We start from the raw sequence: 90854 nt of genomic DNA, 5'->3' as shown, positions 1-90854 counted from the left end.
TGTTTTGGTAGACACCATTATCTTAAGGGAGTGCTCGTTTTATTTCAAAGACCAAATTTAAGGGAATACAGGAATGCTCTTAAAATCAAATTCCATCCATAATTATACTTAAGTACTAATTACCTCCCATTAATGCTCCATCAAGATCCATTTTTCCAGCTTATCAAATAATATTTTTACAAAAATATCAATTTGAAATACATTTCGTAACAAAAATAATACTTCACACAATATAAAAAGAGTTGCTATTGTAATCATAATCGTCCATTTCTTTTTTTTATCCTCATCCGATTTCTTTTGAATGCTTTTCCATTCAATCCAACTAATTGCAGCAAAAACAATGGCGATTCCGATCATTTTGCTCCCCCTTGCTTAGCAGGCTTCTTTTTACCAAAACGGATAAGATCTACAACAAGATAAAGGATAGGTATTAATTCAGCCACCATTAACATCGTTGCAAAACCTGATGTCTCTAACTCTAAAAATTGTGCACTAGATTGAACTACGACTAAGGACATCAATGCAACAGTAGCAACCACAGGCAACACGATTGGCCTTGATTCCTTTAGTCCTAACATCTGACTAATCACCGTCGCAACGACGTACATAATAAAGCTGATTTTAATAAATATACAAATTACCCATAAAATAATTAATAAAGGATCTAACGTTTCAAGAAAAGATCCACTCCGCATAAAACGAAGCAGCTCTAGATCAGGATAGTTGAAGTTCCCTGCCAAATCGGGACCAAAAATAAGCAGTAACGGGATAAGGTGACACATAATGGTTACAACAGACACACCACCCGCTGAGCTTATAATTTTAAAAATTTTCTTGTCCATTGTAAGATGAGGAATGATAAAAATAATAAATACCACCTCACCAAAAATAGATGCGGCTGTATAACTTGCTGCCCACGTATGAATAAAATCAAGATGGTTAATTAAAGCCTTTGCCATATACCATCTTATATTATCACTTACAAATAAAGGAATACTTAGAAAAGCAACAATAACAATTGGAAATAGTCCTTCCGCCGCTCGGAAAACTGTTGTCACTCCTGAGTAGGCTATATAGGCAATAATTAGAGCACATAACGTTATAATGACCCAAGTTGGCGTACCAATTAAATAAAAATGGATTAAAAAATCACTAAGCTGCCACATGTTGATGATAGCGATGTAGATTAAAGCCATTGTCATGATCAAAACAAAAATCGGATGAAGCCATTTGCCAACAATTCTCTTCCCATATATTACGAAAAACTCATTTGGCCGACGCCGCGCTAATACAATCATCGGATATATAATTACTAGTGCTAAAAGATAACCCAAAATTACACTCAACGGCCCATTATAACCACCTAATATAATAATGTTGCTGCTTATAAATGCAATCATTGTTGTAAACAATTGTATAGCGATAAGTTTGAAAACCTGCCCTTGTGTAACTTTTGCTTCCATTTTGTATGCCCCCCTCAGCCCTTCCTAATACCTAAATACGTACTTATTTATCAATATTGTCTAAGTATCTCTTGAGATCATCCTTTTTATTCCACTCTTGCTTTAAAGAGAGGACAACACTCTTAACTAATGAAGCATCACTGCCATGGATAAAATGCACTAAAATCTCAAATACTAGGTAGGCTTCACTGTTGTAAGGAGGGATTAAGATGAATGAAACGGATTTAAGTATTCGACTTCAATGGTATAAAACAAAGCTGGAAAACTGCTCAGATGTTATATTTAATACATTTCTAACTAAAAGCCAACATCGTTGTGCTCTTATCTATATCCAAGGCATGTTTGATAGTGTTACATTACAAAAAAATTTGTTAGCATTACTAGATGAATATATCTCGTTACATGAAGATACCTTTGTGCAAGATATTATTGAAAACAATCAGCTCTTTATTTCAGAAAATAACGTATATTGCGATTTAGAAAAAGGTCTAGATGCAATTATGAATGCACATGGTCTTCTTATCATTGATGGGAACCCTTATATTATTGAAATTCCCTATACCGATTTTGAGAAACGTTCTATTGAAGAAGCGGCTAATGAATCCGTCATTCGTGGCTCTCGTGAGGCATTTGTTGAAAGTATTCAAACTAACCTCACCCTAATTCGTAGAAGAATTCGGAATCCAAAATTAAAAACAGAGCAAATGATTATTGGCAAACAGAGTAAGACCATTGTTGTGATTACATATATTGAAGGAATATGCTCGGAGAAATTAATTAAGGAAATGAAAAGAAGACTATCCTATATTGAAATTGATGGTGTGCTTGGCTCTAGCTACTTGCAGGAGTGTATTCAAGATACACCCTATTCTCCATTTCCTCAGGTGCAATATACGGAGCGACCGGATACAGTTTGTGCTTCTTTATTAGAAGGAAGGATTTCTGTATTAGTAGACAACACCCCTATTGCCTTGCTTGCTCCAGTTACGCTGCCGATGTTATTACAAGCCGCAGAGGATTATTATCAATCGTTTATATTCGCCTCTTTTATTCGAATAGTTAGATTGCTATTTTTTGGAATATCCCTATTGCTACCGTCACTATATATTGCAGTAACAACATTTCATCCTGAGATGATGCCCTTTGACTTACTCATCTCCGTTTCAGCCTCAAGAGAAATTGTTCCATTTCCAGCTTTAATGGAAGCTTTTATTATGGAAATGGCATTTGAAGCGCTTAGAGAGGCATCGATTCGTATACCCAAATCAATTGGGCAAGCTGTGTCTATCATAGGTGCGCTTATTATTGGAACGGCAGCAGTACAAGCAGGAATCGTATCCGCAGCGATGGTCATTATCGTTTCTTTGACTGGGATCGCCTCTTTTATTATTCCTAATTTTGACCTGGGACTTTCCTTTAGACTTCTACGCTTTCCAATCATGCTGCTTGCTGGATTTTTTGGAATATTTGGTATTACCTGTGGCTTGCTTGTTATATACATTCATATGATTAATTTAAGCTCATTTGGGGTGCCTTATCTTTCTCCATTTACCCCAATGAATAATGGAGATTATGAGGATACCTTAATTCGAACACCATGGTGGCGTATGAAATATCGGCCAAAAAATTTTTCCACTCATAATGCTATGCGTCAGTCAAATAAAAGTCGGGATTGGCGTTACAATCAACAAGGAGAAAATGCAGAATGAAGCAAACAAAAATTCACCTTCTAAAGCTGATTTTGGTCGTTGCTGGTTTATCCATTTTGCTTAGCGGCTGCTATTCATCTATTGAATTAAACAATCGAGCATTTGTATCCTTAGTCATTATTGACCAGAATAAAAATGGAATTGATCTTACTTTAGGTTTTCCACTAACAACCAAGCTCATTCCAGGGCAACCCCCATCTGGAAGTGGAGAGCTAGCCAAAAATTTCACCTTTGTAACTCAAACTGGTGATACTATCGAAGATGCGTTTCAAGCTATACAGTCTGATGTATCTAGAAGAATTACGTTTAGACAAGCTCATAACATTATAGTAGGCAGTGAGTATGCTAAGAAAGGGATTGGTGAAGTATTAGAGTTTGCCTCCCGCAACCCTTATATGCGACTAAACAACAATATATTTATGATCGAAGGCAATGCAAGGGAGCAGCTAGCTCAAGCCCCAATTTTTTTCGAACGTTTCCCAGTAACAGTATTAGAATCTTACATTGAAAATAGTAATTTGCTTGATGTAACAGTCAGGGACTTTCTATTGTCAAATGCTACTGGTGGAGATAGCTTAGTCCCCGTGTTAGATTTTGAAAAAAGAAACTCTTTAGCTGATCCTCAGATCAAGCCAAGCTTAGGGGCAGGAAGATCTGCTATATTCCGAAAAGGTAAATTTATTCCGCCAATCCTTGGCCTTGATGAAACTCGTGGGGCATTAGTTGCTTTATCGCAAATAAAGGATTTAATGGTGAGTGTGGATTCGCCTACAGATAAAAAAAAGATTGGAATCATCTTTCAATCATTACAAACAAAAATCAAACCTGTATTTAACAATAATAAGTTAACAATAAGTATGTCTACGAAAGGGGAAGCCAATGTTATTTCCTCAGACTCAAATATTAATTTACATGATAAAAATGCTTTAAATAAGCTCAAGCAAACTTTAGAGGAGCTAGGCATTAACAGCACGAAAAACTTAATGAATAAAACACAAAATGTTGGGGCGGATGTACTCGGAATAGGGGATTATGTTTCTGCTAAATATCCAAAAAAGTGGGCGAAAATCGAAAAGGATTGGCGTAACTATTACAAAAACGAGGTTGATTTTAACATTCAAGTACTTATCAACATTAAACGTTCAGGTTCAACTTCACAAGCAGTTAAAGATAGATTTGGGTTAGATTAAATCTTCCAAAAAAAGGTACAGCCCTAAGTAAAAGCTTCATTTACTTAAGCACTGTACCTTTTAATATGTTACCTTATCCCAATTTTTCCTTATTAGCTAACAATTAGCTATATTTTAAATTGAGCAATAATTGCTTTTAACTGTGTCGCCATATTCGATAAAACTTGAGCAGATGAAGAGATTTCCTGCATAGACGCAAGCTGTTCCTCCGCGGAAGCTGCAACCTCCTCCGAAGTTGCGGCATTACCAACAGCAATGGAGGATAATTCACCTGCTGAAGCGGTGATTTGTTGTACACTTGCTGAAATCTGCTCAGCCGTTGCTGCAATTTCATCAATTTGTGGTGAAGTCTCTTTAATTCCTTCAAGGCTTTTTTCAATTTTCTCCATTGTCACTGCGGAGACTTGAAGTCCTTCCTGTACATCCTCTGTCGCTTTTGTCATCGTTTTTACAGCTTCATTTGTATCATTAAGCACGAGTGTAATTAGCCCTGATATTTGTTTCGCTGATTCTGCTGATTGCTCCGCTAGCTTGCGCACCTCTTCTGCAACTACCGCAAAACCTCTGCCATGCTCACCCGCACGCGCCGCCTCAATCGAGGCATTTAAAGCTAATAAATTAGTCTGATTAGCCATTTCACTAATCACGGTTGTAATATCACCAATTTGCTTATTTCGTTGATACAAGGTTTGTAGAGTTTGGTTAGAGTCTGAAACAGATTGATAAATTGCATTCATTTGATTGTCTGTTTGAATTAATGATTCGCTACCTTCCTCAGCCTGTTTAGAAGAAGCCCTAGCTAAATCTGCAACTGAACTGGAGCGTTCTGCGATCAACATGACGCCTTTAGATATTTCCTCTAACGCAGTTGTATTGTGATCCAATCCAACCGTTTGCCGTTCTGCACCTCCTGCAATTTCTTGAACGGCCAATGCCACCTGCTCACTTGCCGCACTTGTCTGCTCCGCACTCATCGTTAGATCATCTGAGGACTGTGCAACATGATTGGTGGTCTTGGCTACCTCATCGATTAATGTCCGAAGCTTCTGCTGCATTGTATGGAAGGCATGTCCAAGCTGTCCAATCTCATCTTCGGTTTTGACTTCAATTTGCTGCGTCAGATCACCTTCACTAACAAAAATAGCTTGCTTTTTCAATGTACTTATTGGTTTTACGATCGAGCGAATAATAAAAATCATAGCGCCAATCCCGATCACTAAACATACAAATAACGTGATCAAGGTTTTGTTGGTAATTGGTGAAACTGCTTCCTCTAATTCAGCGTTAACAAATGTCCCTGCGATTTTCCAGCCTGTTAATTCATTTGTTTTATACACTAAATATTTGCTGATTCCATCTGTGTCTTCATATTGATATTGGTTTTCAGGAGCATCATACATTTTTAGCTCATAAGCTTCTTTAGCTTCCTCTCCGGCTTTCTTGGATGGATGGGTAATAAAGCTTTTGTTTCTATCAAGCAATGTTGCATATCCTGCTTTACCAACTTTAATTTTGCTTACATTTTCTGCAATCGTGTCTAGCTTAAGGTCAATTCCGATTACACCAGAGCCATCCGCAGTTGCCATTGAAACAGCTACCGTAACTCCCTCTATCCCAATCGCAGAATAAGGTTCACTAATTACAGCTTTGCCTTTCTCCTTTATTGCAGCTTCATACCATGGACGTTTCGAAGGATCATAATCTTCAGGCATTTTCGTGTCAGGAGACGCCACAAACTTTCCATCCTTAGTACCAAAATAGATTTGACTTACTTCAGGATGTAATGCGGCATAATCATCAAAATATTGCTGAATCTCTGCACGTTTTTGTGACTCATCTAATAAAGTTGAATTCAAGCGCTTAGAGAAAAACTCAGCATCGTGGAGTTTAGGCTCAACACTCATATCAATCAACGAGTCAAGCGAATTCACTGACTCCCTTGCACTGCCTATCAACTGCTCCTTAATCGTATCACTGGCAGTATTCGTAGCTAATAGTCCAATCACACTTGATGGAATCACAAGGATAAGCACAAAAGATAATATCATTTTGGTCTTAAAGTTTTGAACGCTTAGTCTACTGAACCACCTTTTAATTATCCCCATAAGATGCCCCTCTTCCTCTCGCATTTTCAGATGTCGAAATGACTCGAAAATATGTATTTTCAATATTATATCCATAACCGTTTCAGAAAGCCATACAATTTTCACAATTTTTCATACTTTTTACACAGGACTTAACACCTAATACAATATTTCATTTAAAAATAAAAAACACTTACACAAAAAGCCAAATTAAACTATAATGATTTACGCCGCATAAATAGTTTACGATATGTAAACCATTCAAGCGCACATTTTATTGTTAGAGATATTACTTATATGTAAGGATAAGGAGCGATCATTTTGGCTAATCAACTACGTACTTCTTCTAAACTTCCTCTATTTATTTTAATGCTTAACTTATTTATCGCCTTGTTAGGTCAAGGTATGGTTATCCCTATTTTGCCTGATTACCTGAAACAATTTAATGCGGCAGGTACCGCAGCAGGGTATTTAGTGGCGGCCTTTGGTGCTGCTCAGTTTATTTTTTCACCGATTGGTGGACGGCTATCAGATCAATGGGGACGTAAAGGGATGATAATGTCAGGTTTATTTCTGACTGTAATTTCGGATCTTATGTTTGCAGCATTACATACTTTACCCCTTCTTTACTTAGCACGTTTTATTGGTGGAATTGGTCTTGGTCTCATGGTGCCATCCGTCATGGCCTATGTTGCCGATATAACTACCCCCGTTACACGAGCAAAAGGAATGGGTTACATTAATGCCGCGATGAATTTAGGGATGGTATTAGGTCCAGGGCTTGGCGGGATTATCGCCCAATATGGCATTAGAACGCCATATTACTTCGCTTCTGGCTTAGGTCTTATTGCAGCCGTATTTTCTATCCTTTTGCCAGAAACGTTAAAAAAGAAAGAAAAGCAACAACTACCAGCTACAACACAGCAACGTGAACCGATCAAGCGTAAAATTAAAAAGTCATTTCAAACCCCTTATTTCCGTTATTTATTACTCACTTTAATTTCAACCTTTGGACTCGTTAACTACGAAACTGTGTTTTCCTTATTCGTAGAACAAAAATACAATTTTGATGCAAGCAAAATATCAATTATCATTATGCTTGGAGCCGTTATTGGGATCGTTGTGCAAGTGTGGTTACTGGATAAAATCATTAAGAAGCTTGGAGAGAATGCAATCCTATGGAGTTCTTTAATTATGATTGGTGTTGCCTTTTTACTGATGCTGATCAAAATTAACTTTGCTTATCTTTTGCTTGTTTCATCTATCTTTTTTATTTTCAACGCTTTTCTTCGGCCTACGGTAAGTACTAGCATTGCGAACTTGGCTGGGGAAGAACAAGGCTACGCTTCTGGCTTAAGCGCTACTTATATGAGTGTGGGTACAATTTTGGGACCCATTATTGCAGGATGGTTGTTTGACAAAAATTTAAATTCACCTTATATTTTTGGTGCTATTATCGTTGTATTAACTCCATTTTTAACATTATGGAACAGAAAGGGTACAAAATCTATGAAAGCACAGGTCCTTGATCATGACTGAAAGTTGGCACCAAGGTGTAAAAAATAAACATAGACAGCAATACATCGATGCGGGTAAAGCCTTTTTTGCGTCTCATGGCTTGATGAATGTAAGCATTAAGGATATATGTGAGCATGCAGGTGTAAGTCGTGTTACATTTTATAAGCATTTTGAATCCATTCATGAGCTTATATTTGAGGTTCAGATTGTGTTACTTCAAGACATGTTTCAATTTATAAGTACAACTGGAGCACAAAAAATTGAGCCAAATGGGCTACAGAAACTTAAGACATTACTTGAAGCATGGCTACATTACGCAGAAGAACATCCAAGTCATATTAGATTGATTTTGATGTTTGACTTACATTATGGACAAAATAGCCAAAATGAAGTGTCGCAGGAGCTGGAGCAATATTTTAGAGATTTTATTGATATGCAAAAGAATGAAAATTTCCTTATTAAGCCCATTGAGCAAGGTATAAGGGATGGCTCAATTCAAGCAGGAATAGAAGCTAGGACATCTGCCCTGTTCATCTTTACAAGCATGATGGGGTTACTATCCAGACTCAGTTTATTCCCCGTAGATGATCAAAATAATGATATGGGGCAACAGTTTATAGACATGTTGATTAAGCATATTAGTTGCCACGAATAACTATTCAAATTAAATTAAAGAAAGTATACAGCAAGAGTGTGACCTCTCTATGTTCTAACTTTACAGAAATAAAAAATTGGAAGCGAGTTAGCGCTTCCAATTTTAATAATGTCTATTACTTCTGATGGAACTGAGGCAAGTAATCACGATGTGCTTCTAGCATTTCATCTAGTAGCGCCTTAGCAGTATCTCCACTTTGTACAAGTGGATTTAAGGTAAAGGCTTGTAATGCTGTCGCATAGTCCCCTGTAACTGCTGCTTCAATCGTTAACTCCTCCATTGCCTTCATCACCTGTAGTAAACCACGGTGTGCAGGTGGGAAGGAACCAAAATGGATAGGCTCTGCGCCATGTGCAGTAATCAAGCTAGTCACTTCGACTGCACTTTCATTGGATAGATCATTGATTGCGCCCTTGTTCCGTGTGCTCACAACCATCTGCGTGCCTTTGTTATTGTAAATGGAATTAATGATTTCACATGCAGCATCACTATAATAAGCTCCACCACGTTGCTCTAATTCTTTTGGCTTATAATCTAAATTAGGATCCTTGTATAGTTCAAACAAGCTTTCCTCTAAGCGTTTCACCACTTGAGCTCTTGTCCCCTCTGTCTTCAGCTCATGTTGTTCTTCCTTCAACATATCATCCGTCATATAATAGTAGCGATGGTATGGACAAGGGATCATGTCTAATTGCACGATTTGCTCATATATAAATCGCATATTTTTAATATTTTCAACCATTTTCTCTGGCTTTGCATCAGGTCCATAGGTCTTATCGATTGCTTCTCTAGTTAAATCCTTCCCGTCACGATCGTAAATTTTATGCCAGTGCAGGTGATTGATACCCGCAAATTTGAAAAACAGATCCTCTTCCTGCTTCTCTAAAATAGCAGACTCTGTTTTGACAGCCATAATAGGCACGTTACATAAACCAATAACTTTTTCCCATTCCCCATAACGAAGCACAGCTTCCGTAACCATTCCGGCTGGATTCGTAAAGTTAATGAGCCATGCGTTTGGACATAACTCCTTCATATCCTCCACAATGCTTAAAATAACAGGAATCGTTCGAAATGCTTTAAACATTCCACCTGCTCCATTGGTCTCTTGACCGATCATCCCGTATTTAAGAGGGATCATTTCATCCTTCATACGTGCTTCCATCAGCCCAACTCGGAACTGAGTGGTTACAAAATCAGCATCCTTAAGCGCTTCCCGACGATCTAATGTTAAATGAACCTCGCAGTCGATACCTGCAGCCTTTACCATTCGCTTCGCCATCGCACCTACGATCTCAAGTTTTTCTTTGCCTGCCTCAATATCCACAAGCCATAATTCCTTAATCGGCAATTCATGATGCCGTTTTATAAAACCCTCAACAAGTTCAGGGGTATAACTAGATCCTCCGCCAATCGTTACGACTTTCAATCCCTTTTTCATGACAAATCCTCCTAATTAGCAGTTATTTTTGTTTCTAAATTAACTGTAATTTATGTAACGCATTACATGTCAAACCTTTTTATTATTTCTTTCTTTAACAAAGGTTGTTGCCCTCCTTCTGGATTTCATGCATATTTATTATTTATTTTTAACATAAAGGATCATTCTCTACTAAGATAGATAATGATCCTTTATGTTATAATTTTTAATGAAGCACTTCTCGAATCTATGATTAGTTAAAGAACAAACGCACGATTCTTTCTTTATAATTTGCGAATAAGTATCTATAAACATTACTAAGCCAATCTTAAGCGCAATATGTGATAATAAGATCAGAGCAATTCAAAATACAATAGGTAAAATTAAACCTGCGCTCCAAGAGTCACTTCAGATGGTTTTTTCCAAAATATCGCTAATACGAATCCAAAAGCGATTGTAATCGCCGCTAAATAAAATGGATATGCAATCTCAATATCAAATAAGATCCCACAAATAATTGGGGCTATGACATTGGCTAAGGAGGTAAAGAATGAATTCATTCCTCCTACAAACCCTTGGTCTGGTCCAGCTATACTTGCTAAATACGTGGTAACGGCTGGTCGAACCAGATCAAAGAAGATGAACGCCAACATCGTTGAAATAATTACAATTGCATAGCTATTTAAAAACGGAAAAACTGCTGCATTTATTGCTGAAAATAACAACATATATCGGATAAGTTTAATCTCACCTAACCAACGTGTTAATCGTTCAAATAAGGCAATCTGAATGATTGCACCAATAATTGCGCCACCCGTAATTGAGATTGCAATATCTCTCGGAGAAAAGCCTAATTTTTTATCTACAAATACTCCGTAAAATGTTTCAAAGCTCATTAATCCAAAATTGGAAATGAAAATAACAATAAACGCCATTAAAAACATCGGCACTAAAAGTTTACGAATATTCCCCTTATTTTTGACCATTGCGAATTCTTCTGCTTCATGTCTTTTAGGCTCACGTAAAATAATCCATGAAATAATACCCGATAGAATACCTAACGCTCCTGCGACATAAAACGGTGTCCGAATACCGAAGTCCGCTAAAAAACCTCCGACACCTGGGCCAATAATAAAACCTGTACTAATTGCTGCCGACATATATCCGTATGCTTTCGGCCTAGTTTCGTTTGTAGTGATATCAGCAATAAAAGCAGATACCGCTGGCATAATACATGCTGCACTAATCCCCCCTAAAGCTCTTGAAATGAATAGTACAATAACTTCATTACCCATGGCGAATAATAGTTCAGAAATCCCGAATATAAACAGACCCATCACAATCATTATTTTCCTACCAAAGTGATCTGTCGCTTTTCCAGTAAGAGGTGAAGCCAATAATTGAGTTAAAGCAAACATAGCTGTCAGAAAACCAACAGTTTTTCCATCAATGTTTAATTCGTGCATTAATTTTGGAAAGACTGGTAGAACTAATCCTATTCCCATAAATGCGATGAACAAACTTCCTAGTAAGATGGATAACACTATTTTTGTATTCCTATCCAAAAAAATTCCTCCTTTAAAATACCTATTTGACACTCTAAAGGTTATAGTTAGTGTAAAGTCAAGGGATAATTTTGAATTTTAATTTTCAACTCAATATCAAAACATGAAGCGTTCTTCATTTTAAAATTCAACGGATAAAAATATTCATAAACAGGGGATGTTACTTTTAAATGATGATTTTTTACATAGTGTCTCAACTTGTTATACATCTCTATAAAATTATCTGAATGTATTGCAAATGAGATCACAGCATAAGCACCAGCTTCTAATGTAATTCGCTCTATATTACTAGGTAAATATTTTTCCTCAATCTCAGTCGTGACAGGTATAAAAATGCTATCATATTTAATTGCTTCATAGGAATGAAACGATGAAAATGAGAAAATCCCACCGAATATAGTTTGTTTGTTGAACCGCTCATGGGTTTGAACTATATTATTCAAAAGCTGACTCCACACTTCGATTTCAGAAGGCTCCGTAATCATTATTTTCAGAAAATGTTGCTCCTCAAATGTCTTTATATATACCTCTTTATTTGTAGACCCTACGAATTGCTGTGTGAAATTTTGCTTCATGATCTGTAAATTCTTCTGAACTTCATTGATTTGTCTTATCTTTTCCTCAAGCACATCTTCTTGCTTTTTTAAAAATTGAAGTAGCTGCTCTGGTGAGTAGGTCTGTACTTCTTCTATTTGATTTAGAGGCACACCTAGAAATTTAAATGCTTTGATTAAATTAGCGTCTAACATTTGACTCACATTGTAGTATCGATAATTCGTTTCTGGATCGACCTTTTCCGGTTTTAGTACACCATTCTGATCGTAAAAATGGAGTGTTCGACTCGGAAGCTCCGTTAATTTTGAAAATTCTCCGATGGTTAAATATTTTCGTAACATATATTACAAATTCCCCTTTATTTTTGAGTATTAGTTCATTTTTATCAAAATAAAAGCCGCTATATCATAGCGACTGTTATTGGTAGTATAATAGGTGCTTGATTTTATATATTGGAACGTACTTATTTCCATGTGATTTTGTATTCATTAATTTTTTTATCCATATTGAATTCCATGTGTGTATTCAGGAACAGAGCATTTAATTCCTCTGTCCTTTTTCTTCGGTCCTTTTCATAATAGTAAAATGCATCCCGGTAATCATGATCTCTTAAATTTTTTGCTAAGACCATGGCATCTTCAAGGCTGTATGAAGCTCCTTGACCTACAAAAGGATTAGCTGTATGCACAGCATCCCCAACCAGAACAACGCGCCCTTTTGACCACGTAGGTAAATTCTTTACTTCGTGAATACTTCTTGCGAAAATCTGCTCTGTGTTTTCAACAATTTTAAACAGATTGTTTGTGACCTTCCATTCTTTCATCATTTTATTTAATAACTCTCTGATCGTTTGTGTGGAGGCTTTTTCAAAGTCTTTTGTTGGTAGTTTCTCAGGAGCTATTGAAAATGCTTGCCATAAGATATTTATCTTGTTTGTAGGGTGCGCTTGCCCAAACACAAAGGACAGATTCTCGTCGTAGTACAAATAACCACTTGATTCATCCCATTCGAAATCATCAACATACGATACACCCTGCAGTCCCCACATACCGCTATAATCCAATTTAGCGTCAGATGCTACGGCTTCTCTCGTTTTAGAAAAGGTTCCATCTGCTCCAACAACAATATCACCTTTGACAGAGGTTCCATCTTCAAAAAATGCTTCAACCGATTTTGAACTATGATTTACTGAAATCAACTTTTTATTATACTTGATTTCGATTCCTTGATGCTGAGCTTCCTCCAAGAGGACTTTAACAATGTTGGATCTCATGACATTGATCATTGGGGATTTATAGTGCTTTTCATTGTAATTATTTGTTATTGATTCAACTTCATTTTCACTATTTATTTGATAAATACTTTTTATAATCGTTGAATTTGAAAGGACTTTGTCTTTACAACCGATCTCAGCTAAAACATTTACACCGTTTGGAGTAAGTAAAAAACCAGCCCCCTTTTCTAATTCAGCTGTTCTTTCTTCATAAATGGCGCTTTCAATTCCTGCCTTTCTCAAAAATAAAGCTGTGGCTATCCCGGCTACACCACTTCCGATAATAATGACATGATTGTGATTCATTATTTCGCCTCCTTTATTTTGCAGACAGACCGTTCGGTCTAATTATAATACAAAAAAATTAAACATCAATTTTTTATTTTTGAAGGACTTTTTTTACTTTACGCCCCTCAAGAAAATATCTATGGCTTTTTTGTTATAATTATTCTCTTGTACTTCAACATCATCACTATAATGTTTATAGTCATTACTTATAAATAACAAGGACATAAGAAAATATCCTAACAATTTTGGATCTTCATCTGGATTAATTTGTTTTACCGCCTGACATTCTTTAATAATACTAACAAAAAAATCAAAATATAATTTGTCTATCTCCTTGATTTTTTCCGTGATCTCGTCTGATTTAAATGCACTACTGTAGAACTCTGCGGTTGTTTTATGATAATAAAGGTTTCCTCTAGACTTGGCTATATAATCTGCAAGAACATATAAAATATGATTGGAATCAGCCTGTGTATTTTCAACTTCCTGTTTCCAATCTTCTAGCCATTGATTAGCATCCTCTTCAAGGATGAAAACAAAGAGATTTTCTTTATTTTTAAAGTGATGATATAAATTACCCTTACTGGATTCCGAAGCTTCAATAATTTGGTTCATTGAAGTTTCAGAAAACCCTCTGGTGTGAAATAAATTCCGGGCTGCTGTTATGATTTTTTTCTTCTGTTCGCTCATCGTAATACTCCTTATGTTTATTAACAATTATTATAGTAGTATAATGCGGAGTTATTATCAAAAGTTCATTTAGAGTATAAGTAGAAAAAAGCAAAACCAAGACAGGTTACTATTGCTACCTGCCTAAGGTTTTGCCTATGAATTAAATTATAATTTCTTGGTAACTCCTATAAGATTTGCACCATTGGTTCTGATCACTTCTTTATACCAATGGAAGGACTTTTTCTTATACCTCTCCAGTGTTCCGGAACCATCATCGTTACGATCTACATAGATGAAGCCATAACGTTTCTTCATCTCTGCTGTAGACGCACTTACGAGATCAATACAGCCCCAAGACGTATATCCCATAACTTCTACACCATCCTCTAGAGCTTCTCCAACCTGTACCAAATGGTCATTCATGTATTGAATACGGTAATCATCTTTGACAGTCTTATTACCGTCTTCATCCGTAATTAGCTGATCGATCGCACCTAGGCCATTCTCGACAATAAACAATGGTTTTTGATAACGATCCCAATATTTGTTGAGAGTTAAGCGCAAGCCTTGAGGGTCGATCTGCCAACCCCATTCACTCGCTTTCAAATATGGGTTCTCGATACCTGCAAACAGATTCCCTTGAGTCTCCTTACCCTTCTCTGGATCGCCACTCTTACAAATACTTGAATAATAACTGAATGAGATAAAATCTACGGTATGTTTAAGAATTTCCTCATCCCCATCCTCAAACTTAATATTGATGTTTTTGGCTTTGAAATAACGATTCATGTATTTCGGATAATAGCCACGTGCATGAATATCCGCAAAAAGATCATTTTGCTGCTCTGCTTGCATCGCCGCAACAACATCGTCTGGATTTGGCGTGAGCGGATATGTTGGCATGCTCAGCACCATGCAGCCAATCTTCGCATCTGGCATAATCTCATGGCCCAGTTTAACCGCAAGGGCACTTGCAACAAGTTCATGATGGACAGCTTGATATAAGTCTTGGTCGGAAAGTTCTTCTTTTGGTGTATATATACCACCACTCATGAATGGTTCTTCCACAATAGAGTTGATCTCATTAAACGTCAGCCAGTACTTGACTTTACCTTTATAACGATGAAATAGCACCGTAACATAACGTTCGTAGAACTCAATCATTTTACGATTTACCCATCCATCATACGTTTTGGACAGATGCAACGGCGTCTCGTAGTGCGAAATCGTCACGAGCGGTTCAATACCGTATTTATGGCATTCGTCAAACAGATCATCATAAAATTGCAGACCTTTCTCGTTTGGCTCCAGTTCGTCTCCTTTGGGAAAAATACGAGACCAGGCTATGGATGTGCGGAACACTTTAAAGCCCATTTCGGCAAACAGTTTAACATCCTCTTTATATCGGTTATAAAAGTCAATACCAATCAATTTCAGATTATCCTCGGTGGGACCTTCTGTTCTTGGTGTTGTAACCCCATTTGGCGTTACATCCTGTACTGACAAACCTTTGCCATCGACATTATAAGCTCCCTCAAGCTGGTTAGCTGCTACTGCACCGCCCCACAGGAAGTCCTTCGGAAATGGTGACGCCATATTCATCTATCCTCTCATCATTAATTAGTGTTACATACTTAAATCTTGACCATTTGACTTAATCACTTTTTTGTACCATTCAAAAGATTTTTTCTTCGAACGCTTCAGTGTTCCTTTACCTTGATTATCTCGATCTACATAGATGAATCCGTATCTTTTTTTCATTTCACCTGTACTTGCACTTACAATATCAATGGGTCCCCAAACGGTGTAGCCAAGCAAATCTACGCCATCGTACTCTACAGCATCTCGCATTGCACGAATATGCTCACTTAGATATGAAATTCTGTAATCGTCTTCTACATAACCATTCTCATCAGGAACATCTACAGCCCCTAAGCCGTTTTCAACAATGAATAAAGGTTTCTGATAACGGTCATATATATTATTCATTGTAATTCGTAATCCTAACGGATCAATTTGCCAACCCCAATCACTAGACTTTAAATACGGGTTCGGCAAACTTGGAAATAGATTTCCTCCTATTGTATCCGTGAGTGTCGGATCAGCACTGACTACGCTGGAGGAGTAATACGAGAATCCTATGAAATCAACGGTGTGTTGTTTCAATAACTCTCGATCACCTTCTTTGAATGGTAGAACAATATTTTTTCGTTCCAGTTCTTTAAGGGTGTATGCCGGGTATTCACCCCTAACCTGAACATCAATGAAAAAATAGCTCTGGTTTTCAACCTGTTTTGCTTTCCATACATCTTTTGGATCACATGTTCTGGCATATGGGGCAATGCTAGCTAGCATACATCCCACCATATTTTCAGAGTCTATTTCATGGGCAATTTTTGTAGCTAACGCGCTGGCCACCAACTCATGATGACTGGCTGTAAATTTCACTAATTCCGCATCTTCGTGTTCTTCTATGAACAATCCGGATGATAAAAATGGAGCTTCCAAAACCATGTTAATTTCATTAAACGTAATCCAGTATTTCACTAAGCCCTTATAACGTTTAAAGATCACCCTACATAATCTTTCATAGAAATCAATCATTTTTCGGTTACGCCAAGAACCATATTCCTTAACAAGGTGCATGGGAACATCAAAATGGGAAATGGTCACCAGAGGATTAATATTATACTTTTGACACTCTTTAAATACGTCTTCGTAAAACTGGAGTCCAGCTTCATTTGGCTCCAGCTCATCCCCATTAGGGAATATACGGCTCCAAGCAATTGACAGCCGATATACGTTAAATCCCATTTCTGCAAACAATGCGATGTCTTCTTTGTAATAGTGATACATGTCGATTGCTGCTTTGCCAGGGTAAAAATAGTTCTCGTCAAAATCAAACATCTTCGTTTTACCCATAAGAACACCGTCACGGATATCACCTGTCGGACATAAATCAACATTTGCTATGCCTCTTCCGTCCACATTGTAAGCTCCTTCAGATTGATTAGCTGAAGTTGCCCCGCCCCACAAAAATCCATCTTTGAAGCCCATTTCTCTCATCTCCTGCTAAGATAAAATTGTTAAATCAAACCTGTAAGCAAAACATCCCCCGCGTTTACTTGTTTTCCTTTGGTCTCAATAATCTCAAGATAACTATCTGTATTTGTAACAATCATTGGCGTTTCAACCGAATATCCTTCTCTCTCAATTTCGGCAATATTAAATTCAGCCAATTTCTGTCCTTGTTTAACAACGTCTCCTTCTTGTACGAAGGTCTCGAAATATTTACCTTTCAGACGAACCGTGTTAAATCCGATATGAATAAGGACTTCCATTCCTTCATCTGACACTAATCCAAAAGCATGTTTTGTAGGAAACAATGTAACAACCTTCCCATCAAAAGGTGCAAATAGTTCCCCGGTCACAGGCTTAATCGCGATTCCTCTGCCCAAAAGTTCTTGCGAAAACGCCTCGTCTTGAACCTCTTTAATAGGAATGACTTCTCCGTTCATAGGACTTTGCATCGTATGTTTTTTCTCAGATTTCAACTCTGGTTTGGATTCTGGTATAGATGGTACTTCTATCGTTTTGTCAGAGCTTGGCTTGGATTTATCATCTTTGAACAAGAAAAGTGTTAGTACAAACGAAGCTACCATAGCAAAAACAACACCAATAATACCAATCATGAGATTCGCGATTCCTGGGTTCGCCGGATCAAACATGGTCATAAATTCAAATATGCCCAGTCCTCCAAATGTAAACTCTCTGAAGTTATAGAAGCCGTAAAAACCGCCAGCAATACCTGAAACAATACAGCTCATGATAAACAATTTTTTTCGCGGAAGGGTAATTCCATAAACAATAGGCTCTGTTATACCAAATAGAGCGGATACAGCTGCCGGTATGCCGAGTGCCTTTAAATTTTTATCCTTTGTTTTAAGGATGATGGCAAGAGTAATAGCCATTTGAGAAAACGTGGTGGCAAAAGCCATAGTTAATATGTTGTCAAAACCCAAGCTTGTGATGTTGTTAATATAGACGGGGATAATTCCCCAATGCAGGCCAAATACCATAAGAATCTGCCATAGGGATGCCAGTAGAAATCCAGCTACTAATGGGCTCGCATCTCGAACAGCAAATATTCCCTGTGCTATAAGCTCTGATCCGTAGTTTGCCAAAGGACCTATCAGTAAAAAACCTAAGGTTAAAGAAATAAAGACCGTGAGCATCGGTACAATAAAGAACTTGATTAAACTTGGAATAATCTTGTCCAACACACGCTGCACTTTTGATGCAAAATATACGACGATGATGACTGGAAGTACAGTTGATGTATAGTTCATACCAATCAACGGAATACCAAACACATCCAAATAGACAGGAGAGCTTATAATTGAACCGCTAAACAATGTATACAGTGGCTCTTTTGTTGCTGCCAAGGTATTCAACTGAATAGCAGGGTAACACATGGCCAGTCCAATGAGAATCCCAGTAAAAGGCTGTACTTTAAATTTATTAGCAGATGTGTATCCTAAAAACACAGGAAGAAACATAAACAATGCATCTCCCATAGCATTGATGATCATGTACGCTCCGCTATCAGCTGTATAAAGCCCCATCGCGTTAAACAAAATATTAAAACCTTTTAGCATACCTGCCGCACACAGAATACCCAAAATCGGCTGAAATAAGTTTGACACGACATCAATAAAGGCATCAAAGGGTTTTTTCTTTTTGATCTCCTTATCTGTTATTGGGGTAGTTGGTTTTTCCCCCACTTTAGTTAGTTGGGTAACTTCTGAGTACACCTCGGAAACATGATTGCCGATTACAACCTGATACTGCCCACCAGAACGCATGACGGATACGATGCCATCCATTTGCTTCAATACTTCATCGTTGGGTAAGGAATCATCCCTTAGTTGAAATCTCAACCGGGTCATGCAATGAGTGAGATCACGAACATTTTCAGCCCCCCCCACTGTCTTTACAATTTCCTCGGCCAACTGTTGATATTTTCTCATTTTATTTTCCTCCAAATTTAGCTAAAACAGCTTAGTGAAGGGTTTGGCCAACTTAATGTCACCATCCTGCGTTGCAAGAAACCTCACCTCCTTCAATGAAAACTGCTATGAATTTGTTTTGTGCACAACACGTTGGATGTGAACCGTTAGATACAATTTCTCTTCGTTTGTTAAGTTATACTGGTAGTTGTTCTTAATATAAGTTTCGATTTTTCCCACACACTGGTAAGAATTCGGGTGTTTCTCTTTGATCACATCTAATAGATCTGTATCACTCTCACTCTCATGCAAGTTTCCACTGATTAATCGCTGAGCAAAAAACTTTAAATGAGTGACAAATCTAAAAAATGCTACGGATTGTTCATCAAACTCCATTTGAAAAAAATATCTAACTATATCACTGATCTCTTGAATGATTTTGGTCACTCTGTAAATGTCTTGAGTTTCTTTTGGAGTCTCGGCGTTGACAATATGCAATGCAAGAAAACCTGCTTCATCTTCAGGAAATTGAATATCGAAAGATTCCTTGATGAATTGAAGCGCCTTCAAACCAATCTGAAATTCGTCTGCATAAAATCGTTTAATATCCCAAAGCAAAGCATTTCTAAGCGATATTCCTTCTTTATATCGACTTATAGTCGAGAAAATATGGTCACTGAGCGATATATATATACTCTCATTGAGTTTTTTACCTAACGTCAGCTTGGCATAATTTATAATTTGGTCCGCCACTTCAAAATAATCGATAGGAATTTCGGACAGGAGTTCCTGGAATTTCACGAAGGCATCCTTATTAGAAAGTGAATAGATTTTATCTATACTTTGCTGATCCAGACTATCGCCAACCTTCTTCTGGTAAGCAATCCCTTTGCCCATTACAATAATTTCTTGACCCATTTTGTCGTGAGTAACTGCCACATTATTGTTCAAAATTTTGAGGATATTCATCTCATTCCCCCCTATTTTCCAAATAAAAAAGACCTGTCTGCACATCAAAAATAAACGCCACTATGGCGTAAATTAATTTTGATGTGCAAGCAGGTCTAGCTTGTAATTAAACAATCACTATCCATAACTTACACTTCCATTGTAATCGTGACCTTGTGTTTTAGCAATAGTGTTTTTTATACTAGTTTTTTCATTTTATCTACGTTTTATACGTCACTACCTTATTCAGAATAATACGTCATTTACATATTGCATATAACTTAAATCTATATTAGGATTAAAAAATCTAACTAACGTTAGTTAGATTTTAAAAATTTTTATAAACAGAAGGAGAGTTAATATGGCTTGGCTTTATCTTATTATTGGGGGACTTTTAGAGGTTGGTTGGGCGTTAGGTCTGTCGTATTCGGATGGATTCACTAAAATAGGCATGGTTATACCAACCTTAATACTGATGGTACTAAGTTTTTTTTGCTTCTCCAAGGCCTTAAATGTTTTGCCCGTATCCACAGCTTATGCAGTTTTCACAGGGTTTGGTGCATTTGGAACCGCAGCAGTTGGAATGCTGTTCCTTGGAGATGAAGTGAGTGTACTTAAAATTTTCTTTGTCATTACATTGATCACTTGCATTATGGGTTTAAAATTTATATCTAATAAGCCTGAAAGAGAGGAAGTTAATTAATATGAGTTGGTTTTTTTTGGTGTTTGCAGGCTTGATGGAAGTGGGAGGAGTAATAAGCTTAAAATTCACAGAGGGCTTCTCAAAACTGAAGCCAACCATCCTCTTTATTATTTTTATGCTATCCAGTTTCATCTTTCTATCCGTGTCTTTAAAAGAAGTGCCTCTTAGTATCGGTTACGGCATATGGACTGGTATTGGTGCTTCAGGAAGTGTGCTCTTAGGAATGTTTGTTTTCAAAGAGCCTAGAAACATTAGCAAGCTAATCATGGTTGGTGGTATAATTGTAAGTATTGTGGGCTTAAAACTAGTCTGAGGTGGAGAATTTTTTTGAATAAAGGTGAAGTAACAAGAAATAAAATTATAACAAATGCTCTTCATTTATTCGCAACAAAGGGTTATGAACAAACCTCCATGAGGGAAATTGCCATTGAAGTGGACATCAAAGCTCCTTCACTATACGCCTATTGTTCCAGTAAAGAAGAATTGTTTGGAATTGTATGTGACTATGTTACTAATGACTATTTGAATTTTGTACGTAATCAATCAAATGAAATTTCGAGTTTTTCCGTAGAAAAGAAGTTATACACGCTAATGAGATCATTGAATGAATATGTCTACGAGAATGATCTTGGACACTTTATCAATAGATATTTTCTTTTCCCTCCAGATCCATTTAGGGGGACATTTGTTCAACTCTACAAACAAACTGAAGAGGAAATTAAAAAAATTATCGAAAAAGCTATAGACAGTCAACCAGAGAGATTTATACCTGTTAATACAGTTATCGCTTCATTTATGTGTGTTATAGATGGAATGATCTTTCAGATGTTAAACTTTTCTCAAGATGAGTATGAAAACAAATTAGAAGAAACTTGGAAAGTATTTTGGAGAGGAATCCAGAAATAAATAGAACTTGCATGATCTTTATCTGATACATCTATCATAGTTGTTTTAAAGTAGTATAGGGACAGCTTGCAGCAGTCTCTATACTACTTTGTTTTTCATCTATACACTGTTTACTATTTATTCCACTAAATATTACAAACACTAAAATCCTTTGATCAGTTGAAAGAATACATCACTGTGATAATATATGTTCATCACTAATTGTGTAAAAACAAAAGTACATGAATACGTTACCTTAATTCGAATTAAATTTTATAAGCCTTCATTGCCTTGCGTAATTCCTTAAAGCTTGGGCGTTTACCATACAGCAACACACCAGTACGATAAATTTTAGCAGACAACCAACCAAAGAAGAAAATGGAAACGACAAGGATAACTAGAGATACAATGATCTCCCATGGTGCAATATCACCAAGTCCAATCCGTACTAAGTTACTCGTAGGTGAAATAAATGGAATGTATGTGCTGACTTTAAGTAACATAGAGTTTGGTGCAGTGATACTAAACATTCCGATATAAAATGCGGCTAAGGACAACATCGTAATTGGCATAATTGCTTGCCCTAACTCTTCTGTACGACTTACCATGGAACCAATCGCTGCAAATAATGTTGCGTAAAGGAAGTAGCCTAAAATATAGAATAGCAAGCCTAACCAAATTACAGCGGCATTGAGCTGTGATAAATCTAGATTAAAACTAGCTAATACAGCCGAATTATGTGGTAGCATAATATTTAGTGCGATTACGCCAATAAAGATACCAATCTGTAAAATACCAAGTAAGAACATAGCAATAATTTTACCAAACATTTGCGATAATGGAGATACACTTGTAATTAGAATTTCCATAATACGCGAGCTTTTTTCTGCTGTAACCTCTGCGGCAATCATATTTCCAGTCATCATACTCGTCATGAAAAACAAGAATAATAACAAATATACCGCGACATAATTCATTACATTTTGCTTCTCAGATCCATCACTACCTGCTTGGTCTGCCCCTGGCTCTTGGAGCTTTAATGCTTCAATTTTAACTGGAGTGTTTAGCTGAGCAATCTGCTCACTACTTAACGACCCTTTTGTAATATATTGTGTTTTTACATTTTCAAGTGCAGCTTGTAACACCACCTGCAAATTGTTGCCAATCGAGCTATCTTCTGAGGTATAATTCACAACTGGAAAACCAGACGCATCTGCTTCACCAAATGTTAGGTAACCTTTAATTTTCTCATCTTTGATCTGCTGCTGTAAATCCTCTTTACTTGTTTTTTCTTTAATATCAACAAAGGAATAACCTTCTAATGCTTGCTGATCAGTATATGCCTTGAAGCTAGTCGCAATTTCTGGCTGGTTTTCGTATACGATACCAATGACTGTTTTGTCTGAATCACTACCCGATGAAAATTTATCAATGAAATAAGGAACATTAAGTCCAATTGAGACTAAAAGTGCAAATATTAACGTAGTAATCACAAATGACTTCGTTCTAACCTTGTTCATAAAAGTAAACTTAATTACAGTTCCCATTCTATTCATTAGATTCACCGACCTCTTTAATAAAGATTTGATTTAATGTTGGTTCTTTAATTTCAAAATGCTCTACTTGCGTCACAGACATTGCCTTTTGAAGAATTTGTTGCGCAGCAGCCACCTCAGAGATCCGAATCGAATATCCTCTTTCTTGACGCTCAACCGCAGTCACACCTGGAATTTCTGATAAACCGTCGACCTCAGAGCTTGTATATAAAATGACCTCTTCCCTCGGGTAACGTTGTTTGATTTCCTTAATGCTTCCTTGGATTACTGTGTTAGAGGCATGAAGGATGGTAATATGACGACACAATTCCTCTACATGCTCCATCCGGTGTGTAGAAAACAAAATACTTGTACCTGCATCCCGCAGTTCCTTCACCGTTGCTTTTAATAGTTCAACATTAACGGGATCAAGTCCACTAAATGCCTCGTCCAAAATAACAATAGATGGCTTATGCACAACCGCAGCAATAAAGCCCATTTTTTGCTGATTTCCTTTGGATAGCTCTTCAATTTTTTTATCGTAATACTCTGGTACTTCAAAGCGATCTAACCAATATCGCAAGCTTTTGTCTGCATCTGCCGTAGACATACCTCTTAGGTTCGCCAAATACTTAATTTGCTCACTTACCTTCACCTTAGGGTATAATCCACGTTCCTCTGGTAAGTACCCCGTCATTTTTTGTAATTCCTTGTTGTATGGCTTACCATGATACAATATTTCACCAGCATCAGGATAAATGAGACCTAACACCATACGCATCGTTGTTGTTTTACCAGCACCATTTGCGCCTAATAAACCATAAATTTCTCCTTGCTCCACTTGTAACGAAATTTCATTTACTGCTCGCTTCGATCCAAACTCCTTCACAACCTGATTCAAAACTAATGGCTTCGTCATGTTTTCTCCCTCTTTCTACTGTCAATAATTTATTTTCAAGGCTGCTGCCCATCGATCCATAGCTTCAAAACCTCTTCAATGTCTAAGCTTTCCTGCTTCATAATTTGTCCATCCTGCAGCTTAGGCAACAGTGACTGTAGCTCAGACTCACGAACCGTCACCTTATGAAGCCCAGCACCCTCCTCTTCGTATAACTGAATCCCAGCTTGCTGAAGCTGTTCACCAGTCATCCCTTTTACCCATACTCGTTGCCATACACCATATAAAGTATCTTTTTCAACTCTACCTAATGCACGTCCCTGATGGACTAACACAATATAATCAGCTAGTCGCTTAATTTCCTCAACGATATGTGTTGATAAAATAATACTTAATTCCTCTTGCTCCATTGCATTTTGGAGCACCTTTAACATCTCTCGCCAAGCAAACGGATCAAGTCCTGATGTTGGTTCATCCAATATTAATAGCTTAGGACGTGCAGCTAATGCACAAATGATTTCAAATTTACGTCTTTCCCCTTTAGAGATTCGGTTTAGTTTCTCGTGCAAAGGGACTTCAAATTGCTTAATCAGAACTTGGAAGCGTTGCTGATCCCATAAAGGATACAATTGAGCACGGAATTGTTCCACTTCTGCGCCAGTCATGTAGTCCTCCTCAGAGCAAGGTAACTCAGAAATATAGCAAATTTGACGTCTAACCTCGATAGACAGTTGCTCTGGTGGGTTTCCAAACCAAGAAATCGTACCTTCATTAGGCAAAATACATTGCATCATCATTTGCAAAATCGTACTTTTCCCAGCTCCATTTGAACCTACTAATGCAGTAACATATCCTGCAGGAAAATGTAGATTAATTGGGCCTATCTGTTTCCCTCGTCCATATTTAACAACATCCTTAAATTCAATAACTAACGACTCTGGCAAGCTTCTCCCTCCCTTTGCTTACGTATTTTTTTATTTATATTTTCTATTTATAATTTCCATAAACAATGCTTTGAGCTCTTCGGCTGAATATTGAAGTGACTTTCCCTTATCGACAGCAAGCTCTAATGCCTCATTCACGGCAACGCGTTTATATTCATCTCGTTCCTCATTACCCACCTTGGCTACAAATGTACCTGTTCCTTGCTTCGTGCGTAACAAGCCTTCGTTTTCTAAATCCTGATACACACGGCGGACTGTAATGACACTGCAACTCAAGCTACCTGCAAACTCTCTGATGGAAGGCAATAAGGTGCCTTCTTCAATCTGGCCACTTACAATTAGGGAGCGTAGCTGTGCTTCGATCTGGGCATATAATGGCTCAGTGCTGTGTTCATTTATTTGAATGGGAATCCACACCTCTCTTATTTCACCTCCGCCACGACAACTTTGATATCTGTTTATCTGTTCTGACCTGTACATTTATTGTCATTGTCTTAAATCTCTTATTTGTAGCTTATTTCTCACAATTCTGAGCATGATGCTTAAAAATATTACACCTACAACGATCATACTCCACATGTAAGTGGAACCCGCTCCTTGCGTTTTAACAGATTGAATCACGGCTGTTGTTAAGTGAAAGTCCAGTAAATTAAAAGTAACAACTAGTGCTGTCGTGAAAAGGAGGATTAAAAAAGTCAACCATAAATATTTACGACCACTAAATAACAATTCGAAATAAATGTAAAACCCATTTATAAATAGTGCAAAACCACTCCATGTAAGTATAAACAAGAACATCTGTCCAATATTTAACTCAGTGTGAAGATATGAAGAACTAATATATAAGGTTGTGTATAAAATTAGGCCATTTCCTACTAAGGAGCTCACTAATTGGATCAACCGACTTTTCATTATCGTATCAATTGGAATTGGAAGCGTACGATAATACCATAACATCTTGGTGTAGGAGTCATCGCGAATATAGTGAAACGATCGTCTTGAAAAGTAAAACCCGGACATCGGTATAAGCACCATCAGCATAAAGTCTGAAAAAGGACTTAAAATCTCAAACGCCTTTGTTTGACCATCTAACATAATGCCAACCATCACACCTGTATATATCATAAAAACTAAGCTCCATATGAGATACAAACGGTCTGTAATTACATCCCGCTTAAATATAAACCAACCTTGCTTCCAACCATTCAATATAAATCAGCCCCCATTTCAAGGATGAATATCACTGTGCTTACTGTATATATCTTTATACACAGTATATACACAGCTAATCACACCGTCAAGTATTTTTTGACTCATTTGACAATTGAACTAAACCGTGTAGAATAATATAAAATTCAAAAATAATATCGTTAATATTAATGAACAGAACAGTAGTTGCTGGAGCCTGACATGACAGCGAGCCGGGTTGGTGTAAGCCGGTATGGAGGTTAGCAATGAAACGGGTCTGGGAAATGGTGTGCTTAAACTTGAAAGCGGAAGCTCAAGAAGTAGGCATATCCGGCAAAACGCCGTTATCAGAATACGAGAGATTAAGCTTAATCTGACATTACATCTTAACGATGCGTAATTACAGATTAAATCAGTTGGAATATAGGTAGATTCCAAGCTTAATACTTAGAGTGGTACCGCGGGAACCTTATGCTCTCGTCTCTAAAATATTTATTTTAGGGGCGAGGGCTTTTTTGCGTTACTTAATGGCTCAATCTCAAATGAATAAATGAATGGTTACTGCTAAGAGGTACAAACATTTAACTCCTATGAGATACAAAACGAAGGTCAAAGGATTGTGGAGCAATGGAATGGTCGCCTTTAAAATTGATTTCCACCTAATCTCACTTAAACATTCATAAGGAAATCAATTTTAACAGCGAGCGGAACAACCTTTGACCTGAGTGCCATTTATCTTTTAGTATTAGCACCATTTCAGTTGTGCCATTTATTAATTTGTTCATTCATTTATTCATTTCTGAGCTTAAATATCAATAAAAAGGAGAGCAAACTATGCAACTTTTCAAACAACTTATCGCAACAGAAATCACTACGATTCTGGACAATGCTACACCACAGCACAACATTACACCACAGCAAATTGAAGACTTACTTACGTACCCTACAGATAACAAGCTTGGCGACGTCGCACTCCCTTGCTTTCACTTCAGTAAAGCTTTGCGTGAATCCCCCATCAGTATCGCTGATAAGCTACAAGCACAGTTTAGCCACGAGGCATTTGAAGCTGTCGCAGCTGTCAATGGCTACTTAAATTTTTACATTGATTACACCAAGTTTGCGAAGTCCATCATGCCACAAATCACATCACAAAATACACAATATGGCGCTCAAAATATTGGCGCAGGCAAAACAATCGTCATTGATTATTCCTCCCCTAATATCGCGAAGTCCTTTCATGTCGCTCATTTAAGATCCACTGTAATTGGCAATAGCTTATATCAAATCTTTAAATTTCTTGGATTTAATGTGGTTGGGATTAACCATTTAGGAGATTGGGGAACTCAATTTGGCAAGCTAATTGTGGCTTATAAGCTATGGGGCAACGAAGCGGTTGTCAAAGAGCAAGGAATTGAGGAGCTACTACGTCTTTACATTTTGTTTCATCAAGAAAGTGAAAAACAACCTGAATTAGAGGATCAAGCTAGAGCATGGTTTACGAAGATGGAGCAAGGAAATGAGGAAGCAATCACCATTTGGCAATGGTTTTTAGACATAAGTATGCAGGAGTTTAATCGTATTTATGAGTTGCTTGGCGTCACCTTTGACTCCTTTTGTGGGGAGAGCTTTTACAATGACAAAATGGAGGCAACAATTCAGGCTCTAAAAAGCAAACAACTGCTTACCCAAGATGATGGCGCATGGATTGTTCCTTTTGAGAAGGATGAGATGCCGCCTGCAATTATGCTAAAAAAAGACGGTAGCTCACTTTATCATACACGTGATGTCACTGCTGCTATTTATAGATACGATACGTATCATTTCGATCAAGCGATCTATGTCACAGACTATTCGCAAAATCTACATTTTAAACAATGGTTCAAAATTATAGAGATGATGGGTTATCCTTGGGCAAAAGGACTTATGCACGTACCATTTGGTAGAATCAGCTTAGAAGGGAGCGGCTTTTCAACCCGTAAAGGGAATATGATTAAGCTCGAGGAGGTTCTGAATCAAGCGATACAAAAAACAAAGATAATTATCCAAGAGAAAAACCCACAGCTTCCCCATGCAGAAGAGGTTGCCAAGCAAGTGGGTGTGGGCGCGATTATTTTTAATGATCTAAGCAATAACAGAATTAAAGATATCGTCTTTTCTTGGGAGCACATCCTCAATTTCAAAGGGGAAACGGGGCCATATGTACAATATGTTCATGCTCGTTGTTGTCGCCTGCTCGCTGAAGCCAAGCTAGATAAAGCAACACTTCTTTGCTCTCTAGAAAACGTATATCCACAATTGCCAAATCAATATTTAACGCCAGAAAGCAAGCAATTGCTTAAATGGTTATCCCTATTCAGTGAAAGGATTGTTACAGCCATGGACAAATTAGAGCCATCCATCATCAGCCGCTATTTAATTGATCTGGCGCAAGCATTTAACCGGTTTTATCATGAGAACAAAGTGTTAGTGGAGGATATCTCTTTACGCCATTTTAGACTTGGACTTGTATTGTGTACCCAGATTACGTTACGTAATGGCCTTGCATTAATCGGGCTTCAATCACCTGAACAAATTTGAGTCCAATGGAACAATTTCCATATGTCCCCCAGCTATAGAGACATGAAACCTTGCTTCGCCCTCCTTAGGTTCAAGCTGACTTTTCTCGTATTGCAAAGGTAAAGAGCTACGAATCGCTTTACGAGATGTCAGCTTCCCTGTGGAAATCGTGAACCTTAGCGCCTCAGGAATGCAAACACGAAGCTTAGAAGAGGTAGATTTGACTGTTAACTCCCTTACTTCACATAATTGAGCGTCCACGTTACTTGCTGTAGCTTGAAGTTGAAGCTTCTCGTAGGCACCACTTAGCTGTAGCTTTCCTGACACAACATTACACTGAAGTACTTTGGTATTTATCTCACTTAGCTTAATTTGTGTACCTACGCCCTTAATATTTATATTGGATAACAACATAGCAGGCACAAAGATTTCTAAGCACGTCTTTTTCAAATTCACGCCTAACTTCGAGGACTTTCGCCCATCGGTAATCGTAATAACGGAAGCATGAAGCTCATATTGAAAAGCTTTTTCTATCTTAAATCCAGTGTCTGCATACTGAATGATCTCAATTTCATTGTTTGAGTTAGGCATGATCCTCACTTGACCCGTTAACCAATCTAAATTCAAGCTTAAAGCTGAATCCAAAGGTATTTTAATATGACGAATGACGGCTTGACCTTGATTTGAAAGCATCATTTACACTTGCTCCCTTCACCCTTCTATTCCAGCTCCATTTTATGAACGACTTGAAGCAAGCTATTGGCAACTAGCATAGCAGCCAAGATAATGAGCACGGATAATCCGATTAGCGCCTTATCGTTGTTAAAGCTGCCAATCACTGCATTCCCAATTACCCCAAATAGCACAAATGAAGTGACAATCGTCGTTGGCACTGACTTTTTGATGAATCCGATTCGCATTGCAATTAGGCTAATCCCATTTACACTAATGACCATGATGGCTAACAGCTTGAGACTAGATAAGACGAACTGTAATGACATCACATCCCTCAAAATCGGGGTCCACAGCTCCGTTAACCCATATAACACTAAGGGTGGAATGTAACCTATAATCATCGCAAGTGTAATAAAGCTAGCTACAACCGCTAATTTAGATAAAGCCACCTTTTTACGTTCAATCGGATAAGAAAATAGTAAAAATAACTGTTTACTCCCGTACTCCTGCACGACATATTTGGTATACATGACCGCCGACAAAATACAAAATATCATCATATACAGAATTGTAGCCAACAACAAAATGTTATCATAATGCTGAAACTGAGCATCCCCTGTTGAAGAAGCCACATACGACGCAAAATAAAGAAAGCACAACAAAAATAAAGAAGCTACAACACTAGCTTTTATATACACTGTCAGAGGAATTCTACGTACCTCTAGCTTCATTAGCTTAAGCAATAATTTCACCCCCATTATTCCCGCCTACCATAGTCATAAAATATTGCTCAAGTCCACCTGAATACTGCGCTCTAACCTGACATAAATCAGCTTCCTGTAGCAAGGCCCCATTTGAAATAATTCCTACGACATCAGCAACCTGCTCTAATTCCGAAATAATGTGACTAGAAATTAAAATAGTCATGTGCTGCTCCTCAACAAGCTGTCGAAATAAGGTACGCATATCTCGAATCCCCATTGGGTCTAAGCCATTAAGTGGCTCATCCAAAATTAATAGCTTAGGCTGGTGTAAGATCGCCCGTGCAATCGCTAACCTTTGCCTCATACCTAGCGATAATTTTGAAACGGGAAGCTTTGCTGAGTCTTGCAGCCCTACCTTTTGTAAAACGTTGGCAATCCTTGTGTGCTTTACCCCATTGTCGCCTTGTACGTCCATATATTCCAAATGCAAGGCTAAGTTTTCAGTCATATCTAAATGCTCGAAAAAAACAGGTACTTCAATTAGACTCCCCGTCTCTTTAAGAATCTCTTTGAGAATCTCATTTCGATCATTTGACATCTCTTTTCCTAAAACTTCAATTACACCTTGCGTTGGTGTCATTAGGCCTGTAATCATCTTCATCATCGTCGTTTTACCAGCACCATTTGCCCCAAGAAATCCGTAAATTTTACCTTCTGGCACATTCATTGTGCAATTGGAAATGACCTCTTGTCCAGCAAGCACCTTGGTCACATTCCGTACTGAAATCGCAGACTTAGGACTCTTTCCACTCGTAGTAACATTCGTAGTACTATTATTCATAGCAACGTTCATATTATCGCTCCTATTCATAGCCACCAATTTCGACATGGCGATTCACTATTTTTTCAATAAGCGTATTCGTCACAATATCGACGCCTAGCGATTGCATCATATGCTGTAAAAATTTTAAACGCTGGTAGGTGTCTGCTTGACTTCGTTCAAATAACATCGGATTAATCCAAATGTTAACGAGTAAAAGAAATATTTCTGCACACTGTAATGGGTAATCGGTATTAAGCGAGCCATCTTGTTTGCCTTGAGCAATAATCTCTGCAATAACAGGCGCATCCACCATAATCCCTCGCTGAATCCCTGTCACGACAAACTGCGGATTTTTAATCTGGGTGCTAAAAATATGATTATACGAATGAACTTCCTCATTCGCCAATAAATGATCTAAAATATAAACAAGACGATCCTTAGCGTTATATCCATGCTCACCCCCAAGTTGTGCCGCTTGTGCAATTAATTGCTCCATATATTGCGTCGTTTTATTAAACTGTCGTTCCATCACCACACTCAAAATCTCTTCCTTTGATTTAAAATGATGATAGATCGCCCCCTTAGACATCCCAATCTCATCAATAATGTGCTGCATACTTGTTTTCTCAAAGCCTTGCTCTAAAAAAAGCTTAGTCGCGATCTGCAATATCGTTTCTAACGTTTGCTCTGGTTGTTTAATTCTTGCCATATCGGGCCCCCCATATTTACTTCTAGATAAAATGCCATCAATCTCAACATACCGACCGTTGGTATGTATATTAGTTTGCTTTAGATCATTTGTCAATACTTGCACATAAAAAAAGCAACAACATTGATTTCTCAATACGAGAAACATGTCATTGCTTATAGCTATCCTACAATCCTAAAATAACATCCCATACCGCCTTGGTATGTCCTCCTGGATAAAACACGTATAACAATACGTATACGACTGTACCTGTTATCGCAGTAATAAACCAAATGACAGCAGTAATTCGTCCTAACTTGCGGTGCTTTGCATACTTTTCCTTAAAGCCAAACACCAAAGTCGTAATTCCAAATACAGCCGCAACCGTTGCTAAAACAATATGAAACACTAGGAAAATTTGATAATACACATGCAAATCAGCTGGACCACCCCAAGCTGTATTCCCTACAAATGCAGTTCTAGAAGCGTAGATAATGAAGAAAAGAATTGCTGCAACCGCAGCGGCAATCATCGTTTTTTTATGTGCTTCCCGCTTACCTTTAATAATAAGTGCCCAACCTATCGCTACCAAAATGGCACTTATAACGATAAATGCGGTACTAATGGTTGGGAGTATTGTAAACCAGTCCATTTACTCGACATCCTCCTGCTAGTTCGGTATTTCAACAATAAGTCTATGATATTTCATACACTTCGTAAAATAGTATACCATTAATTCGTTAAAATGACAGGTCCATCCTCTGTAATGGCTAACGTATGCTCATAATGTGCACCAAGACTTCCGTCTGCGGAGGAGATCGTCCAGCCATCTGAGCCCCAATGCACTGCGCCTGTATCTCCTCTTGTAAAAATAGGTTCGATCGTAATAACCATACCTGCTTTAAGCTTGACACCTGTACCTGCACGCCCGAAATTAGGCACATCTGGCTGTTCATGCATCGATTGTCCAATTCCATGTCCAATTAGCGAACGTACAACCCCAACACCTGCTTGCTTTGCCACATTAAAAACAGCCGCACCGATGTCACCGATTCGATTCCCAGGAACCGCCTGCTTAATCCCCTCATATAAAGCCTGCTCCGTTATTTTCAGCAAGGAGTCTGCTTCTGCACTTACCTTTCCTACCCGATAAGACCAACCAGAATCTGCCAACCAGCCGTCCTTGTTTACAACGATATCAATCGTGACAATATCTCCATCCTTCAAGGGTTCATTTTTGGGAAAGCCATGACAGACAACCTCGTTTACGGAAGCACAAGTTGCATATGGAAAACCACGATATCCTTTTTGCTCTGGTGTTGCACCATGCTGCTTCAAAAACTCCTCCACAAATGAATCAAGCTCCATCGTAGTCACACCAGGCTTAATTCGCTTCGCTAATTCCTTATGACAAGCAGCTAAAATGCTACCTGCCACACCAATTTTAGCAATTTCCTCTTTCGTTTTTAATTTAATTTTCAACCGTTACCCCTCCTGTGTTCTTTATTATTACAATATGCTTAACTTCTTCGCAAAATAAGGCAATATGTAAAAATCAAAAGAAAAAACCGTTCCTAGGCAGATAGCGCCCGAACGGTGAAAATGTAACATCATATAGGTGCCATATTTGTTATCCCTGACTGGGATTTTTAAGAGACAGAGGAATCCATTTTATCTAATTCATGCTCTACTAAATGAGTGAGCTCCTCTTCATATCCACTTGTAATTCGATACTTGCGGACATACTCCTTAACAAATTTTTTGGGATCTTTAGGTTTAAATATCCTCGTCATTTCACGCAAACTTTCTTTTACTTCATTGTGACCTTTCGTTGCCATACTTTAATTCCCTCCCAGAACGCTTGTGATTAATGCTCCGATTTCGAGAACGCCGAAAAGTGTGACTGAATAAATAGTATGAAGTTGCAAGCTAAAGTGATGTTGCCTTTCCGGCAGGCATTGACACTAGACATACCCGAAGAAAATCCCGCTTGTTCAAGTTGAAATATCCTTTTTTCAAGTATTACTACAAGTCTATGGACATTTCATGAGAAACAGAAGCATATGCAGCGCCTGGCAACAAAATATTGCTTCTTTCTCTTCACATGCGGTCATCGCAATATGTTTGGACGACCTCCTATCACAGTATATTATAACATACCTGATAAAAGTCCTCCACAATCTCATTGATGCTTCATAAAATGAATCCTTGCTATAGAAAAGCAGTATGCTGTGGTATTCTCTGCTATAGCTCGTCATACACTAAAGTTAGTTAAACCATTTTATGAAAAACTAATCACCTATTTTAGCTTGGTTTGCATTTCATCCAAAAATAAGAAAGAAGGTTAGCCAGATGTCTCCTTTCAAATCTTCAACGGGAATTTATGAAAATGTTGCTGGTTTCTTTTGTTACCTATTTGCCTTTGTTGGTGGCGTTGTATTCCTAGCTATTGAAAAACGAAGTCGATTTGTATTATTCCATTCCTTGCAGTCTATTATGCTCTTTATGGTAATCATGGTATTCCATGTCCTTACAGGCTTTATTCCTGTGATTGGTGTCATCTCAGGTTCACTTGTTACACTACTAGGAGTATTATTGTGGCTTCTTCTCATGTTCACGACACTTCAAGGAAAATGGGTTAAATTACCTTGGATTGGAGAGCTTGCTGAAAGACAACTGCAACGCATGTAATGGTGAAATTTAAATTTATTACCCCTTTATTTATTGTTCCATTGTAATGTCAGCAGTGCCGTTTTTCTGTGAAGGTTCCTTTTGCTCAGCTCCACGTAAACCATTAAACAATAGGTTCATAACAATTGCAGTAAAGCTCCCAGCTACGATTCCGTTGTCTACTAGTATACGAATACTTGCTGGTAATTGTGCAAAAATTTCTGGTACAACCGTTACACCAAGTCCCATCGCTACAGAACAAGCAATAATAAGTAAGTTTTCATGGCGATTCAAATCTACCTGTTCACTTAACATCCGAATACCGGAGGATAATACTAGTCCAAACAAAGCAATCATTGCACCCCCAAGGACATAGGTTGGCACAAGCTGCGTTAGTGCAGCTATTTTAGGGACAAAGCCAATAAGTACAAGCAAGCTCCCTGCTACAAAAATGACATCTCTTGTTTTAACACGACTCATTTGAACTAAGCCTACATTTTGTGAATAGGTGGTATATGGAAAGGAATTAAACACGCCACCAATCATAATTGCCAAGCCTTCCGCTCGGTAGCCACGTGCTAAATCTTTAGCCGTAATGTCCTTATCAACAATTCTACCTAATGCCATAAATACGCCTGTTGATTCAGCCACACTGACGATTGCAACTAAAATCATCGTAATAATAGCTGAGGCATGAAAAGTAGGTGTGCCAAAATGAAATGGCTCTACCATATGGAACCAGCTTGCTTCTTTTAATGGTGTGACCTTAACATCACCTGCAAAGCCAGCAGCAATTGTTCCTGCGATCAAACCAATCAACACGGAAATCGAACGTAAAAAGCCAGTCGTAAAGCGATTCAATAAAATGATTAAGAGTAATACGCCAAACCCAATTGACAGATGTAATGGACTACCAAAATTTGTGGCTGTACGATCGCCGCCCCCTAAATCGGTTAAAGCAACAGGAATGAGTGTGACTCCAATAATGGTGACAACAGAGCCAGTCACTACCGGTGGGAAAAAGGCAATCAATTTCCCAAATAAACCTGAGAATAAAAACACAAACAAACCTGATGCGATAATGGCGCCATAAATTGCTGTGATACCCATACCCTCTTCATTCCCAATCGCAATCATCGGGGATACAGCTTGGAATGCACAGCCTAACATAACAGGTAATCCAATTCCAAAAAACCGATTTTTCCAAATTTGTAGCAACGTTGCGATTCCACAAGCAAGCAAGTCAATGGCTATTAAATAGGTTAGTTGTTCATGTGTAAAATTTAATTGTCCACCTACGATAAGTGGAACGATGACTGCGCCTGCATACATTGCAAGTACATGTTGGATTCCTAAAGAAAAAGTTTTAAACGGATGTCTGTTTCTTGCAAAAACAACATCCTTTTGTTCGTTTATCACAATCATATGCCTTCTTTCTATTATTCCTCTACAAAGGTAACTGTATTATTTTCTAATGATGCAATTTTAACCAGGGATTCAAGCTTGAAGCCCGCCTCTTGTAGTAGCTTTGCACCTGGTTGAAATGATTTTTCGATGACAATCCCGATTCCAACCACATTTGCCCCAGATTGCTGCACAATTCTTGCTAAACCAAACGCAGCCTCTCCATTTGCTAAAAAGTCATCAATAATGAGGACATTGTCATTACTGTGCATAAATTTTTTGGAGACGGTAATTTCATTCGTTTCACGTTTGGTGAAGGAATACACCTTTTCCACAAAAATATCGTTTTTAAGGGTTAACGATTTATTTTTACGCGCAAAAATCATAGGTACATTTAATTCCAATGCCGTCATAATCGCCGGCGCAATGCCTGAGGATTCGATGGTCAAAATTTTTGTGATTTTTTGTCCCTCAAAACGCTGAACAAACTCTCTCCCAATTTCCTTCATTAGATTTGGGTCCATTTGGTGATTTAAAAAAGAGTCTACCTTTAACACCTGATCTCCGAGTACAATTCCTTCTGCCATTACTTTGTCTTTAAGCAATTTCACTTCAAATTCCTCCTAGATTTTTAGGCTCAAAATCAAAATAAGTACTTGACCACGATTGGGAGGTAGCTACGCTCCAGAGAGTTCTTGCGATTGTTGTTAAAATCATATTCCTTTTATAATGTATATTTATAGATGGAATTTGATTTTAAGAGACAATCTTCAGAATCTCTCTGTCTCTTCGCTAGTTTGGATAAGCGGTCAAGCACTAATTTTAGGATTGAACCCGTTTAATTAATGAGTATTTTGACACATTTTTTTAGCCAAAATACTAAAAAAGCCTATCTTCCCTAACCACGAGAAAATAGACTACAATGAAAAGAAGTCACATACAAAAACAATACTTATTTGCTAACCAATGAGCAATCGGAATTAATTCAGCTTGCAATTCGTTAATGGTATTGTAATATGTTATGGGATTTCCTCTCGTAGTCCAATCATTTACGGTGATCGGGTAGAAACATACAAGCCAATTCTTGCACATATACGAGAAAATCTATGATTTTTTTCTGAATTGTTGCAATGTTAGAAGTATAACGAAAGTTGTCGCAGAAATAAAGAGTAATTTAGTAGATGGATTAAATTATACAGAATTCAAATTAACAAGGCTCAAAATTACTATCTGCTCTTTTTGATAAGGAACAGAGGGTTCCTACGATCGCTGTTAAAGTCCAATTCCTAGAAAGACATGTAACATAGATAGAATTGGACTTTAAAGGCGAACATGTTCATTTCTCCGAAATCCCTCTGCACCCCTTTTTGAGCAGACACTAATTTTAGAACAAGCCTTTAAACTATTTTAAATTTTGTATATATTTATAGGTAGGAATGAAAGGAGTAATTAGCATGGGAATAGTAAAGGAATTTAAAGAATTTGCTGTACGTGGTAATGTCATTGATTTAGCTGTAGGGGTTATTATCGGGGGTGCATTTGGTAAAATTGTCACCTCTGTTGTAAATGATGTTATTATGCCGCCAATCGGGAAGCTCCTTGGTGGGGTAAACTTCACAGATTTGTTTTATAATTTGGATGGAAGCAAAACGTTGCCAAATGGGGCACCTATCCAATCGTTAGCTCAAGCACAAGAGGCGGGCGCGGCCGTGATCGCATATGGTCAATTTATTAACACTTTATTAGACTTCTTAATAGTTGCACTATGTGTATTTTTCTTAGTGAAGGGGATTAACTATTTAAGACGTGGAGGTAAAGCAGCAGAGGAAGAGCCCGTAAAGGCACCAACGACAAAGGAATGTCCTCACTGCTATATGGAAATTCCGATCAAAGCAACACGTTGTGGTCACTGTACCTCCATCCTTGATTCTAAAGAACAACACGCGCATTAATGCACCTTAGTCCATAAATATACAAGTAGATTTCAAAAAAATAATAAGCAAAGGCAGACCTTATTTCAGGATCTGCCTTTGCTTATTTAAAAAAATAAAATTTAATATATCGGATTTTATAGCTTTTTATAACTGAACGCATAATATGACCAATTAAATACTTGGCTTTTGTGGCAATAAATTACCCACAATCGACTTCAAATCATGGTCATCCTTTTCCACCTTGTCACCCATATCTAATCTTTTTATTCTAATGTGACTATAATCTGCACCCGAATCTACTGGTTTAAATATCATCTGGTCCTCATCTGCAAGCCGAAGTTTATATCCCATTTGCTCAAACATCCCTAAAAGGTCATCTTTGGTAGGATTTTTCCCCTCATCTACAAAAATTAAACCTCTTAGTTCTTTTGTCTGATGTTCATGAACAACTTCAAAATGTACAATACACTCCATTTATTTAAACCTCCCTTCATTACTTCGCATTTTGGGCGAAATGCCTCTTACCTATTATCTACGATTGAGTTTATGTTTAGGAAGGCAACAAATATCACAACTCTGTGAACAATTCCACTTATTACTGCTGTGCTCCACAATGCGGACACCATTTATTGTAAATCGTAATTGCTTTACCACAATTTGAGCATGTTTTAGCATGTTCATTCTCTTTAGTCATTTCAGCCGCATTCCCTGCTACAGAATAACTAGTAGAAGAACTCGTGGTTGTGTTAGGTGTCACATTCTCCTTCCAATTAGCTATTAAGCGGTCCAATTCTTCTTGGCGCTTACGTTCACGATCTAGTTCAAGCTGTTGTTTTGCTTCCTCTTCAGGATTAGGTGGTAATGGCTTTTCTACTTCCTGCTCTTCTCTAGACGCAATATTGTGTTCTTTCTCAGCGATATTGTTTTCTGAAGAGCTTTCCTTATGTGCTACCGCATCATAACGCCACTCACTTGCAGCCGCAGTGACATTTTCAACGGTATGTGATTGTACTGACTCGGCTGGAGCTGCTTCTTTTCGTTCAGGTAGCTTACTACCGCAAAATTGACAAAACAATGCTTCCTTAGCTACAGATTTGCCACATGAAGGGCATAGACGTTCATTTTTAAGGTCTGCAATTTTGTATTTAATTTCATCGCGCTCCTCTAATAACAAACCACATGTACGTGCTAACTCCACCATTTCCTTTTCAGCCTTTGACATGTCCTTGCTCTGAAAGCCTTCATAAAACACTTCACCCATGCGTTTATAATATAGCCCAACCTCACGCTCAATATTTGTGATTTGTGTATTTAATTTACCGATCTCAACAACATTTTGAGCACGATCGGTTACTTTACCAGCGCTGTTTTTAATTTTCTGAAACAAGTTCATAGCTCCTCCTCCAATTATCCTCATAATCTCCATGATGTAATGTAATAGATTCTAAAATAAATAATAATTAATGATACCAGATTTGTCATAACTGTGAAAACTGAAACTCAACAAGTAAACTTCACGTAAGTATTTTTTATAAATCTAATGTTACTGTCACTGTGATGTCAGTGCAAATTTTTGAGTAAACTTTGATTTTGACAAGCTATTCACGATACAATAAGTATAAGTAAAATTTCTTAATTATAGGGGTAGATCATTCTGGACATATCAAACTCAAGTGACACAAGAAAGATTTTAAGTCAGGTAGACCTTAAAGAGTTAGACCTTAAAGAACTGTATCATTGGGAAATAGATCAAGAACAACTCCGTCAAATAGATGAATGGAGAAAGCTCCCTACTTTATATCAGATTGCTTTAGATGAACTACAAAATAAACTTAAGCTTATACAAACTGAATGGAAAATTCATAATGGCTACAGTCCCATTGAACATATTAAAACACGTATTAAAGAGCCAAAAAGCATTTTAGAAAAGCTTGACCGTAAAGGTTATGAGATGACCGTAGATAATATGATTAGTAAAATTCATGATATCGCTGGAATGCGGATTGTTTTCTCCTTTGTGAAAGACATTTATAGCCTGCTTGAGCATTTTAAGCAGCGTGAGGATTTAACAATCCTAGAAGTGAAGGATTACATTGCGAATCCTAAGCCTAACGGCTACCAAAGTCTTCATGTTATCGTTGCAGTGCCACTCACTCTTTTTGAAGGCAAGCGTTTAATGAAAATCGAAATTCAAATGCGTACATTAGCGATGGACTTCTGGGCCAGCATGGAGCATATTTTATTTTATAAATATGACAAGCAGGTGCCACCACACGTTGTAAGAGAGCTAACAGAAGCTGCGATTGCCGCAGATGAGCTTGATAAAAAAATGCATGGACTACGCAAGGAAATTATGGGTAGCAGCGAAGCTCAAATTCCAAAAAAGTCCGACAATCTGATTGATGTCTCACAGTTATTATTAGAAAACAAGTCTTCTTAGCCCAATAAGGCTAATTATATAAAGTCTAATTTATACAGTTTGACGTTACTACCTTGTATTTAGTTTCGATTTAACGATAAAGTTTTAATTTATGTAATGTAAATAAACAATAAAAGCTCCTTATCTCCCACTTTACTGTGGGGTCAAGGAGCTTCTTTGTTATGTTATCGATGTGTTTTTCTTCACCTCATTAATAATCATCGTAAGGCTTGCTGCTACGCCCTTCACCTGTGGCAACAGCTCCTGCCACTGATCAAGCTGAGTCTGCTGACCTGTTAACTTCATCTCGATTTCATTCAAGTGGGGTCCAGGTGTGTGAAGGTGTCCCTGATCGGCCATATCTGCTAACCATTCTGCGATGCCTGAATTGCTACCTGCACGAGTCACCGCTTTGATAGGTGGTCCAGCAAGCTTTTCCAGTACTTGTTCTTGATTAGACAAGGGCGAAGCTGCTGACCAGTTAGCAAACACCGCTGCGCTCAGTGACTCCTTATTCCAGCCTACAGCCTGTAACCCAATCCAAGGATTTTGCTGCCATGCTAAATAAACATACTCAATTGCCGCTTGACGATGCTCACAATCGTCTTTCCCGCAGTTACACTTTACTTGATCTAATTCCACTACATTTTCCCATCGAAGTAAACTGGATGTAAGCGGGTGATGGGGATCTAGCTTGAAAGCTTGCTCCTTCTCATCCAGTTCCAAAAGCTGATACAATAACAAGCTATTGTCCGTAAGCTTATTGACGAATTCAGTTTCATTCCAGCTACGAATTGGAATTGTAATGTTGAACTGAGAGGCCAATCGATCCAGCTTAAAAGTCACGCCAATTTGCCCACTGACAAATTCAATAGGTGTATCCATAATCACCGTTACATCCCTCCTCCCATGTTCCCTGCTCCAAGTGTAATAAGCCTAGTCAACTCATCGTTACTCATTTCTGTGATCCATTGTTCTCCAGAGCCAACCACCTGCTCAGATAAAGACCGTTTAGCTTCGATCAGCTCGTCTATTTTTTCTTCCAACGTTCCTAAACTAATTAATTTATGCACCTCGACATTTTTTTGTTGACCAATGCGAAAAACACGATCTGTAGCTTGATTTTCGACAGCAGGGTTCCACCAGCGATCATAATGGATTACATGATTCGCTCTCGTTAAATTCAAGCCAACCCCACCAGCCTTAAGCGACAAAATAAATATTGGAGAACCTTGACCTTCCTGGAATTGAGTTACCATTTTATCTCTTTCGGCCTTGGTGACGCCACCATGCAGGAAAAAAGGAGTTGTTTTGTATCTTGACGCTAAATGCTCCTGCAACATATGACCCATCTGCACATATTGCGTAAAAATCAAGGTTGCTTCACTATTATCCATAATTAAATCAAGTAGCTCAGCTAATCTTAGCAGCTTTCCTGACCGCTCCAAGGCATCTTTTCCAGTCTGATTGTCACCTTGGATTGGATAGTTGCATATTTGCTTGAGCTGGGTCAAGGAGGATAATACTAATCCTTTACGAGCAATTCCTGTTCGATCACCAAGTTGTGACAACAACCTTGATGTCACCTGCTCATATTGCTGGATCTGCTCTTGTGTCAACGTACAATATGACTTCAACTCAATTTTTTCAGGTAAATCCTTACGAATAAGTGGATCACTTTTTAATCTTCTCAACAAAAATGGAGCAATTAATGTACGTAATACATTGAGTTGGTCAGGTTGATCACTATTTCCATAACGTGCCTTAAAGAAAGCATGAGAGCCTAAATAACCTGGGTTCAAAAATTGAAAAATGGACCACAACTCACTCAGGCGATTTTCTACAGGTGTACCTGTCATGGCAATCCGGTGGTTGGCATGAAGCTTCATGACACTTTGCGCTTGTTTTGTGCGATAGTTTTTAATATATTGCGCTTCATCAAGCACAACCGTATCCCATTGTACCGCTTGAAGCTCCTTGGCATCTCTACCCACTAATTGATAGGTCGTTAACACCACGTCATATTGCTCCTGCTTTCTTACAAAATCCTCCCCATGCAATCGATCACTACCATGATGGATATACAATTTAAGCTGGGGTGCAAAACGTTCTAGCTCCCGCTCCCAGTTGCCAATTAAGGAAGTAGGGCATACAATAAGCCCACATGACTTGGAGCTTTTTATATTGTCTAACAGGACAGTAATAACCTGAATCGTTTTACCCAGCCCCATATCATCTGCCAATAGCGCACCAAACTGAAATTTCCGCATGACAGATAACCACTGAAAGCCACGCTCCTGATAAGGTCTTAGCGTACCCTGCAAGGCATTAGGCACCTTCCAACCACAATCCTCCATCTGCTCTTTATTTATAATAAATTGAGACAGCAATTGGCCAGAGTCAATATCCTCGACATAGATGCCATCCAGCATTCGCGCCTCATCCTCTAGGGCTGTCAAATGCATAAGCTCTCTAAATGACATCGTACTTTGCTGTTCATGCCGCTTCATAAATTTAAGAACCTGTTTTATTTCCTTCAAATTAATTTCAATCCATCTTCCTCTAAAAAAAACGAGTGGAGATTTTGAAGCGGATAACTCCATAAGCTCCTGAACAGTGAGAACCTCACCATCCAGCATGATATCTGCTTGAAATGAAACTAATTGCTCCACACCAAATAATGACTTATCTCCTGCTGTATTTCCATCTGCCCAATGATCCGCCTTTACTTTAATAGACGCAGTTTTTCTTCCTTCTTTAGACCAGCTTGATGGCATCTGCAGAGTTACACCATTTTTGTGTAGCAATGCTGCGGAATGGCTTAAGAAGTGGAATACTTCCTTTGCCTCTAAAATGCCACCAACAGGTCTTGGAGATAACAATAACGCTTTGATTTCAGGACAAAGTGTAGCTGCCTTGCCTAATCTAAGCAATAGATTTTGCTGAATATGGTGATAAACTCTCCCCCGTAAACTCGGATTTTGCTCATTTAAGCTCCAAATGACATCGGCTGGAATGGATACAGCTGGGTCCTCTACACCTTCAGCTAAAAAGCTAACCTGCCACTTTGGATTTGACTGAACCACCTCTACTGGCAGATCTGTTTGGACTTGATAGGGCTCTAGCCGAACACATAAACGAATCGTGCCCACCTGCTCCGTTTCCTTCAGCTCTGCCCTTTCTTTATGCAAGATGTGATTGCCTACCCTAGCGGTGTCTTCGATTAACTGCTCAACTTCTTGGGTAGTGCCTTGAAATTGCAACGCTTGAGTGCCTAATAGATGATTCCACCACAACTCATGTATGGGTGAATATCCTCTACGATAATCGGCTTTACTCCGTTTAAGCTTCGGCCCAAGCGAATTAATGGATTGTCGCACTTTAAAATCTATCATTGTACTAAGGAAGGAATGTAATACTACCATCTGCATCATTTCAATGGAGTCATCCTGTATTTTTAGATGATGAGAAGCAGCAAGCCCAATCGGCGGCATCGCCGCTGCAAGACTACGAAACAGTTCCTCATCATGCTCATTTCCTAAATAAGGGCCAAAGCTGGCACTCATCACCGGCTGGGTACCACGTCTTCGACCACCCATCTGAGTTGCCTCATAAGCCATGGGTACAATTTGCCCCTGCTCAAGTAATTTAAGTGCAAACTTAAGTGCATTGCTCCAATAATTAAATTCAGCTCCACATTCGAAGCCAAAGGACTGAACCTTGCTCTCGTCCCAATGAAGTAATAAATCCCATGTATCCAGAGCAGATAAGGCAAGCCCCTCTAGTGTGCGCCCAAGTAGCCCTTTACGCTCGTTGTTTACCGCTTTACGGGTTGCATGCTTAACGGGATAACGGACCTCTGCTAAACGCAGTAATGCCTGCTGAAATGGACGTACTCCCGCATCGAAACTAATTTTTCTTACCTGCGCCGTCCAAGTATCTATTTTTGATTCTGAAGTTTCGCCGGAAAAGCAAAATAACACTTCACCTAGCCAAATTCCATAAAGACGCTGATTCATGATGATCTCCCGTCATGTTAATTCTTTGTTTCCTTATGTGCATTTCCTCATGTGCATATCTATACTATTTTATACGAAAATCCAACCAGATAAAACCAAGTTACGCTAAAGTTTGGATTAATAAAACAAAAAAACCGGAGCGACCTGTATATGCAGGTCGACCCCAGCTTATGGCTCATTCAAGCATTGCTTACGGTTTAAGCGCAATAACTTCAATTTCAACCAATGCATCCTTAGGCAAGCGAGCCACCTCTACTGCACTTCTTGCGGGATAAGGTTGTGAAAAAAATGTACCGTATACTTCATTCACTTTTGTGAAATCATTCATGTCCTTTAAAAAAACTGTCGTTTTAACGACATGCTCTAGACCTGTCCCTGCAGCAGCTAAAACTGCCTCTACATTACGAAGTGACTGAGCGGCCTGAGCCTCTACACCTTCAGGTAGTTCACCTGTAACTGGATCAAGACCTAATTGTCCTGATGTGTAAACCAAGTTATTAATAAGAATTGCCTGAGAATAAGGTCCAATTGCACCCGGTGCTGAAGCAGTTGAAATGACTTGCTTTGACATTCACAGTGACCACCTTTCAAATTTAAACAATGAATTAAAATGTATTGTACCACAATCTGTTATAGGAAAACCGCCAAACTTTTATATTTTATCGCCTTGAGGTGTCGTGTAAGCAGGCAAGTAAAAGGAAAAAACACTTCCTCCCTCGCTACGGTTAGAATATCGTATGCATCCACCTAAAAGTCTAGCTAAATTGCAGCTTATAGGTAGACCTAAGCCTGTTCCACCAAATCTACGACTAATGGAGCCATCTGCTTGCTGAAAAGGTTCAAAAATGAGCGTTCTTTTATCCTCAGGCACACCAATTCCCGAATCAATCACATGGAATATAATCCAATTCGTAGCTTTATTATTAACATTACTGACAATACTATCATCAATGCTGTCCTTAACGTTCTTTTCCATTTCAATACTAAGACTTACTACACCTGCACTTGTAAATTTAAAGGCATTGGCTAATAAGTTTCTTAAAATTTGACCAATTCGATTTGCATCTGAATAAACGACATGGGGTACCGAAGGTTCAATTTTGATTTGAAAATCAATATTTTTTTCATTCGCAATATGCTGAAACTGCACCTGCATTAAATCTGGAAATTCATGAACATTGACTTCCTCATGAAGGATCTCAAGTCTTCCTGCTTCTACTTTAGATAAATCAAGAATATCGTTAATTAGCTGTAGCAAATCTTGCCCCGAGCGATAAATAAAAGATCCATATTGCTTGGAGTCCGCACTACTGTCCTCAGACTCAGTGATCAATTGTGCAAAGTTAATGATGCCATTTAAGGGTGTCCTAAGCTCATGAGACATATTCGCTAAAAATTCCGTTTTATATTTTGAGGCTAATGCAAGCTGCTCCGCTCGCTCCTGTAAATTAAGCTTTACCTGATGAAGATCGTCCTTTTGTTTTATAAGTAACTGGTTCGCTTCCTTTAATGCCAGCTTATGACGCTGCTCTAGTTGGAAGTCACGTAATATTAAAGCAAAAATACAACTAAGCGCAATACTGATTGGAAGTGTGATTGGCATTATTTTAGTCATGTAAAACATAAAAGGATATACACCAAAAATTGCGATATTGATACAGTTTGTTAAGTTAACAACTAAAATGACAATAAACGCCTTAACATAAAATCTGTAGGTGCTTTTTTGCATCCACATGTTAAGGCCTGCACATAAAATGCCTAACAAAAATAAATTGATCATACCCGCAATTGAAGCAGGATTTAAGCCAAAGGTCAGGCGCAGCAATCCGATTCCACATCCAATCACAACCAACGTCAAAGGATTTCGATAAATGACGGTCGCGATAAGCAGCGGAATAAAACGCAAATCGAAAATGACGGTTTCTCCAATTTGAAAACCAAAAAACATACTTACCCAACCAGCAAAAATAATGAGTACAATGGATAACACATAATTTACTTCTTTTGAGGTATTCGCAAAAATATACTTATAGATAACATTAGCAACATATGCCACTGTAATTAACATGCCTAAATTCATAAAAAACATAATTCCAAAATTCATGTGAACGCTCCCTCTATATTTTGGCCTTTGATTTAACTACTTGTTTCTATATTCACTTCTTGAACTTTAATTGCTATGATAGATGCGCGAGCAGGTTAGGCAATAACGCAAAGCTCCAGTGCATTTATTGCTTGCCTTCATGCTGAATGTTAAAGGAGTGCTATGTAATGAAAAGGCTTTTGAATAAAAATTATTTGCTTTCACTGAGTTGCCTCAGCTCTATTGCGTTTATGAGCGTTTTTTATAATCTATTAAATAATGATGGAGGACACGCAAAAGTACTCCTGTCGCCAATAGACCAAGTGATTCCCCTCATTCCTTCCATGAGTATCCCTTACCTTGGATGGTATCCATATATTTTTATTGCAATGGCTTTTTTATGTCTAAAGGATCGTAGCATGTATTTTAAAATCCTTATCTCCATGAATATTTCTCTTATTTTTTGTTATATCATTTATTATAACTTCCAGACTACTGTTATTCGCCCTGTAATTTTTGTTACAAATTGGACGGAGCAACTTTTACAAACCATTTATCGCAATGATCCGCCATTCAACTGCTTTCCTAGCATTCATTGCTTGCACTCTTATCTTGTTATGCGTGGAGCTTGGTTATCTAAAAACATATCAAATCGGACAAAAACTACTTTTACGATCATATCAATTACTATTATTTTATCTACTTTATTTATCAAGCAACATGTTATTTATGATGCATTCGCTGCGATTTTGCTAGGAGAAGTTGTTTTTTGCTTCATCTATGGTGTGAGTCTGCTAAATGGCAACAAACAGAAAAGATTACGACAACATCTGCGTTTATAGCTTAAATATAAAAATAAATTAAAACAAGACACAAACAATTAAAAATTAAAACACCACGATGGATAAGTGTATGATATAATAAAAAAAGACCATCACAAAATAAATATTTAAAAAATAATCCTTTTCATTTTCACTTATGAATGTTATTATTTTTTTGTGTTGATCGATAAAGATACTTATGTCACAGGTCAAGTGATTAATTTCACATAATCTACTTCGTTTATATGCTAGAATGCCAACGGATGCTCTAGTTTATTATTATTTCGTTATTAAAATGGTTTGCATTTTAATATATATTTTTCAAAAATTTTACTAAAGAAACGTGGAGGTCATTACTAATGAAAAAAACAGCTATCATTTTAAGCAGTGTATTAGCGTTAGGTCTTTTAGCAGGTTGTGGTTCTAAAGAAAAAAATGCTGAGCAAAAACCAGCAAACACAGAAACTAAGGTTGAAACTCCAGCAAACAGTGGTGCTAAAGATGGCACTTATGCTGATGGTACTTATTTTGCTCAAGGTAAAGCAGACGAAAAAACTGGCTGGCGTTATTTTGTAGAACTAAAAGTAAGTGGCGGCAAAATTACAGAAGCGAAATGGAATGCAACTAACTCTACTGTTCCTGTTGACAAAGTTACTTATTCCGAAAAAGGCCAATATGGTATGAAAGCTGGCGGTGCTCAAGCTGAATGGCACGAGCAAGCTGCTAAAGTTGAAGCTTACTTAGTTGAAAAACAAGATACTAAGTTGGAATTAAACAGCGAAGGTAAAACGGATGCGATCTCTGGTGTTTCTGTTCATGTTAACGAATTTTTCACTTTAGCTGATGAAGCTCTTGCTGCTGGTCCAATCCAAGTTGGCCCTTACAAAGATGGTAACTACCATGCAGAAGAAGATGCATTCGACGCTCAATCTGGTTGGAAGGGCACTGTTGACGTTGTGATCGCTGCTGGTAAAATCGTAAACGTTGATTTCAGTGGTATTAATGAAAAAGGCGAAGACAAAAAACAAAACTCTATCGATGGTAAATACGGTATGAAAGCTGGTGGCGCTCAATCCGAATGGCACGAGCAAGCTGCTAAAGCTGAAGAATTTATCGTTGAAAAACAAGATCCTGCAGCATTGACATTCAATGACGAAGGTAAAACAGATGCAATCTCTGGTGTTTCTATCAGCTTGAAGAGCTACTACGATCTTACTGCGAAAGCTTTAGAACAAGCTAAATAATATTTATTCAGTTCATAATTAGGCAGTTTACATCATTTACTATGAAATAAATCATGTAAACTGCCGATAATATACCTTTCATCACATGCATGAATCTATCCAATTTAAGAAGGTGAATTTTTTGAAGAAAATAGTCGTTTTAGGCGGCGGATATGGTGGTGTTGTTACTTCTAAACACCTAGCCAAATTGTTCAAAAAGGATAAGGATGTTGAAATCACATTAATTGATAAAAATCCTTATCATACGTTGTTGACTGAATTACATGAAGTTGCGGCTAATCGTACTCCAGAAGATTCAATCAAAATTGAGCTTAAAAAGATTTTCCAAGGTCAAAAAGTGGATGTTGTGTTAGATCACATCGACAACATTGATTTTGCATCCAAAAAACTGGTATCTGAAAAAAATACCTACAATTATGATTACCTTGTAATTGGTAGTGGTAGCAAGCCTACCTTCTTTGGTATCCCAGGTGCGGAAGAAAATGCTTTATCCTTCTGGTCTTATGAGGACGCAGTACGTCTTAAAGACCAAACTCGTTTAATGTTTAGCTTGGCTGCTAAGGAAACTGATGCAGTAAAACGCAAAAAAATGTTAACCTTTGTTGTTGTAGGTGCTGGATTCACTGGTGTTGAATTGATAGGTGAAATGGCAGAATATCGTGATGAATTGTGTAAAGAATTTTTCATCGATCCAAGTGAGGTTCGTTTGGTTGTTGCAGATATGGCGCCAAAAATTTTGCCAATCCTGCCTGATAAGCTAATCCAAAAAGCAACAAAACGTTTGAACAAAATGAACGTTGAAATTATTACAAGTGCAAAAATTACTGGTGTTAATGCTACCAGTGTAGTGCTGGGTGATAAAGAGCTAGATGCACATACGATCGTATGGACTGCTGGAGTAGAAGGCTCGGATCTTATTGGTACACTGGATGTACAACAACAAGGACGTAAACGTATCTTAACAAATGACAAGCTGCAAAGTGTTGATCATGAAGATGTATACGTTGTAGGGGACAACATTTTCTATATTCCAGAAGGCGAAGAACGTCCAGTTCCGCAAATGGTTGAAAATGCTGAGCAATCAGGTCCACTTATTGCACACAATATTTACGCAGACGTTAAAGGCAAACCTAAAAAATCCTATAAACCAGGATTCCATGGCACGATGGTATGTATCGGTAGCCGTTATGGTGTAGCTAACGTTGGTCTTCCTAACAAAATGTTTATGCTTAGCGGATTTATGGCTATGGCAAGTAAACACCTTATTAATATGTATTACTTGTTTACTGTAGCTGGCTTTGCTAAAGTATGGACTTATATGATGCATGAATTTTTCCATGTGAACAACAGAAGAAGCTTTGTTGGTGGTCATTTTGCAAAACGTTCACCTAACTTCTGGTTGCTTCCATTACGTATCTTTGTTGGTTACAAGTGGTTGCAAGAAGGATTGGATAAATTACCAAAAATCCTTGATAACCCTTCTAACATTTTCTTAATCCCTGCTTCACCACATGCTAGTGATGCTGTATCAGCAGCAAGTGAAGCTTCTAAGGCAGTAACTGAAACTGTTGATGCTCAAACTGCTGCTTCCGCAGTAGAAAGTGCTTCTCACGCTGTAACTGCATTACCAGTGCCTGATTTCATTAAGAGCATGGTTAACTGGTTTATGGATATTTTCTTCTATACTTCAAATGGTGGTTATACAGATCTAGCATCTATTTTCCAATTCTTTATGGTATTTGCTGAAATCGCGATTGGCGCAATGCTAATTGTTGGCTTATTCACCGCTGTATCTTCTGCGGTTACCGTTGGACTTGGTATTATGATCTGGTCTTCTAGCATGGCATCTACTGAAATGTTATGGTATATGGCTGCTGGTGTTGCACTTATCGGTGGTTCAGGTAGTGCATTTGGTCTTGACTACTATGTATTACCTTGGCTTAAGAAGCAATGGAAGAAGCTTCCTTTCGTTCGTAGATGGTATCTTTACACCGAATAGTTTTAGATGGAGTATGTAAATACTTTTAACAAGAGAGTAATGTGCATCACGCACATTACTCTCATTTTTAGCTTGATTAGATTGATTTTTATTTACCTGCTTGCCGAGGAGTGACCCCAATGAATACGAATCTAATATTCGATGCTGTTCAGCTTGTACAACATGAGATTTCGCCTGATACCGGCATTCATTTGGATGATGAACAATTAGATGTATTATCAGCAGCAAGCTTATTATTAAATTATAATTTATCATCTTTACGTCAGAAGCATTTGCTTGCAATTTATATTGTCATAACGTTCGCCTCTTACCGTCATAGCGAAGCTAATGTATCCTCCAGTGAAGCACTAATTCGCAAAATTTTAGATGGCGACTACCTATATAGCTTATACATTGAATTATGTTTGCGGTTTGAAGAGCATGACTTTTTTATTCATTTAGCACCCATAGTTAAACAAATGCAAATTGACAGGTTTAATGGTTATAATAATAATCATTTGTTGCTAAATGGATTAGAAGCATTCCTTGAGCTTAAATGTAGTGATGGCAAAATTAGCAATGCAATCTAATTCTAATTAAGACTTGACCTGAAGGAGATTTTTCCCATGAAGCTTAACGAGACGCTGAATATTCCATTAAGGTCAATTGATCGTGAAATTGAGAACATTATAAAACATGACAAGCATTTATCTAACTCCGATTTATTATCCAAAAGTATTATAAAGCTTGTAAACGCGGGTGGTAAGCGGATCCGCCCTTTGATGGTTGTTGTAGGTAGTAGATTTGGGCCCTCTCCAGATAAGAAACAAATTTGGCAACTGGCTGCAATTGCGGAATTTATTCATGCTGCCTCATTAATTCACGATGACATTATTGACGATTCTCCACTACGTAGAGGTCAACCAGCTCTACATATTCAGCTTGGAATTGAGCGTGCGATTTATTTAGGTAACTACATGTCTGCACGTGTAATGGAACTGGTATCGCAGTATTCTGCTGATCAGGAGCGTTATGCTTACGATTTATCCTCACTTGTAACTACCCAATTATGTCTAGGCGAGTACCAACAGCTCACTCATAAATATGATTATGGTATTACAATTGAGCAATACTTAGAAAAAACCAAAAATAAAACAGCTGGATTAATGGCTTCGTGTCTACAAATTGGGGCAAGGGCGGCAAAAGCACCTGAAGAAGTCTATACACTACTGTATCAATTTGGTGAAAAGCTAGGGATGTCTTTTCAAATTCGCGATGACTTATTGGACTTTATTCAAACCTCACATACTTTAGGTAAACCTGCGGGCAATGATCTAAAGTCTGGACAAGTCACTTTACCTGTTTTGTTTGCACTTCAAGATAAGGCTTGTGCAGCATTGATTGCTTCTATTGATGCAGCTTCCTCTTCGGAAGAGGTGCAGCTCGCGATTGAAGCAATTTCGAAGAGTGATGCACTAGCTCAAACAGAGGCACTAAGCAACCAATATTTAACTGAAGCACAACATATCATTGAGCAATTAGCAGACTATCCTGCCCATCGTGATCTTCAGGCATTATTGGATTATTTCAGTGGACGAGATTACTAATAATTATATAAAAATTAATTAAAGAAAACGACAAAGCATTGATCAAAGGCAACTTGAGGGCACCTACACGATCAGCACTTCGTCGTTTTTTTGTTTTCAACTTATTAAGCGGAGGGGTAGAGGGATTCTGGAGAAGCAACGCGCTCGTCTTTAAAACCTGATTCTAACATTATTCTCCATAATAAAAGGAATCTGGTTTTAACAACGATCGTAAGAACCCTCTACACCGTAGCCCCCACCACTATAAGAAATAATCTAACACTGTCGCACATAAAATAACCATACTAATCACCTGATTCAAATTATAAGAAGCTACATTCATAATTTTACGATTAGAAGGCTTAATAATATGATGCTCCGTTAATAACAATACCACTGCTATTAGTAATCCTCCGATATAAATCCAACCTAGCCCACGAATCGGTATAAGCGAGATCAGCAATATAACCATTATAAAATGTAGTCCTGCTGCAATACGCAACCCATTTTTAAGACCAAATACACTTGGAATCGACCATAGCTGGTGGTTCTTATCAAACTCAATATCCTGAGAGCCATAAATAATATCAAATCCAGCAATCCACAACATCACGATTGTCCCTAATATAAAGGGTGTAAATGCAAATGCCCCTGTCACTGCAAACCATGCACCTATCGGTGCGGAAGCGATTGTAAAACCTAAATACAGGTGACTCATGTACGTAAATCGCTTTGTGTAGGAATATGAAGAGATTAAAAATATTGCAACAGGTGATAACACCAGACACAACATATTGAGCATCCCTGCTGCAAAAATGAAAATTCCATAGTTTATAATGACAAAAACCATAACCTCTTTTGACTCTAGCAGGTGCCTTGGCAAATGCCGATGAGCAGTTCGTGGATTTTGTCCATCAAATACACGATCTACAATACGATTAAACGCATTTGCTCCATTTCTTGCGGCAACAAGTGCAATGAGTGACCATAACATGACATGACCAGACGGCAAGCCTTCTGCCGCCCACACCATAGATATAATGGCAAAAGGCAAGGAGAATAACGTATGTGAAAACATAACTAATTCGCCATACATCCTAATCTTATGACTTATTTTTCTAGCATAATCCATTGTGCTTCTACTCCCGCATCCTTCATTTTGTACAGTGACTACCTCTTAAAATTTGGTAACAGCTTACTTAACGTTTGCTCCAACGCCTGAAGCATCTCTTTAATGTCATTTACATCAATCACAAGTGGCGGCTGGAAAGCAAGAACATTGCGGTTTAATCCATTTTTGCCGATAATAAAACCACGATCCTTCATTTCCTCCAAAACATCGTCAACAAGCTGTGCCCCACGACTAGGCTCATGTGCCATCAGTTCACAACCAATCATCAAGCCTGCACCTCTCACCTCAGTAATAAGCTCAGGGAAATGCTCTGCTAGCCCCTCTAAGCCTTGATATAACACTTGACCAAGCTGGCTAGCACGTTGTGGCAATTGGTGAGACTCAATGTAATCTAAGACGGCTAAACCAGTCACAGCAGCAACGGGATTCCCACCAAATGTAGACGCAGAAGGACGATTGTAACTCGCGGCGACTTCATCTGTTGTTGCAAATCCTGCAATTGGAACCCCACTTCCTAACGCTTTAGCCATAGAAATAATATCAGGCACGACACCAAAGCTGGAAATCGCAAACATCGATCCAGTTCGGCCAAAGCCAGTCTGAATTTCGTCTGCAATTAATAATACACCATAGTCCTTAAGCAAGGCACTAACTTTTGCAAAATAGTCCGCTGGAGGTACGATAATTCCTGCATTTCCCTGAATCGGCTCTACAATCATCGCGGCAATTTTATCTCCACGTTCCTTTAAAACCGCCTCAAGTGCATCCAACGAACGTTTTTCTGCCACTTCTGAATCCACACCTAGCTCATAAGGACGTGGAATAAAGTGTACCCCTGTTTCGTGACTTAATTCAGGATCATTACGCCACATCGCAAGCCCAGTTACACTCATCGTCAAATAAGTGCGCCCATGAAGCCCATGCTCTAGTGCAATAAACTCCTTGCGCCCAGTATGCATTCTAGCAAGTGTTAAAGCTCCTTCATTTGCCTCTGAACCACTATTTACAAAAAAAGTACGAGTTAATGAACCTGGTAACACCTTTGCAAGGCGTTCTGCCAAATCCACATTTGGTTGTGTTAAATAAATCGTACACGTATGCTGTAACGTCTCAAGCTGCTTCACAGATGCGGCAGCAATTTCTGGATTACAGTGCCCACTCGCTACAACAGAGACTCCTGCAAAAAAGTCACAATATTTACGTCCTTCATGATCGTATAAGTATTGCATATCCCCTTTTACAAGCTGAGGTGGGTTACGATAAAAATGCGCCGTACAGGGATAAAAATATTGTTGTCGCTTTGCGATAATTTCATTTGGTCCGATGAATGTTTGCATAATACTCACTCCTAACTGTTGATTTTAGTTCCCTCTGCCTCCTGCTGCGCTTCCTCTACCGATTGAACCGTAGTCGCATGTCCGCCATTAAATTGTAACGCACCTAGCGTATAACCAGAATAAACAGGCTCTAACTCGATATTGGTGGACTTATCACCATGATTACTATTATCACTATTACCATTGCTACTATGACATAAAGCAGCTCTATACGCCGCCACAATACGTTCTAGTTGCTCTGGGGTATACGTTGTTCCTTCAATCCGGAAAACAGCCACACCGGCTTGCTGTAGCTCCGCAACAAATGGAAGCATATATAACTCTTTGCTTAATGTTAAATGATTACGTCCATGTACATCACGATACACAGGATTTTCACCTTTATCTGTTTTTAGCACTAAAACACTATTATTTACGTAGTAGTTGTCTTCTTCTTCTATCGGCTCGAAATGCTCTGCATTTTCATATAGATCATGCTCCATGTACATAATTGCAGGTGATCCATGAACAAGCATTTCAAGTGGTGCTTCTGTCTGCTCTAGTAATGTTTTCAACTCTAGTAAAGGTAATTCAATAGAAGCGGTAAGACGCTCTACGCCTCTTTTAAAATAAAAATCAGCAGATATATGATTATACACATTTAAGTTAAAATCACCAATCAAAGGATATCCACAGCTTGCAAATTTATGAATCGCCCCTAAATTCGTTACCATTATGCCATCAATCGGCAGTCGTTCCCCAAACAATAAGCCTTCATAAATTTCAAACTGTAATTCGGTCATCATTCGTGGTAAGCATACATATAGCTTGGCATTGCCCTTCATTGCTGCTAATTGCTCGATTTGGACTCTAGTAAACGGTGTATCAGGTTCATACACGTCGCCTGACAAATAAATATGTTCTGCTCCCCCTGCAAGTGCAGCCTTTGCTTGTACCATATTATTTACATGGACGGAAATCTCAGCAGTCCCTTGATGTTGTTTGTGAGGACGCACATTTACGCTAGCTAATTCCTCTTTTATTGCTTCAAGTCTTTTGTGACTTATTTCACGTTCCTCGGTAGGCGTACTAAACACTTTTCCTGTACTATAGAACTTTCCTGTCCCTTCGAATCTGCGATTAATATTACTTAAGCCTGGTTTACCAAACGCATACCCAACGGATAAATCCCGCTTACGGTTGTTGTGAATTAGATCTGTATCTCTCTGACGCTCAAAACCAACTGGATCAGCAATGTAACGATCAATGGCATCTCCATACGCATTCACAAGCATCACCACAAAGTTAGCATCACGCATTCTACCTTCGATTTTAAAGGAGTTAACGCCACCATGAATCAACTCAGGAATATGCTCATACATAGACATATCTTTGACTGCAAGCGGATATTCGGCAGGATACACATACCCATCCTTCTTCACCCGATAATCCCAACGACAAGGCTTCAAGCATTTACCACGGTTACTGCTCATTCCAAACACCATCGAACTGAAATAGCAATTAGCACCATGCACAGAACACATATCTCCATGCACAAAATATTCAATCTCCATGCCAGTGACCTGCTGTAAATATCTTGTTGTCATTAAATCCATTTCTCTAGATGCTACAATCCGTTTAACACCTAACTCCTGAAGCGCCTTAACCATCTCTACATTATGTACATTCATCATAACAGAAGAATGCACGTCTAAGTTAAGTCCCATTTCCTTGATCAATGCCACGACAGCAAAATCCTGCACAATCAAACCATCCGGTCCTGCCTGCTCTAAAAACTGCAAATAAGTGCGTGCCTCTTCAATTTCACCCTCATGCAATAAATTATTGACTGTCACATAGACCTTTTTATTTAAACCATGCGCAATTTTTACTGCCTCAGCGAGTTCCTCTAATGTAAAATTGTAACCTTTACGCATCATTCGCATGTTTAAGCTGGGTCCACCCATATAAACTGCATCACAATTTGCCTGAATAACCTCTTTAAAAATTTCAAATGTACCTACTGGCGCTAGTAGTTCTACCAACTTACCATTAAAAAAACGTGCCATGATGATTTCCCCCTCTGTTGATAAACCTGTTGATATATTGTGGATAATATGTGGATATTAAAAACGAAATAAAATAACAATACCAATAAGCAACACATAAGAAGCCGTAAAAAAGGTTTCTCTACTTCCCCAATGAAGCTGGCGAAATTGCGTTCGTGGTTGCCCAACCACATATCCTCTTGATTCCATCGATAACACTAAATCTTCTGCACGGCGAAATGCGCCTACTGTCACAGGAACTAGTAATGAAATCAGGAGCTTCCCTTTTTCCCTCCAAGGTAATTCCTTTACATCGGCTCCACGTGCGGCTTGTGCCATCATAATTTTTTGGGTTTCATCCAAAATTGTCGGTATAAAGCGTAATGCAATTCCTAACATCAACGTCAAACGATCGCTAGGCACTCCGATTTTTTTAAGTGGCTTTAACACACCATCTAAGCCTTGATTCAACACCCCAGGGGTCGTCGTAAAGGTTAAAATTGCGGTAAAAGACACCAGCAAGGTCATTCTTAAAGCCGAAATAAGCCCTGCACTAAAACCCTCTACATAAATCTTAAACCCACCAAGCTGGAACAAAATATGCTCCCCACCTATCGTTAACGTCTGAATAATAAAAATAAAAACGATAATGACCCATAACGGCTTTGCCGCCTTAGCAAAATAACGTAATTGTATTTTAGTAGCTAACATATAAAGGATTGAAAAAATAATCGCGATGGCAAGCGGAATCCACGTTCGCACAAGGAGCAATGCAATAAGGTATAACACCATGCCCGTAATTTTGGCTCTGGGGTCTAAATGATGAATCCATGAGCCGGTATCAATTGTACGTCCAAATAACAGCCGATTTCTCATTTCACTTAACTAGAGCCTCCTTTACTTGCGCCTTCATCTTTTGAATCCCGAATAACCACACTAATTCGTTTTGCCAATGCCTTTGCTGTTAACTGTGGAGCTTCATCTTCTAGTCCAAAGCGAGTCGCAAGCTGATTCCAATAAGTGATGGATGCAGGTAAGGCAAGTCCTTGCTCTTCTAATTGCACACTGTGCCCAACCATTTCAGAGGCCGTGCCTTGAAAAATAACCTTTCCTTTTTTCATCACGAGCCATTCGTCTGCATAGGGAAGCATATCCTCCATTCGGTGCGTAACTACAATGACCGTTTTGCCTTCCTTTTTACACATTAAATTTAGTAATTCTGCTAGTTCAGCCCGACTTTGAGGATCTAGAGTTGCTGTTGGCTCATCCAATACAATGACCTCAGGGTCCATCGCAAGCACAGAAGCAATCGCTACCTTCCGCATCTGCCCTCCACTCAATTGAAATGGATTACGAGGCAAAAGCTCATCACTTAGTCCTACCATTTGCAGTGCCTTACTGGCACGTTGCTTCGCTTCTTCTACTGGCACGCCAAAATTTAAAGGACCAAACATAATATCCTTTTCGACGGTATCCTCAAATAGCTGGTGCTCTGGAAATTGGAAAACAAGCCCTACTCTTCGTCTTAGCTCAGTAAGCTTTGGCGATTTTTCTCCTGCCTCAATCGTGACATCAAGCACCTTTACCTTGCCCTCTGTTGGCTTTAATAACCCATTTAGATGCTGCATAAAGGTAGATTTGCCTGAGCCTGTTTCTCCTGCTATTCCAATAAATCCACCTTCCTCTAAGCGAAGGTTAATATGATCAAGCGCTCCATGATGCCATACACTTCCGGCTCCATAAGCGAAGCTTACCTCTTCAAATACAATTGCCATAATGCTTCCTCTACCTCCTTTAAGCTAGCACTTACCGGAATTTCAAGTCCTTGCTGTGCTAACTCCTGAACAAGCAACACGGAATAAGGTGGGAGCAAATGACAGGCTTCCATCAGGGCTTGATCCATAAATAAGGCTTGTGGAGCTAGATCGGCAGCAATACATCCGTCCTGCAACACAATAACTCGATCTGATTTCAAAATTTCATCTGGATCATGCGTAATTGAAATAATCGTATATTGACCGCTACTACGCATCTCTTCAACGATCGCCATCAATTCGCCTCTTGCCTTTTCATCTAACATCGAAGTTGCTTCATCTAAAATAATAAAATCAGGCTCCATCGCTAAAATGGCGGTAATCGCCACCTTTTGCTTTTGCCCACCAGATAGTTCAGAAGGATGCTTTGAAAGCAGAGATTCAATCTGTAGCTTGCTGCTATATTTTTTAATGCGAGCAAGCATTTCTTCACGTGGAAGGCATAAGCTTTCAAGTCCAAAGGCAATATCCTCTTCGACTGTAGCTCCAATAAATTGATTATCTGGATTTTGAAATACCATGCCAATACGGCGCATAAGCTCCCCTGCGCTCTCTTGGTTGAGCTCTGTCCCGTCCACCTTGATTACACCTGCGTTCACAGCAAGAAGCCCGCCAAGCAATCTGGCGAGCGTTGATTTACCCGATCCGTTAGCGCCAACTAAGGATACCCATTGTCCTGTGGCAATACTAAAAGTCAACTCACTTAAAACTGGCTGCTCTGGTGCATAGGCGAAGGATACCTCCTGTAATTCAAAAGCTGGTATCTTATGTGTCATAACCTTCCCCTCCTTTTTAATATGAGATGACTAGTAGTGATTGTAAGCATTAAAATCATTAAGACTTACTAGCTTTCCATTACATAAATAAGCATGCATGAAGTAGTATTTTCGTTTTTATGAACGTTGCAAAAAGCCCTCAAACAAAGATAGCTTTGTTAATGCAGGGATTAAATACCGCACTGCAATCCCAACCGCGATGCCTGTTGCAACCCCAGTTAACATTAAAGGTGGGAAGTAGTAAAATATTTGGCTTGCTGAGAAATAAAATGCCGCCGCACATACTTGACCTAAATTATGCATAATACCACCAATGACACTAATACTAAGCATACTTAGCTTGTCACGTCCTACTAAAAGCAGGAACCACATCGCAACAAAGCTAAATAGCGCCCCCATTATACTAAATAAAAAGCTTGAAAATGTACCAAATATAAAGGCGGTTAGCAATGTTTTTAAAAGTACCATCACCAATGTGTCACGTGCAGGTAAAAAATATAAGCAAGTCAAAACCATAATATTGGCCAACCCTAGCTTTGCGCCAGGGGGTCCTGCAGCAGCAATAGGAATAATGGATTCAACAATACTTAGCACAACTGAGACAGCGGCAAAGATTGCAATAATGACCGTTTTACGTAAAGCACGATTTGAAGCTTCATTTAACGACGCCATCGACTCCATCTCCTTCTCCTGCTGCTGTATCTACAATTTCAACCATCAGCTTATGTGGAAGACATACAATCGTCCCTCCATTACGTTCTATAAATCCAAAAGATAAGCAGACCTTATCAGGGCAATCCGCATCCGTCATTTCAATTCCATAATCATGAACCTTCAATGTATTGAAGCCATCTTCTGTTTTCACTTCAATCGTTTGTTCTTTTTCAGTCAAATTAACAGTCTTATAAAGCTTCCCATCTACTGTGATCTTTGCGACCTTTGTTTCGTTGTGATTTTTTTCACTTGTGTCAAGCCATCTTGGGACTAGGAACACCAGCGCGATGACTACCACTAAGCCGATTACTATGACATCTCCGCGTTTCATGAGGCAAACTCCCTTATTTTTTGATTATATAAATCTTATTCATTATACATGTAACCGAACAATCCTTCAACGACAATCACTGATTTGAGAGTATAATTACACATTTTCAACATTTGCAATTATAAATTAGACATTATCATTACTTTTACACACTTTTTTTATTTACTTTACTTAAAAATAAAACTTTAATGTTAAGTATTTACATTTGCATTCAAATGAGCTATAATATAAAGATATTGATTATTAATGGTTTGTTCCTCAAGTTGTACAACCCTTCTCATAGTACCAATTCAGGTACGTTATTCCTATTCTATTGACCCAAGAGTATGAACGTTGCATTCATTTTCTGATTCAACTGGCGCGGTCTAGGAACCGCAAGGATGAAAGAGAGGCAGGGCTTTTATCGTTTTAGAAAAGTAGTAAGGTACTTGTACGCAGGATGGAACACCACTTGTCTGTGTCAGCAGACAATTACAAATATAGTCTTTTACTACAGCGCCTGAAGAGTGATTCTTCAGGTGCTATCCATTTATGCATAATTTTTTATAGTTATCCTCACACTAATGATGTCTTTTCAAATCAATATCTAAGGAGTGTTACCTATGCGTGAAGGCTTGATTCCAACTGTTCTAGGAGCTGTTGTATCTGCATCTGCCGCATCACTACTTGGAAGCAAGTATAAGCTTGCTGCTACCGGCATATTAGGTTTTGGTCTTGCACATATTGTGCTTGGCACAATCGATCTAATTGAGCATCGGGATTAGTCGATTTGAAGACAAACATGGCATGTTACTTTCTAAAGTGATATGCCATGTTTTTATTTTAAAATAAATAATGCTTGCTTTTAATTAATTGATATACATATAATTGTTATAGCAACTAATTATTAGCGTGGAGTGATATACAGATGGATACAACACAATCGATTGGCCATAATCTAGCAAATACAGGTCGTAAGGTTACGCAGCATCTGACACAATTATTCGAACAATATGGTATAACCTCTGAACAATGGTATGTCCTGCATCGGTTAACAGAAAGGGATGGGATTACACAACTTGAGCTCTCTAAAAGAACAGAAAAGGATCCCACTAACATTACAAGAATATTAGATCAGCTTTCACGTAAAGGATGGATCGAGCGTAAAGCTAATGCATTAGATCGCAGGTCTTATCTTCTTTATGTGACCCCCTCTGGTGTCACCTTAAGTCAACTCCTATCCCCCATTGAAAAACAATTTACGGACAAGCTTGCCGCCTTATTAACACCAGAGCAGTTAGATAATTTGAAATTATCGTTACATATGATTAATCAGTATTTAAACAGTACGAAATAATATCCAATTAGTAGCTTAAACTCCACGATTACACTATAGAAAGCTGAGATTATTTTGAACGAAACTAAATTATGGAACCGCAATTTTATTTTGATATGTTTAACTAGTTTTTTTATTTTTATTAGCTTTTACATTTATTCCGTTACCTTACCTGTGTATGCCACAAATGAGCTAGGCGCAGGCAAGCAAACAATGGGGCTTGTAATTACAGTATTTATTATTGCTGGCGTTATTTTTCGCCCACTAACAGGTAAGGCACTAAACAAATTTAATAATCGAAAAATCGTTTTATTTTCAGTCGGATTATTTTTATTATGTAGCTTTGCTTACCTCCTCTCTTCTTCGTTTGGCAGTATGCTGGTACTTCGTATTATTCATGGTGTTGCGTTTGGGATTGCAGCTACAAGCACCTCTGCGATTGCAATCCGCTTTATTCCACAACACCGTAAAGGTGAAGGAATTGGCTATTTTACTTTGTTCATGAGCTTAGCCATGGTGTGTGGGCCATTTTTAGGGTTAACGATCAGTTTACACTTTAGCTATATGATCTTATTTGCATGCTGTATTATTTTCTCGTTATTAGCCTTTGTTTTTGCTTGTATGCTGGAAATCCCTGCTCTTGAATCGCAATTTTCTGCGACAGAGCTAAAAGGCTGGCGTTCCTACATTGAGCCAAAAGCAATTCCTATTTCGATTACGGGTTTTGTACTCGCCTTTTCATATGCAGGCCTCGCCACTTATATTTCAATTTATGCAACAAATCTTAATCTCGAAAGTATAGCAAGCTATTTCTTTGTTGTATTTGCCATACTGATCTTGGTTTCTCGTCCATTTACAGGACGTATTTTTGATAAATATGGAGAACATTACCTAGTGTATCCTGGCTTAATTTTATTTGCGATAGGGATGTTCGTCTTGAGTCAATCCTCTCAGGGGACTAGCTTCCTCACCTCCGGTGGGATCATCGGATTAGGTTATGGCGCATTATTGCCAAGCCTACAAACAATTGCAATTCAAGCTGCACCGATGAAACACAGCGCCTTAGCTACAGGAACGTTTTATGTCTTCTTTGATTCAGGTTACGGTGTTGGATCGTATCTGCTCGGAATGATCGCATCTAGTACAAGCTATGGTCATATGTACTTTATTTCAGCGATCATCGTTGTATTTGTTATCGCACTCTACTATTTATTACATCATCGAAAACAAAGCAAGGAGCTCTCACCATTAGAAAAAATACAAGATGTGCAGATATAATTAAATGCTAGTTCATACAGTGGTATTGTGGTATAATATAAAGAAGAAAAGCATACGTGTATACTGGTGGAGCCTGTCATGCAGGGTTCGCTATGTCTTTTTTTAGGACCCTGTTTACTCAGGGTCTTTTTTGTTGTGCATTTATTGTGCCTAACTACTGAGTAAACAAAAAATATTCTTTTTTGCATATACACTGCTTTAGATATAGAAGGGAAGTGGAGAATTTGGAATTTATTTTAGCTTTAGCACTGATTCTTTTTGCTACAAAAATCGCAGGAACATTATCGGTTCGCTTAGGTCAGCCGGCTGTACTTGGCAAGCTGATTTCAGGGGTTATTTTAGGTCCCGCTGTACTAGGATGGATTGTGCCTAGTGATTTCATTCATTATTTCTCACAAATTGGTGTATTACTGCTCATGTTTATTGCCGGTTTAGAAACTGATCTAGAGCAATTTCGTCAAAGCTGGAAATCATCACTTGCTGTAGCCGTTGGTGGTGTTATTTTCCCAATGATCGGAGGATATAGTCTTGGCATGGCATTAGGCTGGTCGACAGAGCAAGCTTTATTTTTAGCATTAGTCATTTCCGCAACCTCTGTGAGTATATCCGTTCAAACCTTAAAGGAAATGAATAAGTTAAATTCCAAGGAAGGCACAACCATTTTAGGCGCCGCTGTAGTGGATGATATCCTCGTTGTAATATTACTAGCTGTAACGATGAGCTTCTTTGGAGCAGGTGAAGCTGTTTCCATTCCATCGCTATTGTTGAAAAAGGTTCTCTTTTTCGCTGTCATTATTGCCGCAGGCTGGTTTATTGTGCCACACATTATGAAATGGATGTCTAAATTTAAAGTGACCGAGACTGTTGTGAGTGCCGCTATCTTCATCTGTCTTGGCTTCTCCTATTTTGCCGAGATGATGGGTGTTGCTGGCATTATTGGTGCATTTGCCGCTGGGATTGCTATCTCTCAAACGAGTTATAAGCATACGGTAGAAACCAAAATTGAACCGATTGCCTACACATTGTTTGTACCTGTTTTTTTCGTCAGCATTGGATTAGATATTTCATTTGCAGGTTTAGGGGAACAAATCTGGTTCATTGTTATACTAACCTTGATTTGTATCTTCACAAAGCTGATTGGATCAGGACTTGGGGCCAGATTAACAGGCTTTAACCTCCGCCAATCGATGGCCATTGGATCTGGTATGATTTCCAGAGGTGAGGTGGCTCTAATTTTGATGACATCTAGTACAGGATCTCACTTATTAACAGGGTCTACCTATACTTCAATTGTACTTGTTGTCATTATTACGACATTGGTAACTCCTCCTTTACTCAAGAAAACATTTCAAGTCCGTCCAAATCAACCGAAACCAATTGAATCCTCCTCTCGTAGTGTATAGAAAGAACAAGGGGATGTGTAGCTATGCAATATCATGTTGGAAATACAAAAATCTTTTGTCCTTGCTGTAGAAACGATTCTTTCGAACTCGATTACAGACAGCTTAACACCAAGGGTGCTACTTTTTTTGGACTTGACTGGGCAAATCGGAGCGTAGCCATTTTAATTTGTCAGCAATGCTCTTATATCTCATGGTTTATGGCTGATCCGATGGAAATTAGATAAAATTATAATTAGCAAAAACGACTTTCACTAGATGGAGGTCGTTTTTTTATTCCAAGTATTGCACTATTCCGGTGCTGCAGACGGAAGATTTTAAGAAAAAAAATACCTGTTGCATATTATCCCTCATATTGCGTAAAATAAGAACATACATTCGTATTGAGGAGATGTAACTATGTACGGAACAGCAGAAGATATGTATTACGTGAAACTATATTTATTGTTGCCTTTAGTACTAACCGCGTTTGAGCGCGATAAAAATTTAGCGACTACCACATTTAAAACACCAGAACCTTATTTAAATACAATTGAACATGCAATGCGTAGCGTTGAAAAGGATTTAAAGAATGTCAGAGCTTATTTTAGACAAAAGGGAATTAAAGTCTATAAGGAAAGTCGTCATCTTAAAGGCGTTCACGCCGAATATTTATGTAGAGGATATCATTGTGAAATGAATTTATTAAGTGAGATGGTAGCCACAGAATGTAGAGTACTTATGGAGAAATATTTAGGCTTAGATATCGGCAAATATAGAAATAAAAACATACCTGCGGACTTGCAGGAATTTAGTATGTATCAATAGGTATGCTATCTCTCTCCCAAGGAGGTTATTTATATGAGTAAAAAAGATGTCTATCGATTCTGGGCATTATTTGATACATCCAATGACGGAATTGCAGTTAGCTTTCCTGACTTACCAGGATGCTTTACTTCTGGAGATACTGCTGACGAGGCATATGCTGCAGCACGTGAGGCATTAGAAGGTTTTTTATACTTGATGGAGCAAGACAAAGAACACATTCCTACACCGTCACCACTTGATATTATATTAAAGCAAGCTGATTCTAATGAAGCTGCTTGTGAAATTCAAGTTTATATGCCTACTTTAAGGAATGCTATGGAGTCTAAAGCCGTAAAGAAAACACTTACTGTACCAAAATGGTTAAATGACGAAGCTGAGCGCCAGCATCTTAATTTCAGTCAGGTACTTCAGGAAGGATTAAAGCGGAGTCTTGGCATTGATAAACATCAAGTTTAAGCAAATAACTAGTTTATCTTTTAAAAAATGCAGAAAAAGGAACCCCTTAAGGTTTCTTTTTCTAGTACCACATACAAATCAGCTCTTTGCAAAAGTTGGCTTCATTCGTTCCAACGAAACCATCATTATAATCTGGTTCAGTCACGAGTGACGAACTCAGTACGATTCCCAGCTACATCGTAAATAATCTCAAATTTTTGCCCAGTGGCGTCATTTTTACTATAGCTTTTCTAACACAGAACGGAGCTTTTGCTCCGAGGTGCTTACCTTGTCCCGTCGATCGTCAATTTTAATGGAAGTCGAGACTCTTCCTACCCCCTGATCAAATGGAGCTTCGTGAAGTGCGCGAATGGCTGCAAATACATCATCCAGCTCCCCTTCAATAATGGTACTCATCGAGGTGAGTTGATATTGGATTTTGGGCTGAGTCTGCAATACACGTTGTAGCTGTGCCACATATTCACTTAAGCTCGTTGAGCCTGTCCCTACTGGAAGAACCGTCACTTCTGCAATTGCCATGTTTGATTCCTTCTTTCTATTTTATTTTCCGTCTATTTTCATTAATCTTATTTTACCACTTCATGTCCTTCTCTCCTACTTTTGCACTTACAAATTAAAATTATTTTAGTGTAGAAAATATAATTTGTATTATTTTGTCACAATAAAAAGTTCACAATTATTTAACGTTTCCACCAGCCCTATGAGGACAAGCTCTGCCGCGATTTTACCAAACCATTTCCAGCAGATTTAGGGGAAAGTCCTATTTACTTCACAATATGTATGGTTGTATAGTTATCTCAAATACTAAATGTAGTGTTTATTCACATTAACTTAACTATAGCATTTTCAACTAGACCTACGTTGGGAATGCTCATTTATATGCCTAATTTTAGTTTATATGTAGATAAGGAGGCAGTTGGGGAAATGGCATTGTTAAACCATGTATATCCAAGCCAAGAGGAAATTTTAAGTGAGATCGTCAACATCGGAGAGGAAATTATCGATAGTCGGAATATTGAATTGCTACGTGAAAATGCGAATTTAAATGGGGAAAGCTTCTCTGGAAAAATGAGCAAAATGGGTAGCGAATATGCAAAATGGTATGCGGAGCATTTCATTATGCCCAAACCATTAGTGCAAGCGATTAAAGATAATATCGTCTACGTCCACGATTTAGATCAATACGCGATCGGGACCACAAACTGTATTTTTATCCCATTTAGCAAATTGTTGCAGCAGGGCTTTAATACAGGTAACGGTAGTGTACGTACACCTAATTCGATTATGACGGCAATGGCTTTGGTTGCGATTATTTTTCAATCCCAGCAAAATTCCCAATACGGCGGTGTCTCAGCGAATAAACTAGATTTTGATCTTGCACCTTATGTGCGTAAATCTTTTCAGAAATATTTCCTTAAAGGGTTAGACTATTTCGAAGAATTAGACTCGTTTGAACAAATAACTGCTGATTCGACTGAATTAACATCCCAATACGACGTCTTGGGTGAGATTACAATGAGTCGAACAGATTTAGAGCAAGCTTATCCTAGAGCCTTCCGCTATGCCCTCAAGGAAACCAAAAGCGAAACACTTCAAGGGGCAGAAAGCTTAATTCATAATTTAAATACGATGTCTAGTCGTGCTGGTGGGCAAATTCCGTTTACAAGCATTAATTATGGAACCGACACCTCTCCAGAGGGCCAGTTAGTTATTTCCTCATTACTTGAAGCGACGATTGCTGGACTAGGTAGTGGTGAAACACCTATTTTTCCGATTCAAATTTTTAAATGTAAGCAAGGGATTAACCAATCACCCGGAGATCCTAACTATGCTTTGTTTTTGAGAGCAGCAGAATGCTCATCCAAAAGAATGTATCCTAACTTTGCAAATGTAGATGCACCACTTAACCTGCAATATTATAAAGCAGATGATCCAGATACAGAATTTGCTACAATGGGTTGTCGTACACGAGTACTAAGTGACCGTTTTGGTCGTAATCATTTGTCTGGCAAAGGCAATCTGTCCTTTAACACCTTAAACTTAGTTAAGCTTGGCATTGAGCATGGAACCGTTTTGGGTCATCGTAAGGAAGCAGACGAACGTGGATTTTACAAGGAGCTTGATTTTTATCTCAATATTGCAATGGAGGGCTTACTGCACCGCTATCGTATACAGCAATCCCAAAAAGCAAAAGCCTCTGACTTTATGATGCGTGAAGGGGTCTGGGAGGGTGGCGAGCAGCTATCTCCAGAGGACCGAGTTGGTGATCTAATTAAGCATGGTAGCTTATCTATCGGCTTTATCGGGTTAGCTGAATGCATGAAAGCAATGTATGGTAAGCATCATGCAGAAGATGAGCAGATTTATCATAAAGCGTACAATTTAATTAAATACATGCGAAATTACTGCGATTTGCAAAGTGAACGCCACAATTTAAACATTACGTTATTTGCTACACCTGCCGAAGGCTTATCTGGTAAATTTACAAAAAAAGATCAATTAACCTATGGCGCCATCAAAGGGGTAACTGACAGAGAATATTATACGAATTCATTCCATGTTCCTGTCTATCACACCGTAAGTGCAGCGCGGAAAATTCAGCTTGAAGCTCCTTTTCATGACTTATGCAACGCAGGAGCCATTTCCTATATTGAGCTAAACGGGAATGCACGTAACAACCCTGAGGCATTTTTACGAATTATTCAATACGCACTAGAGCAAAATATTAGCTATTTCAGCCTTAACCATCCGATTGACCGTTGCTCTGCTTGTGGATATGAAGGTATTATTGGTGCCAATTGTCCTGCTTGTCAGCGTTCAGAAAAGGACGTGCATATTCGCCGTTTACGCCGTGTGACAGGGTATCTTACTGGTGACTATCAGACTCGCTTTAATGCCGCGAAGCAAGCCGAGGTTCGCGATCGTGTGAAGCACACTACATGAACATCTGTGGCTATTACCCTGAAAGCATTAACGAAGGAGAGGGCTTAAGAGCCGCTTTATTCGTTAGTGGCTGTCGACATTATTGTAAAGGCTGCTTTAGCGCCGCCACCTGGAATTTTAATTATGGCGAGCCCTTCACACCACAACGAGAGCAGGAAATTATTGAAGACATTGCAAGCAATCCATTGCTAAGTGGAATTACTATTTTAGGTGGAGATCCATTTTTTTCATCTGCTGAGGTTAGCTTATTTATCGATCACCTGCGGGAAGCAGTACCCAACATTTCCGTGTGGATTTATAGTGGCTATACGTTTGAGGAGCTTATTGAGGATTCACACTCTGAGGAATATGCACTGTTAACACGTTGTCAGGTCATTATAGATGGTCGATTTCAACAGGACCTTCTAGACACAAGCCTGTTATATCGCGGTAGCTCCAATCAACGTATCATCGATATTCCTGCCAGTCTCCGCACTAGATCAATTGAATTGTGGCAACCAAAAACTACCTTCTAATGTTACGATATTTATGAAGCTATTTATTAAGTTACTTATAAAATAAACCATTAATTGTTATAACTAAAAGGAGATTCCTAATATAACTGGAATCTCCTTTTTTCACGTAAAGCTTACCAATATAAGTTTATGCTTCGTTTTTAAATTAGTGGATGACAACTATCCCAAACTAGCGAAGGGACAGGGGATTCTGGAGAAATGGAATGTCCGTCTTTAAAACCAGATTTCAACGTAAAAATAAAAATATAAAGGAATCTGGTTTTAACAACGGTCGGAAGAACTCCCTGTTCCATAGCCTCCATCTCCATTGTTGTCAGCCACTAATTTTAATGAAGCCTCAACCTGATGCACACTATTTAATTTTAAAGTGCTGCATCCGATCCACTAGCTCCGCAACCATCATATTTAACGCTTCCGCTGACGATGTAATCTCCTGCATGGATGCTAACTGCTCCTCTGAAGCGGCAGCTACGTTGGTCGAGTTCTTAGAGGCATCCTCAGCAATGCGAGCTAATTCATCTACACTAGCAGCGATTTCCTGAGAGCTTGCGCTCATTTCTTCTGCCGCAGCGGATACCTCTTGAATTTGATCATTAATATCTGCAACTTCATTCATAATTTCAGTAAATAATACACCGCTATCTGTTACAGAAGCTACACCAAGCTTAACCTGATTCACACCTTCATGCATAGCTTGAGAAGCTTCTTGCGTCTCTTCACGCACGGCATAGATAAGCTCAGCCACTTCCTCCGTCGCCTGCTTACTTTGCTCAGCTAGCTTACGAACCTCCATCGCAACAACTGCAAACCCTTTGCCTTGCTCGCCGACACGAGATGCCTCAATCGCTGCATTTAAAGCGAGTAAATGCGTTTGCTTGCTAATCCCAGATATAAGGTCTATAACCCCACCAATTTGCTCTGAACGGCGGCTAAGCCCTTCTACTAATTTACCTGTATTAATGACAGATTGCTCAATGCTTTCCATTTGCGTAACCGCAACTGTAATTTGCTCATTTCCTTTTACCGTTTGATCCGCTACACCGTTAGCAGATTGAGATAACTTCGAAGAGGAGTCGGCAATCTTTTGTACCCCTGTTGCCATTTCCTCCATCGCGGTTACTGTATCTGTCGCGTACCGACTTTGTACCTCAGAACCCGCCGCCACCTCTTGGGCTGATTCTGCAATACTTTCAGATGCTTTGTTTGTCTCTTCGGCCGAATCTGACAATTGCTCCGCAGTCATATTAAGCGCAACCGTAAGATCCGCAATCATCTCAAACATTTCTCTTAACTTCTCGGTCATACTATTGAAATAAACCGCCATTTTTCCGAACTCATCTTTACCCTTGATTTCGAGCTTCTGTGTTAAATCTCCTTGTGCAATTAAACCAAGCTTGGTTACAAGCTGCTTCATATTACGTACAACCATACGATGAATGGCAAACGCTAAAATACCACTAAAGAGCACAACCGCTAACAGACCAATAGCAATTGAAATATTTCTACCGTTGATTAACTCCTTCATCACCTCAGACTTAGGAATAACAATTTGAGTATGCCACTTCACGTCACTGCCTGGCAAAGGGAAAGAATCAAAATAACGTTTTACATCAATTCCTTTAGAATTCACTCCATCCGCTGCAACTTGTTCTCCAGCAGCAACCTTTTGCCACAACTGCTTTTTCTCTTCGGTACTTCCATAAAATTTCCCAGTAGATTCAGGCTCATTTGGGTTGGCAACGTAATTTCCTTTATCAGTAATTAAAGAAATATAACCACCTAACGGTTTATATTTCGCCGCTTCACTTTCCAAATAATCTAATGAGATATCGGTCCCAACAATCCCTAAAAAATCCCCTTTTTCATTTAAAATTGGAACTGTAATAGAGAGCATTTGCACATCTTTTCCATTTATAGGATAAATATAAGGGTCCTTATAATACGTTTTCTTTGTGGTTTTTGGTGTTAAATAGTAGTCTCCTACACCTTCTTTTTCATAACCATCTAAAGGTCTAAACACAATATTTTGTCCGTCACGTACAATATAGGGTAGGAAGCGCCCAGTATCATTGTCATAAGATGTTTTGTTTACATTTTCATTGTCTTTTCCATCAAAGGCATCAGGCTCCCATAATGTATACAATGAAATTATGTTGGTTCTTCCCTTTAATTCTTTATCTAGCATTTCAACAATTTGGTCTCTATCAACTCCATTTTGCTGATAACTAAGCATAGAACGAGAAAGTGTCTCCATCAAGCTTTCAATCCCCGCGATTTGATTATTAAAATCCATAGTAAAGGTTTTTCCCGCGGAAATTGCTTCTGCTTCTGCCTTTTTCACACTAACATCACTTAATTTGTTAAGATTATAAGCAACTAATATTGAGCTAATGACAACAAATAATAGAATGGACAAGGAAATCAGTTTGGTTGCTAAAGATAAATTACGAAAAGATAAATTTCGGAACCACTTCATCTAGATGCACTCTCCAGTCAGGTTGGGATAAAAACTACTTAGGACTTGTATTTTTCACAAATTCATAGACTTGGTTAAGCTTGTCCTCTGTTAATTCTCCGCTATTATCAAATACCAAAATTGAAGATGAAGGGATATCCCAATTTACTTCAGGTACAAACTGAACCCGCTGTTTAAAATCATCCCAATGCTCTAACTTCCATGTATCTCTTTCTGTTTGGCGATCAACAATACGTTGACGTTGTAATTCCATGTCCTGTAAGGTCACGGCAATGACTTTCACATCTACTTCTTCTTTAGTCAGACCTGCAGCGGCGATAACTTCTTCGATCCAGCTTTTATTTTTTAGCTCAGCCGTGAACGGGGAAATCATAAAAACATTTTGGCCTGCTGCTAAATTTTCAATGCAAATATCTTTTGTTGTATCGTATTCAAGATCACGCAAATGCTTTTTGTAAAACTCAGAATCACGATCATTCACGTCCAAACCATTCATTTCTAACATCTTCTCCACAAATCTGCCACCTACTGTATCACGATCCAAAAATGCCGCAGACATACGGGTTGCAAGCGCACGAGCAACGGTTGTTTTACCTGTCCCAGCCACACCAACAAAAAATACTAGTTTAAGCATATGTACCCCCTATAGTTTATATTTCGGTAATAACTTTATTGTACTATCGCTTTACCTTGATTCCAACATAATAATTTCATCTTATTTTCAAAAATAGAGCAGGGCTTTTGCTTGAAATGTAATACCCGCTATGCCATAGTAAAGAAAGAAAACTCCGAAGGGATGATCTCCAAGGTGTCCTATCATATCCAAAAACCTAATCTACTTGATCAACAATTTCCTATATTTCTAATTATCGTAGGTCTATTCTTGTTCATCATGATTTATGGTATTACTAAATATTTAGCTGCAAAAAGACTTCATAATCAGTATGAACGGATGAGTGACACATTATCCTTATATGTAGAAGTATGGGGCACAATAGCAGATGCAACGCCTGAAGCCACTTATGAACAGTTACATTTAGAACAAAACAAAATATTAATTGCACTACATAAATGCAAGACATCTCCCCATATTAAACCTAACCTTCAGGGACAAATTGAACTATATATTCAAGAATCAACCCAAACCAGGTTGTATATGGTCAAGCAAGCACTTGAAGATGAAATTGAGGTTTTGCGGAAAAAACGACAAAATCTCCTGAAGCAAATCGAGTCTCCAAGCTTTGGTCAATTATTATGGCAGACCACTGCTCCGGTTATCCCTTGCTTGTTTGCAGTTATTTTATTTTTTGATCTCTATACTCTCTTAGAGCTAGTAGTGAATACGTCATGGATGTACCTAGGTGTGATAGAGCTTGAAGCGTGGCTTAGCTGGATCGGACTGAATATCGCTATTTTTGTAGCATATCCCTTATGTACAGCAAGGTTTCGTAAACTTCGTCACATTCTGTTGGCATTGTTAATTTCGGGATTAGGCATCTTAGGGACGATTATAGCTTTTACGTCACCCTACGTGGTTGGGCTACAAATTATACTTACTATCATTGGGTTAAGCATGACAGGGGAAAAACTGAGAAGAAAACGTCCCTTTGCAGGTATGACGCAAGTTACAAAAATAGAAGAAAACCCGAAGCCATTACAAGATAGAGCACTCCATCAGCCGCCATCTAGCAACAACTCCGAGCAGGAATAAGCATAATAAAATTTCATATAGGCTTGAAAACTTCTAAAACCAAGTGGTGTATACCCAGACTAACGCTGGTGCTAAAAATGACCCAACAATTGCGCTTAATGTCATCGCTACTGAGCTGACAGAGACAGTAGCAAGTCCATACTCATAACTCGTTGCGGTGCCAATGACGTGTGAGGCGGTTCCAATACCAACTCCACGTGCGACAAAATGATCGATCTTTAATACTTTTAATATGATGGAACCTAAAAATACACCTGTAAAACCTGCAATCATGACAAAAATAGCCGTTAATGTCGGGATGCCCCCAAGGTCTTGCGAAATCGTTACAGCAACAGCGGTCGTAATTGACTTTGGCACTTGGGCATACAATATTTCTGCTGGGAAGTTAAACATTTGTGTAAAATAAATACCGGTAATAATACTACCGATTAAGCCTACAATCACACCTGTAATAATCGGTACAAAATTACGTACTAACGTTTCCCTTTGCTGATATAGTGGGTAAGCTAGCGAAACCACCGCAGGGCCTAACAGCAAATTGATAAACTTGCCCCCTTGCATGTAGGTCGTATATGGAATTTCTAATGATACAAGGGTTACAACTAAAATAAAGGACACCGTAATAATCGGCATTAAAATGATATAATGGAATTTATTGTATACTCTACTCATTATTAGGTACAAAACAACAGTAATAAGCACGATACTAGCGGCAATGATGGATTGTATGATCATGATTACATTACTTCTCCTTCGCTTAACACCTTTTTACTACCCGCATTTCCCTCCAGCTTCTCTCTGCGTCTAACAACAAAATAACTGCTGGCGGCTGCAAAGGCTAGCGTAATCATAGAGCTCACAACAACGATAGGAATAAGCATAAGTCCTTTACCGTTGAATAATTCTAAATAATTCATAATCCCAACAGTCGAGGGAATAAAAAAGATCGGCATATACTTTTGAAAAAAACCTGTCCCACTCTCAATCCATTGGGGTCGTATAATTCCAGTAAGTAAACAAACAAAGAGTAGCAGCAAACCTAATATGCTCCCTGAGACGGGTAAGCTAAAGCTATGCTGAATCACATCCCCAACCCAATAAAAAGCATAAAAAATTGTTGACTGCAAAATTACTTTTATCCACTTCACTTCATGACGCTTCCTTTCATGCTGTCCTAGCATTCTATATCTATATACCTTAATATCAATTATTTAAAGCTTAAATTTGCCATCGTGATGGCTTGTCTGAACCTTGATTGAGCCTGTACGTAATTTTGTAGCAGCTTCAACTCAGTTAGTTTTGTCTCTGAGGTCCAAGCTGTCGATGATGGCTCATCCTGGATATCCTTTAAATAATTAATAATGGCCTTCAATGCTTGGTCTAGCTTCGCTGTAGCTTCTATCATACTCCTTATTGATTTCTCTGCAAGCTCATTATCTAATATTTCTTCATCTACTTGCTCTTTATTGCTTAACCATTGATTATATTTTAGAACACTGTCATGACTGCTAATATAAATCTTGTGCACTTCATTGTAGCTTAACTCTCTTAAATTAAGCTCATCAGCGCTATAATTCGTTATTAAGTTTGAAAATTTTGAAAATTGATACGATATTTCCTCTTGAGCGGCTTGAATAAAACGACCTTGTTCCAAATAGAGTTGCTGCTGCTCCTTAGATTTATCGATTTTCATCGTAGCAAATTGTTTATTAAATCGCTCATTTAAAACATCATATTTTTGAAGTAAAGCTTGCATTTTCTTACGGAATTGCTTTCGCTTTGATTTTGAATCCTCTGAACCTTTTGCTGTATCCTCAAATTTGGAGATATCATCCATTAACGCCATAAGCTCATCTATCGTTTGCGCTAAAGTAATTGTGGTTGTATCCAAAACATTAAAACGTGGCTGAGCTGCCGCTGATGCTACAACTAGATTAATCATGTTGTAATCTGCTTCCTTTATGGCTGGAAGAGGTTGTTTCCTATGTCCATCCTCTAAAAACGACTGATAAGTTTTCACATAACTATCATTAAATTGCTCCAGCCAATGACTAAATTTCGTGAATGCTGATCCTTTTTCCTCTGCTGCGATATCGTTAAATACAGAGCTCGAAACAACCTGCTTGCTCTCCTCCTGATTGGTCATAATTAGAATGAAACAAAGGAGAAAAATAATAAATACAAAAACCTTTTTCACTTCTAATCACCCCATAACAGCAAATTTTATAACCCAATTTTTCTAAAGGGGCTCCACTTAGAAGCTATCAATCTAGCATAATTCCCACAATTCTGAGTGGCAGTGCCTTGTGGATCATTCCGCCAATTATGTTCAGGGTTTGCATATACACTATTAAAGGTCGTCCCTATAACAAAGCTATTGATATAATCTTTGCGGTTCCACTTATAGTCATTGTAGTCATTCATGACAGTGATCACTCGATCTAGATAAGTTAAGCGTTCTACATTAGTAAGCTTCTTTAGCGAGTAGGCAGCTCTAATCAAATAAGTCACCCATGTTAGATCATAAGCGGTAATCCCTATTCTCGGAGCACGATACAAATAATAATAGACCACCTCTAATTCTATCTGTTCCGCTGACCCACTCGGAAATGAAGACAAATAACGTTCTCGTTCTGTCTCTTCCATACAAGACAGCTTCGTATACATTTGTTCAAATACGTGACGTGTCCCTTTAATTAAAAGCCAATCCAGTCTTGCATGGAGACTCTCTTTATCTGTAATTTGCCATCTGATTAATTCAGTCTCCATGTCACGTACTCTTTTGAAAGCAAGTGCTGTATTTTGCTGATAATAGCTTGCCGTTTGGCCCACAAACACAATGGAGCTCAATACACCCTCATATGTTGTGAGTTGCTTTTTCTGTTTTCTATCAAAAGGAGCCATCAAGTGTTCATCCCCTTCCATTTATACAAACCTCTTATACATACCTCAGCCATCGCCATAAATTACGAATCTGATTAAAAATAAACCAATACATCAGCACTAATATAACGATATAAGGGGACCATTTATACGCTAATTGCTTGACATTCCCAAGCAAATCAGCTTGTGTATCGATATAAAATTCACTAACAGGATGATCAAGCACATAGGAAGCATTGCGCTTTTCTCCATACCCCAAGCTTGCCCATGCTGCAAAAGCCTTATTTAAAATAGAACTAACTAATAGCTTAGGTCTACCTACTATTTTTACATTACTCGTATTGTTTATATTATTGGTGATTACAAGGATAGATTCGTTGCCAACATAACCTATAAAAACATAACCTACCCCAGATTTAGGTAGCTCATTTTGGTTTACCTGCTCCTTTGTTTTCTCATCAGCATCCACGAATTTTTCCATATCACCTTGATAAACTCGATTAAGTCCAATATATTTAACCTGCGAAAGCTCAAGCCTCGCTGTTTGATTTTGCTCAAATGCCTGCTTGAGCTCTGCAGTATTGCCTACAGGTTGAACGTGGTGACGTACATCGTCATTACTACGGATATACTCCCAAGGTGACATGCCTAATTCATTTTTAACCTCAACATAAATAAAGCTTTGCAGAAACACCGCTGCAATAATAACTAGCCATGCCAGCTTTAACCCTTTAATTAGTCCAAGCACACGTTGCTGAAATGTCATCCCCATCCCTAAAAGACGAAGCAATTGCATTCTTTCCTTACGATTTCCTTTGGGAAGTGCTTGAAATCTTCGCTCAGAAATGATCGCAAGCCCAGTAATTGCCTCAATATCATTGGGGACTCTGGAAAGCATCAACTCACATATTTGTTCAGCTTGATCAAGTTGCCCTAATTCTAAATGACATTGAAGGGCTAGCGCTAACGCGCCAGTATGATCTGGTGTACAACGTAAAATAGGCTCAATAGCTTGTAAAGCTTCCTTCGCTTCATGACAGTAATAATCAAAATAAGCGCGATGTAGCCACATATCTTGAATGTCTGGATACTTTACAGCTCCTTGTTGACTGATCTCCCGCCCCCATTGTAAATCTCCCGTCATGGTACAATAAGTGCATATTAAATGGATTAAAGCAGGGTCTTCTGCAAATTGCTTTTGCGCAGCAATCAGTGCAGCTCTGGCATCCTCAAGCTCATGATTCAGGAGAGCGCTACACGCCACCTCTCGCTTCGCCAAATAGGAGTCATAATCTAATTCTTCCGCTTGAAGTAGTTCAACATAGTTAAATAAACATTCTGGGGAACGTTGAATGACCCGTTTATAAATTTGTGGATATCTTACCTCAAAATCATTTGGGTTTTTATAATAGGTTCCAGTCCAATCAAAGGATTGATTCAATATGTCCCATATTTCAATAGGTAAATAACAATACTCATTTAAAAAATATGATATTTCCTTAAAAAGCTTTTCACTTACTGAAATATTCCACATTACTTTGTCCTGTAAAAGGACCAGCCAGCATGACTCATCAATACGACGTGAAAAATCATCATAAAGGTTAGCGACCTTCTGTATAAACGCAGCTACAACCTCATCTGGCGTAGCAAAATTTTGTGTCCTATTAAAATCTAACACAAGTTTAGGTGGTATATGGTTTTGCTTGTTATGCGTTGGTTGTTTTATTGGAGGCTTTACTTGTTCAGAAGGCTTTGGCTGCTCTTCTAATTCAACTGTGTTACTATGTAGTTGGCTTTGCTTCATCGCCCACTCATAAGCTTCACGTAACGCTTGATACCCTTGTGGATCGTCTTCAGGATGATACATTTTTAGCTTGGAAGCATATGCACGCTTAATCAATTTAACATCGCTGGTTGGCTCAATGCCTAGCCGCTCCCATTTATTCAACATCATCACCTCTTTAGCAGGTCAGTTCTCCATTTTTCCATAACAAAAAGCCTCTGCTACCATATTATACAAAAGGTCATTCCTCTTGTGGTGCAAAGGCTTTAAATTTTTACATTTACATATTAAAAAATGATACAGGTTGGCGCCTGAATGGCGAGGGTATGACCCGTTGGTGATAGCTCCCCTGTTGCGAGATCACGCCGAAAGCTAACAATTTCATTACTATTTTGATTAGCAACAAAAACATATTGCCCTTGGATTGCAAAATTACGAGGCCAGCCTCCAAGCACAGAATGCCATGTTGGGGAATGGAGTAAGCCAGTGTTTCGATCTACATTATATTTAACGATGCAATCTTCTCCCCGATTGGAGCCGTACAGATAGTTCCCATCCTCTGAAACATGAATATCCGCCGCAATATTGTCAACTTGACTACCTTCAGGTAAAGAGGAAAAGTGCTGTTTTATCGTTAAAGCACCTGTATCGACATTAAAATCATATGCTGTGATCGTATTGTTAAGCTCATTTATACCATAGGCATAAGGCAGCTTAGGATGAAATACAAGATGGCGAGGTCCAGCTCCTGGGGGTAGCTTTACACGTCCAACCTCCGATAACAATCCTGCATCCACGTTGTATTGCACGATAACATCCATCCCAAGATCTGATACATACGCATACTGCTGAGTAGGGTCTAGAATTATTTGATGTGCATGTGCATCCCCTTGACGATCAGGAACAACTTGACTTCCTCCCTGATGCTGAATTTGTGTAAGTAGCTGGTAGGGTTGACCCTTTTCATCTAATGCATAGCTAAAAATGTGTGCGCTCGAATAATGGGCAACATAAACGAAACCTGCCCCACTTAAGGTGAGATGACAAGCGTCTTGTCCCTCCATCAGAAGGCGGCTTTTTAGGGATAATATAGGTTGATTTTTTGTTAATTGAGAGGTTAATTCAGGCTTGATTATGTCATACGTGTATAAAGCACTTGGTCCAGCCTCACTAACCGCATACAATTTATCCTTTTGTTGATTTAAGGCGATAAAGGAAGGGTTTTTAACACCACCCACACTGTTTACTTGCTGTAGCTTTCCCGTAACGATATCAAGCGTACAAACATGAATCCCCTGCTCGTCCTCTTGCGCATAAGTTCCCACATAAAAAGTAACCTGTCTCTCCAACATGTTCACTTCCCTCACTATTCTATAAATAGTAGCTTATTTATTAGCAGCATTAATGAAGTTTTCCTCTATAAGCTCCTTAAAATTATAATAACTCAATTTGATATGTTATAATATGTTCGCTACTGGATATATAAGTTTAGTCATGCTGACTTTGAAGAAAGGAAGACGCTATATGAACCTTTTACATTCACCCTATTTTCCCGTTGTTATGACCATTGTTGGTATTTTAATGGCAGTGTCCGCGATCGTAATTCGATTAAAAGCAAGTCATCGCCCTGTCAATATAAAAAAAATAATTATGCCCCCTGTAGGAATGGCAACAGGATTTGCGATGTTCATAGCTCCTGAAATGCACATTCCCTTATTATGGGCGCTCATTGCTTTTTTAGTGGGGTGGTTTGTCTTTTCTTATCCTTTGATCCGGACTACACACTTTGAAGTAGAGGAAGGACATATTTATGCTAAACGTTCCCCTCAATTTGCTTTTATTTTGATCGGACTATTAGTCATTCGTTTATTGCTACACGGTGTTGTTGAACAATATATTTCCGTCTTACAGACGGGATCGGTATTTTTTATTTTGGCCTTTGGTATGATTTTACGTTGGCGACTTTTTATGCTTCGCAAATTTACAGAGATGACGGGCACGGCTTCCTATAGTCAATAATATGCAGCCTATTTTACATGCTGCGACTGCGATCCTGTGGACGCAATATTGCTGAACCTACTGTAAGCAGGATTAACGCCATCAACCCTAAAATGCTAAGTGGGATTACAATACTGTCGAGGGAATTCCCAGCAGACAATTCTTCAACGGCCTGTATTGCCCACTTTTGTGGTACAAAATTAGCTATACGTTGCATAAAATCAGGCATAAATGTGATTGGCCAAAAACAACCCCCTAACATACAAGTAGGGAAAATGATCAAATTGTTTAACATCCCTATATTTTGCGGATTACGTATAAAACCTGCCACTGTACTCGCAATCCCCATCGTAACAAGCATAAAAGCGCTTAAAATGACGATGTGTGGTAAAAGTGCAACTCCATATTCATAACCCATAACATAACGGCTAACCAGCACAATAATAATAATTTGCAACAGTCCTACACATAAGCTCCCTAAAAAGTTACCTACCGTAATTTGAAATGATGTCACGGGTGCGGTATATATTCTTGCCAAAGTACGTTGACTGCGATCCTGCGCAATATGCAAAACTGTATTTGAGACTAAGCCCATTAAAAACATTAATGTAAAACCTGTAACGAGCGATAATCCCTCTTTAGGATACAACTGTAAATCAAGTTTTTGGGTAGTAATCTTTGCTTGACCTACTGCTTCAAAGATTTTTATGAAGCTTTCCTCTCTATCGCCCCCCTGAGTTGAAACACCACTTTGAATTGCAATGTCATGTAGCATACTGATGTCTTCATCTAGCTTTACTCTTGCCATGTATGAATCCTGACTAGTCACCATTTCATAAACAGGGGTGATTGGCGTTTGTCCCGCGAATAAAGCTTCAGTGAAGTTGTCAGGAATGCTTATCCCCAAACCTGCTTTGAACCTCAGTAAGTTATCTTTCATGTCTGCTTCAGTTTGAAACTCTCTCATATCATAGTTCTCTATTTCAGCTAATTGTTTAATTAATGATTTACTAGCTATACCATCTTGCTCATGATTTACATAAGCAATCGTAAACTTGGAATCTGAACCACCACCCACAAACCCTGCTAATACAGCAACCACAATACTCGGAAGAACAATTTGCAGTAAAAATCCTTTACGTGTACCAATCGTCCTTTTTACCATGTTCCAAGCAATCGTTAAACTATTCATTATAACCCACCTTCCGATACACAATGACGCTAATAAGGAGGATCACTGCGCTGTAAATCCCTAATATTGAAATATGATGAACTATCTTAGCCATATCACCAGTCAACATCATATTCATAATGCCTTGCGAAGCATGATAATTCACCGTATATTCTCCTAATTTACTAATAAACTCATCATTGATGGGTCTAAATCCTCCGCTAACAAAGGTCATAACCACGATTATACTTTGAATAATAATACTTGTAGTTGCACTTGATTTAACAACCAATGTAATGACAGTCGCCATGAGCATTGAAATCATAATAATAAGAAAACAAATAATGACTAAGTAAAGCGGGTGTGCTCCCCAATTCACACCATAAAGCCAATGTGTACCTAAAATAATAACGGTCGCCTGAATCATCGCCATGACGCTATTGCCTAATATTTTGCCCATAAAAATAGTAGTGGAGCTGATAGGCATTCCCTTTAGACGAGCTAAAGTTTTGTTTTTTTGCTCACTTTGCAAGCTAATACTTGTAGTCAGACCTGAATACAATAAAAACATGGTTAACATAGAGCAGGCATAGACTTGAAAGGAAGAAAAGTTTATTCCCGTATCACTGATTGCTCTCATCTGTACGAAACTAGTATTTGTTTGATCAGCGGAACTAGGCTTGGTAATTACAGCTCCTCCACCAACTAACGTTACATTTAATTGTTTTAAATAACCCTCAATCATGAACATGCCGATCTTATTTTTAGTACTATCTTTTCCTTCGATAATTTCCCATACCACCTTATCTCCACTTTTAACTGATTGAAAAAGGTGAGCAGGAATAATCATCGCTAGATCAATTTTTTGCTCCTTAAGCTGTGCAATTGCCTCCTCTTTATTGTTACCTTGAACAATATGTAGTTGGTCTTTCATATCAGGACTAATTATAAATTGATTCCAACCTATTTTTTCCAAGTCATCACTATCACTGTGATTGATCACCATAATCGAAATAGGATCTACATTGGGTTTCTCGGTTGTAGTATAAAGATTAGACAATGCACTTCCAATAATAAAAATTAAAAGCATTGGTAATAGGAACTGATTGAGCAAAACAGTACGTGTACGTGTTAATCGTTTCAATTCAAACCAAGTAATCGTCCATAAGTTCACCATAATCACCTCAATTAGTCCCGTAAGTTACGACCGGTCAAATTTAAAAATAACGTTTCAAGCGTAGGCTGCTCACAAGACACAGAATGAATGATTGCTTCATGCTTTGCACATATAAATAAAATATCCTGTAAGTGTGCCTGTGAGGATTTGATATATATATTAAGCTCTTCCTCGTGAGACTCTAGCTTTAAAATTTGCGGATGTGTTTTTAATTCCTGTAGCATTTGTGCAGTAATCCCTGTCAGCTTCATCACAATTTTTTCATGATCTGCAACACGACTCTGTAGTTCCCCTTGTGTCCCGCTAGCAATTACATGGCCTTGATCTACTATCGCTACCCGATCACAAATGGCTGAAACCTCCTCCATATAGTGACTTGTATAAATAATCGTTGAGCCCATTTCATTTAATGCCCGCACCGATTCTAAAATATGATTTCTTGATTGTGGATCAATCCCCACCGTTGGTTCATCCATAATGATAAGCTTTGGACGATGCATGATGGCACAAGCAATGTTTAATCTTCGTTTCATTCCGCCTGAGAAGGTGTGCGGTAGCTCCTTCCCCCGATCTTCTAGCCCTACAAAAGCCAATGCCTCATGAACACGTTCCTTCAGCATTGCCCCTCGTAATCCATACAGCTTTCCAAAAAAGGAAACATTATCGTATGCACTCATATTTTCATATACTGCAATGTCCTGTGGGACTAAGCCAATGCTGCGCTTAACCTCCATCGGATTTTTTTGTATAGATAAGCCATCGATCTGTATTTCTCCTTGATCTGGCTCTAACAGTCCAACAATCATATTAATCGTTGTGCTTTTTCCCGCTCCATTTGGCCCTAACAATCCAAAAATTTCACCTTGTCCAATACTAAGATTCAAATGGTCTACGGACACTTTATTTCCATATCGCTTTACCACTTGATCGAGCTTAACAAATGACATAATCATAACCCCCGCTAACATTTTAGTAATTTGATTGTAGCAAATCCTATTAGCGCTGAAAGCTCTCTTTTGTCATAGATGTAAGATGACTTTAGTCACCTCTTTTCCAAGATCGAGTTGTGCTATAATGGGGCAGACCTAAATTAGTGGATGACAATAATGTAGATGGAGGGCTACGGAACAAAGGTTCTTGCGATCGCTCTTAAAACCAGATTACTGATATTCATATCCTTAATGTTGAAATCCGGTTTTAAATACGAACGTTTCACTTCTCCAGAATCCTTTGTCCCTACGCTAGTCGTGGTTCATTGTCATCCACTAATTTTAAAAAAACAAATAGATTACTCGATTTTGTAATTCATTAAATCGTGTGAATGGTAATTAGATAAAGACTAATAAATATGAATTTATAAGGAATTAGGGATTAGATCATGATTAAAACTAGTGTGTTGTATATGCTCAAATTCATTTTTGTATTCGTTACGCTGTTTTTAGGCATTTTTCAGATTTCTGCACCAAATCAAGGCATTTATATGATCCATATTCTTCTCTATATTGCCTTTGTTGTAGTTGGAAATATACGTTATAAGCAAGCTACACTTCTTTTATTTTCATTAGTGGAAATCGGAGTAACGACTTGGCTTGTTGAGCAATATGGTCTATCTACTGTACTGCTGGTGCTTGCACCCGTATTTAGTTACGTGCCTTCAAATATACCACGCGTTCAGCAAATTATTGTTATGGGCATTCACCTGCTTGCGGTAAACTATGTATTATGGCATGAATCTTTTATTTTTATTATTAATATTGTGATTTTGTTGTTTATTGCAGTGGTTGCTATATTGGATTATTACCATAAAGAACTGGATAGGTTATATCAACATTATGATTATCTTAAAGAGCAGCATTTTGAATTAAATGATAGTAAAGAACAGATCCTTCAATTTGCAAAGCAGGTCGAAGATGTGGCCCAAGCAGGCGAACGTAACCGAATCTCACAGCAGCTTCACGACCAGCTTGGTCACCGACTGATACGTATCAAAATGATGGCAGAAGCAGCGCTACAAATCATGCCAACGCAGTCTGATAAAGCGGTGAGCATGTTTCAGCAGGTACGAGATCAGCTTTCTACAAGTCTAGATGAGATGAGATCAACCGTACGTGGTTTACGCCCTTTTAGCCATGTCAATCTCATTCAGTCCTTGCGTAACTTGTTAGAGGAGGTTGGGAGAGAGTCAGGGGTACAAACCTCTCTTACCGTGGAAGGTACTCCTACTTCTTTATATCCGAGTCAAGACTTAATTTTTTATCGAAATGCTCAGGAGGCATTAACTAACGCTCTAAAGCATGGGCAACCGAGAGAGGTTAAAATTGTAATTGATTATCAACAACAGTGTGTTGTAATGAGTGTGATGAATGACGGTCTTATCCCTAGCCAGTTTGACGAGAATCATCCTACAACATTGAGAGGGTTAGGCGTATTAGGAATGAAGGAACGATGCCAGCTTGCTGGAGGGTCTTTAAGCTTCAAGCTTGCTCCGCATTTTACAGTTATAAGCACTTTACCTATTCATAAATTACCAGAAGGAAACTAAGGAGCGTGGCTATGTCACAAATCAATGTATTTATCGTTGACGATGATCCATTCATTAGAGAAAGTCTTACTTTATTACTTGGAATGGATTCAGAGATTAACATTGTAGGCAGTGCAGGCGATGGAGATGAAGCTGTGGAAGCCATCTCGCTACTGCAACATACACCTGATATTGTGCCTCATGTCGTATTAATGGACATTCGTATGCCAATCTGTGATGGTGTGGAAGGGACATTAAAAGTAAAAGCATTAAATGAAAATATTAGCGTACTTATACTCACAACATTTGATGATGATGAATTTATTATTGAAGCGTTGCGTAATGGAGCAAGTGGTTATTTACTCAAAAACATTCCCCCTGACCGTATTATCCAAGGGATCAAGACGGTATTTGGGGGTAGCATGCTCATTCATCCTGATATTGCCCGCAAACTATCTGGACTGCTACGTCCCTCCTCCCCAGTAAAACATCAACACGATTGGGCAAAGGAGTTAACGATTGCTGAATTTAATATCGTCACACTTATCGCTGAAGGCATGTCAAATAAGGAGATTGCCAGCAAACTATTTTTAAGTGAGGGCACCGTCAAAAATTATATTACAGATATTTTAAGCAAGCTGGGTGTACGGGATCGGACACAAATTGCAATTATGTATTTGAAAATGAAATGAAGCTAAGCTTAGACTCAAAGCAGAAAAGTGCCTGTATTAGCAGGTAGAAGACCGCTACGGTACAGAGAGTTCCTACGATCGCTGTTAAAGCGCAATTCTTTTCATAATTATAATACAGGTTAGAATCGGTCTTTAAAGGCGATCTTCGAAATCTCCCTGTCCCTCCGCTAACCAATACCCACTAATTCCTGTACATTGTTATGAGTACCTTTTAAAAGCTAAGCCTAACCTCATTATAAAAAAGCAGCCCAAGTAAGGAATACCTTAGCTTTGGACTGCTCATTTTATAAAAAATTATGTTATTGATCTATCTTGACGCCTTTAGGTAGCGATTTTTGATCAGCGTTGGTGTTAACTAATTGAGGTAACAGCTTTGTTCCTTTGACCATAGTAGACGAACAAAGTGGACATTCAGGTGTGTAGTCAAATGTAAAGTTATCTCTCATCCATCCATTACAATCATCGTTGCTGCAAGACCAAATTTCAGTGTTTTCCTCAGGAATTTCTTCTAACGGTTTCTTACGGTAATTCATCTTTATCCCCCTATTCAGGTATTGATAAACCCCACAAAACAATTAAAAACGGTGTTCATCGCTCCATTTAAAAGTGCGACAACCGTTTCACATAGAAATTATATGCAATCCAAAAGGAAATTATTCCTCGGCTTTTTGCTGCAAAGTGTAGTGTCTAGGTCTTAAATAAAAACTGCTCCCAACTTGCGTCAAGAGCAGTCTAATGTTTTATTACAATTTTACAACGTTTTCGGCTTGTGGTCCACGGTTGCCTTGAACAACATTGAATTGTACACGTTGTCCTTCGTCAAGAGTTTTGAAACCTTCGCCAGTGATTGCGCTGAAATGTACGAATACATCGTTTCCGCCTTCAACTTCGATAAAACCAAAGCCTTTCTCAGCGTTAAACCATTTAACTGTTCCTGTTTCCATGAGGGTACCTCCTAAAAAATATTAACATGATCCTTTTTTAAAAATATAAGAAAATTTCTTTTCTTATACCGCTCGTAAAAAACAATACCTATAAGCTTTAAACCAATAGGACGTTTCCACTACTATAAAAAAATTCACATATTGAAAAAAGCTCCATTACTAAGAGTGTAACTCTTTTCAATGTGTGAATACGCTTTTACCTTATTATAGCCTCCCCCACAATAAAAAGCAAATGCTGAACGTAAAATAAAAAAATAAATATTTTACAATTTTATTTGACATCTCAAAATTACCAGCTAGACAGAACATCGCATTCACACTATAATGTCAATGTAATCCGCAGTTTATAGTCAGGGGTGCTGGAATTGGCCGGCTGAGAGTGTATCCCGTATGAAGATACTGACCCTTAAACCTGATCTGGGTAATGCCAGCGTAGGAAGTTGTTAAATTATGGATGTTAATTTATTACTTCAACCTACCGCACCCTTAGATAAGGGTGCTTTTTTTCGGCAAAAATAGATAATTATGCGGAAATCACACAAACGAAGGAGCGAAAGCATCAGTGCGTAAAAGAATATCTTTACTGCTTATTGGTTGTCTAGTTTTTGTATTAGCAGCATGTAGTACAGCAACAAAGTCAACAAATGAAGGTTCTGAGCAATCTAATGGTAGTGCCACACTCAAACCAGTTAAGGTTGTATTGGACTGGAGCCCTAACACGAATCATACTGGGTTATATGTAGCTAAAGAGCAAGGTTACTATAAGGAAGAAGGTCTAGATGTAGAGATAGTTTTACCTGGTTCAGGTGGATCTGATGCTATGGTCGCTTCAAATGAGGTACCTTTTGGGGTTAGCATTCAAGAAAATGTAACTCAAGGTCGTACTCAAGGTGTTCCATTAGTGTCACTCGCAGCCGTTATTCAACATAACACCTCAGGTTTTGCTGCACCCGTTGCCAAGGGGATTAAATCTCCTAAGGATTTTGAAGGTAAAACTTATGGTGGCTGGGGTTCTCCTGTTGAAGAAGCCGTTATGAAAACGATTATGGATTTAGATCAAGGCGATGTGAAAAAGGTCAATATTGTAAGTATTGGTGAAGCAGATTATTTTACCGCAGTAAAAAGAGATATTGACTTCGCTTGGATTTTTTATGCTTGGACAGGAATTGAGGCAGAGCTTCGTGGAGAAGCTTTGAACATGTTATATGTTAAAGACTATTCACCAAGTCTGGATTACTACACGCCAGTCATTGTTAGTAATGAAACAACCATCAAAAATGACCCTGATCTTGTAAAAGCTTTTATGAGAGCAACGACAAAAGGATATGAGTATGCAATTAAGCATCCAGATGAATCCGCAGCCATGCTACTCAAGGCAGTGCCTGACTTAGACGAAAAGCTAGTTAAGGCAAGTCAAAAATGGCTAAGTCCTAAATACCAAGATGATGCAGCTCGTTGGGGTGAGCAAAAACGTGAGGTATGGCAAAATTACTCTGATTGGATGTTTGAAAGAGGTTTGTTAGATAAAAAGCTAGATACCGATCAAGCCTTTACAAATGATTTTTTACCTCAAAATTAGATAGTCTGAGAAAATCAATAAAAATCAAAATACTTTTAACATAAAGAGAGGATGTATTCACTCATGGCTAACGCATTATTAAGTATTCAGGTTATTCCAAAAACTCCAGGTGGTGCAGATGTCATCCCTTATGTGGATGAAGCAATTAAAGTGATTCAAAACTCTGGTGTCAAATATCAGGTAAGTCCGCTTGAAACTACAATGGAGGGCGAATTATCCGAGCTTCTTGAAATCGTCGCTAAAATGAATGAAGCTTTAATTGCCTTTGGAAGCAATAGTGTCATTTCTCAAGTGAAAATTTTGTACAATCCTGAAGGCGCAAGCATGGATAAGCTAACGGAGAAATACCGTCCATGAAGGCTTCGCAATTTATAAAAAATATTTGGCCGCCCATCGTGGCGGTCCTCTTGTTTATTATAGCTTGGGAGCTTGCTACTGATTTTTTTCAAATCGAGAAATGGATTTTGCCCAGTCCAACCGATATTATGAAGGAAGCACGTACTGGGGCATTCAGTCTCTGGCAGCATACACAAGCTACGCTAGAGCTTATGCTTATCGGCTTCGGAATAGGGACAGCCTTTGGTTTACTTGTTGCTTTTTTATTGGATTATGTTCCTTTTTTGAAAGCAAGCGTCTATCCGTTAATCATTTTAAGTCAAAATATTCCGAGTATCGCCTTAGCCCCTTTACTTATGATTTGGTTTGGCTTCGGTATTTTGCCTAAAATTATCATTATTACACTCGTATGTTTTTTCCCTGTCACTGTTGCTGCCTTAGATGGTCTACATCGCACTGATCCGATCATGTTAAACTACATGAAGATGATTGGAGCATCCAAGGCTGATATTTTCCGTAAGCTAAAAATTCCATTTGCACTACCAACGATTTTTTCGGGTATTAAAATTGCAGCTACGTATAGTGTGATGGGGGCTGTAGTAGCTGAATGGATTGGAGCTAATAAAGGAATTGGATATTATTTATTGCTACAAAAGTCATCTTTTCGTACAGATCGTATTTTTGTAGGCATTTGTATCATCGTTCTAATCAGCTTAGCCATGTTTGCACTTATAAGCTTATTGGAGAAGTGGATGATTCGTTACAAACCACAAGAACACAAATAGGATGAAGGCGAATAATTATGAATACAATAAATCACAGTAGTTCTCATAGCTCTCAAAGCTCTCATAGCAATGCCGTTCCTTTGCTACAAATTAATCATGTACACAAAAGCTTTAAGCAAGGCAAGCAAAAGCTCCATGTGCTTAATGATATTAGTTTAAGCGTGTCAGTGGGAGAATTCGTATCCATTATCGGACCTTCAGGTTGTGGCAAAAGTACACTATTTCATCTCATTGGTGGCTTAATGCCTGTAGACAAAGGGGAAATTAAACTCCAAGGGAAAACAATTAATGGGGAACGTGGCCATATTAGCTATATTCCGCAACAGTCCGCATTGTTTCCATGGCGAAATATATTAGATAACTTATTGTTGGCGCAAGAAATCGCTGGGACTACGGGTCCAAATTCGAAGCAGGAAGCCCTTGACTGGCTGGATAAGGCTGGGATGGCTGGCTTTGAAAAAGCTTATCCTCATATGTTATCAGGCGGCATGCAGCAGCGTGTTTCCTTTTTAAGAGGGATGCTGGCCCCACAGGAAATCATGTGTCTAGATGAGCCCTTTAGCTCATTAGATGCCTTAACTAGGGCGGATATGCAGCGTTGGTTGTTGGACATATGGGAGTCACATCAGCGTTCTGTCCTCATGATTACACATAGTATTGATGAAGCTTTAATGTTATCTGACAAAATTTATTTGTTATCCAATCGACCTGCAAGTGTACTTCAGGTTATCGATGTCCCATTTGGGCGTCCTAGACAAGAGGAGTTAGAAACGAATCCTTTATTTTTACAATTAAAACAGGAAATATCTCATTGGATGAGACAAGAACAACAGCAGATTAAAAATTAATAAAGGAAGGTCCCCACTTTATGACAAAATATAAAGTATTCGAGGGAACCTTCCTTTTATTTAACTAATCTTTCGAATAGATATTTAGCGTTTGGTCGGTTAAGGTCATAAAGGCATGGACAACTTCAGTATCAAACTGCTTGCCCGCATGTCTCAGAAGCTCTAGCTTCGCTTCAGCTGGGGTTAGCTTCCTTCCATATGGGCGATCTGATAGCATACTATCAAATGCATCTATTACACTACAGATTCTAGCAAACCAAGGTATATCTTCTCCCTGTAGTCCAGCGGGATAACCTGAGCCATCCCATCGCTCATGATGATAATGAACAACATTGATGATTTCTTCATCAAAACCAGTTTGTTCCTCCATAATTTCGGCACCAAGCAATGGGTGCAACTTAATAATATTCCACTGCTCCTTACTTAACGGTTGAGTTTGCATAATTAAATCCCGAGGAATCATTGTTTTCCCAATATCATGTAAAAAACAACCTCGAATTAGCTTTCTCTTATCTTCCTCACTTAATCCAAGCGGTTCAGCAATTTTCTCAGCAAGTATAGCCACTCGAATACAGTGCTGATATGTTTCTGCATGCTTTTGGCGCAGCATATTCACCCAATGCTCTGCATCTGGCTCTTTATTTAGATACAATTGTGTTATATCTTTGGTTGGAACCATCACGTGTTTGCCTCCCAGACCTAGTTATTATTTCTACTATGGTGCATTACTTAACGCAATTCTTTTAAAACCCTGTACTATAAAGCGACAAAATACGATGTCACTTTCATTATGTATAGGACAAAAGTATGCGGGTATAACTACAATTAGACACTATTGTGCTATATATTTTATAAGCATCAGCATAGTATATTTATGCAGACTATACCTAAGTAGTAGACCCTTTGTCGTACAATAACAATTATGCGACACGAATATGACAACAGGAGGCATATCGGATGGAATTAAATTCAAATTTCATTACATCATTAGACACCTAT

At 38.5% G+C, this 90854-nt stretch carries 88 protein-coding genes, 2 riboswitches and 1 other annotated feature; of the genes, 33 read left to right on the top strand and 55 right to left on the bottom strand.

Annotated features, from left to right (window positions below):
* Window positions 1-129 precede the first annotated feature (129 nt).
* On the bottom strand, window positions 130-357 hold the full coding sequence (locus J2Z32_RS17650) for a hypothetical protein (protein WP_210090508.1): 228 nt from the start codon (window positions 355-357) through the stop codon (window positions 130-132).
* Window positions 354-1463, bottom strand: a complete 1110-nt coding sequence (locus J2Z32_RS17645) for a GerAB/ArcD/ProY family transporter (RefSeq protein WP_210090507.1) — start codon at window positions 1461-1463, stop codon at window positions 354-356. The genes J2Z32_RS17650 and J2Z32_RS17645 overlap by 4 nt, the downstream gene beginning before the upstream one ends.
* Before the next feature lie 209 nt (window positions 1464-1672).
* Between J2Z32_RS17645 and J2Z32_RS17640 the strand changes: the two genes are divergently transcribed.
* Both J2Z32_RS17640 and J2Z32_RS17635 read left to right on the top strand, forming a co-directional pair.
* The gene (locus tag J2Z32_RS17640) at window positions 1673-3172 is read left to right on the top strand and encodes a spore germination protein (protein WP_210090506.1); all 1500 of its coding nucleotides are present in this window, start codon (window positions 1673-1675) and stop codon (window positions 3170-3172) included.
* On the top strand, window positions 3169-4362 hold the full coding sequence (locus J2Z32_RS17635; RefSeq protein ID WP_210090505.1) for a Ger(x)C family spore germination protein: 1194 nt from the start codon (window positions 3169-3171) through the stop codon (window positions 4360-4362). The genes J2Z32_RS17640 and J2Z32_RS17635 overlap by 4 nt, the downstream gene beginning before the upstream one ends.
* Before the next feature lie 107 nt (window positions 4363-4469).
* Here J2Z32_RS17635 and J2Z32_RS17630 read toward each other — a convergent pair whose 3' ends face one another.
* On the bottom strand, window positions 4470-6467 hold the full coding sequence (locus tag J2Z32_RS17630; protein ID WP_210090504.1) for a methyl-accepting chemotaxis protein: 1998 nt from the start codon (window positions 6465-6467) through the stop codon (window positions 4470-4472).
* Between the two features lie 348 nt (window positions 6468-6815).
* Between J2Z32_RS17630 and J2Z32_RS17625 the strand changes: the two genes are divergently transcribed.
* Together J2Z32_RS17625 and J2Z32_RS17620 are read left to right on the top strand one after the other, a co-directional pair.
* Window positions 6816-7985, top strand: a complete 1170-nt coding sequence (locus J2Z32_RS17625; RefSeq protein ID WP_210090514.1) for an MFS transporter — start codon at window positions 6816-6818, stop codon at window positions 7983-7985.
* On the top strand, window positions 7978-8619 hold the full coding sequence (locus tag J2Z32_RS17620; protein ID WP_210090503.1) for a TetR/AcrR family transcriptional regulator: 642 nt from the start codon (window positions 7978-7980) through the stop codon (window positions 8617-8619). The genes J2Z32_RS17625 and J2Z32_RS17620 overlap by 8 nt, the downstream gene beginning before the upstream one ends.
* A gap of 115 nt (window positions 8620-8734) precedes the next feature.
* On the opposite strand, the gene J2Z32_RS17615 is transcribed toward J2Z32_RS17620, so the two are convergent.
* The 9 genes from J2Z32_RS17615 to licT form a co-directional block, all read right to left on the bottom strand.
* Entirely contained in the window at window positions 8735-10060 is a 1326-nt protein-coding gene (locus J2Z32_RS17615) for a 6-phospho-beta-glucosidase (protein ID WP_210090502.1), read from the bottom strand.
* Window positions 10061-10422: 362 nt separating this feature from the next.
* Window positions 10423-11544: an MFS transporter gene (locus J2Z32_RS17610; protein ID WP_245251578.1), complete on the bottom strand. Its 1122-nt coding sequence runs from the start codon at window positions 11542-11544 to the stop codon at window positions 10423-10425.
* A gap of 107 nt (window positions 11545-11651) precedes the next feature.
* The gene (locus J2Z32_RS17605) at window positions 11652-12500 is read right to left on the bottom strand and encodes a MerR family transcriptional regulator (RefSeq protein WP_210090500.1); all 849 of its coding nucleotides are present in this window, start codon (window positions 12498-12500) and stop codon (window positions 11652-11654) included.
* A gap of 122 nt (window positions 12501-12622) precedes the next feature.
* A complete protein-coding gene (locus J2Z32_RS17600; protein WP_210090499.1) occupies window positions 12623-13738 on the bottom strand; it encodes an FAD-dependent oxidoreductase in 1116 nt (371 codons plus the stop codon).
* Between the two features lie 93 nt (window positions 13739-13831).
* On the bottom strand, window positions 13832-14410 hold the full coding sequence (locus tag J2Z32_RS17595; RefSeq protein ID WP_210090498.1) for a TetR/AcrR family transcriptional regulator: 579 nt from the start codon (window positions 14408-14410) through the stop codon (window positions 13832-13834).
* Between the two features lie 147 nt (window positions 14411-14557).
* A complete protein-coding gene (locus tag J2Z32_RS17590) occupies window positions 14558-15988 on the bottom strand; it encodes a glycoside hydrolase family 1 protein (protein ID WP_210090497.1) in 1431 nt (476 codons plus the stop codon).
* A 30-nt stretch (window positions 15989-16018) separates the two neighbouring features.
* A complete protein-coding gene (locus J2Z32_RS17585; protein WP_210090496.1) occupies window positions 16019-17449 on the bottom strand; it encodes a 6-phospho-beta-glucosidase in 1431 nt (476 codons plus the stop codon).
* Window positions 17450-17478: 29 nt separating this feature from the next.
* Window positions 17479-19422 carry a beta-glucoside-specific PTS transporter subunit IIABC gene (locus tag J2Z32_RS17580; RefSeq protein ID WP_210090495.1) on the bottom strand — a complete coding sequence of 648 codons (1944 nt, stop codon included), beginning with the start codon at window positions 19420-19422 and terminating at the stop codon, window positions 17479-17481.
* Between the two features lie 105 nt (window positions 19423-19527).
* Window positions 19528-20370, bottom strand: coding sequence for a BglG family transcription antiterminator LicT (gene licT, locus J2Z32_RS17575; protein ID WP_210090494.1), 843 nt, complete (start codon window positions 20368-20370; stop codon window positions 19528-19530).
* Window positions 20371-20710: 340 nt separating this feature from the next.
* Here licT and J2Z32_RS17570 point away from each other — a divergent pair, with 340 nt between their 5' ends.
* From J2Z32_RS17570 to J2Z32_RS17560, 3 genes are read left to right on the top strand one after another with little or no spacing between them, the layout of a single operon-like run.
* Window positions 20711-21052 carry a DMT family transporter gene (locus tag J2Z32_RS17570; RefSeq protein WP_210090493.1) on the top strand — a complete coding sequence of 114 codons (342 nt, stop codon included), beginning with the start codon at window positions 20711-20713 and terminating at the stop codon, window positions 21050-21052.
* A gap of 1 nt (window position 21053) precedes the next feature.
* Complete coding sequence (locus J2Z32_RS17565; protein ID WP_210090492.1) at window positions 21054-21365, top strand: DMT family transporter; 312 nt, start codon at window positions 21054-21056, stop codon at window positions 21363-21365.
* A 14-nt stretch (window positions 21366-21379) separates the two neighbouring features.
* Window positions 21380-21958 carry a TetR/AcrR family transcriptional regulator gene (locus J2Z32_RS17560; protein WP_210090491.1) on the top strand — a complete coding sequence of 193 codons (579 nt, stop codon included), beginning with the start codon at window positions 21380-21382 and terminating at the stop codon, window positions 21956-21958.
* 245 nt (window positions 21959-22203) lie between these two features.
* On the opposite strand, the gene J2Z32_RS17555 is transcribed toward J2Z32_RS17560, so the two are convergent.
* The 5 genes from J2Z32_RS17555 to J2Z32_RS17535 all read right to left on the bottom strand — a co-directional run bounded on the left by J2Z32_RS17555 (window position 22204) and on the right by J2Z32_RS17535 (window position 26523).
* Window positions 22204-23493, bottom strand: a complete 1290-nt coding sequence (locus tag J2Z32_RS17555; RefSeq protein WP_210090490.1) for an ABC transporter permease — start codon at window positions 23491-23493, stop codon at window positions 22204-22206.
* Entirely contained in the window at window positions 23486-24391 is a 906-nt protein-coding gene (locus tag J2Z32_RS17550) for an ABC transporter ATP-binding protein (protein WP_210090489.1), read from the bottom strand. The genes J2Z32_RS17555 and J2Z32_RS17550 overlap by 8 nt, the downstream gene beginning before the upstream one ends.
* Before the next feature lie 35 nt (window positions 24392-24426).
* Complete coding sequence (locus J2Z32_RS17545; protein ID WP_210090488.1) at window positions 24427-25314, bottom strand: ABC transporter ATP-binding protein; 888 nt, start codon at window positions 25312-25314, stop codon at window positions 24427-24429.
* Window positions 25315-25344: 30 nt separating this feature from the next.
* Entirely contained in the window at window positions 25345-25731 is a 387-nt protein-coding gene (locus J2Z32_RS17540; RefSeq protein WP_210090487.1) for a GntR family transcriptional regulator, read from the bottom strand.
* Window positions 25732-25800: 69 nt separating this feature from the next.
* Window positions 25801-26523, bottom strand: a complete 723-nt coding sequence (locus tag J2Z32_RS17535; RefSeq protein ID WP_210090486.1) for a hypothetical protein — start codon at window positions 26521-26523, stop codon at window positions 25801-25803.
* 161 nt (window positions 26524-26684) lie between these two features.
* Window positions 26685-26990, top strand: a binding site (T-box leader).
* A gap of 346 nt (window positions 26991-27336) precedes the next feature.
* Between J2Z32_RS17535 and argS the strand changes: the two genes are divergently transcribed.
* The gene (gene argS / locus J2Z32_RS17530; protein ID WP_210090485.1) at window positions 27337-29079 is read left to right on the top strand and encodes an arginine--tRNA ligase; all 1743 of its coding nucleotides are present in this window, start codon (window positions 27337-27339) and stop codon (window positions 29077-29079) included.
* Here the strand turns inward: argS and J2Z32_RS17525 are convergent.
* The 7 genes from J2Z32_RS17525 to J2Z32_RS17495 all read right to left on the bottom strand — a co-directional run bounded on the left by J2Z32_RS17525 (window position 29062) and on the right by J2Z32_RS17495 (window position 33786).
* The gene (locus J2Z32_RS17525) at window positions 29062-29754 is read right to left on the bottom strand and encodes a DUF4097 family beta strand repeat-containing protein (RefSeq protein ID WP_210090484.1); all 693 of its coding nucleotides are present in this window, start codon (window positions 29752-29754) and stop codon (window positions 29062-29064) included. The genes argS and J2Z32_RS17525 overlap by 18 nt on opposite strands.
* Before the next feature lie 23 nt (window positions 29755-29777).
* A complete protein-coding gene (locus J2Z32_RS17520; RefSeq protein WP_210090483.1) occupies window positions 29778-30476 on the bottom strand; it encodes an ABC transporter permease in 699 nt (232 codons plus the stop codon).
* Window positions 30469-31290 (bottom strand): ABC transporter ATP-binding protein, encoded by an 822-nt coding sequence (locus J2Z32_RS17515; RefSeq protein WP_245251568.1) that lies wholly within the window; start codon window positions 31288-31290, stop codon window positions 30469-30471. Before J2Z32_RS17515 ends, J2Z32_RS17520 begins: the two co-directional genes overlap by 8 nt.
* A 10-nt stretch (window positions 31291-31300) precedes the next feature.
* The gene (locus J2Z32_RS17510) at window positions 31301-31969 is read right to left on the bottom strand and encodes a TetR/AcrR family transcriptional regulator (RefSeq protein WP_210090482.1); all 669 of its coding nucleotides are present in this window, start codon (window positions 31967-31969) and stop codon (window positions 31301-31303) included.
* Between the two features lie 166 nt (window positions 31970-32135).
* Window positions 32136-32600, bottom strand: a complete 465-nt coding sequence (locus tag J2Z32_RS17505) for a DUF420 domain-containing protein (protein WP_210090481.1) — start codon at window positions 32598-32600, stop codon at window positions 32136-32138.
* Window positions 32601-32680: 80 nt separating this feature from the next.
* Entirely contained in the window at window positions 32681-33430 is a 750-nt protein-coding gene (map, locus tag J2Z32_RS17500; RefSeq protein ID WP_210090480.1) for a type I methionyl aminopeptidase, read from the bottom strand.
* A gap of 167 nt (window positions 33431-33597) precedes the next feature.
* Window positions 33598-33786 (bottom strand): hypothetical protein, encoded by a 189-nt coding sequence (locus J2Z32_RS17495; protein ID WP_210090479.1) that lies wholly within the window; start codon window positions 33784-33786, stop codon window positions 33598-33600.
* A 514-nt stretch (window positions 33787-34300) separates the two neighbouring features.
* Here J2Z32_RS17495 and J2Z32_RS17490 point away from each other — a divergent pair.
* Complete coding sequence (locus tag J2Z32_RS17490; protein WP_210090478.1) at window positions 34301-34639, top strand: DUF4870 domain-containing protein; 339 nt, start codon at window positions 34301-34303, stop codon at window positions 34637-34639.
* A gap of 30 nt (window positions 34640-34669) precedes the next feature.
* Here J2Z32_RS17490 and J2Z32_RS17485 read toward each other — a convergent pair whose 3' ends face one another.
* Together J2Z32_RS17485 and J2Z32_RS17480 are read right to left on the bottom strand one after the other, a co-directional pair.
* Complete coding sequence (locus J2Z32_RS17485) at window positions 34670-36034, bottom strand: nucleobase:cation symporter-2 family protein (protein ID WP_342453974.1); 1365 nt, start codon at window positions 36032-36034, stop codon at window positions 34670-34672.
* A 23-nt stretch (window positions 36035-36057) separates the two neighbouring features.
* Window positions 36058-36633, bottom strand: coding sequence for a xanthine phosphoribosyltransferase (locus J2Z32_RS17480; protein WP_210090476.1), 576 nt, complete (start codon window positions 36631-36633; stop codon window positions 36058-36060).
* A 406-nt stretch (window positions 36634-37039) separates the two neighbouring features.
* A riboswitch (purine riboswitch) is annotated at window positions 37040-37140 on the bottom strand.
* Window positions 37141-37476: 336 nt separating this feature from the next.
* Here J2Z32_RS17480 and mscL point away from each other — a divergent pair.
* Entirely contained in the window at window positions 37477-37974 is a 498-nt protein-coding gene (gene mscL / locus J2Z32_RS17475) for a large conductance mechanosensitive channel protein MscL (RefSeq protein ID WP_245251567.1), read from the top strand.
* Between the two features lie 153 nt (window positions 37975-38127).
* Here the strand turns inward: mscL and J2Z32_RS17470 are convergent, their stop codons facing one another.
* Both J2Z32_RS17470 and J2Z32_RS17465 read right to left on the bottom strand, forming a co-directional pair.
* Window positions 38128-38430 carry a hypothetical protein gene (locus J2Z32_RS17470; protein ID WP_210090475.1) on the bottom strand — a complete coding sequence of 101 codons (303 nt, stop codon included), beginning with the start codon at window positions 38428-38430 and terminating at the stop codon, window positions 38128-38130.
* A 121-nt stretch (window positions 38431-38551) separates the two neighbouring features.
* Window positions 38552-39349 carry a zinc-ribbon domain-containing protein gene (locus J2Z32_RS17465; protein WP_210090474.1) on the bottom strand — a complete coding sequence of 266 codons (798 nt, stop codon included), beginning with the start codon at window positions 39347-39349 and terminating at the stop codon, window positions 38552-38554.
* Between the two features lie 336 nt (window positions 39350-39685).
* Here J2Z32_RS17465 and J2Z32_RS17460 point away from each other — a divergent pair, with 336 nt between their 5' ends.
* Window positions 39686-40396 (top strand): GTP pyrophosphokinase, encoded by a 711-nt coding sequence (locus J2Z32_RS17460; RefSeq protein WP_245251572.1) that lies wholly within the window; start codon window positions 39686-39688, stop codon window positions 40394-40396.
* A 159-nt stretch (window positions 40397-40555) separates the two neighbouring features.
* On the opposite strand, the gene J2Z32_RS17455 is transcribed toward J2Z32_RS17460, so the two are convergent.
* The 4 genes from J2Z32_RS17455 to J2Z32_RS17440 form a co-directional block, all read right to left on the bottom strand.
* Window positions 40556-41266, bottom strand: coding sequence for a hypothetical protein (locus tag J2Z32_RS17455; protein WP_210090473.1), 711 nt, complete (start codon window positions 41264-41266; stop codon window positions 40556-40558).
* Between the two features lie 2 nt (window positions 41267-41268).
* On the bottom strand, window positions 41269-44394 hold the full coding sequence (locus tag J2Z32_RS17450) for a DEAD/DEAH box helicase (RefSeq protein WP_210090472.1): 3126 nt from the start codon (window positions 44392-44394) through the stop codon (window positions 41269-41271).
* A 190-nt stretch (window positions 44395-44584) separates the two neighbouring features.
* Window positions 44585-44965: a RidA family protein gene (locus J2Z32_RS17445; RefSeq protein ID WP_210090471.1), complete on the bottom strand. Its 381-nt coding sequence runs from the start codon at window positions 44963-44965 to the stop codon at window positions 44585-44587.
* 81 nt (window positions 44966-45046) lie between these two features.
* The gene (locus J2Z32_RS17440) at window positions 45047-46498 is read right to left on the bottom strand and encodes an ATP-binding protein (RefSeq protein WP_210090470.1); all 1452 of its coding nucleotides are present in this window, start codon (window positions 46496-46498) and stop codon (window positions 45047-45049) included.
* Between the two features lie 323 nt (window positions 46499-46821).
* On the opposite strand from J2Z32_RS17440, the gene J2Z32_RS17435 reads away from it, so the two are divergent.
* The 5 genes from J2Z32_RS17435 to J2Z32_RS17415 all read left to right on the top strand — a co-directional run bounded on the left by J2Z32_RS17435 (window position 46822) and on the right by J2Z32_RS17415 (window position 52127).
* The gene (locus tag J2Z32_RS17435; RefSeq protein ID WP_210090469.1) at window positions 46822-47319 is read left to right on the top strand and encodes a phosphatase PAP2 family protein; all 498 of its coding nucleotides are present in this window, start codon (window positions 46822-46824) and stop codon (window positions 47317-47319) included.
* Between the two features lie 338 nt (window positions 47320-47657).
* Complete coding sequence (locus J2Z32_RS17430) at window positions 47658-48542, top strand: FMN-binding protein (protein WP_210090468.1); 885 nt, start codon at window positions 47658-47660, stop codon at window positions 48540-48542.
* Window positions 48543-48663: 121 nt separating this feature from the next.
* On the top strand, window positions 48664-50541 hold the full coding sequence (locus J2Z32_RS17425; protein WP_210090467.1) for an NAD(P)/FAD-dependent oxidoreductase: 1878 nt from the start codon (window positions 48664-48666) through the stop codon (window positions 50539-50541).
* A gap of 119 nt (window positions 50542-50660) precedes the next feature.
* On the top strand, window positions 50661-51110 hold the full coding sequence (locus J2Z32_RS17420; protein ID WP_210090466.1) for a hypothetical protein: 450 nt from the start codon (window positions 50661-50663) through the stop codon (window positions 51108-51110).
* Window positions 51111-51146: 36 nt separating this feature from the next.
* A complete protein-coding gene (locus J2Z32_RS17415) occupies window positions 51147-52127 on the top strand; it encodes a polyprenyl synthetase family protein (protein ID WP_210090465.1) in 981 nt (326 codons plus the stop codon).
* A gap of 241 nt (window positions 52128-52368) precedes the next feature.
* Here J2Z32_RS17415 and J2Z32_RS17410 read toward each other — a convergent pair whose 3' ends face one another.
* The 8 genes from J2Z32_RS17410 to J2Z32_RS17375 form a co-directional block, all read right to left on the bottom strand.
* The gene (locus J2Z32_RS17410; RefSeq protein WP_210090464.1) at window positions 52369-53238 is read right to left on the bottom strand and encodes a UbiA-like polyprenyltransferase; all 870 of its coding nucleotides are present in this window, start codon (window positions 53236-53238) and stop codon (window positions 52369-52371) included.
* A 38-nt stretch (window positions 53239-53276) separates the two neighbouring features.
* A complete protein-coding gene (locus tag J2Z32_RS17405) occupies window positions 53277-54575 on the bottom strand; it encodes an aspartate aminotransferase family protein (RefSeq protein WP_210090463.1) in 1299 nt (432 codons plus the stop codon).
* Window positions 54576-54586: 11 nt separating this feature from the next.
* The gene (locus tag J2Z32_RS17400; RefSeq protein WP_210090462.1) at window positions 54587-56623 is read right to left on the bottom strand and encodes a peptidase U32 family protein; all 2037 of its coding nucleotides are present in this window, start codon (window positions 56621-56623) and stop codon (window positions 54587-54589) included.
* Between the two features lie 57 nt (window positions 56624-56680).
* Window positions 56681-57478, bottom strand: coding sequence for an energy-coupling factor transporter transmembrane component T family protein (locus J2Z32_RS17395; protein ID WP_210090461.1), 798 nt, complete (start codon window positions 57476-57478; stop codon window positions 56681-56683).
* 5 nt (window positions 57479-57483) lie between these two features.
* Complete coding sequence (locus J2Z32_RS17390) at window positions 57484-58377, bottom strand: energy-coupling factor transporter ATPase (RefSeq protein ID WP_210090460.1); 894 nt, start codon at window positions 58375-58377, stop codon at window positions 57484-57486.
* Window positions 58353-59192, bottom strand: coding sequence for an ATP-binding cassette domain-containing protein (locus J2Z32_RS17385; protein WP_210090459.1), 840 nt, complete (start codon window positions 59190-59192; stop codon window positions 58353-58355). The genes J2Z32_RS17390 and J2Z32_RS17385 overlap by 25 nt, the downstream gene beginning before the upstream one ends.
* A 117-nt stretch (window positions 59193-59309) precedes the next feature.
* On the bottom strand, window positions 59310-59864 hold the full coding sequence (locus J2Z32_RS17380) for a Gx transporter family protein (protein ID WP_210090458.1): 555 nt from the start codon (window positions 59862-59864) through the stop codon (window positions 59310-59312).
* Window positions 59848-60237 (bottom strand): NusG domain II-containing protein, encoded by a 390-nt coding sequence (locus J2Z32_RS17375; protein ID WP_210090457.1) that lies wholly within the window; start codon window positions 60235-60237, stop codon window positions 59848-59850. The genes J2Z32_RS17380 and J2Z32_RS17375 overlap by 17 nt, the downstream gene beginning before the upstream one ends.
* A 602-nt stretch (window positions 60238-60839) precedes the next feature.
* Here J2Z32_RS17375 and J2Z32_RS17370 point away from each other — a divergent pair.
* From J2Z32_RS17370 to J2Z32_RS17340, 7 genes are all read left to right on the top strand, one after another.
* Window positions 60840-61001, top strand: coding sequence for an asparagine synthase (locus J2Z32_RS17370; protein ID WP_210090456.1), 162 nt, complete (start codon window positions 60840-60842; stop codon window positions 60999-61001).
* Window positions 61002-61144: 143 nt separating this feature from the next.
* Entirely contained in the window at window positions 61145-61573 is a 429-nt protein-coding gene (locus J2Z32_RS17365; RefSeq protein ID WP_210090455.1) for a MarR family winged helix-turn-helix transcriptional regulator, read from the top strand.
* 54 nt (window positions 61574-61627) lie between these two features.
* Window positions 61628-62830: an MFS transporter gene (locus J2Z32_RS17360; protein ID WP_210090454.1), complete on the top strand. Its 1203-nt coding sequence runs from the start codon at window positions 61628-61630 to the stop codon at window positions 62828-62830.
* Between the two features lie 224 nt (window positions 62831-63054).
* Complete coding sequence (locus tag J2Z32_RS17355; protein WP_210090453.1) at window positions 63055-64233, top strand: cation:proton antiporter; 1179 nt, start codon at window positions 63055-63057, stop codon at window positions 64231-64233.
* A 23-nt stretch (window positions 64234-64256) separates the two neighbouring features.
* The gene (locus J2Z32_RS17350) at window positions 64257-64457 is read left to right on the top strand and encodes a hypothetical protein (protein ID WP_210090452.1); all 201 of its coding nucleotides are present in this window, start codon (window positions 64257-64259) and stop codon (window positions 64455-64457) included.
* Between the two features lie 172 nt (window positions 64458-64629).
* Entirely contained in the window at window positions 64630-65037 is a 408-nt protein-coding gene (locus J2Z32_RS17345; protein ID WP_210090451.1) for a YhjD family protein, read from the top strand.
* Window positions 65038-65070: 33 nt separating this feature from the next.
* Complete coding sequence (locus J2Z32_RS17340; protein ID WP_210090450.1) at window positions 65071-65493, top strand: type II toxin-antitoxin system HicB family antitoxin; 423 nt, start codon at window positions 65071-65073, stop codon at window positions 65491-65493.
* A gap of 219 nt (window positions 65494-65712) precedes the next feature.
* On the opposite strand, the gene J2Z32_RS17335 is transcribed toward J2Z32_RS17340, so the two are convergent.
* Window positions 65713-66012: an MTH1187 family thiamine-binding protein gene (locus tag J2Z32_RS17335; protein ID WP_210090449.1), complete on the bottom strand. Its 300-nt coding sequence runs from the start codon at window positions 66010-66012 to the stop codon at window positions 65713-65715.
* A 405-nt stretch (window positions 66013-66417) separates the two neighbouring features.
* On the opposite strand from J2Z32_RS17335, the gene J2Z32_RS17330 reads away from it, so the two are divergent.
* On the top strand, window positions 66418-68436 hold the full coding sequence (locus J2Z32_RS17330) for an anaerobic ribonucleoside triphosphate reductase (protein ID WP_210090448.1): 2019 nt from the start codon (window positions 66418-66420) through the stop codon (window positions 68434-68436).
* A complete protein-coding gene (nrdG, locus tag J2Z32_RS17325; protein WP_210090447.1) occupies window positions 68433-68951 on the top strand; it encodes an anaerobic ribonucleoside-triphosphate reductase activating protein in 519 nt (172 codons plus the stop codon). The genes J2Z32_RS17330 and nrdG overlap by 4 nt, the downstream gene beginning before the upstream one ends.
* Window positions 68952-69303: 352 nt before the next feature.
* On the opposite strand, the gene J2Z32_RS17320 is transcribed toward nrdG, so the two are convergent.
* Together J2Z32_RS17320 and J2Z32_RS17315 are read right to left on the bottom strand one after the other, a co-directional pair.
* A complete protein-coding gene (locus J2Z32_RS17320) occupies window positions 69304-71427 on the bottom strand; it encodes a methyl-accepting chemotaxis protein (protein ID WP_210090446.1) in 2124 nt (707 codons plus the stop codon).
* Window positions 71428-71461: 34 nt separating this feature from the next.
* Window positions 71462-72061: a P-loop nucleotide/nucleoside kinase family protein gene (locus J2Z32_RS17315; RefSeq protein ID WP_210090445.1), complete on the bottom strand. Its 600-nt coding sequence runs from the start codon at window positions 72059-72061 to the stop codon at window positions 71462-71464.
* Between the two features lie 111 nt (window positions 72062-72172).
* Between J2Z32_RS17315 and J2Z32_RS17310 the strand changes: the two genes are divergently transcribed.
* Window positions 72173-73138 (top strand): hypothetical protein, encoded by a 966-nt coding sequence (locus J2Z32_RS17310; RefSeq protein ID WP_210090444.1) that lies wholly within the window; start codon window positions 72173-72175, stop codon window positions 73136-73138.
* Between the two features lie 33 nt (window positions 73139-73171).
* On the opposite strand, the gene J2Z32_RS17305 is transcribed toward J2Z32_RS17310, so the two are convergent.
* From J2Z32_RS17305 to J2Z32_RS17280, 6 genes are all read right to left on the bottom strand, one after another.
* A complete protein-coding gene (locus J2Z32_RS17305) occupies window positions 73172-73873 on the bottom strand; it encodes an LrgB family protein (RefSeq protein ID WP_245251566.1) in 702 nt (233 codons plus the stop codon).
* Between the two features lie 2 nt (window positions 73874-73875).
* Window positions 73876-74286, bottom strand: a complete 411-nt coding sequence (locus tag J2Z32_RS17300) for a CidA/LrgA family protein (protein ID WP_210090443.1) — start codon at window positions 74284-74286, stop codon at window positions 73876-73878.
* Between the two features lie 59 nt (window positions 74287-74345).
* A complete protein-coding gene (locus J2Z32_RS17295) occupies window positions 74346-75284 on the bottom strand; it encodes a DUF3829 domain-containing protein (protein ID WP_210090442.1) in 939 nt (312 codons plus the stop codon).
* A 77-nt stretch (window positions 75285-75361) separates the two neighbouring features.
* Window positions 75362-76042, bottom strand: coding sequence for a DUF1266 domain-containing protein (locus J2Z32_RS17290; RefSeq protein ID WP_210090441.1), 681 nt, complete (start codon window positions 76040-76042; stop codon window positions 75362-75364).
* Between the two features lie 34 nt (window positions 76043-76076).
* A complete protein-coding gene (locus J2Z32_RS17285; protein WP_210090440.1) occupies window positions 76077-77972 on the bottom strand; it encodes a J domain-containing protein in 1896 nt (631 codons plus the stop codon).
* 119 nt (window positions 77973-78091) lie between these two features.
* On the bottom strand, window positions 78092-79156 hold the full coding sequence (locus J2Z32_RS17280; protein WP_210090439.1) for a lactonase family protein: 1065 nt from the start codon (window positions 79154-79156) through the stop codon (window positions 78092-78094).
* A gap of 172 nt (window positions 79157-79328) precedes the next feature.
* On the opposite strand from J2Z32_RS17280, the gene J2Z32_RS17275 reads away from it, so the two are divergent.
* Complete coding sequence (locus tag J2Z32_RS17275; RefSeq protein ID WP_210090438.1) at window positions 79329-79823, top strand: CcdC family protein; 495 nt, start codon at window positions 79329-79331, stop codon at window positions 79821-79823.
* Window positions 79824-79836: 13 nt separating this feature from the next.
* Here the strand turns inward: J2Z32_RS17275 and J2Z32_RS17270 are convergent, their stop codons facing one another.
* Genes J2Z32_RS17270 through J2Z32_RS17260 form a run of 3 tightly spaced genes read right to left on the bottom strand, consistent with a single transcriptional unit; the run spans window position 79837 to window position 83097 of the window.
* Window positions 79837-80994 (bottom strand): ABC transporter permease, encoded by a 1158-nt coding sequence (locus tag J2Z32_RS17270; RefSeq protein WP_210090437.1) that lies wholly within the window; start codon window positions 80992-80994, stop codon window positions 79837-79839.
* Window positions 80987-82150: an ABC transporter permease gene (locus J2Z32_RS17265; protein WP_210090436.1), complete on the bottom strand. Its 1164-nt coding sequence runs from the start codon at window positions 82148-82150 to the stop codon at window positions 80987-80989. Before J2Z32_RS17265 ends, J2Z32_RS17270 begins: the two co-directional genes overlap by 8 nt.
* Before the next feature lie 11 nt (window positions 82151-82161).
* On the bottom strand, window positions 82162-83097 hold the full coding sequence (locus J2Z32_RS17260; protein WP_210090435.1) for an ABC transporter ATP-binding protein: 936 nt from the start codon (window positions 83095-83097) through the stop codon (window positions 82162-82164).
* 431 nt (window positions 83098-83528) lie between these two features.
* Between J2Z32_RS17260 and J2Z32_RS17255 the strand changes: the two genes are divergently transcribed.
* Together J2Z32_RS17255 and J2Z32_RS17250 are read left to right on the top strand one after the other, a co-directional pair.
* The gene (locus J2Z32_RS17255) at window positions 83529-84692 is read left to right on the top strand and encodes a sensor histidine kinase (protein ID WP_210090434.1); all 1164 of its coding nucleotides are present in this window, start codon (window positions 83529-83531) and stop codon (window positions 84690-84692) included.
* An 11-nt stretch (window positions 84693-84703) separates the two neighbouring features.
* Entirely contained in the window at window positions 84704-85363 is a 660-nt protein-coding gene (locus J2Z32_RS17250; RefSeq protein WP_210090433.1) for a response regulator, read from the top strand.
* A gap of 299 nt (window positions 85364-85662) precedes the next feature.
* Here the strand turns inward: J2Z32_RS17250 and J2Z32_RS17245 are convergent, their stop codons facing one another.
* Complete coding sequence (locus J2Z32_RS17245; protein WP_210090432.1) at window positions 85663-85896, bottom strand: cold-shock protein; 234 nt, start codon at window positions 85894-85896, stop codon at window positions 85663-85665.
* Window positions 85897-86106: 210 nt separating this feature from the next.
* Window positions 86107-86307 carry a cold-shock protein gene (locus J2Z32_RS17240; protein ID WP_009223993.1) on the bottom strand — a complete coding sequence of 67 codons (201 nt, stop codon included), beginning with the start codon at window positions 86305-86307 and terminating at the stop codon, window positions 86107-86109.
* 342 nt (window positions 86308-86649) lie between these two features.
* Window positions 86650-86763: riboswitch (TPP riboswitch) on the top strand.
* A 106-nt stretch (window positions 86764-86869) separates the two neighbouring features.
* Here J2Z32_RS17240 and J2Z32_RS17235 point away from each other — a divergent pair.
* The 4 genes from J2Z32_RS17235 (at window position 86870) to J2Z32_RS17220 (ending at window position 89855) form a co-directional block, all read left to right on the top strand.
* Window positions 86870-87886 (top strand): ABC transporter substrate-binding protein, encoded by a 1017-nt coding sequence (locus J2Z32_RS17235; protein WP_210090431.1) that lies wholly within the window; start codon window positions 86870-86872, stop codon window positions 87884-87886.
* Window positions 87887-87949: 63 nt separating this feature from the next.
* Window positions 87950-88243: a thiamine-binding protein gene (locus J2Z32_RS17230; protein ID WP_210090430.1), complete on the top strand. Its 294-nt coding sequence runs from the start codon at window positions 87950-87952 to the stop codon at window positions 88241-88243.
* Window positions 88240-89007 carry an ABC transporter permease gene (locus J2Z32_RS17225; RefSeq protein WP_210090429.1) on the top strand — a complete coding sequence of 256 codons (768 nt, stop codon included), beginning with the start codon at window positions 88240-88242 and terminating at the stop codon, window positions 89005-89007. The genes J2Z32_RS17230 and J2Z32_RS17225 overlap by 4 nt, the downstream gene beginning before the upstream one ends.
* A gap of 17 nt (window positions 89008-89024) precedes the next feature.
* Entirely contained in the window at window positions 89025-89855 is an 831-nt protein-coding gene (locus J2Z32_RS17220; protein ID WP_210090428.1) for an ABC transporter ATP-binding protein, read from the top strand.
* Between the two features lie 64 nt (window positions 89856-89919).
* Here the strand turns inward: J2Z32_RS17220 and J2Z32_RS17215 are convergent, their stop codons facing one another.
* Window positions 89920-90534 carry an HD-GYP domain-containing protein gene (locus J2Z32_RS17215; protein ID WP_210090509.1) on the bottom strand — a complete coding sequence of 205 codons (615 nt, stop codon included), beginning with the start codon at window positions 90532-90534 and terminating at the stop codon, window positions 89920-89922.
* Window positions 90535-90854 lie beyond the last annotated feature (320 nt).

Source organism: Paenibacillus turicensis, assembly GCF_017873435.1.
Classification (GTDB): domain Bacteria; phylum Bacillota; class Bacilli; order Paenibacillales; family Paenibacillaceae; genus Fontibacillus; species Fontibacillus turicensis.
This window is presented reverse-complemented; position numbering and strand designations above follow the sequence as displayed.

What these genes read in the sequence shown, in the direction of transcription:
- J2Z32_RS17615 (WP_210090502.1), bottom strand. Translation starts at nt 10,060, where the DNA reads ATGAAAAAGGGATTGAAAGTCGTAACGATTGGCGGAGGATCTAGTTAT.
- J2Z32_RS17395 (WP_210090461.1), bottom strand. Translation starts at nt 57,478, where the DNA reads ATGAGAAATCGGCTGTTATTTGGACGTACAATTGATACCGGCTCATGG.
- J2Z32_RS17335 (WP_210090449.1), bottom strand. Translation starts at nt 66,012, where the DNA reads ATGGCAATTGCAGAAGTGACGGTTCTTCCAGTAGGGACAGGCTCAACG.
- nrdG (WP_210090447.1), top strand. Translation starts at nt 68,433, where the DNA reads ATGAACATCTGTGGCTATTACCCTGAAAGCATTAACGAAGGAGAGGGC.
- J2Z32_RS17330 (WP_210090448.1), top strand. Translation starts at nt 66,418, where the DNA reads ATGGCATTGTTAAACCATGTATATCCAAGCCAAGAGGAAATTTTAAGT.
- J2Z32_RS17595 (WP_210090498.1), bottom strand. Translation starts at nt 14,410, where the DNA reads ATGAGCGAACAGAAGAAAAAAATCATAACAGCAGCCCGGAATTTATTT.
- J2Z32_RS17625 (WP_210090514.1), top strand. Translation starts at nt 6,816, where the DNA reads ATGCTTAACTTATTTATCGCCTTGTTAGGTCAAGGTATGGTTATCCCT.
- J2Z32_RS17580 (WP_210090495.1), bottom strand. Translation starts at nt 19,422, where the DNA reads ATGAGAAAATATCAACAGTTGGCCGAGGAAATTGTAAAGACAGTGGGG.
- J2Z32_RS17275 (WP_210090438.1), top strand. Translation starts at nt 79,329, where the DNA reads ATGAACCTTTTACATTCACCCTATTTTCCCGTTGTTATGACCATTGTT.
- J2Z32_RS17380 (WP_210090458.1), bottom strand. Translation starts at nt 59,864, where the DNA reads ATGGCGTCGTTAAATGAAGCTTCAAATCGTGCTTTACGTAAAACGGTC.
- J2Z32_RS17420 (WP_210090466.1), top strand. Translation starts at nt 50,661, where the DNA reads ATGAATACGAATCTAATATTCGATGCTGTTCAGCTTGTACAACATGAG.
- J2Z32_RS17635 (WP_210090505.1), top strand. Translation starts at nt 3,169, where the DNA reads ATGAAGCAAACAAAAATTCACCTTCTAAAGCTGATTTTGGTCGTTGCT.
- J2Z32_RS17490 (WP_210090478.1), top strand. Translation starts at nt 34,301, where the DNA reads ATGTCTCCTTTCAAATCTTCAACGGGAATTTATGAAAATGTTGCTGGT.
- J2Z32_RS17555 (WP_210090490.1), bottom strand. Translation starts at nt 23,493, where the DNA reads ATGAATAGAATGGGAACTGTAATTAAGTTTACTTTTATGAACAAGGTT.
- J2Z32_RS17590 (WP_210090497.1), bottom strand. Translation starts at nt 15,988, where the DNA reads ATGGCGTCACCATTTCCGAAGGACTTCCTGTGGGGCGGTGCAGTAGCA.
- J2Z32_RS17400 (WP_210090462.1), bottom strand. Translation starts at nt 56,623, where the DNA reads ATGGCACGTTTTTTTAATGGTAAGTTGGTAGAACTACTAGCGCCAGTA.
- mscL (WP_245251567.1), top strand. Translation starts at nt 37,477, where the DNA reads ATGGGAATAGTAAAGGAATTTAAAGAATTTGCTGTACGTGGTAATGTC.
- J2Z32_RS17505 (WP_210090481.1), bottom strand. Translation starts at nt 32,600, where the DNA reads ATGGACTGGTTTACAATACTCCCAACCATTAGTACCGCATTTATCGTT.
- J2Z32_RS17450 (WP_210090472.1), bottom strand. Translation starts at nt 44,394, where the DNA reads ATGAATCAGCGTCTTTATGGAATTTGGCTAGGTGAAGTGTTATTTTGC.
- J2Z32_RS17220 (WP_210090428.1), top strand. Translation starts at nt 89,025, where the DNA reads ATGAATACAATAAATCACAGTAGTTCTCATAGCTCTCAAAGCTCTCAT.
- J2Z32_RS17645 (WP_210090507.1), bottom strand. Translation starts at nt 1,463, where the DNA reads ATGGAAGCAAAAGTTACACAAGGGCAGGTTTTCAAACTTATCGCTATA.
- J2Z32_RS17640 (WP_210090506.1), top strand. Translation starts at nt 1,673, where the DNA reads ATGAATGAAACGGATTTAAGTATTCGACTTCAATGGTATAAAACAAAG.
- J2Z32_RS17215 (WP_210090509.1), bottom strand. Translation starts at nt 90,534, where the DNA reads ATGGTTCCAACCAAAGATATAACACAATTGTATCTAAATAAAGAGCCA.
- J2Z32_RS17440 (WP_210090470.1), bottom strand. Translation starts at nt 46,498, where the DNA reads ATGAATTTTGGAATTATGTTTTTTATGAATTTAGGCATGTTAATTACA.
- J2Z32_RS17465 (WP_210090474.1), bottom strand. Translation starts at nt 39,349, where the DNA reads ATGAACTTGTTTCAGAAAATTAAAAACAGCGCTGGTAAAGTAACCGAT.
- J2Z32_RS17550 (WP_210090489.1), bottom strand. Translation starts at nt 24,391, where the DNA reads ATGACGAAGCCATTAGTTTTGAATCAGGTTGTGAAGGAGTTTGGATCG.
- J2Z32_RS17415 (WP_210090465.1), top strand. Translation starts at nt 51,147, where the DNA reads ATGAAGCTTAACGAGACGCTGAATATTCCATTAAGGTCAATTGATCGT.
- J2Z32_RS17405 (WP_210090463.1), bottom strand. Translation starts at nt 54,575, where the DNA reads ATGCAAACATTCATCGGACCAAATGAAATTATCGCAAAGCGACAACAA.
- J2Z32_RS17445 (WP_210090471.1), bottom strand. Translation starts at nt 44,965, where the DNA reads ATGTCAAAGCAAGTCATTTCAACTGCTTCAGCACCGGGTGCAATTGGA.
- J2Z32_RS17620 (WP_210090503.1), top strand. Translation starts at nt 7,978, where the DNA reads ATGACTGAAAGTTGGCACCAAGGTGTAAAAAATAAACATAGACAGCAA.
- J2Z32_RS17605 (WP_210090500.1), bottom strand. Translation starts at nt 12,500, where the DNA reads ATGTTACGAAAATATTTAACCATCGGAGAATTTTCAAAATTAACGGAG.
- J2Z32_RS17280 (WP_210090439.1), bottom strand. Translation starts at nt 79,156, where the DNA reads ATGTTGGAGAGACAGGTTACTTTTTATGTGGGAACTTATGCGCAAGAG.
- J2Z32_RS17510 (WP_210090482.1), bottom strand. Translation starts at nt 31,969, where the DNA reads ATGGCAAGAATTAAACAACCAGAGCAAACGTTAGAAACGATATTGCAG.
- J2Z32_RS17245 (WP_210090432.1), bottom strand. Translation starts at nt 85,896, where the DNA reads ATGAATTACCGTAAGAAACCGTTAGAAGAAATTCCTGAGGAAAACACT.
- J2Z32_RS17240 (WP_009223993.1), bottom strand. Translation starts at nt 86,307, where the DNA reads ATGGAAACAGGAACAGTTAAATGGTTTAACGCTGAGAAAGGCTTTGGT.
- J2Z32_RS17600 (WP_210090499.1), bottom strand. Translation starts at nt 13,738, where the DNA reads ATGAATCACAATCATGTCATTATTATCGGAAGTGGTGTAGCCGGGATA.
- J2Z32_RS17515 (WP_245251568.1), bottom strand. Translation starts at nt 31,290, where the DNA reads ATGAACGTTGCTATGAATAATAGTACTACGAATGTTACTACGAGTGGA.
- J2Z32_RS17265 (WP_210090436.1), bottom strand. Translation starts at nt 82,150, where the DNA reads ATGGTGAACTTATGGACGATTACTTGGTTTGAATTGAAACGATTAACA.
- J2Z32_RS17315 (WP_210090445.1), bottom strand. Translation starts at nt 72,061, where the DNA reads ATGCTTAAACTAGTATTTTTTGTTGGTGTGGCTGGGACAGGTAAAACA.
- J2Z32_RS17585 (WP_210090496.1), bottom strand. Translation starts at nt 17,449, where the DNA reads ATGGGCTTCAAAGATGGATTTTTGTGGGGCGGGGCAACTTCAGCTAAT.
- J2Z32_RS17565 (WP_210090492.1), top strand. Translation starts at nt 21,054, where the DNA reads ATGAGTTGGTTTTTTTTGGTGTTTGCAGGCTTGATGGAAGTGGGAGGA.
- J2Z32_RS17365 (WP_210090455.1), top strand. Translation starts at nt 61,145, where the DNA reads ATGGATACAACACAATCGATTGGCCATAATCTAGCAAATACAGGTCGT.
- argS (WP_210090485.1), top strand. Translation starts at nt 27,337, where the DNA reads ATGCAACTTTTCAAACAACTTATCGCAACAGAAATCACTACGATTCTG.
- J2Z32_RS17345 (WP_210090451.1), top strand. Translation starts at nt 64,630, where the DNA reads ATGTACGGAACAGCAGAAGATATGTATTACGTGAAACTATATTTATTG.
- J2Z32_RS17610 (WP_245251578.1), bottom strand. Translation starts at nt 11,544, where the DNA reads ATGGGAATAGGATTAGTTCTACCAGTCTTTCCAAAATTAATGCACGAA.
- J2Z32_RS17270 (WP_210090437.1), bottom strand. Translation starts at nt 80,994, where the DNA reads ATGAATAGTTTAACGATTGCTTGGAACATGGTAAAAAGGACGATTGGT.
- J2Z32_RS17290 (WP_210090441.1), bottom strand. Translation starts at nt 76,042, where the DNA reads ATGGCTCCTTTTGATAGAAAACAGAAAAAGCAACTCACAACATATGAG.
- J2Z32_RS17305 (WP_245251566.1), bottom strand. Translation starts at nt 73,873, where the DNA reads ATGATCATACAATCCATCATTGCCGCTAGTATCGTGCTTATTACTGTT.
- J2Z32_RS17410 (WP_210090464.1), bottom strand. Translation starts at nt 53,238, where the DNA reads ATGGATTATGCTAGAAAAATAAGTCATAAGATTAGGATGTATGGCGAA.
- J2Z32_RS17255 (WP_210090434.1), top strand. Translation starts at nt 83,529, where the DNA reads ATGATTAAAACTAGTGTGTTGTATATGCTCAAATTCATTTTTGTATTC.
- J2Z32_RS17225 (WP_210090429.1), top strand. Translation starts at nt 88,240, where the DNA reads ATGAAGGCTTCGCAATTTATAAAAAATATTTGGCCGCCCATCGTGGCG.
- licT (WP_210090494.1), bottom strand. Translation starts at nt 20,370, where the DNA reads ATGAATATCCTCAAAATTTTGAACAATAATGTGGCAGTTACTCACGAC.
- J2Z32_RS17525 (WP_210090484.1), bottom strand. Translation starts at nt 29,754, where the DNA reads ATGATGCTTTCAAATCAAGGTCAAGCCGTCATTCGTCATATTAAAATA.
- J2Z32_RS17470 (WP_210090475.1), bottom strand. Translation starts at nt 38,430, where the DNA reads ATGGAGTGTATTGTACATTTTGAAGTTGTTCATGAACATCAGACAAAA.
- J2Z32_RS17285 (WP_210090440.1), bottom strand. Translation starts at nt 77,972, where the DNA reads ATGTTGAATAAATGGGAGCGGCTAGGCATTGAGCCAACCAGCGATGTT.
- J2Z32_RS17370 (WP_210090456.1), top strand. Translation starts at nt 60,840, where the DNA reads ATGCGTGAAGGCTTGATTCCAACTGTTCTAGGAGCTGTTGTATCTGCA.
- J2Z32_RS17375 (WP_210090457.1), bottom strand. Translation starts at nt 60,237, where the DNA reads ATGAAACGCGGAGATGTCATAGTAATCGGCTTAGTGGTAGTCATCGCG.
- J2Z32_RS17430 (WP_210090468.1), top strand. Translation starts at nt 47,658, where the DNA reads ATGAAAAAAACAGCTATCATTTTAAGCAGTGTATTAGCGTTAGGTCTT.
- J2Z32_RS17435 (WP_210090469.1), top strand. Translation starts at nt 46,822, where the DNA reads ATGAGTATCCCTTACCTTGGATGGTATCCATATATTTTTATTGCAATG.
- J2Z32_RS17390 (WP_210090460.1), bottom strand. Translation starts at nt 58,377, where the DNA reads ATGGCAATTGTATTTGAAGAGGTAAGCTTCGCTTATGGAGCCGGAAGT.
- J2Z32_RS17495 (WP_210090479.1), bottom strand. Translation starts at nt 33,786, where the DNA reads ATGGCAACGAAAGGTCACAATGAAGTAAAAGAAAGTTTGCGTGAAATG.
- J2Z32_RS17385 (WP_210090459.1), bottom strand. Translation starts at nt 59,192, where the DNA reads ATGACACATAAGATACCAGCTTTTGAATTACAGGAGGTATCCTTCGCC.
- J2Z32_RS17295 (WP_210090442.1), bottom strand. Translation starts at nt 75,284, where the DNA reads ATGACCAATCAGGAGGAGAGCAAGCAGGTTGTTTCGAGCTCTGTATTT.
- J2Z32_RS17320 (WP_210090446.1), bottom strand. Translation starts at nt 71,427, where the DNA reads ATGAAGTGGTTCCGAAATTTATCTTTTCGTAATTTATCTTTAGCAACC.
- J2Z32_RS17250 (WP_210090433.1), top strand. Translation starts at nt 84,704, where the DNA reads ATGTCACAAATCAATGTATTTATCGTTGACGATGATCCATTCATTAGA.
- J2Z32_RS17650 (WP_210090508.1), bottom strand. Translation starts at nt 357, where the DNA reads ATGATCGGAATCGCCATTGTTTTTGCTGCAATTAGTTGGATTGAATGG.
- J2Z32_RS17230 (WP_210090430.1), top strand. Translation starts at nt 87,950, where the DNA reads ATGGCTAACGCATTATTAAGTATTCAGGTTATTCCAAAAACTCCAGGT.
- J2Z32_RS17350 (WP_210090452.1), top strand. Translation starts at nt 64,257, where the DNA reads ATGCAATATCATGTTGGAAATACAAAAATCTTTTGTCCTTGCTGTAGA.
- J2Z32_RS17260 (WP_210090435.1), bottom strand. Translation starts at nt 83,097, where the DNA reads ATGTCATTTGTTAAGCTCGATCAAGTGGTAAAGCGATATGGAAATAAA.
- J2Z32_RS17630 (WP_210090504.1), bottom strand. Translation starts at nt 6,467, where the DNA reads ATGGGGATAATTAAAAGGTGGTTCAGTAGACTAAGCGTTCAAAACTTT.
- J2Z32_RS17570 (WP_210090493.1), top strand. Translation starts at nt 20,711, where the DNA reads ATGGCTTGGCTTTATCTTATTATTGGGGGACTTTTAGAGGTTGGTTGG.
- J2Z32_RS17340 (WP_210090450.1), top strand. Translation starts at nt 65,071, where the DNA reads ATGAGTAAAAAAGATGTCTATCGATTCTGGGCATTATTTGATACATCC.